This window comes from Streptomyces sp. BI87, from assembly GCF_025957665.1.
In the GTDB taxonomy this organism is placed as follows: Bacteria; Actinomycetota; Actinomycetes; order Streptomycetales; family Streptomycetaceae; genus Streptomyces; species Streptomyces albidoflavus.
In genome coordinates this window covers 3339064-3454406 of sequence record NZ_CP110079.1, presented here as the reverse complement: position 1 = coordinate 3454406, position 115343 = coordinate 3339064, and the positions used below count along the sequence as shown (strand labels likewise).

The 115343-nt window shown below is 71.7% G+C and carries 101 protein-coding genes, 3 tRNA genes and 1 pseudogene (1 of these 105 running past the window's edge); 67 read left to right on the top strand and 38 right to left on the bottom strand.

Annotated features, from left to right (window positions below):
- Positions 1-53: 53 nt before the first annotated feature.
- Both OIM89_RS15200 and rpsF read right to left on the bottom strand, forming a co-directional pair.
- Positions 54-641: a single-stranded DNA-binding protein gene (locus OIM89_RS15200; protein ID WP_030696675.1), complete on the bottom strand. Its 588-nt coding sequence runs from the start codon at positions 639-641 to the stop codon at positions 54-56.
- A gap of 78 nt (positions 642-719) precedes the next feature.
- Positions 720-1010, bottom strand: coding sequence for a 30S ribosomal protein S6 (rpsF, locus tag OIM89_RS15195; RefSeq protein WP_003949400.1), 291 nt, complete (start codon positions 1008-1010; stop codon positions 720-722).
- A gap of 303 nt (positions 1011-1313) precedes the next feature.
- Here rpsF and OIM89_RS15190 point away from each other — a divergent pair, with 303 nt between their 5' ends.
- From OIM89_RS15190 to OIM89_RS15180, 3 genes are all read left to right on the top strand, one after another.
- Positions 1314-1628, top strand: a complete 315-nt coding sequence (locus tag OIM89_RS15190; RefSeq protein WP_030696676.1) for a hypothetical protein — start codon at positions 1314-1316, stop codon at positions 1626-1628.
- A gap of 175 nt (positions 1629-1803) precedes the next feature.
- Positions 1804-2925, top strand: coding sequence for a lipid II:glycine glycyltransferase FemX (locus OIM89_RS15185; protein WP_003949398.1), 1122 nt, complete (start codon positions 1804-1806; stop codon positions 2923-2925).
- Between the two features lie 88 nt (positions 2926-3013).
- Positions 3014-4045 (top strand): alanine racemase, encoded by a 1032-nt coding sequence (locus OIM89_RS15180; RefSeq protein WP_023418297.1) that lies wholly within the window; start codon positions 3014-3016, stop codon positions 4043-4045.
- 78 nt (positions 4046-4123) lie between these two features.
- Here the strand turns inward: OIM89_RS15180 and OIM89_RS15175 are convergent, their stop codons facing one another.
- Together OIM89_RS15175 and OIM89_RS15170 are read right to left on the bottom strand one after the other, a co-directional pair.
- Positions 4124-5653: a glycosyltransferase family 87 protein gene (locus OIM89_RS15175; protein ID WP_030696677.1), complete on the bottom strand. Its 1530-nt coding sequence runs from the start codon at positions 5651-5653 to the stop codon at positions 4124-4126.
- A 122-nt stretch (positions 5654-5775) separates the two neighbouring features.
- Positions 5776-8451, bottom strand: coding sequence for a transglycosylase domain-containing protein (locus OIM89_RS15170; RefSeq protein ID WP_217685572.1), 2676 nt, complete (start codon positions 8449-8451; stop codon positions 5776-5778).
- A 384-nt stretch (positions 8452-8835) separates the two neighbouring features.
- Between OIM89_RS15170 and OIM89_RS15165 the strand changes: the two genes are divergently transcribed.
- From OIM89_RS15165 to OIM89_RS15150, 4 genes are all read left to right on the top strand, one after another.
- Complete coding sequence (locus OIM89_RS15165; protein WP_030696679.1) at positions 8836-9513, top strand: PadR family transcriptional regulator; 678 nt, start codon at positions 8836-8838, stop codon at positions 9511-9513.
- Positions 9514-9571: 58 nt separating this feature from the next.
- Complete coding sequence (locus OIM89_RS15160) at positions 9572-10654, top strand: inositol-3-phosphate synthase (RefSeq protein ID WP_003949393.1); 1083 nt, start codon at positions 9572-9574, stop codon at positions 10652-10654.
- A 140-nt stretch (positions 10655-10794) separates the two neighbouring features.
- A complete protein-coding gene (locus OIM89_RS15155) occupies positions 10795-12054 on the top strand; it encodes an MFS transporter (protein ID WP_047466339.1) in 1260 nt (419 codons plus the stop codon).
- A 117-nt stretch (positions 12055-12171) separates the two neighbouring features.
- A complete protein-coding gene (locus OIM89_RS15150; protein WP_030696681.1) occupies positions 12172-12678 on the top strand; it encodes a hypothetical protein in 507 nt (168 codons plus the stop codon).
- Between the two features lie 155 nt (positions 12679-12833).
- On the opposite strand, the gene OIM89_RS15145 is transcribed toward OIM89_RS15150, so the two are convergent.
- A complete protein-coding gene (locus OIM89_RS15145; RefSeq protein WP_052230993.1) occupies positions 12834-14300 on the bottom strand; it encodes a CCA tRNA nucleotidyltransferase in 1467 nt (488 codons plus the stop codon).
- Between the two features lie 177 nt (positions 14301-14477).
- Between OIM89_RS15145 and OIM89_RS15140 the strand changes: the two genes are divergently transcribed.
- From OIM89_RS15140 to trxA, 7 genes are all read left to right on the top strand, one after another.
- Positions 14478-16841: a DUF6049 family protein gene (locus OIM89_RS15140; RefSeq protein WP_030696683.1), complete on the top strand. Its 2364-nt coding sequence runs from the start codon at positions 14478-14480 to the stop codon at positions 16839-16841.
- 48 nt (positions 16842-16889) lie between these two features.
- Entirely contained in the window at positions 16890-19079 is a 2190-nt protein-coding gene (murJ, locus tag OIM89_RS15135) for a murein biosynthesis integral membrane protein MurJ (RefSeq protein WP_030696684.1), read from the top strand.
- 109 nt (positions 19080-19188) lie between these two features.
- A complete protein-coding gene (locus OIM89_RS15130) occupies positions 19189-20886 on the top strand; it encodes a protein kinase family protein (RefSeq protein WP_151168838.1) in 1698 nt (565 codons plus the stop codon).
- A 30-nt stretch (positions 20887-20916) separates the two neighbouring features.
- On the top strand, positions 20917-21633 hold the full coding sequence (gene sigM, locus OIM89_RS15125; protein ID WP_030696686.1) for an RNA polymerase sigma factor SigM: 717 nt from the start codon (positions 20917-20919) through the stop codon (positions 21631-21633).
- A gap of 5 nt (positions 21634-21638) precedes the next feature.
- Complete coding sequence (locus OIM89_RS15120) at positions 21639-22691, top strand: hypothetical protein (RefSeq protein WP_151168837.1); 1053 nt, start codon at positions 21639-21641, stop codon at positions 22689-22691.
- A 196-nt stretch (positions 22692-22887) separates the two neighbouring features.
- Positions 22888-23859, top strand: coding sequence for a thioredoxin-disulfide reductase (trxB, locus tag OIM89_RS15115; protein WP_030696688.1), 972 nt, complete (start codon positions 22888-22890; stop codon positions 23857-23859).
- Between the two features lie 57 nt (positions 23860-23916).
- The gene (trxA, locus tag OIM89_RS15110; protein WP_030696689.1) at positions 23917-24261 is read left to right on the top strand and encodes a thioredoxin; all 345 of its coding nucleotides are present in this window, start codon (positions 23917-23919) and stop codon (positions 24259-24261) included.
- Positions 24262-24398: 137 nt separating this feature from the next.
- On the opposite strand, the gene OIM89_RS15105 is transcribed toward trxA, so the two are convergent.
- From OIM89_RS15105 to rpmH, 9 genes are all read right to left on the bottom strand, one after another.
- On the bottom strand, positions 24399-25016 hold the full coding sequence (locus OIM89_RS15105) for a GNAT family N-acetyltransferase (RefSeq protein ID WP_030696690.1): 618 nt from the start codon (positions 25014-25016) through the stop codon (positions 24399-24401).
- Between the two features lie 152 nt (positions 25017-25168).
- Positions 25169-26269 carry a ParB/RepB/Spo0J family partition protein gene (locus OIM89_RS15100; RefSeq protein WP_175510503.1) on the bottom strand — a complete coding sequence of 367 codons (1101 nt, stop codon included), beginning with the start codon at positions 26267-26269 and terminating at the stop codon, positions 25169-25171.
- On the bottom strand, positions 26266-27342 hold the full coding sequence (locus OIM89_RS15095; protein WP_003949380.1) for a ParA family protein: 1077 nt from the start codon (positions 27340-27342) through the stop codon (positions 26266-26268). The genes OIM89_RS15100 and OIM89_RS15095 overlap by 4 nt, the downstream gene beginning before the upstream one ends.
- Before the next feature lie 327 nt (positions 27343-27669).
- Positions 27670-28377 carry a 16S rRNA (guanine(527)-N(7))-methyltransferase RsmG gene (rsmG, locus tag OIM89_RS15090; RefSeq protein ID WP_030696692.1) on the bottom strand — a complete coding sequence of 236 codons (708 nt, stop codon included), beginning with the start codon at positions 28375-28377 and terminating at the stop codon, positions 27670-27672.
- Between the two features lie 227 nt (positions 28378-28604).
- The gene (locus tag OIM89_RS15085) at positions 28605-29111 is read right to left on the bottom strand and encodes a protein jag (RefSeq protein WP_030696693.1); all 507 of its coding nucleotides are present in this window, start codon (positions 29109-29111) and stop codon (positions 28605-28607) included.
- A 13-nt stretch (positions 29112-29124) separates the two neighbouring features.
- On the bottom strand, positions 29125-30420 hold the full coding sequence (yidC, locus tag OIM89_RS15080; RefSeq protein ID WP_151168833.1) for a membrane protein insertase YidC: 1296 nt from the start codon (positions 30418-30420) through the stop codon (positions 29125-29127).
- Positions 30421-30423: 3 nt separating this feature from the next.
- On the bottom strand, positions 30424-30819 hold the full coding sequence (yidD, locus tag OIM89_RS15075) for a membrane protein insertion efficiency factor YidD (RefSeq protein WP_047139201.1): 396 nt from the start codon (positions 30817-30819) through the stop codon (positions 30424-30426).
- On the bottom strand, positions 30816-31187 hold the full coding sequence (gene rnpA / locus OIM89_RS15070) for a ribonuclease P protein component (protein WP_003949375.1): 372 nt from the start codon (positions 31185-31187) through the stop codon (positions 30816-30818). Before rnpA ends, yidD begins: the two co-directional genes overlap by 4 nt.
- Positions 31188-31205: 18 nt before the next feature.
- Positions 31206-31343, bottom strand: coding sequence for a 50S ribosomal protein L34 (rpmH, locus tag OIM89_RS15065; RefSeq protein ID WP_003949374.1), 138 nt, complete (start codon positions 31341-31343; stop codon positions 31206-31208).
- Between the two features lie 386 nt (positions 31344-31729).
- Here rpmH and dnaA point away from each other — a divergent pair, with 386 nt between their 5' ends.
- From dnaA to OIM89_RS15015, 10 genes are all read left to right on the top strand, one after another.
- Positions 31730-33820, top strand: a complete 2091-nt coding sequence (gene dnaA, locus OIM89_RS15060) for a chromosomal replication initiator protein DnaA (protein ID WP_030696695.1) — start codon at positions 31730-31732, stop codon at positions 33818-33820.
- A gap of 1133 nt (positions 33821-34953) precedes the next feature.
- A complete protein-coding gene (dnaN, locus tag OIM89_RS15055; protein ID WP_003949371.1) occupies positions 34954-36084 on the top strand; it encodes a DNA polymerase III subunit beta in 1131 nt (376 codons plus the stop codon).
- A 78-nt stretch (positions 36085-36162) separates the two neighbouring features.
- The gene (gene gnd, locus OIM89_RS15050; protein WP_003949370.1) at positions 36163-37041 is read left to right on the top strand and encodes a phosphogluconate dehydrogenase (NAD(+)-dependent, decarboxylating); all 879 of its coding nucleotides are present in this window, start codon (positions 36163-36165) and stop codon (positions 37039-37041) included.
- A 34-nt stretch (positions 37042-37075) separates the two neighbouring features.
- The gene (gene recF / locus OIM89_RS15045; protein ID WP_030696696.1) at positions 37076-38209 is read left to right on the top strand and encodes a DNA replication/repair protein RecF; all 1134 of its coding nucleotides are present in this window, start codon (positions 37076-37078) and stop codon (positions 38207-38209) included.
- Positions 38206-38727, top strand: a complete 522-nt coding sequence (locus OIM89_RS15040; protein WP_030696697.1) for a DUF721 domain-containing protein — start codon at positions 38206-38208, stop codon at positions 38725-38727. Before recF ends, OIM89_RS15040 begins: the two co-directional genes overlap by 4 nt.
- 612 nt (positions 38728-39339) lie before the next feature.
- Positions 39340-41445: a DNA topoisomerase (ATP-hydrolyzing) subunit B gene (gene gyrB, locus OIM89_RS15035; protein ID WP_030696698.1), complete on the top strand. Its 2106-nt coding sequence runs from the start codon at positions 39340-39342 to the stop codon at positions 41443-41445.
- Positions 41446-41576: 131 nt separating this feature from the next.
- On the top strand, positions 41577-44204 hold the full coding sequence (gene gyrA, locus OIM89_RS15030) for a DNA gyrase subunit A (protein WP_030696699.1): 2628 nt from the start codon (positions 41577-41579) through the stop codon (positions 44202-44204).
- A gap of 18 nt (positions 44205-44222) precedes the next feature.
- The gene (locus tag OIM89_RS15025; protein ID WP_226964099.1) at positions 44223-44933 is read left to right on the top strand and encodes a DUF3566 domain-containing protein; all 711 of its coding nucleotides are present in this window, start codon (positions 44223-44225) and stop codon (positions 44931-44933) included.
- 171 nt (positions 44934-45104) lie between these two features.
- A tRNA-Ile gene (locus OIM89_RS15020) sits at positions 45105-45178 on the top strand.
- Between the two features lie 83 nt (positions 45179-45261).
- Positions 45262-45555, top strand: coding sequence for a hypothetical protein (locus tag OIM89_RS15015; RefSeq protein ID WP_030696701.1), 294 nt, complete (start codon positions 45262-45264; stop codon positions 45553-45555).
- 153 nt (positions 45556-45708) lie between these two features.
- Here the strand turns inward: OIM89_RS15015 and OIM89_RS15010 are convergent, their stop codons facing one another.
- A complete protein-coding gene (locus OIM89_RS15010) occupies positions 45709-46125 on the bottom strand; it encodes a DUF6344 domain-containing protein (RefSeq protein ID WP_030696702.1) in 417 nt (138 codons plus the stop codon).
- Positions 46126-46451: 326 nt separating this feature from the next.
- Here OIM89_RS15010 and OIM89_RS15005 point away from each other — a divergent pair, with 326 nt between their 5' ends.
- The 3 genes from OIM89_RS15005 to OIM89_RS14995 all read left to right on the top strand — a co-directional run bounded on the left by OIM89_RS15005 (position 46452) and on the right by OIM89_RS14995 (position 50037).
- Positions 46452-46580, top strand: a complete 129-nt coding sequence (locus tag OIM89_RS15005; RefSeq protein ID WP_003999697.1) for a DLW-39 family protein — start codon at positions 46452-46454, stop codon at positions 46578-46580.
- Between the two features lie 236 nt (positions 46581-46816).
- Positions 46817-48748 carry a vWA domain-containing protein gene (locus tag OIM89_RS15000; protein WP_264491348.1) on the top strand — a complete coding sequence of 644 codons (1932 nt, stop codon included), beginning with the start codon at positions 46817-46819 and terminating at the stop codon, positions 48746-48748.
- The gene (locus tag OIM89_RS14995; RefSeq protein ID WP_195730724.1) at positions 48745-50037 is read left to right on the top strand and encodes a hypothetical protein; all 1293 of its coding nucleotides are present in this window, start codon (positions 48745-48747) and stop codon (positions 50035-50037) included. Before OIM89_RS15000 ends, OIM89_RS14995 begins: the two co-directional genes overlap by 4 nt.
- Here the strand turns inward: OIM89_RS14995 and OIM89_RS14990 are convergent.
- Together OIM89_RS14990 and OIM89_RS14985 are read right to left on the bottom strand one after the other, a co-directional pair.
- The gene (locus tag OIM89_RS14990) at positions 50024-51367 is read right to left on the bottom strand and encodes a serine/threonine-protein kinase (RefSeq protein WP_238469293.1); all 1344 of its coding nucleotides are present in this window, start codon (positions 51365-51367) and stop codon (positions 50024-50026) included. The two genes, OIM89_RS14995 and OIM89_RS14990, sit on opposite strands and share 14 nt — an antisense overlap.
- Positions 51368-51422: 55 nt before the next feature.
- Positions 51423-51971 carry a helix-turn-helix domain-containing protein gene (locus tag OIM89_RS14985; protein WP_003949358.1) on the bottom strand — a complete coding sequence of 183 codons (549 nt, stop codon included), beginning with the start codon at positions 51969-51971 and terminating at the stop codon, positions 51423-51425.
- A 222-nt stretch (positions 51972-52193) separates the two neighbouring features.
- On the opposite strand from OIM89_RS14985, the gene OIM89_RS14980 reads away from it, so the two are divergent.
- Positions 52194-52266: transfer RNA gene (locus tag OIM89_RS14980), tRNA-Ala, on the top strand.
- 70 nt (positions 52267-52336) lie between these two features.
- On the opposite strand, the pseudogene OIM89_RS14975 reads toward OIM89_RS14980, so the two are convergent.
- Positions 52337-52704, bottom strand: a pseudogene (locus OIM89_RS14975) (ATP-binding protein); the annotation flags it as partial.
- Between the two features lie 813 nt (positions 52705-53517).
- On the opposite strand from OIM89_RS14975, the gene OIM89_RS14970 reads away from it, so the two are divergent.
- Together OIM89_RS14970 and OIM89_RS14965 are read left to right on the top strand one after the other, a co-directional pair.
- On the top strand, positions 53518-53850 hold the full coding sequence (locus OIM89_RS14970; RefSeq protein ID WP_030699595.1) for a MerR family transcriptional regulator: 333 nt from the start codon (positions 53518-53520) through the stop codon (positions 53848-53850).
- 472 nt (positions 53851-54322) lie between these two features.
- On the top strand, positions 54323-54526 hold the full coding sequence (locus OIM89_RS14965) for a cold-shock protein (protein WP_264491347.1): 204 nt from the start codon (positions 54323-54325) through the stop codon (positions 54524-54526).
- Between the two features lie 365 nt (positions 54527-54891).
- Here the strand turns inward: OIM89_RS14965 and OIM89_RS14960 are convergent, their stop codons facing one another.
- Positions 54892-55554 (bottom strand): TetR family transcriptional regulator, encoded by a 663-nt coding sequence (locus tag OIM89_RS14960; RefSeq protein ID WP_030699593.1) that lies wholly within the window; start codon positions 55552-55554, stop codon positions 54892-54894.
- Positions 55555-55769: 215 nt separating this feature from the next.
- Between OIM89_RS14960 and OIM89_RS14955 the strand changes: the two genes are divergently transcribed.
- Positions 55770-56876, top strand: coding sequence for a hypothetical protein (locus OIM89_RS14955; protein WP_264491346.1), 1107 nt, complete (start codon positions 55770-55772; stop codon positions 56874-56876).
- Between the two features lie 267 nt (positions 56877-57143).
- Here the strand turns inward: OIM89_RS14955 and OIM89_RS14950 are convergent, their stop codons facing one another.
- On the bottom strand, positions 57144-57872 hold the full coding sequence (locus OIM89_RS14950; RefSeq protein ID WP_030699591.1) for a DUF5324 family protein: 729 nt from the start codon (positions 57870-57872) through the stop codon (positions 57144-57146).
- Positions 57873-58214: 342 nt separating this feature from the next.
- Between OIM89_RS14950 and OIM89_RS14945 the strand changes: the two genes are divergently transcribed.
- Positions 58215-58748 carry a peptidylprolyl isomerase gene (locus OIM89_RS14945; protein WP_030699590.1) on the top strand — a complete coding sequence of 178 codons (534 nt, stop codon included), beginning with the start codon at positions 58215-58217 and terminating at the stop codon, positions 58746-58748.
- A 144-nt stretch (positions 58749-58892) separates the two neighbouring features.
- Positions 58893-59792: a rhomboid family intramembrane serine protease gene (locus tag OIM89_RS14940; RefSeq protein ID WP_030699589.1), complete on the top strand. Its 900-nt coding sequence runs from the start codon at positions 58893-58895 to the stop codon at positions 59790-59792.
- A 368-nt stretch (positions 59793-60160) separates the two neighbouring features.
- Here the strand turns inward: OIM89_RS14940 and crgA are convergent, their stop codons facing one another.
- A complete protein-coding gene (gene crgA, locus OIM89_RS14935; RefSeq protein WP_003949347.1) occupies positions 60161-60415 on the bottom strand; it encodes a cell division protein CrgA in 255 nt (84 codons plus the stop codon).
- A 142-nt stretch (positions 60416-60557) separates the two neighbouring features.
- Here crgA and OIM89_RS14930 point away from each other — a divergent pair, with 142 nt between their 5' ends.
- The 5 genes from OIM89_RS14930 to OIM89_RS14910 all read left to right on the top strand — a co-directional run bounded on the left by OIM89_RS14930 (position 60558) and on the right by OIM89_RS14910 (position 64451).
- A complete protein-coding gene (locus tag OIM89_RS14930; RefSeq protein WP_264491345.1) occupies positions 60558-61340 on the top strand; it encodes a DUF881 domain-containing protein in 783 nt (260 codons plus the stop codon).
- A 244-nt stretch (positions 61341-61584) separates the two neighbouring features.
- The gene (locus OIM89_RS14925) at positions 61585-61761 is read left to right on the top strand and encodes a hypothetical protein (protein ID WP_003949345.1); all 177 of its coding nucleotides are present in this window, start codon (positions 61585-61587) and stop codon (positions 61759-61761) included.
- A complete protein-coding gene (locus OIM89_RS14920; RefSeq protein ID WP_195730722.1) occupies positions 61758-62396 on the top strand; it encodes an aminodeoxychorismate/anthranilate synthase component II in 639 nt (212 codons plus the stop codon). Before OIM89_RS14925 ends, OIM89_RS14920 begins: the two co-directional genes overlap by 4 nt.
- Positions 62393-63694 carry a class E sortase gene (locus tag OIM89_RS14915; protein WP_030699587.1) on the top strand — a complete coding sequence of 434 codons (1302 nt, stop codon included), beginning with the start codon at positions 62393-62395 and terminating at the stop codon, positions 63692-63694. The genes OIM89_RS14920 and OIM89_RS14915 overlap by 4 nt, the downstream gene beginning before the upstream one ends.
- Before the next feature lie 28 nt (positions 63695-63722).
- Positions 63723-64451: a class E sortase gene (locus OIM89_RS14910; RefSeq protein WP_030699586.1), complete on the top strand. Its 729-nt coding sequence runs from the start codon at positions 63723-63725 to the stop codon at positions 64449-64451.
- A 102-nt stretch (positions 64452-64553) separates the two neighbouring features.
- Here the strand turns inward: OIM89_RS14910 and pknB are convergent, their stop codons facing one another.
- The 6 genes from pknB to OIM89_RS14880 form a co-directional block, all read right to left on the bottom strand.
- On the bottom strand, positions 64554-66542 hold the full coding sequence (pknB, locus tag OIM89_RS14905; protein ID WP_030699585.1) for a Stk1 family PASTA domain-containing Ser/Thr kinase: 1989 nt from the start codon (positions 66540-66542) through the stop codon (positions 64554-64556).
- Between the two features lie 193 nt (positions 66543-66735).
- Positions 66736-68196: a peptidoglycan D,D-transpeptidase FtsI family protein gene (locus OIM89_RS14900; RefSeq protein WP_030699584.1), complete on the bottom strand. Its 1461-nt coding sequence runs from the start codon at positions 68194-68196 to the stop codon at positions 66736-66738.
- A complete protein-coding gene (locus OIM89_RS14895; protein ID WP_030699583.1) occupies positions 68193-69617 on the bottom strand; it encodes an FtsW/RodA/SpoVE family cell cycle protein in 1425 nt (474 codons plus the stop codon). The genes OIM89_RS14900 and OIM89_RS14895 overlap by 4 nt, the downstream gene beginning before the upstream one ends.
- Before the next feature lie 26 nt (positions 69618-69643).
- Positions 69644-71128: a Stp1/IreP family PP2C-type Ser/Thr phosphatase gene (locus tag OIM89_RS14890; RefSeq protein ID WP_030699582.1), complete on the bottom strand. Its 1485-nt coding sequence runs from the start codon at positions 71126-71128 to the stop codon at positions 69644-69646.
- Between the two features lie 144 nt (positions 71129-71272).
- Positions 71273-71788, bottom strand: a complete 516-nt coding sequence (locus OIM89_RS14885) for an FHA domain-containing protein (RefSeq protein ID WP_023418347.1) — start codon at positions 71786-71788, stop codon at positions 71273-71275.
- 10 nt (positions 71789-71798) lie between these two features.
- Complete coding sequence (locus tag OIM89_RS14880) at positions 71799-72665, bottom strand: FhaA domain-containing protein (protein ID WP_030699581.1); 867 nt, start codon at positions 72663-72665, stop codon at positions 71799-71801.
- 594 nt (positions 72666-73259) lie between these two features.
- On the opposite strand from OIM89_RS14880, the gene OIM89_RS14875 reads away from it, so the two are divergent.
- Positions 73260-73346: transfer RNA gene (locus OIM89_RS14875), tRNA-Leu, on the top strand.
- Between the two features lie 374 nt (positions 73347-73720).
- Here the strand turns inward: OIM89_RS14875 and OIM89_RS14870 are convergent.
- Positions 73721-74383 (bottom strand): FMN-dependent NADH-azoreductase, encoded by a 663-nt coding sequence (locus tag OIM89_RS14870; RefSeq protein ID WP_030699580.1) that lies wholly within the window; start codon positions 74381-74383, stop codon positions 73721-73723.
- Between the two features lie 144 nt (positions 74384-74527).
- Between OIM89_RS14870 and OIM89_RS14865 the strand changes: the two genes are divergently transcribed.
- From OIM89_RS14865 to OIM89_RS14830, 8 genes are all read left to right on the top strand, one after another.
- Positions 74528-74989, top strand: a complete 462-nt coding sequence (locus OIM89_RS14865) for a winged helix-turn-helix transcriptional regulator (protein ID WP_030699579.1) — start codon at positions 74528-74530, stop codon at positions 74987-74989.
- A gap of 301 nt (positions 74990-75290) precedes the next feature.
- Complete coding sequence (locus tag OIM89_RS14860) at positions 75291-76778, top strand: DUF2252 domain-containing protein (protein WP_257381158.1); 1488 nt, start codon at positions 75291-75293, stop codon at positions 76776-76778.
- A gap of 169 nt (positions 76779-76947) precedes the next feature.
- Complete coding sequence (locus OIM89_RS14855; RefSeq protein ID WP_047466305.1) at positions 76948-77928, top strand: J domain-containing protein; 981 nt, start codon at positions 76948-76950, stop codon at positions 77926-77928.
- A 69-nt stretch (positions 77929-77997) separates the two neighbouring features.
- On the top strand, positions 77998-78345 hold the full coding sequence (locus OIM89_RS14850) for a rhodanese-like domain-containing protein (RefSeq protein WP_003949330.1): 348 nt from the start codon (positions 77998-78000) through the stop codon (positions 78343-78345).
- Between the two features lie 109 nt (positions 78346-78454).
- Complete coding sequence (locus OIM89_RS14845; protein WP_264491344.1) at positions 78455-79468, top strand: DUF5819 family protein; 1014 nt, start codon at positions 78455-78457, stop codon at positions 79466-79468.
- The gene (locus tag OIM89_RS14840) at positions 79465-80682 is read left to right on the top strand and encodes an HTTM domain-containing protein (protein WP_030696951.1); all 1218 of its coding nucleotides are present in this window, start codon (positions 79465-79467) and stop codon (positions 80680-80682) included. The genes OIM89_RS14845 and OIM89_RS14840 overlap by 4 nt, the downstream gene beginning before the upstream one ends.
- Positions 80683-80692: 10 nt before the next feature.
- Complete coding sequence (locus tag OIM89_RS14835) at positions 80693-81478, top strand: TrmH family RNA methyltransferase (RefSeq protein WP_264491343.1); 786 nt, start codon at positions 80693-80695, stop codon at positions 81476-81478.
- Between the two features lie 116 nt (positions 81479-81594).
- On the top strand, positions 81595-82314 hold the full coding sequence (locus OIM89_RS14830) for a TetR/AcrR family transcriptional regulator (RefSeq protein ID WP_264491342.1): 720 nt from the start codon (positions 81595-81597) through the stop codon (positions 82312-82314).
- A 167-nt stretch (positions 82315-82481) separates the two neighbouring features.
- Here OIM89_RS14830 and OIM89_RS14825 read toward each other — a convergent pair whose 3' ends face one another.
- The gene (locus tag OIM89_RS14825) at positions 82482-82946 is read right to left on the bottom strand and encodes an Lrp/AsnC family transcriptional regulator (RefSeq protein ID WP_008413264.1); all 465 of its coding nucleotides are present in this window, start codon (positions 82944-82946) and stop codon (positions 82482-82484) included.
- 204 nt (positions 82947-83150) lie between these two features.
- On the opposite strand from OIM89_RS14825, the gene pdhA (OIM89_RS14820) reads away from it, so the two are divergent.
- The 10 genes from pdhA (OIM89_RS14820) to OIM89_RS14775 all read left to right on the top strand — a co-directional run bounded on the left by pdhA (OIM89_RS14820) (position 83151) and on the right by OIM89_RS14775 (position 94170).
- A complete protein-coding gene (gene pdhA, locus OIM89_RS14820) occupies positions 83151-84347 on the top strand; it encodes a pyruvate dehydrogenase (acetyl-transferring) E1 component subunit alpha (protein ID WP_030696954.1) in 1197 nt (398 codons plus the stop codon).
- Positions 84344-85393, top strand: coding sequence for an alpha-ketoacid dehydrogenase subunit beta (locus tag OIM89_RS14815; protein WP_175458350.1), 1050 nt, complete (start codon positions 84344-84346; stop codon positions 85391-85393). The genes pdhA (OIM89_RS14820) and OIM89_RS14815 overlap by 4 nt, the downstream gene beginning before the upstream one ends.
- A complete protein-coding gene (locus OIM89_RS14810) occupies positions 85393-86838 on the top strand; it encodes a dihydrolipoamide acetyltransferase family protein (RefSeq protein WP_264491341.1) in 1446 nt (481 codons plus the stop codon). The genes OIM89_RS14815 and OIM89_RS14810 overlap by 1 nt, the downstream gene beginning before the upstream one ends.
- A 236-nt stretch (positions 86839-87074) precedes the next feature.
- Positions 87075-87992, top strand: coding sequence for an NTP transferase domain-containing protein (locus OIM89_RS14805; protein ID WP_264491340.1), 918 nt, complete (start codon positions 87075-87077; stop codon positions 87990-87992).
- Positions 87989-89743, top strand: coding sequence for a molybdopterin-binding protein (locus OIM89_RS14800; RefSeq protein ID WP_264491339.1), 1755 nt, complete (start codon positions 87989-87991; stop codon positions 89741-89743). The genes OIM89_RS14805 and OIM89_RS14800 overlap by 4 nt, the downstream gene beginning before the upstream one ends.
- Positions 89740-90846: a potassium channel family protein gene (locus OIM89_RS14795; RefSeq protein WP_030696959.1), complete on the top strand. Its 1107-nt coding sequence runs from the start codon at positions 89740-89742 to the stop codon at positions 90844-90846. The genes OIM89_RS14800 and OIM89_RS14795 overlap by 4 nt, the downstream gene beginning before the upstream one ends.
- 146 nt (positions 90847-90992) lie before the next feature.
- Entirely contained in the window at positions 90993-91976 is a 984-nt protein-coding gene (locus OIM89_RS14790; RefSeq protein WP_030696960.1) for an NAD(P)H-quinone oxidoreductase, read from the top strand.
- Positions 91977-92158: 182 nt separating this feature from the next.
- Positions 92159-92545 (top strand): hypothetical protein, encoded by a 387-nt coding sequence (locus tag OIM89_RS14785; RefSeq protein ID WP_047466288.1) that lies wholly within the window; start codon positions 92159-92161, stop codon positions 92543-92545.
- A 229-nt stretch (positions 92546-92774) separates the two neighbouring features.
- A complete protein-coding gene (locus OIM89_RS14780) occupies positions 92775-93602 on the top strand; it encodes a hypothetical protein (protein WP_229360217.1) in 828 nt (275 codons plus the stop codon).
- A gap of 19 nt (positions 93603-93621) precedes the next feature.
- Positions 93622-94170, top strand: coding sequence for a bacterial proteasome activator family protein (locus OIM89_RS14775; protein WP_030696963.1), 549 nt, complete (start codon positions 93622-93624; stop codon positions 94168-94170).
- Positions 94171-94252: 82 nt separating this feature from the next.
- Here the strand turns inward: OIM89_RS14775 and OIM89_RS14770 are convergent, their stop codons facing one another.
- Positions 94253-95902, bottom strand: coding sequence for a protein kinase domain-containing protein (locus tag OIM89_RS14770; RefSeq protein ID WP_030696964.1), 1650 nt, complete (start codon positions 95900-95902; stop codon positions 94253-94255).
- A 399-nt stretch (positions 95903-96301) separates the two neighbouring features.
- Here OIM89_RS14770 and OIM89_RS14765 point away from each other — a divergent pair, with 399 nt between their 5' ends.
- Positions 96302-97873: a protein kinase domain-containing protein gene (locus OIM89_RS14765; RefSeq protein WP_151168815.1), complete on the top strand. Its 1572-nt coding sequence runs from the start codon at positions 96302-96304 to the stop codon at positions 97871-97873.
- A gap of 17 nt (positions 97874-97890) precedes the next feature.
- Here the strand turns inward: OIM89_RS14765 and OIM89_RS14760 are convergent, their stop codons facing one another.
- Positions 97891-98598 (bottom strand): response regulator, encoded by a 708-nt coding sequence (locus OIM89_RS14760; protein ID WP_264491338.1) that lies wholly within the window; start codon positions 98596-98598, stop codon positions 97891-97893.
- A 341-nt stretch (positions 98599-98939) separates the two neighbouring features.
- Here OIM89_RS14760 and pdhA (OIM89_RS14755) point away from each other — a divergent pair, with 341 nt between their 5' ends.
- Genes pdhA (OIM89_RS14755) through OIM89_RS14745 form a run of 3 tightly spaced genes read left to right on the top strand, consistent with a single transcriptional unit; the run spans position 98940 to position 102705 of the window.
- Positions 98940-100274 carry a pyruvate dehydrogenase (acetyl-transferring) E1 component subunit alpha gene (pdhA, locus tag OIM89_RS14755; protein ID WP_030696967.1) on the top strand — a complete coding sequence of 445 codons (1335 nt, stop codon included), beginning with the start codon at positions 98940-98942 and terminating at the stop codon, positions 100272-100274.
- A gap of 2 nt (positions 100275-100276) precedes the next feature.
- Entirely contained in the window at positions 100277-101257 is a 981-nt protein-coding gene (locus tag OIM89_RS14750) for an alpha-ketoacid dehydrogenase subunit beta (RefSeq protein WP_003949310.1), read from the top strand.
- Positions 101258-101277: 20 nt separating this feature from the next.
- Entirely contained in the window at positions 101278-102705 is a 1428-nt protein-coding gene (locus OIM89_RS14745; protein WP_264491790.1) for a dihydrolipoamide acetyltransferase family protein, read from the top strand.
- A gap of 199 nt (positions 102706-102904) precedes the next feature.
- Here the strand turns inward: OIM89_RS14745 and OIM89_RS14740 are convergent, their stop codons facing one another.
- The gene (locus tag OIM89_RS14740) at positions 102905-103846 is read right to left on the bottom strand and encodes a D-alanyl-D-alanine carboxypeptidase family protein (RefSeq protein ID WP_030696970.1); all 942 of its coding nucleotides are present in this window, start codon (positions 103844-103846) and stop codon (positions 102905-102907) included.
- Between the two features lie 282 nt (positions 103847-104128).
- Here OIM89_RS14740 and OIM89_RS14735 point away from each other — a divergent pair, with 282 nt between their 5' ends.
- Together OIM89_RS14735 and OIM89_RS14730 are read left to right on the top strand one after the other, a co-directional pair.
- On the top strand, positions 104129-104797 hold the full coding sequence (locus tag OIM89_RS14735; RefSeq protein ID WP_030696971.1) for a GntR family transcriptional regulator: 669 nt from the start codon (positions 104129-104131) through the stop codon (positions 104795-104797).
- Entirely contained in the window at positions 104794-106146 is a 1353-nt protein-coding gene (locus tag OIM89_RS14730) for an MFS transporter (RefSeq protein ID WP_078858047.1), read from the top strand. Before OIM89_RS14735 ends, OIM89_RS14730 begins: the two co-directional genes overlap by 4 nt.
- Positions 106147-106242: 96 nt before the next feature.
- On the opposite strand, the gene OIM89_RS14725 is transcribed toward OIM89_RS14730, so the two are convergent.
- Positions 106243-107067: a maleylpyruvate isomerase family mycothiol-dependent enzyme gene (locus OIM89_RS14725; RefSeq protein WP_030696973.1), complete on the bottom strand. Its 825-nt coding sequence runs from the start codon at positions 107065-107067 to the stop codon at positions 106243-106245.
- Between the two features lie 383 nt (positions 107068-107450).
- Between OIM89_RS14725 and OIM89_RS14720 the strand changes: the two genes are divergently transcribed.
- Entirely contained in the window at positions 107451-108254 is an 804-nt protein-coding gene (locus OIM89_RS14720) for a carbon-nitrogen family hydrolase (RefSeq protein ID WP_030696974.1), read from the top strand.
- A gap of 29 nt (positions 108255-108283) precedes the next feature.
- Here the strand turns inward: OIM89_RS14720 and OIM89_RS14715 are convergent, their stop codons facing one another.
- Together OIM89_RS14715 and OIM89_RS14710 are read right to left on the bottom strand one after the other, a co-directional pair.
- On the bottom strand, positions 108284-108775 hold the full coding sequence (locus OIM89_RS14715) for an LURP-one-related/scramblase family protein (RefSeq protein WP_030696975.1): 492 nt from the start codon (positions 108773-108775) through the stop codon (positions 108284-108286).
- A 149-nt stretch (positions 108776-108924) separates the two neighbouring features.
- Complete coding sequence (locus OIM89_RS14710; RefSeq protein ID WP_030696976.1) at positions 108925-109509, bottom strand: DNA-binding protein; 585 nt, start codon at positions 109507-109509, stop codon at positions 108925-108927.
- Positions 109510-109790: 281 nt separating this feature from the next.
- On the opposite strand from OIM89_RS14710, the gene OIM89_RS14705 reads away from it, so the two are divergent.
- On the top strand, positions 109791-109988 hold the full coding sequence (locus tag OIM89_RS14705; protein ID WP_078951609.1) for a hypothetical protein: 198 nt from the start codon (positions 109791-109793) through the stop codon (positions 109986-109988).
- A gap of 88 nt (positions 109989-110076) precedes the next feature.
- Positions 110077-111942 carry an NHL domain-containing thioredoxin family protein gene (locus OIM89_RS14700; RefSeq protein ID WP_264491337.1) on the top strand — a complete coding sequence of 622 codons (1866 nt, stop codon included), beginning with the start codon at positions 110077-110079 and terminating at the stop codon, positions 111940-111942.
- A gap of 21 nt (positions 111943-111963) precedes the next feature.
- On the opposite strand, the gene OIM89_RS14695 is transcribed toward OIM89_RS14700, so the two are convergent.
- Together OIM89_RS14695 and OIM89_RS14690 are read right to left on the bottom strand one after the other, a co-directional pair.
- On the bottom strand, positions 111964-112194 hold the full coding sequence (locus OIM89_RS14695) for a DUF6458 family protein (protein ID WP_175458697.1): 231 nt from the start codon (positions 112192-112194) through the stop codon (positions 111964-111966).
- 212 nt (positions 112195-112406) lie between these two features.
- The gene (locus tag OIM89_RS14690; protein WP_030696978.1) at positions 112407-113699 is read right to left on the bottom strand and encodes a M18 family aminopeptidase; all 1293 of its coding nucleotides are present in this window, start codon (positions 113697-113699) and stop codon (positions 112407-112409) included.
- Between the two features lie 471 nt (positions 113700-114170).
- On the opposite strand from OIM89_RS14690, the gene OIM89_RS14685 reads away from it, so the two are divergent.
- The gene (locus OIM89_RS14685) at positions 114171-114785 is read left to right on the top strand and encodes a DUF6083 domain-containing protein (protein ID WP_030696979.1); all 615 of its coding nucleotides are present in this window, start codon (positions 114171-114173) and stop codon (positions 114783-114785) included.
- 13 nt (positions 114786-114798) lie between these two features.
- On the opposite strand, the gene OIM89_RS14680 is transcribed toward OIM89_RS14685, so the two are convergent.
- Positions 114799-115343 carry the 3' portion of a zinc-binding dehydrogenase gene (locus OIM89_RS14680; protein ID WP_195730709.1) on the bottom strand. Its footprint extends 433 nt past the window's final position, so only the last 545 of its 978 coding nucleotides appear in the window; its start codon lies off the right edge, out of view; it ends in the stop codon at positions 114799-114801.

The window sequence follows — 115343 nt, the reverse complement described above, 5'->3', positions numbered from 1 at the left end:
TGTGATCAAGAAGTGTGGTGGCGAACCCTGATCCCTCGCGGACGCGGAGCGTCCTAGAAGGGGGGCTCGTCCGAGTAGCCGCCACCGCCGCCGGAGCTACCGCCCCAGCCGCCGCCGCCCTGCTGCTGGCCGCCGCCGGAAGGAGCGCTGGTGGCCCAGGGGTCGTCGGCGGGAGCACCGCCGCCGCCCTGCTGCTGGCCACCGCCGGGGCCGCCGCCCCAGCCGCCCTGCTGGCCGCCGCCGCCACCGCCGCTGTAACCACCCTGGCCACCGCGACCGGTGGTCTTGGTGACCTTGGCCGTGGCGTTCCGCAGGCTGGCACCGACCTCTTCGACGTCCAGCTCGTAGACCGTGCGCTTGATGCCCTCACGGTCCTCGTAGGACCGCTGCTTCAGCCGGCCCTGCACGATGACGCGCATGCCTCGCTGGAGCGACTCGGCGACGTTCTCCGCCGCCTGACGCCAGACCGAGCAGGTGAGGAAGAGGCTGTCGCCGTCCTTCCACTCGTTGGTCTGACGGTCGAAGGTGCGGGGAGTGGACGCGACGCGGAACTTCGCGACCGCCGCACCGGACGGGGTGAAGCGCAGCTCGGGGTCGTCGACAAGATTGCCGACCACCGTGATAACGGTCTCGCCTGCCATGGGGTACCTCTCGGCGGGTTTGCTGCTGGCTGCTGGCTGCTACTCGGAGCCCGAGTGGAACTACTGAGCGGAAGAAGCTCAGTGGGTCTCGGGGCGGAGGACCTTGGTCCTCAGGACCGACTCGTTCAGGTTCATCTGGCGGTCGAGTTCCTTGACGACCGCAGGCTCGGCCTGGAGGTCGATCACCGAGTAGATGCCCTCGGGCTTCTTCTTGATCTCGTACGACAGACGACGACGGCCCCAGGTGTCGACCTTCTCGACCTTTCCGTCGGCCTCACGGACGACGGAGAGGAAGTTCTCGATCAGGGGGGCGACGGAGCGCTCCTCCAGATCGGGGTCGAGGATGACCATCACCTCGTAGTGACGCATGTAGAACCCACCTCCTTTGGACTCAGCGGCCACGGTCGTTCCGTGGCAGGAGGGTCTTGATGCGAGCGCAACGGTATCGGCCACCGCTGACGGCGGACCCCGCGAGCGGGAGCCGTGGTGAGCGGGTGATCCAGGATCTGGGCAGACACCGGTGCAGACGGTACAGAGTACCCGCACGACCGCTTCCGGTTGAAATCCGGCCGCCGATGCCCGCAATCTGGGTATATCGGGTGCTTCGGCACCGGATGCGCAGCACCGGTGCCCGGCACCGAGGTGAGCGCCGCTTCCGCAGGAGGTGCCCTAATGGCCCAGACGACGCGTCCGAAGACCGCTGGTTCCCTCTTCGCCACCGACGGCAAGCCCCACCCGCTCCAGGACTCGCTGATGGTGGTCACCCTGGTGCTCGGGGCGCTGGCCCTGGTCACGGCCGGGTTCCACCATCTGCACCTGATCAGTTCGTGGGCCGGCCTGGTGGGCATCCTCACCGGTGCCTACGGCCAGTTCATCTCCGAGACGACCCGGGAGCGCACGCTCCTCATCGTGGGGCTCGGTGCCTCCGCCCTCGGCTTCTACCTGGGCGTCGCCCACGGTGGCCTGTTCGGCGGCGTGATCAGCTGACGCCGCCGCCTTCCGGCCGGGGGACCGTTCCGCGACGGGACGGTCCCCCGGCCGGCGGCGCGTCCTGGCCGATTCGGTGGCGGCCCGACCGGGGCGATCACCGGCGAAGTAGGCTTCGCGCGAGAGCCGGAGCCCCTGACCCCATGGGGACACACCAGCCCGAGGAGCGCCCCGAATGAGTCTGACCCTCAGGACCATCAGCCGTGAGCAGCATCTGGCGTACATCCAGACACTGCCCGCGGCCAGCCACATGCAGGTCCCTGCCTGGGCGGACGTCAAAGCGGAGTGGCGCTCCGAGAGCCTGGGCTGGTTCGACGACCGGACGGGCGAGATGGTCGGCGCCGGTCTGGTGCTCTACCGCCAGCTCCCCAAGATCAAGCGGTACCTGGCCTACCTCCCCGAGGGCCCGGTGATCAACTGGTTCTCGCCCCATCTGGAGGAGTGGCTCCAGCCGATGCTGGCCCACCTCAAGCAGCAGGGTGCCTTCTCGGTGAAGATGGGCCCGCCGGTGATCATCCGGCGCTGGGAGGCCGCCAGCATCAAGAAGGGCATCCAGGACCCGGACGTCAAGCGTCTGCGCGACGTCGAGGCGGACTTCATCGAGCCGCGCGCCTTCGAGGTGGCGGACCGGCTGCGGCGCATGGGGTGGCAGCAGGGCGAGGACGGCGGCGCGGGCTTCGGCGACGTCCAGCCGCGGTACGTCTTCCAGGTCCCGCTCGCCAACCGCTCCCTGGAGGACGTCCACAAGGGCTTCAACCAGCTCTGGCGGCGCAACATCAAGAAGGCCGAGAAGGCCGGCGTCGAGGTCGTCCAGGGCGGCTACCAGGATCTGGAGGAGTGGCAGCGCCTCTACGAGGTCACGGCCGAGCGCGACCGTTTCCGCCCGCGCCCCCTCGGCTACTTCCAGCGCATGTGGACCGCGCTGAACAACGAGGACCCCAACCGGATGCGGCTGTACTTCGCCCGCCACGAGGGCGAGAACGTCGCGGCGGCCACCATGCTGGTCGTCGGCGGCCACGTCTGGTACTCCTACGGCGCCTCCGCCAACCACAAGCGCGAGGTCCGGCCCTCCAACGCCATGCAGTGGCGGATGCTCCGCGACGCCTACGCGCTCGGCGCCACCGTCTACGACCTCCGCGGCATCTCCGACTCCCTGGACGAGTCGGACCACCTCTTCGGCCTCATCCAGTTCAAGGTCGGCACCGGTGGGCAGGCTGCCGAGTACCTCGGCGAATGGGACTTCCCGCTCAACAAGCTCCTCCACAAGGCGCTCGACATCTACATGTCCCGCCGCTGACCCCGGCGGGCACGGCACAATTCATCCGGCGGGGCGCATCGGCCGCCCCGCCGCACCGCGACTGACACAGGAAGGCTCCGGACCGGCCATGGCGCTCACGCTGTACGTCGACACCGCGCGCTGGCGGGATCACCACCACCAGGTGCGCGAGCAGTTCCCGGGCATCGTCCCCGTCTGCAAGGGCAACGGGTACGGCTTCGGGCACGAGCGGCTGGCCGAGGAGGCGATCCGCTTCGGCTCCGACATCCTCGCCGTGGGCACCACCTACGAGGCGGCCCGGATCAAGGACTGGTTCAGCGGCGACCTGCTCGTGCTGACGCCGTTCCGGCGCGGCGAGGAGCCGGTGCCGCTGCCGGACCGGGTCATCCGCTCGGTCTCCTCGGTGGACGGGGTGCACGGCCTGGTCGGCGCCCGCGTGGTCATCGAGGTGATGTCCTCGATGAAGCGCCACGGCGTGAGCGAGGAGGACCTGCCGAAGCTCCACGCGGCCATCGAGGACGTCCGGCTGGAGGGCTTCGCCATCCACCTGCCGCTGGACCGCACCGACGGCACGGACGCCGTCGAGGAGGTCATCGCCTGGATGGACCGCCTCCGTGCCCACCGCCTGCCACTGCACACCATGTTCGTCAGCCACCTGAAGTCCAGCGAACTGGCCCGGCTCCAGCAGCAGTTCCCGCAGACGCGGTTCCGCGCCCGGATCGGCACCCGGCTCTGGCTGGGCGACGAGGAGGCGACCGAGTACCGCGGGGCGGTGCTGGACGTCACCCGGGTCTCCAAGGGCGACCGCTTCGGCTACCGCCAGCAGAAGGCGGCCGGTGACGGCTACCTGGTGGTGGTCGCCGGCGGCACCTCGCACGGCGTGGGCCTGGAGTCGCCGAAGGCCCTGCACGGGGTGATGCCCCGCGCCAAGGGCGTCGCCCGCGCGGGTCTCGCGACGGTCAACCGGAACCTCTCGCCCTTCGTCTGGGCGGGCAAGCAGCGCTGGTTCGCCGAACCTCCGCACATGCAGGTGTCGATCCTCTTCGTCCCCGCCGACGCCCCGGCGCCGCAGGTCGGCGACGAACTGGTCGCCCATCTGCGGCACACCACCACGCAGTACGACCGGGTCGTCGAGCGCTGAGCCGGTCGCCCCGTACGTGAAGAGGCCCCTGGCCGTCCCGCGAGGGACGCCAGGGGCCTCTGGCGTGGTGCAAGCGCGTCAGGAGCCGGGCGTCGCCGGGCCGCCCGCGCCGAAGCCCTCCCCTGCGGTCTTCCCGGCCCCCCAGCGCACCACCGGACGACTGAAGTGGGCGGCGTGCTGCGGGGGACGGTCCGCGTAGCCGAGGACGAACCGGTCCGGGGCACCGTCCAGCACCCCGCCCGAGGGATCGTCGTCCCCGTCCCGCCGCACCACGTCCCGTTCGGGCAGCAGAGCGTCCCGTACGACGACGGCGCAGAGGTAGAGCGTCCCGGCGAGGTGCAGGCAGATCGCCAGGTGGTACCCCTCCAGCGGCAGGCCGCGCTGGGCGTCGCCGCTGCTGGTGTAGGCGAGGTACATCCAGATGCCGAAGTAGTACAGCACCTCGCAGCTCTGCCAGATCAGGAAGTCGCGCCAGCGGGGCCGGGCGAGGGCGGCCAGCGGGATGAGCCACAGCACGTACTGCGGCGAGTAGACCTTGTTGGTGAGGATGAAGGCCGCGACGACGAGGAAGGCCACCTGCGCCAGCCGGGGGCGGCGGGGCGCCATGAGGACGAGGACGGCGATCAGCGCGCACGCCAGGACCATCAGCAGGGTGGCCAGGGTGTTGACGGTCTCCGTCGCCAGCGGCTGGTCGGAGTTCTGGGAGAGCACCAGCCAGAAGGAGCCGAAGTCCACGCCCCGCTCCTCGCTGAACGTGTAGAACTTCGACCAGCCCTCGAAGGCGCCGATCATCACCGGCCCGTTGACCACCAGCCAGGCCCCCGCGGCTCCGGCAAGCGCGGTACCGAAGGCCCGCCACTTGCCCGCCCGCCAGCAGAGCAGGAAGAGGGGACCGAGGATCAGGGCCGGGTAGAGCTTGGCGGCGGTGGCCAGTCCGAGGAGGACACCGAAGGCGAGCGGCCGCTCCCGGGACCACAGGAAGAGCGCGGCGGCGGTCAGGGCGACGGCCAGCAGGTCCCAGTTGATGGTCGCCGTCAGCGCCATCGCGGGAGCCAGGGCGACGAGCAGGGCGTCCCAGGGGCGGCGCCGGTGGGTGCGCGCGACGCAGACCGCGATCACGGCGGCGCAGGCCATCAGCATCCCGGCGTTGATCAGCCAGTAGATCTGCTCCCGCTCGACGAGTGAACCGGAGCCGGGGGTGAACCAGGAGGCCACCTCCATGAAGACGCCGGTCAGCACCGGGTACTCCAGGAACTGCATGTCCCCCGGCAATCGGTCGAAGTACGGGACCAGCCCGTCGGCGAACCCCCGGCCCTGGAAGAGGTGGGGGATGTCGGAGTAGCAGGCGTGGGTGTACTGGGCGCCGGCGCCGAAGAACCAGGCGCCGTTGTAGCAGGGCAGCTTCTGCACCATGCCGAGGGCGAACATGCCGATCATGACCAGGGCGATCACGCGGACCGGCGACCACCAGGAGCCGCCGGGCAGGACGCGTCTCCCGGCGGCGCCGCCGATCAGCTCGGAGCCGGCGGCGGCCACTTCGTCCTGCCGTGTCGGCTGCACGGTGTCCCGCTGCGGCGCGTCGGCACGTGTCGTCTCTGGGCTGGGCATGGGCGCCATCCTGCCCCATGGCCCCCGGAACGCCGGGAGGGCCGCCGCACCCGTTGGTGCGACGGCCCTCGGTTTCACGTGAAACATCTGGTTTCACGTGAAACATGACGCGGGGAGCCCGGCTAGTTGTTGCCGAACCACGATCCGCCGTTGTCGTTCCCCTCGGTCTCGCCCTCGTCCGGTGGCGGTTCCGTGGTGGGCTGGCCCCCACCTGGGTCACCCGGACCACCGTTCTCGTTGCCCCCGTTCTCGTTGCCGCCGTTCTCGTTCTGGCGGCACTCCCAGTCCAGCGGCCGGCAGGTCGTGGTGGGATCGGGGTCCGGCGTCTCCGGCGGCGCCTCCGTGGTCGGCGTCGGGTCCGGGGACTCCTCCTGCTCTGTCTCGGTCGGCGTCGGGGTCGGGGTGGGCGTCGGCTCGCCGACGATCGTGCCCAGCTCGGACGGCTCCGGGAACTGCTGCGGGCTCTTGCCCTTCATCGCCGACAGCATGTACTCGGTCCAGATCTCGGCCGGGAACGAGGCACCGTGGATCGACTCCTGCCCGCCGGTCCCGTACATCTCCAGGAACTTCTGGTTCTTCGCCTGGTCGTCCACGCGGAACATGCCGATGGCGGTGGAGAGCTGCCGGGTGTAGCCGGCGAACCAGGCGGACTTGTTGCCGTCGGTCGTACCGGTCTTGCCGGCCGTCGGCCACTGGGCGTCGACCGGCTTGGCGGCCGTGCCCGTGCCCTCCTGGACGACGGTGCGCAGGACGTCGGTGACGTTGTCCGCGACATCCGCCGGGATGCCCTGCTTCACCTTGGCGACGGAGTCGTGGTTCCAGACCTCCCCGTCCTTGCCCTCGATGGACTCCACCGAGTACGGGTCCACCTGCTTACCGCTGGCCGCGTAGGTCGCGTAGGCACCAGCGAGCCGGATGGCGCTCGGCGCCGAGGTGCCGAGGGCGAAGGAGGGGCTGCGCCAGCCGGGGAGGTTGTCCTTCTTGATCCCTGCCGCCTCGGCCGTCTCGCGGACCTTGTCGAGGCCGACGTCCATGGCGAGCTGGATGTAGGGCGTGTTGGTGGAGAACTGCATCGCCGTCCTCAGGTCGATGTCGCCCTTCGACTCATCGCCGTCGTTGCGCTGATGCCACTCCTCGTCCTTCTCGTTGTGCCAGATAGTGCCGTCGTAGTTCTTCACCTTCAGCTTGTTGTCGCCGTCGTAGATGCTCTTCGGCGACACGATCGTCCGCTGTTCAGGCGTCTGCTCGGGCGGCAGGTCCGGGTTCCGGATGCCGTACTCCATGGCGGCCGAGAGGACGAAGGGCTTGAAGGTGGAGCCGACCTGGACACCGGTGTAGTCGGCGTTGTTGGTGAAGTGGACCGTGGCGTCGGAGCCGCCGTAGATCGCCTTGATCTTGCCGGTCTTGGGCTCGACCGAAGCGCCGCCGAACTGGACGTACTTGTCCGTCTTGGGCCGCTTCTTCGGGTCGATGTTCGCCTTCTCCACCTTGTCGACGGCCTTGGTGAGGGCCGCCATCTTCTTCTTGTCGAAGGTGGTGTGGATCTTGTAGCCGCCCCGGTCCAGCTCGGTCCGGCTGAGGGTGGTGTTGGCGACGATGTAGTTGTCGGCCAGGTCCGTCAGGTAGCCGATCTGGCCGGCCTTGTTGGTGGCCGGCTTGGGCTTGTCGGGCTCGGGGAAGCCCTTGGCCAGAATGCTCTGGCGCTCGCTCTGGTCCAGCTTGCCGATCTCCACCATGCGGCGCAGCGCGAACTTCCAGCGGTTGGTCGCCCGCTCGGTGTTCTCCTTCGCCGAGGCACCAGGACCCTGGCCACCGGCGGGGTCGTAGAGGTTCGGTCCGTTGAGGGTGGCCGCCAGGAACGCCGACTCGCTGGTGCTGAGGTCGAGGGCGGGCTTGTTGTAGTAGGCCCGGGCCGCCGCCTCGATGCCGTAGGCACCCCGGCCGTAGTAGGCGGTGTTGAGGTAACCCGCGAGGATTTCCTCCTTCTCCTTCACGCCGCCCACCTTCACCGAGATCAGCAGCTCGGTGAACTTGCGCTTGAGCGTCTGCTCCTGGCTGAGGTACGTGTTCTTCACGTACTGCTGGGTGATGGTCGACCCACTCTGGGTGCTGCCGCCCATCGCCATGTTGAAGACGGCGCGGGCGATGCCCATCGGGTCGACGCCGTTGTCGTCCCAGAAGGTGGCGTTCTCCGCGGCGACGACCGCGTTCTGCATCGACTTCGGGATTTCCTCGTAGTCGATGATCTGGCGGTTCTTGTCGCCGCCGCCCGCGATGACCATCTGGGTGTTGTCGGACCAGTAGTAGACGTTCTTCTGGACCTCGGCAGTCTTCTGCGGGTCCGGGATGTCCACCATGGCCAGGCCTATGCCGGCGGTCGCCAGCAGCAGGCCGAAGAAGCCGAGGCAGGTGCCGGTGACCTGCTTCCAGGACGGCACGAAACGGCGCCAGCCGTACTTTCCCGCGCGGGGGTAGTCGATGAAGCGCTTCTTCTCGGGCTCACGTCCGCGGCCGCGGCCACGTCCGCCCTCGGCCCCGCCCCCGCCACCACGACGGCCGCCGCCCGCTCCGGCACCGTGTCCGGCGCCGTGGTCGGCTGCCCTGCGGCGGCCCCCCTTGGCGGCCCGGCGCGCCTCGGCGCGGCCTCCGTACGGGCGTTCCTCGCCCTCGGAAGCGAACGAGGCGGAAGGCGCATGAGAGGCGCCACGCGGCGCGGCACGGCGGCCTGACTGGCTCCGCCGGGCGGCAGCTCGTCCGCCACCCTGCTGCGGCGGCGGTTTGCGACGATGCTCGCTCATCGAACGACTACTCCTCGGGCAAGCGCGGATTCGCGCGCCTGGAACGGCAGCTGATTGTCGGTCCCCCCGACGCCTGGACACTCCTCGTGGCGGTGGTCTGCCGCATGGTGTCCGGGCACGCCCCTATTGCTGACGCCACCTGGCGCCCCATAGTTCCCGGCGGTCTGCATGCCGCACAGACTACGCACCGTCAAAACCACCCGGGCGGCGAAGTTCACCTCAAATCAGGCAACTCCGGTACGTCGTTTCAGTGATGTGACGCCGTTCACCGCGCCCCCACTTGTCCATCCCGTGACCTCGATCTATCGTCGGGATGTATCGAGTCGATACATCAGCTCGGCATAAAGACCGGCGAGGGAACCACACGGCGGCGGAAAGGCGGACATGAGCAGACGCTCCGGCATCCTCGAGTTCGCCGTCCTCGGGCTGCTGCGCGAGTCCCCGATGCACGGCTACGAGCTGCGGAAACGACTCAACACCTCGCTCGGGATCTTCCGCGCCTTCAGCTACGGCACCCTCTACCCGTGCCTCAAAACGCTGGTGGCCAACGGCTGGTTGATCGAGGAGTCCAGCGGTCCGCCCGAGGACGCCCACGCGGCGCCGCTCACCGGCCGCCGGGCCAAGATCGTCTACCGGCTCACCGCGGAAGGTAAGGAGCACTTCGAGGATCTGCTCTCCCAGACCGGTCCCGACGCCTATGAGGACGAGCACTTCGCCGCCCGCTTCGCCTTCTTCGGCCAGACGTCGCGCGATGTCCGCATGCGAGTGCTCGAAGGCCGGCGCAGCCGGCTGGAGGAGCGGCTGGAGAAGATGCGGGCCTCACTGGCCCGTACCAGGGAGCGCCTCGACGACTACACGCTCGAACTCCAACGGCACGGAATGGAGTCCGTGGAGCGCGAGGTGCGCTGGCTGAACGAGCTGATCGAGAGCGAACGGTCGGGCCGCCGGCGGCGGACCGCCCAGGACGGCTCACCTCAGCAGGGCACATCCGGAGAGAAGGACGATCTGCCCCGGTCGCGGGAGCACTCCCGCCCGGATTCGTCCGACGACACCGCCACATGAGACCCGGCACTCGCTGGGCCTCATCGGGAACACCGAGAACACACAGGGAGCAACCGGAATGGGTTCGGTTCGCGTAGCCATCGTCGGCGTGGGCAACTGCGCCGCCTCGCTGGTGCAGGGCGTCGAGTACTACAAGGACGCAGACCCGGACAGCAAGGTCCCGGGCCTCATGCATGTCCAGTTCGGCGACTACCACGTCCGCGACGTCGAGTTCGTCGCCGCCTTCGACGTGGATGCCAAGAAGGTCGGCCTGGACCTCGCCGACGCCATCGGCGCCAGCGAGAACAACACGATCAAGATCTGCGACGTGCCGAACTCCGGCGTGACCGTCCAGCGCGGCCACACCCTGGACGGCCTCGGCCGGTACTACCGCGAGACGATCGAGGAGTCCGCCGAGGAGCCGGCCGACATCGTCCAGACCCTCAAGGACCGCCAGGTCGACGTCCTCGTCTGCTACCTCCCGGTGGGCTCCGAGGACGCCGCGAAGTACTACGCGCAGTGCGCCATCGACGCCAAGGTCGCGTTCGTCAACGCCCTCCCGGTCTTCATCGCCGGCACCAAGGAGTGGGCGGACAAGTTCACCGAGGCCGGGGTCCCGATCGTCGGCGACGACATCAAGTCCCAGGTCGGCGCCACGATCACGCACCGCGTGATGGCGAAGCTCTTCGAGGACCGGGGCGTCGTCCTGGACCGCACGATGCAGCTGAACGTCGGCGGCAACATGGACTTCAAGAACATGCTGGAGCGCGACCGCCTGGAGTCGAAGAAGATCTCCAAGACGCAGGCCGTCACCTCGCAGATCCGTGACCGCGAACTGGGCGCCGACAACGTCCACATCGGCCCCTCGGACTACGTGGCCTGGCTGGACGACCGCAAGTGGGCCTACGTCCGCCTCGAAGGCCGCGCCTTCGGCGACGTCCCGCTGAACCTGGAGTACAAGCTGGAGGTCTGGGACTCCCCGAACTCCGCCGGTGTCATCATCGACGCCGTCCGCGCCGCGAAGATCGCCAAGGACCGGGGCATCGGCGGTCCCGTCCTCTCCGCGAGCAGCTACTTCATGAAGAGCCCGCCCGTGCAGTACTTCGACGACGAGGCCCAGGCCAACGTCGAGAAGTTCATCAAGGGCGAGATCGAGCGCTGAGCCGCCGGCGGCACCGAGCCGTCGTTCGCGGGGCGGTCCTTCCTCCGGGGAGGGCCGCCCCTCGCTCGTCCGCGGGGCCGCCTGCCGTGGACCGGCCGAGTGGCGCGTTCCGGTCCGGCCCCACGTGCGATTCTGGCTCCATGGCTGTCGTCGGTGACCTACGAGTGCTCCTGCGCGTGCGGGACTTCCGGCGGCTGCTCGCCGTCCGTCTCCTCTCCCAGGCCGCCGACGGCGTCTTCCAGGTCGCCCTTGCCACCTACGTCGTCTTCTCCCCGGAGAAGCAGACCTCCGCCGCCGCCATCGCCTCGGCCATGGCGGTCCTCCTCCTCCCGTACTCCCTGATCGGCCCGTTCGCCGGCGTCCTCCTCGACCGCTGGCGCCGCCGCCAGGTCTTCCTCTACGGCAATCTGCTCCGCGCCGTCCTCGCCGCGCTGACCGCCGCACTGATGGTCACCGGAGTCCCCGACTGGCTCTTCTACGTGGCCGCCCTCTGCGTGACGGCGGTCAACCGGTTCGTCCTCGCCGGGCTCTCCGCGGCGCTGCCCCGGGTGGTCGCCCGCGACGAGCTGGTCATCGCCAACGCGCTCTCTCCAACCGCCGGCACCCTCGCCGCCACCGCCGGCGGCGGCCTCGCCTTCCTGGTCAGGCTCCTGGTCGCGGACTCCGACGCGGCGGTCCTGCTGCTCGGCGGGTTCCTCTACCTCGCCTCGGCCGGCGCCTCCCTCACCCTGGCCGTGTCCCTGCTGGGCCCCGACCCGGGCCAGCTCCAGCACCTGCGCAGCGCGGTCGCGGGGACGGCCCGCGGACTGGCCGCCGGGGTACGCCACCTGCGCGAACCCGGCCGCCGCGGGGCCGCGCGGGCGCTGGCGGCCATGGCGGCCCTCCGGTTCTGCTACGGGGCGCTCACCGTCATGCTCCTCATGCTCTGCCGGTACGCCTGGTCCGCCGACGAGGACGGCGGGCTCGCGCTGCTCGGGGTCGCGGTGGCCGTCTCCGGCGCCGGGTTCTTCGTCGCCGCGCTCGTCACCCCCTCGGCCGCCCGTCGGCTGGGGGCGGCCGGCTGGATCGTCGCCTGCGCCGCCGGGGCGGCGGTGCTGGAACTGGCCCTGGGGCTCACCTTCGCGCCCGTACCGCTGCTGGCCGGGGCCTTCGTGCTCGGGGTGGCCACCCAGGGGGCGAAGATCGCGACCGACACCATCGTGCAGGCCTCGGTCGCGGACGACTTCCGGGGCCGGATCTTCTCGGTCTACGACGTCCTCTTCAACGTCGCCTTCGTGGCGGCCGCCGGAGTCTCCGCCCTGCTGCTGCCCGCTGACGGGAAGTCGGCCGGGCTGGTGGTCCTGGTGGCTCTGATCTATGGAGCGGTTGCGGTGCTCATGACCCGGTTTGACCGGCAGTAAGTGTCACATCAATGACACAGAGCCCCCGTTCACTTTTCGGCTGTCTGTGCGGCCGGATAGCTTACGGAGGTCTTATCGCACGAGGCCACGCCTCGTTTTCCACAGGGGGACCCCCAAGTGACCACTCCGCCGCCCCAGGGCCAGAACCCGTACGGCCAGCAGCCTCCGCAGGGCCAGAACCCGTACAGCCAGCCGCAGCAGGGGGTGCCCCCGCAGGGTCAGCCCCAGGGCTTCCCCCAGCAGGGCCCGTACGCGGCTCCCGGCATGCCCGGCGCGGCCCCGGAGCCGCCGGCCAAGAACAAGAAGAACATCCTGCGGGCCGTCGGCCTCGTGATCGCCCTCGCCGTCATCGGCGGCGGCTGGTGGGCCAGTCAGAGCGACCCGGCGGCCGCCAAGGCGGGCGACTGCGTCGAGCGGGGCAACGACGACGACAACAACCCGGAACTCAAGATCGTCGAGTGCGACTCCGACACGGCGGAGTACAAGGTTCTCGCCAAGATCGAAGGCAAGTTCATCGGCATGACCGCCCAGTCCAAGTGCGAGGACCAGGCGGAGGGCTTCAAGTACGCCTACACCCAGACCCAGGGCAGCGACAGCTTCCTGCTCTGCCTGGACGACGCCTGACCCCCGGCCGGGTACCACGCGCCGACCGAGGATGTTTCACGTGAAACATCGCAAGCGGGAGGCAAGGGACACCACCGGCTTACCCCGGCATAGACGAAGGGGCGGCATGTTTCACGTGAAACATGCCGCCCCTTCGCGCTGTCCGGACGCAGCGGTCAGCTCTGCCCGGCCCACCACTCCTTGAGCGCGGCCGAGGCGGCCTCCTCGCTCATGGGGCCGTTCTCCAGCCGCTGGTCCAGCAGGAAGGCGTACGCCTTGCCGATCACCGGGCCGGGGCCCACCCCGAGGAGCCGCATGATCTGGTTGCCGTCCAGGTCGGGCCGGATGGCGTCCAGCTCCTCCTGCTCCTGGAGCTGCGCGATCCGCTCCTCCAGGCCGTCGTAGGCCCGCGAGAGCGCCGCCGCCTTGCGCTTGTTCCGGGTGGTGCAGTCGGAGCGGGTCAGCTTGTGCAGGCGGCTCAGCTGGGGCCCGGCATCCCGGACGTACCGGCGGACCGCGGAGTCGGTCCATCCGCCGGTGCCGTAGCCGTGGAAGCGCAGGTGCAGCTCGACCAGCCGGGAGACGTCCTTGACGAGCTCGTTGGCGTACTTGAGCGCCGTCATGCGCTTCTTCACCATCTTGGCGCCGACCACTTCGTGGTGGTGGAAGGAGACCCGGCCGTCCTTCTCGAAGCGGCGCGTGCGCGGCTTGCCGATGTCGTGGAGGAGCGCGGCGAGCCGCAGGGTCAGGTCCGGACCGTCCTCCTCCAGGTCGATCGCCTGCTCCAGGACGGTCAGGCTGTGCTCGTAGACGTCCTTGTGACGGTGATGCTCGTCACTCTCCAGCCGCAGCGCCGGAAGCTCCGGCAGCACGTGCGCGGCGAGGCCGGTGTCGACGAGCAGGGTGAGGCCCTTGCGCGGGTGGGTGGAGAGCAGGAGCTTGTTGAGCTCGTCGCGGACCCGCTCCGCGGAGACGATGGTGATCCGCTCGGCCATCGCCGTCATGGCGGCGACCACCTCGGGCGCCACGTCGAAGTCGAGCTGCGCGGCGAACCGGGCGGCGCGCATCATCCGCAGCGGGTCGTCGGAGAAGGATGCCTCGGGCGTCCCGGGCGTCCGCAGCACCTGGGCCGACAGGTCCTCCAGGCCGCCGTACGGGTCGATGAAGGTCTTCTGCGGCAGGGCCACCGCCATGGCGTTGACCGTGAAGTCGCGGCGGACCAGGTCGTCCTCGATCGAGTCGCCGTAGGAGACCTCGGGCTTGCGCGAGGTGCGGTCGTACGCCTCCGAACGGTACGTGGTGATCTCGATCTCGAAGGTGACCTCCTCGCCCTCGACCACGGCCCGCTTCTGGCAGCCGACGGTGCCGAAGGCGATGCCGACCTCCCAGACGGCGTCCGCCCACGGCCGGACCAGCCGGAGGACCTGCTCCGGCCGGGCGTCGGTGGTGAAGTCCAGGTCGTTCCCCAGCCGCCCGAGCAACGCGTCGCGGACCGAGCCGCCCACCAGCGCGAGGGAGTGTCCGGCCTCCTCGAAACGGCGGGCAAGATCGTCCGCGGCGGGGGAGACGCGCAGCAGTTCGCTCACAGCGCGGCGCTGCGCCTGGCTCAGTTCACGGGGCTTGTCTTCGTTGGCGTTCGGCACAACAGAAAAGGGTACGTGCCCGCGTCGGCCCGGGCCGACCCGATTCCGGGCGGGCGGCCGCGCGAAGATCCTCTGGAGCACTCCCCGGCACTTCGGCTCAGTTCGCCTCGTTACGATGCCTGGACGCATCACCCGACAACCACCGACCGAGCTGACGAACAAGGGACGGACGAGCGCGTGGCCGAGGCGGCAGACATCCCGAGGACCGGCCCGTCAGCTGCCCGCCGGTGGCTCGGCCGGGGCGCGGCCCTCCTCGCCGGTACGGCCCTTCTCGGCGGGCTGCTGAACCCCGCGGCCGCGCAGGCGGCCGGAGCCCCGCAGGCGCCCGCCGCCGACGGCAAGGCACGCACCGCCCAGCCGGTCTCCGTCTCCCTCGACTCGTTCGCCCCGGCGGCGCCGGTCAAGGGCGACCGCCTGACGATCACGGGCACGGTCACCAACCAGAGCAAGCGCACGATCACCGAGGCCCACGTCGGCCTCCGGGTCGGCCCGGTCCTCAACGGGCGCAGTGCCATCGATCACGCCGCCCGTCGCGACGGCTTCTCCCCGGGCGCCGACGGCCTGGAGATCGACGAGGAGTACGCCCAGGAGATCGACTCGCTGGCCGCGGGCCGGTCGCTGCCGTTCCGCCTCTCCGTCCCGGTCGACGACCTCGATCTCGACTCCAACGGGATCTACCAGCTCGGCGTCTCGCTGAGCGGGCAGACCGCCGCCCAGCCCTACGAGCAGGTGCAGGGCATCGAGCGGACCTTCCTGCCGTGGCAGCCGAAGGCGGCCGGCGGGCAGACCTCGCTCACCATGCTGTGGCCGCTCATCTCCACCCCGCACCTCACCGCGGAGACCGACTCCGACGAGGAGCAGACGCCGATCTTCGAGGACGACAGCCTCGCCGAGGAGATCGCCCCGGGCGGCCGGCTGGAGCGGATGGTCGCCCTCGGCCGGGAACTCGACATCACCTGGGTCGTCGACCCGGACCTGCTCGCCTCGGTCGACGCGATGCGCGGCGGCTACCGGGTGCGCAACGAGGACGGCACCACCCGGGCCGGCAGCGAGCAGAGCGAGAAGCTCGCCACCGACTGGCTCGCCTCCGTGGAGAGCGCGGTGGCGGGCAAGAAGATCGTCGCCCTGCCCTACGGGGACCCCGACATCGCCTCGATCGCCCACCGGGGCAAGAACGTCTCCGGCTCGCTCGGCCGGCTGAAGGACGCCACCGACGTGGCCGCCAGCACGGTCGAGACGATCCTCCACACCAAGCCCAGCACCGATTTCGCCTGGCCGGTGGAGGGCGCGGTCACCCCGTCCATCATCGACGTGGCGACCTCGGCGGGAGCGCGGAACGTCATCGCCCGCAGCGACAGCATGCGCGAGGCGGGGAGCCTCACCTACACCCCGTCGGCCGCGCGGCCGATCGGCGGCGGAACCACGGCCGTCGTCTCCGACGACCGGCTCTCCACCCTCTTCCAGGGCGACATGACCAAGGCCGGCAACGCGACCCTCGCCGTCCAGCGGTTCGTGGCCCAGACGCTGATGACCACGCTCCAGGACGAGGGGAACGAGCGCAGCCTCGTCGTCGCCCCGCAGCGGATGCCCACCGCCAGCCAGGCCCGGACGATGGCGGAGGCGCTGCGGGCCCTGGACGACGAGCGGTGGTCCACCCCGCAGAACCTGACGGCGGCGGCGAAGACCGAGCCCGACGCGCGCGCCACGACCCGGGTGCCGGGCGGTGGCTCGTACCCCTCGGCGCTGCGGAAGCAGGAGCTGCCGAAGGCGGCGTTCGAGGAGATCAAGGAGACCCAGGACAAGCTGGACCGCTTCAAGGTCATCCTCACCAACCAGGACCGCGTGGTGCCGCCCTTCGGCCGCGCCGTCGACCGGGAGATGTCCACCTCCTGGCGGGGCCTGGCCGAGGAGGCGCAGCAGTTCCGCTCCGTGGTCGCCACGTACCTGAACCAGCTGATCGGCAGCGTGCAGCTGATCGAGAAGAGCGAGGCGAAGCTCTCCGGCCACAGCGCCACCATCCCGGTCACCGTGCAGAACAACCTGCTCCAGGGCGTCGACAAGCTGGTGCTGCGGCTGGAGTCCTCCAAGCCGACCCGCCTCAAGATCGGCGAGGGCCGGTACCAGGACCAGCCGGTCAAGGTCTCCGGCGGCCACAGCCAGTCGGTGAAGTTCACGACCACCGCCAACGCCAACGGACCCGTCCCGGTCAGGGCCCAGCTGTACACCGAGGACGGCCGGGCCTACGGCGCCCCGATCCGCTTCGACGTGAACGTCACGGAGTTCACGCCGACGGTGATGCTGGTCCTCGCGGGCGGCGTACTCTTGCTCGTCCTCGCCGGTTTCCGCATGTACACGCAACGGAAGCGGCAGGCACGGGAGCTGGAGGCGGAGCAGGACGGCACGCCGGGCGATCCCGGCGCCGGTCCGGCGGGCGAGGGGCAGGACGGGGACGGCGGCCCCGGGCAGCCGGGTGACCACGACCCGGACACCGCTCCCGAAAGCCCGGCCCCGTCCGGCCCGGGTGAGACAGTGGACCGCTGAGCAATGTCGTGGCCCGTGGGCCCGGGGACGATGAGGTGGGGTTAGACCATGAACGCGCCGTACAACGGTGACCGTGGCCAGCGTGCGGACGGCCCGGTGCCGCAGGGCGACGGGCCGGAGCCGCCCGTCCCGCCGGAGCCCGGCGGCCCCACGGGCGAGGGCTTCCCCCAGCAGCCCGGGCCCGACCCCTACCTCCAGCACGCCTACGAGCAGGACCCGTACCGTGCCCACGACCTCAGCGCGCAGGACCCGGTCGGCGAGGCCCTGTACGACCGCGCCTCGCACCCCCCGCCGTCCGGCCCGCCCCCGGCCCCGGTGTACGGCCCGCCCCAGCCGGAGCAGCCGGCACCCGACCCCCGGCTCTGGGCCCCGGCTCCGGCGCCGGAGCCGGCCGGCCCGGGCAAGCACCTGCCGTACGGCGACGCCACCGGCACGACCCAGTTCGTGGGGGTGGACGACCTCGTGTCCCAGGCCGGACAGGAGCGCCACGAGCCGGACGCCTTCGCCCACCTCTACAAGGACCAGCAGCAGAGCGGCGGCGGCCGCCCGCCCGCCGACCCGCCTGCGCCGCAGGCCGCTCCCGACCCGGCGCCGGCCCCGAAGAAGCAGGGCAAGGCGGCCTCGCTGCTGAAGTCCAGCGCCATAATGGCCGCCGGCACCATGGTCTCCCGGCTGACCGGCTTCGTCCGCTCGCTGGTCATCACCGCGGCGCTCGGCGCGGCCCTCCTCGGTGACACCTTCACCGTGGCCTACACCCTGCCGACGATGATCTACATCCTCACCGTCGGCGGCGGCCTCAACTCCGTCTTCGTCCCGCAGCTCGTCCGCGCGATGAAGAACGACGACGACGGCGGCGAAGCCTTCGCCAACCGCCTGCTGACGCTGGTGATGGTGGCGCTCGGCGCCATCGTGCTCCTCGCGGTCCTGGCGGCCCCACTCCTGATCAACCTGATGTCGGACCCGGTGGCCAGCAATCCCGACGCCAACCGCGTCGGCATCACCTTCGCCCGCTACTGCCTGCCCACGATCTTCTTCATGGGCGTCCACGTGGTGATGGGCCAGATCCTCAACGCCCGCGGCAAGTTCGGCGCGATGATGTGGACCCCGGTCCTCAACAACATCGTGATGATCACCACCTTCGGGCTCTTCATCTGGGTCTACGGCTCGGCCGCCTCCTCCGGCATGAAGGTGGCGACCATCCCGGACGAGGGCGTCCGCCTGCTCGGCATCGGCACCCTGCTCGGTCTCGTCGTCCAGGCGCTGGCGATGATCCCGTACCTGCGCGAGACCGGTTTCCGCTTCCGGCCGCGGTTCGACTGGAAGGGCCACGGGCTCGGCAAGACTGTCCGCCTCGCCAAGTGGACCGTCCTCTTCGTCCTCGCCAACCAGGCCGGCGTCATCGTCGTCACCCAGCTCGCCACCCTCGCGGGCACCGAGACCGACGTCGAAGGCACCGGCATCCTGGCCTACTCCAACGCCCAGCTCATCTGGGGCATGCCGCAGGCGATCATCACCGTCTCCGTCATGGCCGCCCTGCTGCCGCGCATCTCCCGCGCCGCCAGCGACAACGACGTGGGCGCCGTCCGCGACGACATCTCGCAGGGACTGCGCAACTCGGCCGTCGCCATCGTCCCGATCGCCTTCGGCTTCCTCGCCCTCGGCCTGCCGACCGCCACCCTGCTCTTCTCCTCCGCCGGGCTCGAGGCCGCCCACTCGATGGGCTACATCCTGATGGCCTTCGCCCTCGGCCTCATCCCGTACTCCGTGCAGTACGTGGTGCTCCGCGGCTTCTACGCCTACGAGGACACCCGCACCCCCTTCTACAACACGGTGATCGTCGCCGCCGTCAACGCCGCCGCCTCCGGCATCTGCTACCTCGTGCTGCCGGCCCGCTGGGCCGTGGTCGGCATGGCGGCCTCCTACGGCCTGGCCTACGCGGTCGGCGTCGGGGTGGCGTGGAAGCGGCTGGCCAAGCGGCTCGGCGGCGACCTGGACGGCGCGCACGTGCTGCGGACCTACGCGCGGCTGATCGGCGCGGCGATCCCCGCGGCTCTGCTCGGCGGCGGCCTCTCCTTCCTCCTGATGCGCCTGCTCGGCAGCGGCGCGCTGGGCTCCCTGGCGGGGCTCGCCGGGGGCGGCGTGGTGCTGCTGGCGGTCTTCTTCCTCGTCGGCCGCAAGATGCGGATCAACGAGATCAACTCCCTGGTGGGAATGGTCCGCGGGCGTCTGGGACGCTGAGGGCGCACAACCATCAGCGGTGCCCGCGTGTCGTGCATAGCGACCGACTGTGGGCACAATTGGGTTTGGCGTCGTACGGAGTGCAACGGATGGGGAGGCAGGAACGACGGTGGCGGATCGGAGCACGGCTGCCGTCGACGTGGCCGACACCAGTGGTGAGGAACCGCTGACCGCCAAGGCGGGCGCGTCCACGGGCGACGGGAAGTCCCGGGAGCGGGATACGGCACCACAGAGCACAGAGGAGACCGATCGAGCGGGCAGCTCCGCCGCGGTCTCGGCCCCCGAGCTGCACAGCGGGCACAAACTCGCCCGGCGCTACCGGCTGGAGGAGTGCCTCACCCGTCTGGACGGTTTCAGCAGCTGGCGGGCGGTGGACGAGAAGCTCCGCCGCGCCGTCGGGGTCCACCTGCTGCCGGCCGAGCACCCGCGCGCCCGTTCCGTGCTGGCCGCCGCCCGCTCGGCGGCGCTCCTCGGCGACCCGCGCTTCGTCCAGGTCCTCGACGCCGTCGAGGAGGACGAGATCGTCTACGTGGTCCACGAGTGGCTGCCGGACGCCACCGAGCTGACCGCGCTGCTCGCCTCCGGCCCGCTGGAGGCGCACGACGTCTACCAGCTGGCCCAGCAGATCTCCCAGGCCATGGCCGCCGCCCACCGCGAGGGCCTCTCCCACCTCCGGCTCAACCCCGGCGCCGTTCTGCGCACCTCCACCGGCCAGTGGCGCGTCCGCGGCCTCGCGGTCAACGCCGCGCTCCGCGGCATCGAGGTCGACAGCCCGCAGCGCACCGACACCGAAGCCATCGGCGCCCTCCTCTACGCCGCCCTCACCCAGCGCTGGCCCTACGAGGACGACGCGTACGGCCTCTCCGGACTGCCCAAGGGGATGGGGCTCATCGCTCCCGACCAGGTGCGGGCGGGGGTCCACCGAGGCCTCTCCGAGCTGGCCATGCGCGCCCTGGTCAACGACGGCTCGACCGCCTCCCGCCAGGAGAGCCCCTGCACCACCCCGGACGAGCTGGTGCGGGCCATCGCCGAGATGCCCCGCATCCGCCCGCCGGAGCCGGTCTTCACCGCGCCGCCCGAGTACCAGCGGACCAGCTTCCAGCAGGGCTCCTACGGCCGCCCGGCGCCGCGCGCCGCGCAGACCGCCCCCGTGGTCGTCCCGCCGCCCCCGCTCCAGACCCGGACCGGCAAGGTCCTCAAGTGGGGCGTGGCCGCCCTGCTCATCGCCGCCCTCGGCCTTGGCAGCTGGCAGCTGGCGGACGCCCTGATGGACCGCGACACCCCGAAGCAGCCCGAGACCAGCCAGCCCGCGGACACCACCGACGAGAAGCCGAAGATCGCCACCCACAAGATCACCGGCGCCGCCGAGTACGCCCCGGACGGCTCCCCGCAGAACGCCGACTCCGTCAGCAACACCTACGACGGCGACAGCTCCACCTACTGGCGGTCCAGGAGCTTCGTGGACGGCCCACGGCTCGCCCCCTACAAGCAGGGTGTCGGCATCGTCTACGACCTCGGTGCGGAGAAGAACGTCTCCGCGGCCTCGATAGGACTCCGCTACGCCGGCGACCGCACCACCGTCGAGCTGTACGCGGCCGACTCCCTGAGCTCCGGCACCCCGGTCGGCTCCATGAAGAAGATCGGCACCACCACGACCCAGTCCACCACGGCCAAGGTCGACGCCAAGGAGGCGGTCACCACGCGGTACGTCGTGGTGTGGCTCACCCACGTCCCCCAGGCGCCGGGGGATCAGTACAGCGGCTCCGGGTACAAGCAGGCGATCACGGATGTGAAACTCAGGGGCTGAGCGGGGCTCTGGGGGGGGGAGGGTTCCACGGTGGACGAGGCCATATCCGGGGCGCCGGACGACGCCGAACTGCTCGCCGCCCATGTCGGCGGTGACCCGGACGCCTTCGGTGAACTGGTCAGACGCCATCGCGACCGTCTCTGGGCGGTCGCGATCCGGACCCTCGGCGACCGTGAGGAGGCGGCGGACGCCGTCCAGGACGCCCTGGTCTCCGCCTACCGCCGGGCCCACACCTTTCAGGGCCGCTCAGCGGTGACCACCTGGCTCCACCGGATCACCGTCAACGCCTGCCTCGACCGGGCACGCAAGGCGGCCTCCCGCCGTACCTCCCCCATGGACGATCCTGAGCGCCTGGAACTGGTGCTCGAACCGCACGAGTCGGCCTCCGCCCCCGCCGAACGCGGCGACGTACGGCGCCAGCTCGCCGAGGCCCTCGCCACCCTCGCCCCCGACCAGCGCGCCGCCCTCGTCCTCGTCGACATGCAGGGCTACCCGGTGGCGGAGGCGGCCCGCATCCTGGGGGTACCCACCGGCACCGTGAAGAGCCGGTGTGCCCGGGGCCGGGCACGACTCCTGCCGCTCGTCACCCATCTACGGGCGGACTCCGCACCTCCGGACAGGGATAACGACGCCGCTGGTGGGGGAAGGAACCGGACGCAGGGGGCATCCGTCCCACCAGCGGCAGGCCCGAGAGACCAGGGGCCGGCCAATTCGGCTGCCATGAAGGGCGGAGGTGGGCGAGCGTGACATCCATGACCGACGCGACCGGCGACGCCGGGCACCCGGACGTGGCGGAGATCTCCGACCTCGCCGAAGGTCTGCTGGGCCCGGCCCGCAGCGGCGAGGTCCGCTCCCATCTGGACGCCTGCGTGCTCTGCGCCGATGTCCGCTCCTCCCTGGAGGAGATCCGTGGCTTGCTCGGCACGCTGCCCGGGCCGTCCCGGATGCCGGCCGACGTGGCGGGGCGCATCGACGCCGCCCTGGCCGCCGAGGCGCTCCTCGGAACCATGGAACCGGGCACCGGGGAGGCACCCCAGGCCGAGCCCACCGAGATCCCGGACGCCGATGTTTCACGTGAAACATCGCGCGATGTTTCACGTGAAACAGTCGCCGCGGAAACCGGGCCGCCGGAGCCGAGCACCGCTCCAGCACCACCCTCCTCTTCTTCCGGTGCACCGGGCCTGGGCGAATCCGCGCGGTCCGGCCGTCCGGAGGGACGCGGCAGGGCGGCCACAGGCCCCGGGCGGAAGAGCGGAAGCAGGACCGGGCGCCGGCGCCTCCTCCTCTCCTCGGTCCTCGCGGCCGCCGCCATCGGGCTCGGCGCCGTCCTGGTGCCGACACTGAGCGACGCAGGCTCCTCCGGCGGCGAGGACTCCGCCGCTTCCGCCGACGCGGGCCCGGTCTACTCCGACGAGGCCCTCCAGGAGCAGGTGTCCGCGCTGCTGTCGGGTACGGAGGCGGGCGGGGGCCGACAGGAGAAGGAGGGCCCAGGCGCGGGGGCGGCCGAGAAGGACGAGGAAGCCTCGCTCGGCATCCAGTCCAGCCCCGGGACGCCGGAGCTCAACGAGCCGATGATGGGCACCGGGCCCGAGGTACCGCCCTGCGTGGAGCGCGCCATCGCACGGCCCGAGCCCGCCCTCGCCCTGGAGCGCGGCCGCTACCAGGGCACCGACGCCTTCCTCGTCGTGCTGCCCGACCACCGCGACAGCGCCCGCGTCACCGCCTACCTGGTCGATGCCGCCTGTGTGGGCGCCGGGAACGAACCCGGTGACGTGCTGCTGACCCGTACCTACCCCCGGTCCTGAGCACCGGCTCTCCAAAGCTCCGAGCCCCGGCGTCCTCCCGGCCGCCGGGGCTTCAGCTGTGCCCTGCGCTCTCCTCGCGTGGGAGGCGGGCAGCACGGGAATGCACGGCCCGTAGGATCGGTTGGGTGGGGTGAGAGCCCCGGCAGGGATCAGGCCCCTGGCAATGCAGTAGTCCGCAGAGACGAGGAATCAAGCCGTGACCGACGTCCGTAACGTGATCATCATCGGCTCCGGGCCCGCCGGCTACACAGCCGCGCTCTACACCGCACGCGCCTCCCTCAAGCCCCTGGTCTTCGAGGGTGCCGTCACCGCGGGTGGGGCCCTGATGAACACCACCGAGGTGGAGAACTTCCCCGGCTTCCAGGACGGCGTGATGGGCCCCGAGCTCATGGACAACATGCGCGCCCAGGCCGAGCGCTTCGGCGCCGAGCTGGTGCCCGACGACGTCGTCTCGGTCGACCTCTCGGGCGAGATCAAGACGGTCACCGACACCGCCGGCACCGTGCACCGCGCCAAGGCGGTCATCGTCACGACCGGTTCGCAGCACCGCAAGCTGGGCCTGCCCAACGAGGACACCCTCTCCGGACGCGGCGTCTCCTGGTGCGCCACCTGTGACGGCTTCTTCTTCAAGGACCAGGACATCGCCGTCATCGGCGGCGGTGACACCGCGATGGAGGAGGCCACCTTCCTCTCGCGCTTCGCCAAGTCGGTGACGATCGTCCACCGCCGTGACAGCCTGCGCGCCTCCAAGGCCATGCAGGAGCGCGCCTTCGCCGACCCGAAGATCAAGTTCATCTGGGACAGCGAGGTCGCCGAGATCCACGGCGACCCGAAGCTGACCGGGCTGACCCTGCGCAACCTGAAGAGCGGCGACACCGAGCTGCTCTCCGTGACCGGCCTCTTCATCGCCATCGGTCACGACCCGCGCACCGAGCTGTTCAAGGACCAGCTGGACCTGGACGGCGAGGGCTACCTGAAGGTCGCCGCCCCCTCGACCCGCACCAACATCACGGGCGTCTTCGCCGCCGGTGACGTGGTGGACCACACCTATCGCCAGGCGATCACCGCCGCCGGCACCGGCTGCTCCGCCGCGCTGGACGCCGAGCGCTACCTCGCCGCGCTGGCCGACGCCGAGGGCCACGAGAAGACCGAAGTCGTCACCGCCTGAGGCTTCGGCCCCACCAGCTTTCTCCCCCACACTCCCCCCAAGACTAAGGAGCCCACAGTGGCCGGCACCCTGAAGAACGTGACCGACGCCTCCTTCGAGCAGGACGTGCTCAAGAGCGACAAGCCCGTACTCGTCGACTTCTGGGCCGAATGGTGCGGCCCGTGCCGCCAGATCGCCCCCTCGCTGGAGGCCATCGCCGCCGAGCACGGCGAGCAGATCGAGGTCGTGAAGCTGAACATCGACGAAAACCCGGAGACCGCCGCCAAGTACGGCGTCATGTCGATCCCGACGCTCAACGTCTACCAGGGCGGCGAGGTCGCCAAGACGATCGTGGGCGCCAAGCCGAAGGCCGCCATCGTGCGCGACCTGGACGAGTTCATCGGTGAGGGCGCCAAGGGCTGAGCCCAGGCGCGACCGGCGATGTTTCACGTGAAACATCGCCCCGGATGTCGCCCCGATGTTTCACGTGAAACATGGCCACCCCTCGGGGTGGCCATGTTTCGTTTCCGCCTCGCGCCCGCAGCCCGGCCCGGCACTCCCTACAGCGGTCGCGGCACCGGGTCCTGCTTCACGGCGCCGAGCAGACGGTCGAGCGCCTGCTCCATGTCCTCTTTCCAGGAGAGGGTCGCCCGCAGCTCCAGCCGCAGCCGCGGATGGCGACGGTGCGGTCGCACCGTCTTGAAGCCCACGGCGAGGAGGTGATCGGCGGGGAGCAGGCAGGCGGCGTCACGCCACCTCGCGTCACCGAACGCCTCGATCGCCTTGAAGTCGCGCCGCAGCAGATCCTTCGCCACGGTCTGCACGAGAACCCGCCCCAGCCCCTGCCCCCGGTACTCGGGAAGCAGCCAGCCCGTCATCAGCTGCACGGCGTCCGGCGCCACGGGACTGGTAGGGAAGGCGAGTGAGCGGGGGACGTAGGCCGCCGGAGCGTAGAGGGCGAAGCCGGCCGGGACGTCGTCCACGTAGGCGATGCGGCCGCAGGAACCCCACTCCAGCAGGACGGCGGAGATCCACGCCTCCTTCTCCGCCGCTGCCCGGCCCTCCCGGACCGCGGCCTCACCGCGGACCGGGTCGAGTTCCCAGAAGACGCAGGAGCGGCAGCGTGCGGGGAGCGCTCCGAGGTTGTCCAGGGTGATCGGTGCGAGGCGTCGCCCCATAATGGCCGCTCCTCTCGGAAAGCACCCGGTGCGTCGGTGCCCTGTGCATCGTAGTCACCGGAGTTCGGCAGGGCCGGGGAGCGGAAGCAGAGAGCGGGCCGTGTTCCGGTCGGTTCCGGAACACGGCCCGCTCAGAGGCCGGAGGAGGGCTGTCAGTCGGCGTCCGGGGTGTCGTTCCTGTCCTCGGGGTCGGCGGCCTCGGCGCTCTGGAGCACCGGGCCCTCCTCCGGAGCCAGCGACTGGAGGATGCGCTGGAGGTCGTCCATCGAGGCGAACTCGACGACGATCTTCCCCTTCTTCTGCCCCAGGTCGACCTTGACCCGCGTCTCGAACCGGTCCGAGAGCCGGGTGGAGAGTTCACTCAGGGCGGGGGAGAGGCGGGAGCCGGCCCGTGGGCCCTTGGAGCGGGCGGGCGACGCCTGCCGGGACCCCATCAGCGTGACGACCTCTTCGACCGAACGGACCGAGAGGCCCTCGGCGACGATCCGCAGAGCGAGCCGCTCCTGCTCCTCCGTGTCCTCCACCGAGAGCAGCGCCCGGGCATGACCGGCGGTCAGCACCCCGGCCGCGACCCGGCGCTGGACCGCAGGAGCCAGCTTCAGCAGCCGCAGCGTGTTCGACACCTGGGGCCGCGAACGGCCGATCCGGTCGGCCAGCTGGTCATGGGTGCAGTTGAAGTCCTGGAGCAGCTGGTCGTAGGCGGCGGCCTCTTCCAGCGGGTTGAGCTGGGCGCGGTGGAGGTTCTCCAGCAGCGCGTCGAGGAGGAGCTTCTCGTCCTCGGTGGCGCGCACGATGGCGGGGATGGCCTCCAGGCCCGCTTCGCGGCAGGCACGCCACCGGCGCTCGCCCATGATCAGCTCGTACCGGCCGGGGCTCAGCTGGCGGACGACGACCGGCTGGAGGAGGCCGACCTCCTTGATGGAGGTGACCAGTTCGGCGAGGGCGTCCTCGTCGAAGATCTCCCGGGGCTGGCGCGGGTTGGGGGTGATGGAGTCGAGCGGCAGCTCGGCGAAGTGCGCGCCGACCGGGCTCGGGGGCAACGCGTCCGCCGGGGAACGCGTCGATGTTTCACGTGAAACATTGCCGCTCGGCATCCCCGTCACCTTGGCCGCGGCGATGCCGCGCTCCGCGGTGAGGACCGGTGCGGCCCCGGCAACCGAACCTCCGGGGGCCGGTGCGGACTTCTCCGGTGTAGGCGCTGCGGGAATCAAGGCTCCCAGGCCCCGCCCCAGGCCCCTCCGTCGCTCGCTCACTGCATTCCCTCCGCCATGTTCTGCTGCTCGTGGGGCGCGGCCAACTGGTGCTGGTGCGCCTCGTAGTGGATTCCGACTCCGCGCAGGGCGATCTCCCGTGCCGCCTCGAAGTACGAGAGCGCGCCGCTCGACCCCGGGTCGTAGGTGAGCACGGTCTGGCCGTAGCTCGGAGCTTCGGAGATGCGGACGGAGCGGGGAATGCTCGTCCGGAGGACTTCCTTGCCGAAGTGGCTGCGCACCTCTTCGGCGACCTGCGAGGCGAGTCGCGTCCTGCCGTCGTACATGGTGAGCAGGATCGTGGAGACGTGAAGCGCCGGGTTGAGGTGGCCGCGGACCAGTTCGACGTTGCGGAGGAGCTGGCCCAGTCCTTCCAGCGCGTAGTACTCGCACTGGATAGGGATCAGTACCTCGGCTCCGGCCACCAGGGCGTTGACCGTGAGCAGGCCGAGCGAGGGCGGGCAGTCGATCAGGACGTAGTCGAGCGGCTGCTCGTACGACTTGATGGCGCGCTCCAGGCGGCTCTCGCGGGCGACCAGCGAGACCAGCTCGATCTCGGCGCCGGCCAGGTCGATGGTGGCCGGTGCGCAGAAGAGCCCTTCGACGTCCGGCACCGGCTGGACCACCTCGGAGAGCGGGCGGCTGTCGACCAGCACGTCGTAGATCGACGGCACTTCGGCGTGGTGGTCGATCCCCAGCGCGGTGGAGGCGTTGCCCTGCGGGTCGAGGTCGATGACCAGAACCCGGTTCCCGTGCAGTGCCAGGGAGGCGGCAAGGTTGACGGTCGTGGTCGTCTTGCCCACGCCGCCCTTCTGGTTGGCCACCACCATGACCCGGGTCTGTTCGGGGCGTGGCAGACCTTCTCCGGCACGGCCCAGCGCCTGCACTCCCAGATGGGCGGTGTGAGCGATGGGGGTGTCGTCCATCGGCGGCGGTGTTTCACGTGAAACATCCGCCCCCACTGTTTCGACACGGGGACCGGGGACCGGATCGGTCATCGGTCCCGCGATGTTGGCGTCGGACCGCAAGGATTCACTCTCCTCGACTTCAGACTCGCAATGAACAGAGCGTGCCATGGTTTCGGGTGCGGGAACCAGCGGGGCCCGGTGTTCTGTGGATGAATCCGCCTCTGTGGACAACTTCGTGACCCGTCCGAGAGGTTTCCGGTCGCGGGGAGTGGCGGCAGCGCGGCCGCGGCTGATGATTCCTTGCAGCGGTGAGCGACGTTTCACGTGAAACACGATGGCTCACCGCGTCCGGACGACCCGCCCGACACTCCGCGCCACGGCCGCCCGTGGCCCCAACGAGCCGGGGCCCGCAGCCACCTGGCTGCCGCCACCCCCACGCACGAGGGGCCGGCCCCTGTGACGGGACCGGCCCCTCTGGGAAAGAACACGTGCGTCTCAGCGCCTCCGGCGCGCCCGCGCGGCCTTGGCCTTCTTGGTGGCGAAGCGGACCCCGCCCGGGCTCTCCCCCACCTCGACCCGCACCACCGTCGAGAGGGGGTCGACGATGCCCTCGCCGACCTGGACGACGGAGGTGCTGACCGCCCCGAGCTTGCTCAGCGCGGCCGAGGCCGCCTTCACTTCCTCCTCGGCCGTGTCCCCCTTGAGCGCCAGCATCTCGCCATACGGCCGCAGCAGGGGCACACCCCAGCCCGCGAGCCGCTCCAGCGGGGCGACCGCGCGGGCGGTGACGACGTGCACCGGCGGCAGTTTGCCGAGGACCTCCTCGGCGCGGCCGCGGACGACCGTGACGTGGTCGAGCCTGAGCAGCTCGACCACCTCGGTGAGGAAGGTGGTCCGCCGCAGCAGCGGCTCCAGCAGCGTGATGGAGAGGTCGGGGCGGACCAGTGCCAGCGGGATTCCCGGCAGTCCGGCGCCCGACCCGACGTCGCAGACGGAGACATCCTCCTCGATCGCCTCGGAGAGCACGGCGCAGTTGAGCAGATGGCGTTCCCAGAGGCGCGGCACCTCTCGGGGCCCGATGAGCCCGCGCCGCACCCCCGCGTCGGCCAGCAGCTCCGCGTACCGGACGGCATCCGGGAAACGCTCGCCGAAAACCTCCCTGGCCACTGCGGGCGCCTCGGGGAGTTCCGCTGCCTCCGTCACGGGGACCGTCCTTCCGTACCGCGAACTCGAACGTGCTGATGTCTGACGAACAAAGGTGCGCCCGGAGTGCGAACCCCTGCCCTGGGAGAACGCTAGCGGCAAGATCCCGCACCGTGCAGCCCGGCCGGGAGGAATCCGCCACACTCTCACCGCCGCCCCGACCAGGACCGGCCCCGCCTGTTCGCACAGACGGGGCCGGGAGGGGGACGCCCGAGGGCGTCCCTGTGTCAGGCGGGGAGGACGACGACGAAGCGCTGCGGCTCCTCGCCCTCGGACTCGCTGCGCAGTCCCGCGGCCTTGACGGCGTCGTGGACGACCTTGCGCTCGAACGGTGTCATCGGGTCGAGCTTGACCGCCTCGCCGGTGCTCCGCGCGTCGGCCGCGGCCTTGGCGCCGATCTCGGAGAGCTCCTCGCGCTTCTTGGCGCGGTACCCCGCGATGTCCAGCATGAGGCGGCTGCGGTCGCCGGTCTCGCGGTGCACTGCGAGGCGGGTCAGCTCCTGAAGCGCCTCCAGGACCTCCCCGTCACGGCCGACGAGCTTCTGGAGGTCGCGGCTCCCGGAGTCGCTGATGATCGAGACAGCGGCCCGATCGGCCTCCACGTCCATGTCGATGTCGCCGTCGAGATCGGCGATGTCGAGCAGCCCCTCCAGGTAGTCGGCGGCGATCTCGCCCTCCTGCTCCAGGTGGGACAGCTCGTCGCCGGCCTTGGCGGCGGTGGTGCCTTCCGTCACGGGATGGACTCCTCTACTTCTTGGACGGGTGCTTGGGCTTCTGGCCCTTGCGTCCGGACTTGGCTTGGCCTGTGGAGCCGGACTTGCCCGCCTGGCGGCCGGAGGACTTGTCCTCGCTCCCGCCCTGCGACTTCTCCAGCGAGGTGGTGGATTCACCGGCGGTGCGGCCCGAGGAGGCCCGGGTGCGCTGGCCGGGGCGCTGCGGAGCGGTGGGCTGCGCCTGGCGCTGGGACTTGCTCTGCCGCTTCGGCTGCTGGCGGCGCGGCTGGGCCGGCGCCTCCTCGGCCGGCTCGCCGTCCTCGTCGACCACGGCGGCCCCGCTCTTCGGCCCGATGGTGCCGTCCGCCTGGGCGGCGAGACCGGCCTTGGTCAGCCCGTTGACGAACTTGCGCTCGTACTCGTTGCGGTCGCGGCCCTTGGCGACGATGGCCTTGACGAGGTTCCGCTCGCGCTTGTTGCGGACCTTCGGGTTCATCGTGATCCGCTTGAGGAAGCGCTCCAGGAAGGCGGCCTGCGCCTTGCTGCCGGGGGTCGGGTTCTGGCGGATGACGTACATCTGCTGGCCCATGGTCCACAGGTTGGTGGTCAGCCAGTAGACGAGGACACCGACGGGGAAGTTGATGCCGAAGACGGCGAACATGATCGGGAAGACGTACATCAGCATCTTCTGCTGCTGCATGAACGGGGTCTTCACCGTGGTGTCGACGTTCTTCGTCATCAGCTGGCGCTGGGTGAAGAACTGCGAGGCCGACATCAGGACGATCATGACCGCGGTGACGATGTGCACGTTGGTCGTGGACGAGCCGAGGGCCTCGATCTTGTCCGCGTTGTCGGTGAACTTCGCGGCCAGCGGGGCGCCGACGATGTGCGCCTTCTGCGCGCTGGCGAGGAGGGCCTCGTCGATGAAACCGATGGTCTTGTTCGACGCGATGCTGTTGAGCACGTGGTAGAGCGCGAAGAAGAACGGCGACTGCAGAAGGATGGGAAGACACGAGGCCAGCGGGTTGGTGCCCGCGTCCTTGTAGAGCTTCATCATCTCTTCGGACTGGCGCTGCTTGTCGTTCTTGTAGCGCTCCTGGATCTTCTTCATCTCGGGCTGGAGCGTCTGCATCGCCCGGGTGGCCTTGATCTGCTTCACGAAGAGCGGGATCAGGCAGATACGGATCAGGATCACGAGGGAGACGATGGACAGTCCCCACGCCCAGCCCGTGTCATCGCCGAAGAGGGCTCCGTACAACTTGTGGAACTGGACGATCACCCATGACACAGGTGTCGTGATGAAACTGAAGAGACTGGCGATCGTATCCACTGATCAGGCTCCTTGAGCATGGGGCGAGGTCTCGGCGGCCGGGCTCGGGGCCGGCTGGGGGCCCGTCGTGGAGGAGGAGGACGAGGTGTCGCCGCTCCCCCCGGAAGGGGCGTCGGCGTTTCCGCCCTTGCTGGTGCCCCTGTCTCGCCAGGCGTTGCGCAGCATTTCGTGCCACCGCGGTCGCTTGCGCGGCGGCACATGGTCGACACCGCCGAGGGACCACGGATTGCACCGCAGAATCCGCCAGGCGGTGAGCGCCGTTCCCTTGATCGCTCCGTGCCGGTCGATGGCGCCGTAGCCGTAGTGGGAACACGACGGGTAGTACTTGCACACCGGGCCGAGCAGCGGACTGATCGTCCACTGGTACAACTTGATCAAAGCGAGCAGCGGATACTTCATCGCGCGCCCCCTCCCAGGAGCCGCTCCAGGGCGGCGTCCAGGTCTCGGGCCAGCTGTGCGTGGTCTGCGTCACCGGCTGGGGGCAACGCGCGGACGACGACCAGACTGCCCTCGGGCAGCCTGGAGAGTCGTTCCCGCATGAGGTGGCGAAGCTTCCGCTTCACCGCGGTACGGACGACGGCTCCGCCCACAGCTTTGCTCACGACGAAACCCGCACGGGTCGGGGGAGACTCCTCCCCTGACGCGTGCGGGTCCGTGACACCGCTGCGGAGATGGACGACGAGGGCCGGGCGACCGGCCCGACGTCCTCGGCGTACCGCGGTCGCGAAGTCCTCGCGCCGCCTCAGCCGATTCTCGGAGGGCAGCACGACACGACCTGTACGCGATCAGGCGGACAGGCGGGCGCGACCCTTGCCACGGCGGGACGCGAGAATCGCGCGGCCGGCACGGGTACGCATACGCAGGCGGAAACCGTGGGTCTTCGCGCGACGACGGTTGTTCGGCTGGAAGGTGCGCTTGCTCACTCGGGGGCTCCAGAAATGATGAGGTAGTTGCGGGATGCCTTGGCTGTCACCGTGCGCCCACGAGAAGCTCGCTTACGCCCGAGTGCAACCGCTCCACGATCACCCAAGGTGATCTATGCCCATCGGAGGCAGGCGGCAGCAGCCATCGACAACTCGACCTGGTCACGGTACGCGCGGCTGCGCCATTCGGTCAAACCAGCTCCGGCAGGGGACACTGTGCACAGCCTGTGGACAACGACTTGTACCGCAGTGGCCACGCTGACTACCGTGGCCAGACTCCGGATTCGTGGGCTTCCCCCCTGATCCGCCCCGATCCCGCCCGGATCGGACCACACCGACCCGTCCCAGAACCACTCCTTCGTGGGACCCGTGAGAGAGCGTGCCCTGTGGCTGATGTACCCGCCGATCTTGCCGCAGTCTGGCCGCGCGTACTGGAGCACCTCCTCGGGGACGGGCGCGGGCAGGGTGTCGAGGCCAAGGACGAGCAGTGGGTCCGGCGCTGCCAGCCGCTGGCGCTGGTCGCCGACACGGCGCTGCTCGCGGTGCCGAACGAGTTCGCCAAGGGGGTCCTGGAGGGCCGGCTCGCCCCGGTGGTGAGCGAGACGCTGAGCCGGGAGTGCGGCCGCCCGATCCGGATCGCCATCACCGTCGACCCGACCATGGGCGACCCCGCTCCCCCGCAGCGCTACCCGGAACCCCCCGCCCGCCCCGTCCAGGAGCGCGGCTACGGCTACCCCCCGTACGGCGCGGCCGGCGAGCGGCGCGGCGAGGAGCCCGAGCCCGAGGAGCAGCAGCCGCCCCGCGAGGAGGAGCGCCGCCCCGGCGCGTTCCCCTTCCCCCAGGACCACGGCCGCTACGAGTACGAACAGGAGCCCCTCGGCGGCGACCGCTACGAGGCCGGCCGCTACGACCAGGACCGCCACACCGCCGAGCCGTACCCCCAGGAGCAGGGCTACCCCCAGGAGCAGTACGGGGACGGTTACGGCCAGGACCGTTACGACGGGCAGCGCGGCCAGGAGCAGGGGGGCGGCGGAGAGCTGCGGGACGAGGAGCGCCGGGGCCGTGACGGTCTGCCGCAGGCCCGTCCCGCCTACCCGGAGTTCCAGCGTCCGCGGCCCGAGCCGGGTGCCTGGCCGCGCGCACAGGACGACTACTGGCAGCAGCCCCGCCTCGGCTACCCGGAGCGGGACTCCTACACCGGGCCCTCGCACAGCGGGTCCGGCCAGCACGACTTCCGGCCCTCGGGGTCCGAGCGCGGGGACTACGGGCGGCGCGAGCCGCTGGACGACGGGCACGACCCGCGCGGTCCCCGTGAGGGGCGCGGCGCGCACGGCGGCCACGGGGTGCACAGCGGCGGGCCGGTCGGCTCGGCGCTGCCCGCCTCCAGCGGCGCGCCCGGTCCGCTGGCCGCCCAGCCGGCGCCGGCGACCGGGCCCGGCGAGCCGACGGCGCGGCTGAACCCGAAGTACCTCTTCGACACCTTCGTCATCGGCGCCTCCAACCGCTTCGCCCACGCGGCCGCCGTCGCGGTCGCCGAGGCGCCGGCCAAGGCGTACAACCCGCTCTTCGTCTACGGGGAGTCGGGTCTCGGCAAGACGCATCTGCTGCACGCCATCGGGCATTACGCGCGGAGCCTCTATCCGGGGACGCGGGTGCGGTACGTGAGCTCGGAGGAGTTCACCAACGAGTTCATCAACTCGATCCGTGACGGCAAGGGCGACAGCTTCCGCAAGCGGTACCGCGAGATGGACATCCTGCTCGTCGACGACATCCAGTTCCTGGCGGACAAGGAGTCGACGCAGGAGGAGTTCTTCCACACCTTCAACACCCTGCACAACGCCAACAAGCAGATCGTGCTCTCCTCGGACCGGCCGCCCAAGCAGCTGGTGACGCTGGAGGACCGGCTGCGGAACCGGTTCGAGTGGGGGCTGATCACCGACGTCCAGCCGCCGGAACTGGAGACGCGGATCGCGATTCTGCGGAAAAAGGCGGTCCAGGAGCAGCTCAACGCCCCGCCGGAGGTCCTGGAGTTCATCGCCTCGCGCATCTCGCGGAACATCCGCGAGCTGGAGGGCGCGCTGATCCGGGTGACGGCCTTCGCCTCGCTCAACCGGCAACCGGTCGACCTCGGCCTCACCGAGATCGTGCTCAAGGACCTGATCCCCGGCGGCGAGGACGCGGCCCCGGAGATCACCGCCACCGCCATCATGGCGGCCACCGCCGACTACTTCGGGCTGACCGTCGAGGACCTCTGCGGTTCCTCGCGCAGCCGTGTGCTGGTGACGGCCCGGCAGATCGCCATGTACCTCTGCCGGGAGCTGACGGACCTGTCGCTGCCGAAGATCGGGGCACAGTTCGGCGGGCGCGACCACACCACGGTCATGCACGCCGACCGCAAGATCCGCGCCCTGATGGCGGAGCGCCGCTCGATCTACAACCAGGTCACGGAGCTCACCAACCGCATCAAGAACGGCTGACCGGCCGTACGCGCCCTTCTCCTTGTTACTAGGGCCCGTACGGGCCTCCTGGCTCTCCCCGGCCCCGTCCGCGCCTGTCCCCAGGCGGTGGACGGGGCTTCGTCGTGCGTGGCGCGCGTCCGGAAGAGGGCTTCAGGGGCCCCGAATCCGTCTCCCGGGAGCCCTTCTCGCCCCTCCCGGGCCGCCGTCCGCCTCAGTTCTCGCGGCTCCGTCCGGCGCCCGTCGTTCGAATAGTGATCTGTGCACGGGAGTTCTCCACAGATTCGTCAGGTTCATGGCGTCCACAGCTTGGGGACTGCGGAGTTGTCCAGATCCTGTCCACAGGCGGCCCGAGTGAGAGATCATCAGTCCAGGTCGGAAGGGTGGGGATCAGTGGACAGAAGATATCCACAGGCTGTGGATCATTTTTCGTCCACAGGGAGGGGTTGACGGTTGTCCACCGGCGGCCCACAGGCAGGCCGGTGTTGTGCACAGCTTTCGCGGGCTTTCCCACAGCGCTGTCCACTGTTCGGCAACCCAACGCGCCCACTCACCACTCGGAGTGAACCGCGTCACACGAAGTTGCCGCAGTGCCCTGTGGGGAACTCGACCAAACCTGGGGACGCAGCTGGGGAGAACTCACCCTCCGCTGTGGACCGTGTGTGGGTAACTTCGGGCCGTCCACAGGAACCCCCGGTTGTCCACCGGCTCCATGCACAGGACCGGTGGACAAAAAACCGCCTCCGACCTGCGAAGACGGGGTTATCCACGGAATCCACAGGCCCTACTACTACGTCCATGAGTAGAGAGCTAGGAATCCGTTTCGAAGTGGGTGCTGTGCACAACTCGGCCCGAGCGCCGATCCGGGCCGATCTCGCGATTTGACCCGGGGCCGCACGGACTGTCGGTGGTGTGCGTCAGACTGGTGCACGGCGGCAGGACGCCGGGACGGCATCGACGAGGCAGCGGCACCTGAGCCGGAAGCACTCACCGACTGCCCCTCCGGTACCCACCGCCGCCGACTTCATCCGTGGCCCGCCCGCCGCGGAGAGCGACCGGGCCCGGCCCGCCGCAGCAGCAGGACCAGCAAGACGACCAGACAGACGACGGCCAGCAGGGCGAGAGCAGCCAGCAAGCGCAGGAGGCGGCTTACGGTGAAGATCCGGGTGGAACGCGACGTACTCGCGGAGGCAGTGGCCTGGGCGGCCCGCTCCCTCCCGGCCCGGCCGCCGGCCCCGGTTCTCGCGGGCCTGCTGCTGAAGGCGGAGGACGGCGCCCTCTCCCTGTCGAGCTTCGACTACGAGGTCTCGGCGCGGGTCTCCGTCGAGGCCGAGACCGAGGAGGAGGGCACCGTCCTCGTCTCCGGCCGGCTCCTCGCCGACATCTGCCGCGCCCTCCCCAACCGCCCGGTGGAGATTTCCACAGACGGTGTACGGGCGACGGTGAACTGCGGCTCCTCCCGCTTCACCCTCCACACCCTGCCGGTGGAGGAGTACCCGGCCCTGCCGCAGATGCCGACCGCCACGGGCACCGTCCCCGGCGACGTCTTCGCCTCGGCCGCCGCCCAGGTCGCCATCGCCGCGGGACGTGACGACACCCTCCCGGTGCTCACCGGTGTCCGCGTCGAGATCGAGGGCGACACCGTCACCCTCGCCTCCACCGACCGCTACCGCTTCGCGGTCCGCGAGTTCCTGTGGAAGCCCGAGGACCCGGAGACCTCCGCCGTCGCCCTGGTCCCCGCGAAGACCCTGCTCGACACCGCCAAGGCCCTGACCAGCGGCGACAGCGTCACCATCGCACTGGCCGGCTCCGGCGCGGGTGAGGGGCTCATCGGCTTCGAGGGCGCCGGCCGCCGCACCACCACCCGGCTGCTCGAGGGCGACCTGCCGAAGTACCGCACGCTCTTCCCGACCGAGTTCAACTCCGTCGCGGTGATCGAGACGGCGCCCTTCGTGGAGGCCGTCAAGCGCGTCTCCCTGGTGGCCGAGCGCAACACCCCGGTCCGGCTCAGCTTCGAGGCCGGCGTGCTCACCCTGGAGGCCGGCTCCAGCGACGACGCACAGGCTGTGGAGAGGGTCGACGCCCAGCTGGAGGGCGACGACATCTCGATCGCCTTCAACCCGACCTTCCTGCTGGACGGCCTCTCCGCGATCGACTCGCCCGCCGCCCAGCTCTCCTTCACGACCTCGACCAAGCCGGCCCTGCTCAGCGGCAAGCCCGCGGTCGACGCCGAGGCGGACGAGGCGTACAAGTACCTGATCATGCCCGTACGACTGAGCGGCTGAGCCCACAGGTGTGCGGCGGGGGACGGCAGTAGGCTCGGGCAGCGTCACGCAATGCCCGAACGCAGCGAAGGAACACTGATGGAGCTCGGTCTCGTCGGCCTCGGCAAGATGGGCGGCAACATGCGCGAGCGCATCCGCCGCGCAGGCCACACCGTCATCGGATACGACCGCAACCCCGATCTGGCGGACGTCCAGAGCCTGGAAGAGCTGGTGGGCCGCCTCAAGGGCCCGCGCGTCGTCTGGGTGATGGTCCCGGCCGGTGCCGCCACCCAGGCGACCATCGATGAGCTGTCCGAGCTCCTGGAGCCCGGCGACATCGTGGTCGACGGCGGCAACAGCCGCTGGACCGACGACGAGAAGCACGCCGTGCAGCTCGGCATCAAGGACATCGGCTTCGTCGACTGCGGCGTCTCCGGCGGCGTCTGGGGCCTGGAGAACGGCTACGCCCTGATGTACGGCGGCACCGAGGAGAACGTCGCCAAGGTCCAGCCGGTCTTCGACGCGCTCAAGCCCGAGGGCGAGTTCGGCTCGGTCCACGCGGGCAAGGTCGGCGCCGGCCACTTCGCCAAGATGGTCCACAACGGCATCGAGTACGCCATGATGCAGGCGTTCGCCGAGGGCTGGGAGCTGCTGGAGAAGGCCGACTCGGTCACCGACGTCCGGGAGATCTTCCGCTCCTGGCAGGAGGGGACCGTCATCCGCTCCTGGCTGCTCGACCTCGCGGTCAACGCGCTCGACGAGGACGAGCACCTGGAGCAGCTGCGCGGCTGGGCCGCCGACTCCGGAGAGGGCCGGTGGACGGTCGAGGCCGCCATCGACAACGCCGTGCCGCTCCCCGCCATCACCGCCTCGCTCTTCGCCCGCTTCTCGTCCCGCCAGGACGACTCGCCGCAGATGAAGATGATCGCCGCGCTGCGCAACCAGTTCGGCGGCCACGCGGTTGAGGCGAAGAAGTAACCCAGTACACCGCCGGGGAGGTCGGCTTCCGTCCATGCACGTCTCGCACCTGTCGTTGGCCGACTTCCGCAGTTACGCCCGGGCCGACCTCGCGCTCGACCCGGGCGTCACCGCCTTCGTCGGACCCAACGGCCAGGGCAAGACCAACCTGGTCGAGGCCGTCGGCTACCTCGCTACCCTCTCCAGCCACCGGGTCTCCTCGGACCAGCCCCTGGTCCGGGCCGGGGCGGAGCGGGCGGTGATCCGCGCGGCCGTCGAGCACGGCGAGCGGCGCCGCACCATCGAGCTGGAGCTCAACCCGGGCAAGGCCAACCGCGCCCGGGTCAACCGCTCCTCGCAGGTCAAGCCGCGTGACGTGCTCGGCATCGTGCGCACCGTGCTCTTCGCCCCCGAGGACCTCGCCCTGGTCAAGGGCGACCCGGGCGAGCGCCGCCGCTTCCTCGACGAGCTGGTCACCGCCCGCAGCCCCCGGATGGCCGGGGTCCGCTCCGACTACGACCGGGTCCTCAAGCAGCGCAACACCCTGTTGAAGACGGCCGCGCTCGCCCGCCGCCACGGCGGCCGCACCATGGACCTCTCCACCCTCGACGTCTGGGACCAGCACCTCGCCCGCGCCGGCGCCGAACTGCTCGCCCAGCGCCTCGACCTCGTCGCCACCCTCCAGCCGCTCACCGACAAGGCGTACGAGCAGCTGGCCCCCGGCGGCGGCCCCGTCCACCTGGAGTACAAGCCCTCGGCGGCCGGCACCGGCACCACCCGGGAGGAGCTGTACGGCTCGCTCCTGGAGGCCCTGGCCGAGGTCCGCAAGCAGGAGATCGAGCGTGGCGTCACCCTCGTCGGCCCGCACCGCGACGACCTCCTCCTGCGCCTGGGCGACCTCCCCGCCAAGGGGTACGCCTCGCACGGCGAGTCCTGGTCGCTGGCGCTCGCCCTGCGCCTGGCCAGCTACGACCTGCTGCGCTCCGAGGGCGGCGAGGCGACCGGCGAGCCGGTGCTCGTCCTCGACGACGTCTTCGCCGAGCTGGACGCGCGGCGCCGCGAGCGCCTGGCCGAGCTGGTCGCCCCGGGCGAGCAGGTCCTGGTGACCGCCGCCGTCGACGAGGACGTGCCCCCGGTCCTCGCGGGCGCCCGCTTCCGCGTCACCCGGGGCGAGGTGGCGCGGGTATGACCGACCCGAAGAAGGGCGCCGAGCCGACCGGCGTCGACCTGGCCCGGGTGGCGCTGCGCGCCGCCCGCGAGCAGGCCCGGGCCCAGGGCGCGGCGGCCCAGCAGAAGAAGCAGGCCCGGCGCGGCGGCGTACGCTCCGGGGCCCGCGCGGACGGGCGCGACCCGCTGCCGCTGGCCTCGGCGATCACCCGGCTGATGACCGAGCGGGGCTGGGAGAAGCCGGCCGCGGTCGGCGGCGTCATGGGTCGCTGGCCGCAGATCGTCGGCCCGGACCTGGCCAACCACTGCGTGCCCGAGCGGTACGACGAGGACGCCCGGGTCCTGACCGTGCGCTGCGACTCGACGCCCTGGGCCACCCAGGTCCGCCTGCTCGCCCCCCAGCTGGTGGCCCGCCTCAACAAGGACATCGGCCCCGGCACCGTCACCTTCCTCAAGGTCATGGGCCCCTCCGGCCCCTCCCGCCGGTACGGCCCGCTCCGGGCGCCGGGGAGCAAGGGGCCCGGGGACACGTACGGGTGACCGGGGGCTGGCCGCTCCCCGGCCCGGGACCCCGTCCTCCGGCATGTGAGCTTGTGCACGCCGCACCCCGGTGAGGCGCCCGCCCGGCTCCCCCCGGGACGGCGGCGGTGGCCTGTCTCCGGGAGCCCCTGCCGTCACTCGCGCCCCCCGCACCTCGTCCCACGTACTCCTCCCGGCGTTCGAAAGCCCCTTCCGCCACCCCAGAAAACCGCCTCCCACCTGGGCTTTCTCCCTCCTGGCCGGGGTCACCCGAACGACCTCCGCGCACCCCCTGTCCGCAGGTTGACGCGACGGAGCCACCCCGAAGCGCTGAGTGCCACTGTGAGCCTCCTGAAGCCCTGGGCCGCATATGGGGAGTCGAAAGTGGGCGGTTCAGTGCCGCAGATGCGAACTCAGGTACCAGCAAGGCCCCATTACCGTCGGCGCTAGCGGTAGACTGGGCTCGATTCGCGCCTCCTTCACCGGGAGGCCGGACAGAGACGCACCGCAGGCCCCCACCGGGGTGCCGAAGAGCGCGCCTCGCCCCAGCAACCGCTGACCGAGACCGAACGACGCAGCCGCATCCCGGCTCTCCGGGGATCAAGGCTTGAGCTGTGCCAGAAAGGGCGCTTCGTGGCCGATTCCGGCAACCCCAACGAGAACATCCCGTCCACCGGCCCGGGCGAGGAGGACGCGTCCGGCACCCCGCAGGCAGCGGAGTCGGTCGTCGCGGCACCCGAGGGCGCGGCGATCGAGGCGCCCGTGTCGTACGACGCCAGCGCGATCACGGTCCTGGAGGGCCTGGACGCGGTCCGCAAGCGGCCCGGCATGTACATCGGCTCGACCGGTGAGCGCGGCCTGCACCACATGGTCCAGGAGGTCGTCGACAACTCCGTCGACGAGGCGCTGGCCGGCCACGCGGACTTCATCGACGTGACGATCCTGGCCGACGGCGGCGTCCGCGTCATCGACAACGGCCGTGGCATCCCGGTCGGCATCGTCCCCTCCGAGGGGAAGCCCGCCGTCGAGGTCGTCCTCACCGTGCTGCACGCGGGCGGCAAGTTCGGCGGCGGCGGCTACGCGGTCTCCGGCGGTCTGCACGGCGTCGGCGTCTCCGTGGTCAACGCGCTCTCCACGCGCGTCGCCGTGGAGATCCGCACCGACGGCTACCACTGGACGCAGAGCTACGAGCGCGGCGTCCCGACCGCGCCGCTCGCCCAGGGCGAGGCCACCGAGGAGACCGGCACCTCGGTCACCTTCTGGGCCGACGGCTCGATCTTCGAGACCACCGACTACTCCTTCGAGACGCTCTCCCGGCGCTTCCAGGAGATGGCGTTCCTCAACAAGGGCCTCACCATCAAGCTCACCGACGAGCGCGCCTCCGCCAAGGCGACCGCCGGTGCCGACTCGGACGAGGCCACGGCGGGCGAGCCCGAGGAGCCGCGCACCGTCACGTACCACTACGAAGGCGGCATCGTCGACTTCGTGACGTACCTCAACTCCCGCAAGGGCGAGGTCATTCACCCGACGGTGATCGACATCGAGGCGGAGGACAAGGACCGGCTCCTCTCCGTCGAGGTCGCCATGCAGTGGAACGGCGGGTACAGCGAGGGGGTCTACTCCTTCGCCAACACCATCCACACCCACGAGGGCGGCACCCACGAGGAGGGCTTCCGCGGCGCGCTGACCACCCTGGTCAACAAGTACGCCCGGGACCGCAAGCTGCTGCGCGAGAAGGACGACAACCTCACCGGCGACGACATCCGCGAGGGCCTGACGGCGATCATCTCCGTCAAGCTCGGCGAGCCGCAGTTCGAGGGCCAGACCAAGACCAAGCTGGGCAACACCGAGGCCAAGACCTTCGTGCAGAAGGTGGTCTACGAGCACCTGGCCGACTGGTTCGACCGGAACCCGAACGAGGCCGCGGACATCATCCGCAAGGGCATCGCCGCCGCCACCGCCCGCGTGGCGGCCCGCAAGGCGCGCGACCTGACCCGCCGCAAGGGTCTGCTGGAGACCGCCTCGCTCCCCGGCAAGCTCTCGGACTGCCAGTCGAACGACCCGGTCAAGTGCGAGATCTTCATCGTCGAGGGCGACTCGGCCGGCGGCTCCGCCAAGTCCGGCCGTGACCCGATGTACCAGGCCATCCTGCCGATCCGCGGCAAGATCCTGAACGTCGAGAAGGCCCGCATCGACAAGATCCTGCACAACCAGGAGATCCAGGCGCTCATCTCGGCCTTCGGCACCGGGGTCCACGAGGACTTCGACATCGAGAAGCTCCGCTACCACAAGATCATCCTGATGGCCGACGCCGACGTCGACGGCCAGCACATCAACACCCTGCTGCTCACCTTCCTCTTCCGCTTCATGCGGCCGCTGGTCGAGGCGGGTCACGTCTTCCTCTCCCGCCCGCCGCTGTACAAGATCAAGTGGACCCGGGACGACTTCCAGTACGCCTACTCCGACCGCGAGCGCGACGCGCTGATCGCCCTCGGCCGCGAGCAGGGCAAGCGCATCCGCGACGACTCGGTCCAGCGCTTCAAGGGTCTCGGTGAGATGAACGCCGAGGAGCTGCGCATCACCACGATGGACCAGGAGCACCGCGTCCTCGGCCAGGTCACCCTGGACGACGCCGCCCAGGCCGACGACCTCTTCTCCGTCCTCATGGGCGAGGACGTCGAGGCCCGCCGCCAGTTCATCCAGCGCAACGCCAAGGACGTCCGCTTCCTCGACATCTGACGGCGCCGCCGCCTCCGCCCGCCCAGGCGGGGGCGGCGCCACGACTTCGTCCTCGTAACCGAACCGCCCGCCCCCGTCCACCGCGGCGGCCGGCTGCGGGGGATTCGCTCCCGAAGGGAACCAGCACGGCCATGGCCGACGAGAACAACCCCAGCACTCCCGAGATCGAGATCGACGCCGAGGGCCTCCCGCTGGCCATGCGGGTCGAGCCCGTCGGGCTCGAGACCGAGATGCAGCGCTCGTACCTCGACTACGCGATGTCCGTCATCGTCTCGCGCGCGCTGCCCGACGTCCGCGACGGCCTGAAGCCGGTCCACCGGCGCGTGCTGTACGCGATGTACGACGGCGGCTACCGGCCCGAGAAGGGCTTCTACAAGTGCGCCCGCGTCGTCGGCGACGTGATGGGCAACTACCACCCGCACGGCGACTCCTCGATCTACGACGCCCTGGTCCGCCTCGCCCAGCCCTGGTCGATGCGGATGCCGCTGGTCGACTCGAACGGCAACTTCGGCTCCCCGGGCAACGACCCGGCCGCCGCCATGCGGTACACCGAGTGCAAGATGGCGCCGCTGTCGATGGAGATGGTCCGCGACATCGACGAGGAGACCGTCGACTTCACGGACAACTACGACGGCCGCTCCAAGGAGCCCTCGGTCCTCCCGGCCCGCTTCCCCAACCTGCTGATCAACGGCTCGGCGGGCATCGCGGTCGGCATGGCCACCAACATCCCGCCGCACAACCTCCGCGAGGTCGCGGCCGGTGCCCAGTGGTACCTGGAGAACCCCGAGGCCGACCCGGACACCCTGCTGGACGCGCTGATCGAGCGGATCAAGGGCCCCGACTTCCCGACCGGCGCCCTGGTCGTCGGCCGCAAGGGCATCGAGGAGGCGTACCGGACCGGGCGCGGCTCCATCACGATGCGCGCGGTGGTCGAGGTCGAGGAGATCCAGAACCGCCAGTGCCTGGTCGTCACCGAGCTGCCCTACCAGGTCAACCCGGACAACCTCGCGCAGAAGATCGCCGACCTGGTGAAGGACGCCCGGATCGGCGGCATCGCCGACGTCCGCGACGAGACCTCCTCGCGGACCGGCCAGCGCCTGGTCATCGTCCTCAAGCGGGACGCGGTCGCCAAGGTCGTCCTCAACAACCTCTACAAGCACACCGATCTCCAGACCAACTTCGGCGCCAACATGCTGGCCCTGGTCGACGGCGTGCCGCGCACCCTCTCGCTCGACGCCTTCATCCGGCACTGGGTCGCCCACCAGATCGAGGTCATCGTCCGGCGGACCCGCTTCCGGCTGCGCAAGGCCGAGGAGCGCGCGCACATCCTGCGCGGTCTGCTGAAGGCGCTGGACGCGATCGACGAGGTCATCGCGCTGATCCGGGCCAGCGACACGGTCGAGGTCGCCCGCGGCGGCCTGATGGAGCTGCTGGAGATCGACGAGATCCAGGCCAACGCGATCCTGGAGATGCAGCTCCGCCGGCTCGCCGCCCTGGAGCGTCAGAAGATCGTCGCCGAGCACGACGACCTCCAGGCCAAGATCGACGAGTACAACGCGATCCTCGCCTCGCCGGAGCGGCAGCGGCAGATCATCAGCGAGGAACTGGCCGCGATCGTCGACAAGTTCGGCGAGGACCGGCGTTCGGCGCTGGTGCCCTTCGACGGCGACATGTCCATCGAGGACCTGATCGCCGAGGAGGACATCGTCGTCACGATCACCCGTGGCGGCTACGTCAAGCGCACCAAGACCGACGACTACCGCTCGCAGAAGCGCGGCGGCAAGGGCGTCCGGGGCACGAAGCTCAAGGAAGACGACATCGTCGACCACTTCTTCGTCTCCACCACCCACCACTGGCTGCTCTTCTTCACCAACAAGGGCCGCGTCTACCGCGCCAAGGCGTACGAGCTGCCCGACGTCGGCCGCGACGCCCGCGGCCAGCACGTCGCCAACCTCCTCGCCTTCCAGCCGGACGAGTCCATCGCGCAGATCCTCGCCATCCGCGACTACGACGCGGCGCCGTACCTGGTGCTCGGCACCAAGGGCGGACTGGTCAAGAAGACGCCCCTGAAGGATTACGACTCGCCCCGCTCCGGCGGTGTCATCGCGATCAACCTGCGTGAGACGCCGGACGGTTCGGACGACGAGCTGATCGGCGCCGAGCTGGTCTCGGCCGACGACGACCTGCTGCTGATCAGCAAGAAGGCCCAGTCCATCCGGTTCACCGCCACCGACGAGTCGCTGCGCCCGATGGGCCGCGCCACCTCCGGCGTGAAGGGGATGAGCTTCCGCGAGGGCGACGAGCTGCTCTCGATGAACGTCGTCCGCCCGGGTACCTTCGTCTTCACCGCCACGGACGGCGGGTACGCGAAGCGCACAGGCGTCGACGAGTACCGCGTGCAGGGCCGTGGCGGACTCGGCATCAAGGCTGCGAAGATCGTCGAGGACCGCGGAGAGCTGGTCGGCGCGCTGGTGGTCGAGGAGACCGACGAGATCCTCGCCATCACGCTCGGCGGCGGTGTGATCCGCACGCGCGTCAACGAGATCAGGGAGACCGGCCGTGACACCATGGGCGTCCAGCTGATCAACCTGGGCAAGCGCGATGCCGTGGTGGGCATCGCCCGCAACGCCGAGGCCGGCCGCGAGGCCGAGGAGGTCGACGGTGACCTTCCCGCCGAGGGGGCCGACGGCGAGGCGGCCAGTGGTACGGACGGGGACACCCGGTCCCCGGCCGAGGGCACCGAGCCCTCGGCGGAGTAGCACGAGGAGAGAGTCAACGTGAGCGGAGCCACGGGCGCCGGAGCGAGTGGAGCCGGCAACGGCGTTCGTGGCTCCGCCACGCACCAGGCCGAGGCCGGAGGCACCGCCTCCGCGGGTGGGGGGAGAACCGTGACGGACACGCGCGAGCCCGATTCCCTGGGGGCCCAGCCCTACCCGGGCACCCAGGGCGGCGGCCGGCAGTACCAGGGGTACGACCAGTACGAGGCCGGGCCGCTGCCCGGCGAGCGCCCCGGCGCCGAGGCGGGCCCGGCGCAGCCCTACACCCCGCCGCAGGCGTACCCGACGCCCGAGCAGCCGGGTGTGCGGCGGCCCCGGACGGGGGCGCGCACCCAGCCGCGTACCCGCAAGGCGCGGCTGCGGGTGGCCAAGGCCGACCCGTGGTCGGTGATGAAGGTGAGCTTCCTGCTCTCCATCGCGCTCGGCATCTGCACGATCGTGGCGGCGGCGGTGCTGTGGATGGTCATGGACGCCATGGGCGTCTTCTCCACGGTCGGCGGCACCATCGCCGAGGCGACCGGGTCGAGCGAGTCCAACGGCTTCGACCTCCAGTCGTTCCTGTCGCTCCCCCGGGTGCTGATGTTCACCTCGATCATCGCGGTGATCGACGTGGTCCTGGCGACGGCCCTGGCCACGCTGGGCGCCTTCATCTACAACCTCTCCGCCGGCTTCGTCGGCGGGGTCGAGCTGACGCTCGCCGAGGACGAGTGAGACGGGCCCCGCGACGGGGCCGCCGAACCGTCACCGAGGGCGGGGCCGGAGCTTGTGGCCCCGCCCTCCGGCGTCCCGGACGGGCCGCCCGCATACCGATTTTGGTGGTGGCCCCCCGGTGGGTTAATGTTTAGGAGTCAGCGCGCGGGACAACGCCCCGCAGAGCGCGGCGGGGCTATAGCTCAGTTGGTTAGAGCGCATCCCTGATAAGGATGAGGCCACAGGTTCAAATCCTGTTAGCCCCACAGACACGAAGGCCCCCACCGGGAACGGCGGGGGCCTTCGGCGTGTGTGCCGACGTCAGCCGGTCCGTGAGGAGGGCGCGGCCATGGAGGACGAGTCGGCCCGCCCCCTCAGCGAGCTGCGGCAGGGCAGGACGGTGCGGGCGACGATCACCAGTCACCAGCCGTGGGGCCTCACGGCGAAGCTCGACGCGTACGAACCCGTGGGCGCCTCGCTGGACACGATCCGCCGCGGAACCGAGCCGGGGGTGGAGCGGCTGGTGCGGCAGCTGCCGCCGGTGGGGGCCGCCGTCGACCTGGTCGTGGGCGAGGTGCGTGACTGGCAGCACGAGCCGTGGATATGGATCGACCTCACGGCGCCCGGTACGGCCGAGGACTGACCCTGCCCCGGGTGGCGCCGTTCGGGAGCGCCCTCGCTCCGGGTTGCGGGCGGGGCGAGGGCGTGGCAGGAGCGTCGGGCGGGTTCCGGTCGCGGGCAGCGAAAAGGCCCGGAGGCGGGTGCCTTCGGGCCTGAGGCTGCGGGGCCGGGTCCGTCACGGTGGGTTCTCGTGGTCCGAGCCGCGGACCGGGGTGGCGCGGGACTCGGCGGCGCGGTCGGTCATGTCGGAGGGCTCGCGGTCGGCGTCGGCCGGGGTGACCACGGCGTCGGCGACGGTGGAGCGGCAGGTGGGCGAGGAGCCGTGGGCCTCGGCGGTGATGCGCTGCTTCATCGTGGGCGGCATCGAACGGTCGAGCCCGAGTGACCACTGGGGCGCCGCTCCTGTCAGATCGACGGGTGCGGAGCAGGGCGCCGTCGGCGTCTGCTGCGGGGCGCTCTGCGGGCGAGGCTCGGGCTGCGGCTGGGCCTGCGGCGCCGTGGCCGAGGCGGGGGCGCTGAAGCCGAGCGCGGCGAAGAGGGAGAGGAAGGCACCGACGAGGACGGTCCACAGGTGGGCGGCCTTGGAAGCCATCAGGATCACCACTTTCAGGTGGGGCGATTTGCGTACTTCCTCATCATGTGGATCGGTGGCGCGTGGCGTGGGATCGACGCTCGTGGCGCGGCGATATTCCGATGAACACCACCCGGACGGGGGTATCGGGGCAAAAGCGGCCCAGATCACACCGGAAATGATCGCTGGAGGTCACCGGCGGTCGTCCGGCCTTCCTCGGAGTCCCCGGCGGCGCCACGGGAGTTGAGGTGCGCGGGGAGAGGGGAACAGGTCACCGATCGATATCGGTCGGTGTGTATAGTCGGCCGTCAGAGGTCTCCTACGTCAACGAAAGACGAGGTCGCGCGGTGAAGAAGCTTCTCCTGGTCGCACTGGCCGCCATCGGCGGGCTCCTCGTGTACCGCCAGATCCAGGCGGATCGCGCCGAGCAGGATCTGTGGACGGAGGCGACCGACTCCGTGCCCACGGGTTCGTGAGAATCGACGGTCCTTCACTGACCCCGGCCGCATCGCGGCCGGGGTTTTGTGTGTCCGGGGGCGGGTGCCGGCCGGCCCGGGATGCGGACGGCGCGGCTCTGGCGTAGGGCGCCCGTTGTTGCGGTTCCGTGACGGGCCGGGCCCTTGAGTTCACCCTCGCAAATCAATAGCTTGCGTGAGCAAAGCTGCTGGTGGGTGACGGCGCGGGCCCCGGCCCGCGCGGGACAGGGGGAACGGTGAAGGCTCGGCTCGGCCGCAGGACGGCGGCGGTACTCCTTGCCGGGGTGGTCTGCGCCCTGGCCGCGGGCCCGCCCGCCGCCGCCGAACAGGGCCCCCGGCCCGGTGGCCTCGTCATGGTCCTCGACTCCTCCGGCTCCATGGCCGACGAGGCGGGCGGCGGCCGTACCCGGATCGAGGCGGCCCGGGACGCGGTCGGCACCGTCGTCGACAGCCTTCCCGACGGCTACCCGACCGGGCTGAGGGTCTACGGCGCCGACCGGACGAGCGGCTGTACGGACACCCGGCTCGCCCGGCCCGTCGAGCCGCTGGACCGGGCCGCCATGAAGGAGGCGGTGGCCGGCGTCGAGCCCAAGGGCGACACCCCGATCGGGCTCTCCCTCCGGAAGGCCGTCGCCGACCTGCCCGAGCCGGAGCCGGGCGCGGTCGGCCGCCGCACCGTGCTGCTCATCTCCGACGGGGAGGACAACTGCGGTTCCCCGCCGCCCTGCGAGGCCGCCGAGGAACTCGCCGAGTCCGGCCTCGACCTCAGGATCGACGCCATCGGCTTCCAGGTGAAGGGCAAGGCCCGCGAGGAGCTGACCTGCATCGCGGAGGCCGGACACGGCGCCTACTACGACGCCCCGGACGCCGAGGCCCTCGCTCGCCAGTTGCAGCGCGCCGCCGAACTCTCCGCCGGGGGGTACCAGTTCGAGGGCGAGGCGATCGAGGGCGCGGCCTCGGCGGAGCAGGCGCCGCCCGTCGAGCCAGGCCAGTACCTCGACTCCATCGGCCCGGGCGAGACCCGCTGGTACGCCGCCGGGCTGGACGCGACCAGCACCGCCGACTTCGGCGTGACGGCCGTACCGCAGCCGGGAGTTCCGGTCGGTTACTCCGACGGTCTTCAGCTGCGGGTGCACACCTCCGGGGAGTTCCCGACGGTCTGCGACAACACCCGGGCCACCTTCCACCAGGACGAGGGCGCCCTGCCGGTCAGCGGCGCCGTCAGCCGCGTACCGACCGCGAAGGCCAACGCCACCTGCGACCAGGCCGGCACGTACCACCTGGAGGTCGAGCGGGTCTCCGCCAAGAGCTCCGACCAGGCGCGGTGGCCGCTGGAGCTGCGGATGGCGGTCGAGGAGCCGCTCCCCGCGGGGACCGTACCGGCCCAGTCCGCCGCGGAGTTCGGGGAGATCTCCAAGGACCAGGTGCCACGCGTCGACGGCCCGGCGCGGGCAGTGACCGGTGGCACCGGCTTCAACGACGCGGTGCGGATCGGCGAGGGCGTCTGGAAGGACGGGCTGCTGCCCGCGCAGACCCGCTGGTACAAGGTGAAGGTCGGCTGGGGCCAGCAGCTGCGCTACACCGTCGACTTCGGCAACGAGCCGACCGTCGACCACGACGACCTGGTCGTCCGCCGCTCCTTCGTCTCCACCTCGCTGCACGCGCCCTCGCGGGCGCCGGTCGGCACGGGCACGGAGTTCAGCGCCTACAAGGGGTACTTCGGCAAGCCGTCCGTCCTCGACCACGGCACCGTCCCGGTGACCTGGACCAACCGCTGGGAGCCGGCCGCCCACGTCAAGCCGGTGCGCGCGGCGGGCGACTACTACCTCGCGGTCTCGCTCGGCCCCCACACCGCGACCTTCGCGGAGAACCCGGCGGTCGGCGTGGTGCTCCGCGTCGAGGTGGCCGGCACCGAACTGGCCGGGCCGCAGAAGGACGCCCCGGCCGCGACGGACACCACCGACGACGCTCCCGCCGCCGGTGCCGGGGCGGAGAAGGCGCCGGCGAAGGACACGGCCGGCGCCGAGGAGGCAGGATGGGCCTCGCCGTGGGTGCTCGCGGCGGCGGGCGGCGCCCTGGCGCTGCTCGTGGTGGCGGCCGCGGCCCTGGTCGTCCGGCGCCGTGCCGGGCGGGGCGCGGGCGGTCCGACGAGGGGTGGCACAGCATGAGAGGGCGCGGTCTCGGGGCGGCGGGCCTGGCGCTGGCGGCAACGGTGCTGGGCACGGCGCCGGCGCAGGCGGAGGGCGGCACCTCCCCGTACGTCTTCGCCGACGGGGCCGCGCGGGTGGCCGGGGAGGTGAGCAGCACCGACGCGCACACCCTGGCGGCCGGGCGGGCCTACCGCTCGCAGATCGGCCCGGACGAGGAGCTGTACTACGCCGTCGACCTGGACGCCTCCTCCTACGCGTACGCCTCGGCGGTCGCCGTGCCGAAGCCCGGGGCGAAGGTGGGCACGCGGGACCGGCTCACCGTGACGCTGCGGGACCGGCGCGACAACCAGTGCGGGACGGGGGACACGCGGTTCGGCTCGGCCGCCTACCCGCGCCCGCTGGCCGCGCAGGCGGTCCGCGCCGTCAAGCCGGACGGCGGAACCTGCCAGGAGGCCGGGCCGTACTTCCTGGTCGTCGAGCGGGAGACCGGCCCGGCCTCCGCGCAGGAGCCCTGGGAGCTCGAACTGCGGCTGCTCACCGAGCCCGCGGTCCAGGGCAAGGGCGGCCCGACCGAGGCGCCCTCGCCGAGCCCCACCGACGCCCCGGCCGACGTGCCCGGCGGCGAACCCGTGGCACGCCCCGGCGGAACCGGCTTCAACGACGCCGTCGCCCTGTCCGACGGCAGCTTCAAGACCCGCCTGAAGCCGGGCGGGACGACCTTCTACCGGGTGCCCGTCGACTGGGGCCAGCGGCTCTACGTCGAACCGGAGCTGGGCAGCGCCACCACCGACAAGTCCATGGCCTACGTCTCCTCCGCCCTGGAGACGGCGCTCTACAACCCCGCCTTCGGCCCGGTCGACGGCGGCTCCCTGCTCTTCAACGGCAGCCCCCAGACCCTGCCGTCCGTACCGTTCCAGCCGGTGGCGTACGAGAACCGCCACGCCTCCGCCCCCTCCGTCAAGGGCACGCGCTTCGCGGGCTGGTACTACGTGCAGCTCACCCTCTCCCCGAAGATGGCCGAGGTCTTCCGGGGCGACGACTTCGGGGTCACCCTGCGGGTCCGGGTGCAGGGGGAGCCGGTGGCCGGGCCCCGGTACGCCGGGGACCCCGGGCCCTTCCAGGTCGGCGACCGGGAACGGGACGCCGCCGAGGCGGGCCGCAGCGACGCCGAGGTGGCGCGCGGCGAGACGATGGCCGTGGTGGCCGCCTCCGGGATCGGCACCGGCACCGTGCTCCTGGTGGGGCTCGGGGTGTGGTTCTGGGTGGCGCGACGCGGAGCGGCCGGGGGCCGGGTCAGGTCTGGGTGAGGGCCCAGAAGCCGACGGCCAGGCAGACCAGGGCGACCAGGAGCACCGGTACGGCGATCTTCGGCGACGGGCCGGGGCGCGTGGGCGTCGCGGCCGGAGCCTGCGGGTACGGCGCGGGGGAGCCGGGCGGCGGGTAGCCGTAGCCCTGCGGCGGGGCCTGCGGGTAGCCGTAGCCGGGCTGGGCGGGGATCGGGTGCTGCGGCCCGGGCCGGGGCTGGCCGGGCGCCGTGTACGGGCGGGTGTCGGCGTACACCGGCGCGGGGGCCGGCGGGGGTGCGGTGGGGGCGGGCTGGTGGACCGAGGCGGTGGGGGCCTGGGCCGGGATGAACGTGGGGTCCTGAGCCGGGGGCGCGGGCGGGGCGAGGGGGAAGCCGTCGGTGGAGGGCCGCTCCGGTGCGGCGGCCGGGCTCATCCCTCCGGGGGCCTGGTCGGGGGCCTCGCTCGCCTTGGCCTCGGGCCCGTCGGGCCCGAACCCCGGGGGCAGCGGGCCGATCTGGTCGAAGACCTCGACCGGCTCCTCCTCGGTCCCCGGCTCGGGCAGCAGCTCGGCCGCGGAGGCGAGCGCCTTGCGGGCGCCGGTGGCGGTGCGGAAACGGGCCTGCGGATCGGGCTGGAGGAGGGTGGCGACGACCTGCCAGAGCGGCTCAGGGATTCCCTCGGGGGCGCTCGGCGTTCCGTGGGCCGCGAAGTGCTCCACCAGGGCCTGGGAGTCGGGCTTGCGGCCCTGGAGCAGGTAGAGCGCGACCAGGCCGACCGCGAACAGGTCGGCGGTGAAGTCGGGCTCTGAGCCGAGCAGTTGCTCGGGGGCGAAGTAACCCGGGGTGCCGACGACGTAGTTGGTCTCGGTGAGGCGCGGTTCGCCCTGGCGCATGGAGATGCCGAAGTCCGACAGGCGCAGGTGCGGGCGGCCCGAACCGGTGGCCTCCAGCAGGATGTTGGCCGGCTTGATGTCCCGGTGGATCACGCCCTCGGCGTGCACGGCGGCGAGCCCCGCGAGCAGCTGGTCGAGGAGGAGGGCGACGAATCGCGGCGGCAACGCCCCGTAGTCGCCGATGAGATGGGCGAGCGAGCCGCCGCTCACCAGATCCATGGTGAACAGGACCTGGTCGTCGTCGGCCGCCCAGCTGGCCGGGGCGAGCACGTGCGGGTGGTCGATCCGCAGCGCCTGCTCGCGGACGAACCGGAGCAGGGTGTGGGCATCGCTCTGCTGGAGCACCTTGGCCGCCACGTACCGCCGCCTGCGGTGGTCCCAGGCGCGCCAGACGGCGCCGACCCCGCCCCGCCCGATCGGATCGGCCAGTTCGTACCGGCCGGCGAAGACCTCACCCATGGTGCGCCGTGCTCCCCCGTGCGTCCGTGCGACTCGTCCGTCGGCCGGGTGGCCGTCAGTTCTGGTGCGACTCGTAGTGGGCGACCGCCTCGGCGGTCCGCCCGGCGCCGTACACCCGCAGGAACTCTGCCAGTTCCGGGTGGGTGGGGGCGAGGGTGTCGGCGGCGTCGATGATGTCCCCGGCCGCCGCGACCGACCGCAGCAGCGACTGGATCTCGCGCACCACGCGCTTGACCGTGGGGGCGCCGGAGCCGGTCGCGGTCTGCCCGGTCTGGGAGAGGACCGAGCCGCCCTGCGACTTCTTGATCTCGTCCATCCGTGCGCTCGCCTCGCCCGCGCTGACGCTGCCGTCGGCGACCTGGCCGGCGAGATCCTGGAGCAGCTGCACCCGCTGGACGACCGCCGGGTTGCCGATCTTGGCGCGCTGCCCGCTCATCAGCTGGGAGAGCATCGGTGCGGAGAGCCCGAGGACGGAGGCGAGCCGGGCCTGGTTGAGCCCGAGGTCGTCGATGAGCCGCCGGAACAGCGCCCCCAGCGGCTCCCCGTACCAGTTCCGCTGGAGCTCCCGCGCTCTGGCGGTCGCTTCCTGCTGCGCTGCGTCCATGCCCACTCCCCTTCGCTGCTGCGAACCTCGCCAGCATCTTACGGAGCGTGGTCTGCGCCCGGGAGTCCCTCTCCACCGCCTTCCTCGCCCGTACGGGGACCTCCGGCTCGACAGGGGCGCGAGACCGGGGAGCGAACTGTTTTGGCGAGATCGCCCAGGGAACCGGTACTCTTGGTGCCGGTCGACGCCGACGGGTGCCTCCCGCACACGTCCCGTCCCCCCGGGGCCTTAGCTCAGTTGGTAGAGCGCTGTCTTTGCATGGCAGATGTCAGGAGTTCGACTCTCCTAGGCTCCACTTCTCAAGAGGGCCCCCGACCTGCGGAAACGCCGGTCGGGGGCCCTCTCCGTCGTGCGAGTCGGTGCTCTCGGGCGAGAAGTGCGCTGACGGTCTTGCCGCCGCCTGCCCGGCGGTTGACGGCGGTGGCCCGGCCCAGGCGATTGACCATGGGCCATCCGAACCCTCCGGTCCGGCCCGTCAGGTCGGGGTTGCGCAGGCGTGGCACGCGAGGGCTGCGGTCGTGTACGGCGACCTCGATGCCGTCCGGGTGTGCGGTGAGGTCCAGCGTGCACGTCCCCCCGCCGTGGCGCAGCGCGTTGGTCACGAGTTCGGAGACGACCAGACCACCGCGTCGGCCGCCTCGGACGCGACGGACGGCTCCAGCGTCTCGACGAAGGTCCGGGTGGTCCCGCGTGCGTCGGCCAGGGCGGACACCTCGGCGCTCGTCGTGTTCATGGGCCCCCTGGTCCTGGGCCGGGCCGCTGCCGACTCCCGCTGTACCCCTCGTCCCCTGGTGCGCGGCTCGGCAACCGAGCTGACGACAGACTTTCACAGGAGGCCGGGGCCGGTTACCTCACTGCGAGACACGCGGAAATCTATGCCCGCCGAAGTAGACATTCAGTTGTGGGGTGGTTATGGTTTCTCTCGTAGCCGAGATCGACCAAGGCCCGGCAGAGACGAACTGCCAGGCAGCAGTACCGCAGTTCTGTACGCAGGACGGTGCGGGGGCGGAGTTCCGAAGCCAGGGTTGTTGCAGGAAGGCGACGGGACTGGCCCCCGCACCAGGCGACCCGCAGCAGTCAGGGGTTGCCGCCGAAACGCCGCGCTTCCGCGCGGCGGCAGCAGACGCAGTGCGCAGTACCTCGGTGAAGGCGCCGGCTGCGGGCGCGCGCACCGAGCGTGACGGCAGTGTGGCTCTGGGCCTGTCCGGCCGGGGCTGCCTGTTGAGGGAGTGGCGCTCCGACAGGCCACGTGCAGTTCGCACCACCGCAGGAAGCAGTAAGAGATCCATCCAGAGGAAAAACGGAGGTTCGAGGCACCATCAGGATCGCCCGGGCAGGCTTCGCGGCCCGGGTACCGCAGGACATCGACAGTGAGGTGGTCTCCGGTCAAGCAACCGCGATCCCCGCAGGCCCGGCAGGATGGTCGCCGGGCCGGCGGAAACAGAAGGCCGGCGCAGGATCAAGGCCGGCAGATGGTGTAGTTGTTCCTTCGGGGTCCTGGTGCCACACGGCACCAGGACCCCTCGACGTGTTCCAGAGAGGTGCAATGACAGCAGACGATTCGTTCGGCCGTCTCGACGACGACGACTACCCCGCCTACACGATGGGCCGGGCCGCCGAAATGCTCGGGACCACACAGAGCTTCCTCCGGGCCATCGGAGACGCCCGCCTGATCACCCCGCTGAGATCCAAGGGCGGACACCGCCGCTACTCCCGCTACCAGTTGCGCATCGCCGCCCGGGCCCGGGAACTCGTCGACCAGGGCACGCCCATCGAAGCGGCCTGCCGCATCATCATCCTCGAGGACCAGCTCGAAGAAGCCCGACGCATCAACGCCGAGTACCGCCGCACGGCATCCCCGCCCGCAACCGGCGCCTGATCCGTGGTCGTGGCGACCCGCCACGTCTTCCCGTCTCCGATGTCCCGCAGCCCGGCGCGCCCACCCCGCCGCGCGGCGGTGAGCCGGATGAGGCGCCGGAGCGAGCGGCCACCGTGCTGAAGCCGAGAATGCGGGGTGGGGCGCACGCGGGCGTGTTCCCTCTCGCGCTGGCCGGCGGCACGCCTCTGTCCGGCCCTTGAAATGCGCTCGTTTTTCGTCACGGAAACTTCTCTTCACTCCGGGCGCATCGATATCTCTTGCGGCCGGGTGAGGGTTTAGCGTGCCGCGCGAAGAGTGTTTCTACGGGCGCAAGCGGAGCGCAAAAAGTTGTGCGGGTACTGAACTTTCCCCATGCTACTGTCGACCTCGGTTACGGTGTGATTCCCACATTCCAACGCCGTCGGGAGATCGTCGCGGCGACCCGGTATCCGTGCATCGCGGCTCCGGCGTTCTGCCCCAGAGGAGAGACGACATGGCGTCCGGCACAGTCAAGTGGTACCACCCGGCCAAGGGCTTCGGCTTCATCACGCAGGACGGCGGTGGCGCCGACGTGTTCGCCCACTTCTCGAACATCGCCGCCCAGGACTCCCTTGAGCTGTTCGAAGGGCAGAAGGTCACCTTCGATATCGTCATGAGCCCCAAGGGTCCGACGGCCGAGAATATTGTTCCGTCCTGACACCCGAAAAGCCTTGTCCCTGCGGCCCATGTTCTCGGCAGCGGCGACAGGTTCGGTGGAGGCTGTATGCCTTCATTTGCGCGGACGACTTCGCGGGTTCACCGTGCGTGCCATCAGGGAAATGCGTCGCATGATTACGTCCCCCGGGTGGTCAGGGAATTCGATCAAGTAACTGCCCGCTTCACCGCCGCCTGGCTGCCGTGGGGCTCTCAGGCGTGTCGTGCTTGGCCCGGTACTGCTGGCTGGCTGGCTCGCCGGTCAGCGCCCCGTTCGACGGCCGGGGATGCGCCCGGGAGGTGTTCGCCGAGCGACGTGACCTGTTCGTCCTGTGCGGGCGCCATGTTTCACGTGAAACATGACGCCGGTCAGGCCGCCGGGGTCACCGGGTCAAGGTGCAGGTCGATGACGGGGCCGAGGCGGGCGGCCAGTTCCTCGGGGGAGACCTCGGGGACGGGGTCGAGGCGGACCAGGTGGCGGGTGAGGGAGAGGCCGATCAGGGTGGTGGCGATCAGGGCGATCCGGAGTTCGGCGTCCTCGCCCGTGATGACCTTGCCCAGCGCCTCGCGGATCGTTCCCGTCGCGTAGTCCCGCAGGACGGCGGCCGCCGAGCGGTGCGTGGCGGCCGAGCGTAGCGTGGTCATCATGGCGGGACGGGCGGACGCGTCCTCCCAGACCTGAAGGTGTGCCAGCACGATGCGCGAGCCCAGACCGACGCGGTCGCCGGCGGCCGCCTCCGCGAGCGCCTCCGGCATGCGCAACGGGATCTCCAGGGCGTTCAGGAAGAGCTTCTCCTTCGTTCCGTAGAAGTGGTGGACCAGTGCTTGGTCGACTCCCGCTGTCTCCGCGATGCGACGCACGCTGGTCGCGTCGTACCCGCGTTCCGCGAAGCACTCCCGTGCGGCGTCCAGGATCTGTTCGCGGGTGCGGTTCTCCCCCGGCCGGCGGCCACCTGGATGGCGCTGCGGCGGATGCGGCGTTTCCGGAAGCTGCGGTTGCGGCTCGGGCGGCGTGGAGCGCGGGAGGGTCATGCGACCAGGATATAACTCAGCCCCTGGTGAATTCAGCATGCGCTGAGTTGTATGGTGGGCGCGGAGACGAGCGGTCCGGTGATGTCCTCAGCGCACCCGGCCGCTGCGACCGACACGGTCCCTCTCCTCTCCTCTCCCCTCCTTCTCCCTGCTCCTCTCCGGTTCTGACGCATGGCCCGGTGGTCAGCTGCGACGTCCCACGAAAGGCCCGGCTCATGGCTTCCACACCTCACGAGAACGAACCCGGCTCCCGGCACCCCGACGACGGCGGAGCCTCCGTGGCCCCGCCGGATCAGGGGGAGCGTGAGGCGCGGGGCGAGGGAGGCGGTGCCGACAGGGGCGCGGCGAAGAAGCTGCTGCCGGTCGTCCTCGTCCTCACCGGAGTGCTCTCCGCGATGCTGGTCGTCTTCGGCCTCCCCGCCGTGAACGGAGGCCCGCACCACGTACCCGTGGGCCTGGTCGGCCCGCAGGCCGCCGCGGACGCTCTCGGCAAGCAGCTCGACCAGCGCCAGCCGGACGGCTGGGAGGTCACCTCCTACCCGAGCACCGACGCACTGACCAAGGCGATCCACGACCGCGACGTGATGGGCGGCTTCGCCCCGGACGGCCAGACCCTCACCGTCTACACGGCGAGCGCCGCGGGCAACCCCAGCTCCGCCGCGATCAACGGCATCGGCAACGCCGTCGCCGCACAACAGGGCATGGAGGCGACGGCGGAGAACGTGGTGCCCTTCCCCGAGGACGACCCGAACGGCGCCGGGCTGACGGCGGCCGCCCTGCCGATGATCATCGGCGGCGTGCTCCCGGCGGTGGCGATGGTGCGGCTCTTCCCGGGCCACGGCGGCCTGCGGCTCCGCCTCACCGGCGCGGTGCTCTTCGCCCTGGCGGCCGGCTTCGCGCTGGCGGCCATCATCCAGTTCGGCTTCGGCTCGGTCGACGGCACCTACTGGACCACGGCGCTGGGCCTCTCCCTCGGCATGGCGGCGCTGACGCTCCCCTTCCTCGGCCTGGAATCCCTCTTCGGCTTCCTCGGGCTGGGTGCAGGCATCGTCGTGATGATGTTCGTCGGCAACTCCCTCTCGGGGCTGGCGACCGGCGCCCACTGGCTGCCCAACGGCTGGGCCACCCTGGGTCAGCTCATGCCTCCGGGTGCCTCCGGCAGCCTTCTCCGGGCCAACGGCTTCTTCGACGGCACGGGCGCGGGCGGACCGGTGGCCGTGCTCGCGGCCTGGGCCGTGATCGGCCTCCTCCTCATCCTTCTGGCCGACCGGCGACGCGGCCGCAGCACGGAGGGGAGGGAGGCTGAGGCGGTGACCGTCTGATTCTGCGCTTGGCTTCGGGCCGGGCGGTGAGCGCGAGGAGGGCTGGATGTTTCACGTGAAACATCCAGCCCTCCTCCTTGTCCCGGGACCTGGGTGTCCGTGACGCACGTACTTTGCGTCGGGGCGATACGTCGGGCGATGTTTCACGTGAAACATCGCCCCGGACGCGCAGTACGGCGCAGCCGTGAGGGCGGGGTCCGAAGGTGTTCTTCGGACCCCGCCCTCACGGAGCCGGCCTCGCGGGAAGCCCTGGGCCGGCCAGTCGGGTCAGGCCGACCTCGACCCGCCCTCCTCGTCCAGGCTGTCCGCCTCGGCGTCGGCCTGCTTGGCGCGTACCTCGGGGTCGAGGAGGCCCTGGCCCGTGCCGTCCACGGAGGTGAGCGGGGGGCCGTCCGGGACCTCGGTGGGTGCCGGAGGCTCCACCAGCCAGTCCGGGTTGGCCTGCTTGTCCCACCACTTCCAGGCGGCGATCGCGGCGCCCGACACGGCCCCGAGCACCAGGAGCGAGACGGCGAACCGCTTGCCACGGCCCCGGCGCTGCTGCTTACGGGCCAGCTTCTCGATCTGCTGGGCGCTCACCTGGCCGCGCAGGGCGGCCAGCGCGGCGGCGGACCGGGCGGCCGCCTCCTCGCGGGCGGGCTGGGCGGCGGCCACGGCCTGCTCCAGCCGCGGCCGGGAGTAGGCAGCGGCCTGGTGGGCGGCACGCCGGGTGTGCACGGCCGCCTTGTGCGCGACCTCGTCAACCTTGGGCGGGACATGGGCGAGAGCGTGCTCCACGTGCGGCGCCAGGTGGGCGTCGTAGCGGAGACGGGCCTGGTCGGCTGCCTGGGCGGCGGCCAGCGAGACCTTGGGTGCGAGCCGGACGCGGGCCTCATGGCTGAGGTGGGCGGCGCGTTCCTTGGCTGTTTCGGCGTAGGGAGCCACCGCCTCCGCGGCGTGCCGCGCGCTCTCCTTCGCCGAGCCGGTCGCGGCGCGCACGCTGTCGATGCGGGTCACGGGTTCCTCCTCCTCGGTGGCGTATGTGAGTGCCTGGGGTATGCCCCAGAAGGCGAATAGTTCACCGAATAGCTCGCCTTTCCACCCTTTTCGCGATGATGCCTTGCCTCAGGGCCCACAGCACACAGGGACGGGCATCCGGGTCATGCTGTGCCGCGATCGGTTGCTCGCGGCGGCCCTCCCCACCGCGCGTGCCCGCTCTCCGGCGGGCCACTCCTGGGGGGTGTTGCCGCATACGGGGTGCCCCTGGGAGGTAATCGTCCGAATCGGGGGAGTGAAGTGCCCGGCCCGTCCGGTCCGTGCGAGGATCGGTGCGTCACAGAGGACAACGGAAGGCAGATCGTGGCTGAGCAGCTTTACGCCACCCTGAAGACCAACCACGGCAACATCGAGGTGCGGCTCTTCCCGAACCACGCGCCGAAGACGGTCAAGAACTTCGTCGGGCTCGCCACCGGTGAGCAGGAGTGGACGAACCCGGAAAACGGCCAGAAGACGTCCGACAAGCTGTACGACGGCACGGTCTTCCACCGCGTGATCAGCGGCTTCATGCTCCAGGGCGGCGACCCGCTGGGCAACGGCACCGGTGGCCCCGGCTACCAGTTCGCCGACGAGTTCCACCCGGACCTCGCCTTCAACAAGCCCTACCTGCTGGCCATGGCCAACGCCGGCCCGGGCACCAACGGCTCGCAGTTCTTCATCACCGTTGCGCCGACCGCCTGGCTGACCGGCAAGCACACCATCTTCGGTGAGGTCGAGGACCCGGCGAGCCAGAAGGTCGTGGACGAGATCGCCTCCACCCAGACCAACCCGCGCACCGACCGTCCCGTCAAGGACGTGGTCATCGAGTCGGTCGTGGTGGAGAACCGCGAGGGCTGATCCCCCGACGATTCACCGCCCGCCGGTGAATTCGCGCGGGGAACCTTTCCGCCCCGCCCATCCGTACAGAGGATGGGCGGGGCGGCGCGTTGACCGCGCGGTCCGGGACGCCGTACGAGGAACGTTGTGAGGGGAAGAGATCCTATGGATCAGGGCCCATCCGGAGCGCCTGGCGCGCGCGACGCCCGCGGCCTGCCGGGCTGCTACCGGCACCCGGACCGCGAGACCGGGATCAGCTGCGTCCGCTGTGAGCGGCCCATCTGCCCGGAGTGCATGGTCAGCGCCTCGGTCGGCTTCCAGTGCCCCGACTGCGTCCGCGGCGGCTCGGGCACCGGCTCCTCCGCGGTGAACGCGCCGCGCACCATCGCCGGCGGCACCGTCACGGCCGACCCCCGGCTGCTCACCAAGATCCTGCTGGGGATCAACGCTGCCGTCTTCGTCGCCGTCCTGGTGCTGGGCGACGAGTTCGTGGCGCACCTGATGCTGGTCGGCGCCTTTCCGCCGCCGGAGTTCGGCTGGGAACCGGTCATGGGGGTGGCGGCCGGCGAGTGGTACCGGCTGATCACCTCGGTCTTCGCCCACCAGGAGTTCCTGCACTTCGCCTCCAACATGCTCCTGCTCTGGTGGCTCGGGGGACCGCTGGAGGCAGCCCTCGGGCGCGTCCGCTACCTGGCGCTCTATCTGATCTCCGGTCTGGCCGGCGGCGCGCTCACCTACGTCATCGCCGCTCCTCAGCAGCCCTCGCTCGGCGCCTCCGGTGCGGTCTTCGGGCTGATGGGCGCCACCGTGGTCCTGATGCGGCGCCTCAACCAGGACCTGCGTCCCGTCCTGGTGCTGGTCGCGCTGAATCTCGTCTTCACGGTGCTGGCGCCGCGGATCGCCTGGGAGGCGCACGTCGGCGGCCTGGTCGCGGGCGCGATCATCGGCTACGCCATGGTCCACGCGCCGCGCGGGCGGCGGGCACTGGTCCAGTGGGGGACCTGCGGTGCGGTCCTGGTCGCCGTCCTGGTCATGATCGTCGTCCGGACGATGGCGCTCACCTGACGCGTACGGCCGCTTGTAGCAGAAGCTGCGGCCGGTTGTGCACATCGTGGTATGCACAACCCGTCCGGGGGAGCCACACGCCGTAGTTGTACACATGTTCGAATCACGATTCGAAGGTTATCCACAGTCTGTGCCGGATCTTGTGCACGGGGTGCGGAACGCGTCCGCCCCTCGCCTCTGACCTGGTGGTTTCCAGGAGGGGCAAGGGGCGAACAGAGGTCCTACGCACCGGCGGCCGGTCATATCGGCGTCAACCGCAGATGAGTTATCCACAGATCTTCCGACCTTTTCCCCAGGTGTGGATAACCCAGTGGATAGCTTGGGGCAGGGCTTGCCTCAGCTGGCCGGACGTGCTGCGGGCCGGGCGGTTACTTCCACTGCGTGGAGACGCCGAAGCCGGCCGCGATGAAGCCGAAGCCGATGACGATGTTCCAGTTGCCGAAGGCGTCGATCGGCAGGCTGCCGTCCGTGAGGTAGAAGACGACGATCCACGCCAGGCCGATCAGGAACAGGGCGAGCATCACCGGTGCCACCCAGCTGCGACTGGTCAGCTTTATCTCGGTGGACTGCTTCGCCGGGGGCGGCGTGTAATCAGCCTTCTTGCGGATACGTGACTTCGGCACGAGGGTCTCTCCTGTCGATGCGCTGCGTGGCCGCGCAGGGGGACGGGGGCTGGCTCCGGGCGGACGGCCCGGGGCGGTGTGGTCTCCCCCGGCCGTCCGTTAGCGTAGTGCTTCCGTGGTGCCGAAGGAGAGCAAGGGTACGTTGAGCAATTCTGCCGACTCACCCCACGCGGACTCCAGTCCTGACCGTGGGCGATTCCGATGGCGTCCCGTGCGTCTTCTCACCGTGGGCGTCTTCGCGCTGGCCGGTCTGATCTTCGTGACCAGCTTCAACACGGCGCGCGGGACCAACATCCGCACCGACACCGCGCTGCTGAAGCTCTCGGACCTCATCCGGGACCGCAGCCACAAGAACGGCGAGCTGGACGAGGCCAACAGCGCGCTGCGCAAGAAGGTCGAAGCGCTCGCGGAGCGGGACGACGGCAGCACCGAGGCCGAGGACGCGAAACTCGGCGCTCTGGAGAAGTCCGCCGGGACCAAGCCGATCTCCGGCCCCTCCGTCTCCGTCACCCTGGACGACGCCCCGCCCGACGCCACCGCCAAGCTCCCCGGCTACCCCGAGCCCCACCCGAACGACCTGGTGATCCACCAGCAGGACCTGCAAGCCGTGGTGAACGCCCTCTGGAAGGGCGGCGCCAAGGGCATCGAGGTCATGGGTCAGCGGCTGATCTCCACCAGCGCGGTCCGCTGCGTCGGCAACACCCTGATCCTCCAGGGCCGCGTCTACTCGCCGCCGTACAACGTCACCGCCGTGGGGGACCAGGAGAAGCTCAAGCAGGCGCTCGCCGAGTCCCCCGAGATCCAGAACTACATGCTCTACGTCAACGCCTACGGCCTCGGCTGGAAGGTCGAGGACGCCGGGAAGGCCAAGCTCGACGGCTACTCCGGCACCGTCGACCTGCACTACGCGAAGCCGGCCTCCTGAATCAAGGCTCCCGACCGGAGCCCGCTCGATGTTTCACGTGAAACATCGTGGTGGTTTCACGTGAAACATCCCCCGTTTCACGTGAAACATCAGTGCCCCGCCCCCACCCGGCGATGTGGCGAGTCCCGCAATCCGCCGGGACGACCCGGGGAGACGGCTGATCCCTTTAGTCTGGTGCTGCAACTACGTGAGTCGGTATGCCCAGCGGTCAACCATCGCGCGCGGCAGGACAAGTGGGGACGGCATGTACGGCTGGATCTGGCGGCATCTGCCGGGCAATGCCTGGGTGAGGGCGTTCATCTCTCTGATTCTCGCCCTCGCTGTGGTCTACGCGCTCTTCGAGTACGTCTTTCCGTGGGCCGAGCCCCTGCTCCCCTTCAACGACGTGACCGTGGACGACGCCCAGGGAGCCCACCGATGAGCGCACGCATCCTGGTCGTCGACAACTACGACAGCTTCGTCTTCAACCTCGTCCAGTACCTCTACCAGCTCGGTGCCGAGTGCGAGGTCGTGCGGAACGACGAGGTGCGGACCTCCCACGCCCAGGACGGCTTCGACGGCGTCCTCCTCTCGCCCGGCCCCGGCGCCCCCGAGCAGGCGGGCGTCTGCATCGAGATGGTCCGCCACTGCGCGGAGACCGGCGTCCCCGTCTTCGGCGTCTGCCTCGGCATGCAGTCGATGGCGGTCGCCTACGGCGGCGTGGTGGACCGGGCGCCGGAACTGCTCCACGGCAAGACCTCCCCGGTCTTCCACGAGGGCCGCGGGGTCTTCGAGGGGCTCCCCTCGCCCTTCATCGCCACCCGGTACCACTCGCTGGCGGCGGAACCCCAGCGCGTGCCCGAGGAGCTGGAGGTCACCGCCCGCACCGCCGACGGCGTCATCATGGGCGTGCGCCACCGGGAACTGCCCGTCGAGGGCGTCCAGTTCCACCCCGAATCGGTCCTCACCGAGCACGGGCACCTCATGCTCGCCAACTGGCTGGCGGAGTGCGGGGACGCCGGGGCCGTCGGCCGGTCGAGGGGGCTCGCGCCGGTGGTGGGCAAGGCCACGGAGTGACCGCGCTGCGGCCCGAGCGCGAGACGGCCGCCGGGGGGCCGGTCGACCCGCTCACGGACCCGCTCCCCGACGTGCTGGCCGGCGGCCACAGCTCCCCGTGGTTCCGCGCCGAGCAGCCCCCGCAGCAAGGCCAGGGCCACGACCTCCCCGCGCCCCCGCCGCCCCCTGCCGACCCGTACGCGCAGCTTCCCGCCGACGCGTACGCGGCGCCCCCGCAGGACGACGCCTACGCCGGGCACCTCCCGTACGACGGCGGTCCCGGATGGACCGCCTCCCCGGAGCCCTACCCGGCGCCGGAAGCCGCCGAAGAGCCGTACAGCCCCGTCCCGGAGGCTCCCCGGGACGACGAGACGATGGCGCTCCGGACGGCCGACCCCGCCCGAACAGGCGAGGAACGCGACGAGACCCCGCCCGCCACCACCGCCGCCCCCGGCACCGAGGGCGGCCGGGCGGCCCGGCGGAAGGCGGCCAAGCGGAACGCCAGGCCGGGCGGACGCCGCGGCACGGGCCGCCGCCGCGCCGGAGCGCCCGCCCCCGGGGCGTCCGGAACCCCGGGCGGCGACAGCGAGCCCCCGGAGCGCCCACGCACCCGCGTCGAGGCGCGCCGGGCCGAGCGGGCCCGGAAGCCGAGCGCCGCCACCCTCGCCAGCCGGGCGGTCGGCGAGCTCTTCATCACCATCGGCGTCCTGATGCTGCTCTTCGTCACCTACCAGCTCTGGTGGACCAACGTCCGCGCCCAGCAGCAGGCCGACGGCGCCGCCCACCACCTCCAGCAGGACTGGGAGCAGGGGAAGCGGAAGCCGGGGGCGTTCCAGGCCGGCCAGGGCTTCGCCATCCTGCACATCCCGAAGCTGGACGTCGTCGTCCCGGTCGCCTCCGGCATCGACAAGCAGCGCGTCCTCGACCGCGGCATGGCGGGCCACTACGCCGAGGGCGCCCTGAAGACGGCCCTGCCCAGCGCGAAGGAGGGCAACTTCGCCGTCGCGGGCCACCGGAACACCCACGGCGAACCCTTCCGGTACATCAATCGGCTCACACCGGGCGACCCGATCGTGGTGGAGACCCAGGACACCTACTACGTGTACGAGATGGCGAGCATCCTGCCGCAGACTCCCCCGTCCAACACGGCCGTCATCGACCCCGTGCCCGCCGGATCGGGGTTCACCGAGCCGGGCCGGTACCTCACGCTCACCACCTGCACTCCGGAATTCACCAGTACGTATCGGATGATCGTCTGGGGCAAGATGGTCGAGGAACGGCCGCGCAGCAAGGGCAAGCCCGATGCGCTCGTCGATTGAGTCGGACCGGACGGACGGGGCAGGGCCAGTGGCAGCGACGAAGACGCAGGACAGGACGGACGAGGAGTCCGTCACCGCACCGCGCAGACGCAAGCGCGGCATCATCGCGACCACGGTCGGGGTCTTCGGCGAGCTGCTGATCACCGCGGGCGTCGTCCTCGGCCTCTTCGTCGTCTACTCGCTCTGGTGGACCAACGTCGTCGCCGACCGCGAGGCCGGCAAGCAGGGTGACGCGGTCCGCGACCGCTGGGCGGGCGGCCCCGGGGCGCTCGACACCAAGGACGGCGTGGGCTTCCTGCACGTCCCGGCGATGAAGAACGGCGAGGTGCTCGTCAAGAAGGGCACCGAGGGCTCCATCCTCAACAAGGGCGTCGCCGGCTACTACACGGACCCGGTGAAGTCGGCGCTCCCCTCCGACGACAAGGGCAACTTCACCCTGGCGGCCCACCGCGACGGCCACGGAGCCAAGTTCCACAACATCGACAAGATCAAGAAGGGCGACCCGATCGTCTTCGAGACGAAGGACTCCTGGTACGTCTACAAGACGTTCGCGATCCTCCCCGAGACCTCGAAGTACAACGTGGAGGTCCTGGACGCCGTCCCGAAGGAGTCCGGCGCCAAGAAGCCCGGCCGGTACATCACCCTCACCACCTGCACGCCGGTGTACACCTCGGACTACCGCTACATCGTCTGGGGCGAACTGGACCGCGTCGAGAAGGTCGACAACCAGCGCACCCCACCGGCCGAACTGGGCTAGCCCCGGGCGGGCCACTCCCTCCCGCCCCCACCCACCACGAAGCCCCGGCACCGATCATCCGGTGCCGGGGCTTCGCGTGTTCGTGCCGGTCGTGCGGGAGGGTCAGTCCCGGCCGCGGCCGCCGCCGAAGATGCCGCCGCCGTCCTCGCCGGGCGGGCCGACCGTGGTCAGGTTGACCGCGGTGCCCTTCGGGACCTCGGCGTCCTCACCCGGGTCCAGCGCGGCGACGAGCGCGTTGTCGTCGGGCGAGCCGGAGATGTTGCCGACCGCCAGGCCCGCGTCGGTCAGGGCCTTCTTCACGTCGCCGAGCTTCTGGCCGCGCAGACCGCCCGGAACCTTGACCTTCTCGGCCGCCTTGGCGATCTTCAGGGTGACCGTGGAGCCCGGCTGGACCTGAGCCTGGGGCGCGGGGGTCTGGGAGAAGACCTTGCCGGCTTCCGCCTCGTTCTCCTCCTCGACGCAGTTGGCCTTGAGGTCGCTGCCCTCCAGCTGCGAGGTGGCCTCCTCACAGGTCTTGCCGCTCACGTCCGGCACCGCCGTCATCGCCTTCTCCTTGGCGACGGTCAGTGTGATCGTGGTGCCCTTCTCGACCTCGGAGTCCCGGTCGGGGTCCTGGCCGATCACCGTGCCGGGCGTCTGGTCCGACTCCTCGGCCTTCTGCTCGATGTCGGTGAAGCCCTTCGCCTTGAGCTGCTCCTCGGCCTTCTCGAAGGAGAGCCCCTGGACGTCCGGGACCGTGATCTTCGGGGCGCCGGTGGAGACGACGACACTGACCGTGCTGCCACGCTCGACCTTGGCGCCGTCGCCGCCGCCCGGTTCGGGGTCCTGGCTGCAGATGTGCTTGGCGGGCTGGTCCTCGCACTCCTCGCGGGCGGAGATGTTCAGCTCCAGATCGACGTTGCCGGCCTTCTTCTTGGCCTCGGAGAGGGTGCTCCCGACGAGGTTGGGGACGGAGACCTTGTTGTCGCCCCCGTTGCCGCCGAAGAGCGACTTCCCGATGAAGATGGCGCCGATCAGCACCAGGATGCCCGCGGCGATCAGCAGGATGGTCGAGGTGTTGGTGTTCTTCTTCGGCTGCTGGCGCCGGCGCCCCGGCCGGTCGTCGTAGCCGTAGCCGCCGTCGTCCGGGTGGACCGGCGGGAGCATGGAGGTGGGCGCGGCGCCGTCCTGCGGGCGCATCGCCGTGGTCGGCTGGTCGTCCGGGTAGCCGCCGTAGCCGACCGCGCCCATGGCGGCGGTGGCGCCGACCGGCTGGCCGTCGAGGCACGCCTCGATGTCGGCCCGCATCTCGTCGGCCGACTGGTAGCGGTAGTCCGGGTCCTTGACCAGGGCCTTCAGGACGATCGCGTCCATCTCGGGCGTGATCTCGGGATCGAAGACGCTCGGCGCCTGGGCCTCTTCCCGCACGTGCTGGTAGGCGACGGCGACCGGGGAGTCCCCGACGAAGGGCGGGCGGACGGTGAGCAGCTCGTAGAGCAGGCAGCCCGTGGAGTACAGGTCGGAACGGGCGTCGACCTGCTCGCCCTTGGCCTGCTCCGGGGAGAGGTACTGGGCGGTGCCGATGACAGCCGAGGTCTGCGTCATCGTCATGCCGGAGTCGCCCATGGCCCGCGCGATGCCGAAGTCCATGACCTTGACCTGGCCGTTGCGGGTCAGCATCACGTTGGCCGGCTTGATGTCACGGTGGACGATGCCGGCCCGGTGCGAGTACTCCAGCGCCTGGAGGATGCCGATCGTCATCTCCATGGAGCGCTCCGGCAGCAGCTTGCGGCCGGAGTGCAGCAGTTCACGGAGGGTGGAGCCGTCGACGTACTCCATGACGATGTACGGGATCGAGACCCCGTCGACGTAGTCCTCGCCGGTGTCGTAGACGGCGACGATCGCCGGGTGGTTGAGAGAGGCGGCCGACTGGGCCTCACGGCGGAACCGGGCCTGGAAGGACGGGTCGCGGGCGAGGTCGGCCCGGAGCGTCTTCACGGCGACGGTCCGGCCGAGACGCGTGTCGTGGGCGAGGTACACCTCGGCCATGCCACCACGGCCGAGCACCGAGCCCAGCTCGTACCGGCCGCCCAGGCGACGCGGCTCTTCCATAGCTACCTACCAGCTCTCTCCGTCGGTCCCGACCGCACCCGTGTGTGGTCCGGCGGTGTGCTGCCCGGCCATACGGTACCCGCCCCGCACAGGCCGGTCCGGCCCTGGACGTGAGCTGATACCTGACCGGTATCCCCGCGCGTGAAGATCCACAACTTCCGGACCGTGACGGGGTTCCTAGCCGGCCGCGGGCTCACTTCTTGTTGTTCACGACCGCCTCCATGACGGACTTGGCGATGGGCGCGGCGAGGCCGCCACCCGAGATGTCGTCACGGTTGGCGCTGCCGTCCTCGACGACCACCGCGACCGCCACCGGCGAGCCCTCGGCCGTCTTGGCGTAGGAGATGAACCAGGCGTACGGCTTCTCGCTGTTGTCGACACCGTGCTGTGCGGTACCGGTCTTGCCGCCGACGGTGACGCCCGGGATGCGCGCGTTGGAGCCCGTGCCGTCGTTGACGACCGTCTCCATCATCTGCTGGAGTTTCTGCGCGTTCTCCTTGGAGAGCGGCTCGCTCATCTTCTTCGGCTCGTGCGTCTCGATGGTGTCGAGGCCCGGGGCCTGCAACTGGCTCACCATGTACGGCTCCATGAGGACACCGTCGTTGGCGATGGCCGAGGTGACCATGGCCATCTGGAGCGGGGTGGCGGCGGTCTCGAACTGGCCGATGGAGGAGAGCGCGGTCTGCGCCCTGTCCATCTCCTTCGGGAACACCGAGGCGTTGGAGCGGACGGGCGTGAACTGCTCCTCGTTGAAGCCGAACTTCTCCGCCGTCTCCAGCATCTTGTCCTTGCCGAGATCGGAGCCGATCTTGCCGAAGACGGTGTTGCAGGAGACCCGCAGTGCGTTCCGGAGGGTGGCGTCCTCGCAGGGGATGTTGCCCTCGTTCTTCAGCGGCGTCGTGGTGCCCGGCATGATCCACGGGAGCGGCGTCTTGGTCTTCGCGTCGATGTCGGTGACCAGCCCGTGCTCCAGGGCGGCCGCCGCCGTGAGGACCTTGAAGGTCGAGCCGGGCGGGTACGTCTCGCGCAGCGCGCGGTTGACGAGCGGCTTGTCCTTGTCCTTGTCGAGCTTGGAGAACTCCTCGCCGTCCTTGTTGGTGATCCCGGCGAAGACTCCGGGGTCGTAGGACGGGGTGGAGGCCAGGGCGAGGATCGCGCCGGTCGACGGGTCGAGCGCGGCGACGGCGCCCTTGCGGTCGCCGAGCCCCTCGAACGCCGCCTTCTGGGCGCTCTCGCTGAGCGTCGTGACGACGTTGCCGCCCTCCTTCTTCTTGCCGGTCAGCATGTCCAGCGTGCGGCGGAAGAAGAGGCGGTCGTCGTTGCCGGTGAGGATGCCGTCCTCGAGGTTCTCGATCTGCGAGGCGCCCACGAGCTGCGAGGCGTACCCGGTGACGGGGGCCCACATCTCGCCGTTCTTGTAGGTGCGCTTGTACTCGTAGTCGGTGCCCTCGGTGGCCTTGGAGCCGGTGATGGACTTGCCGTCGACGATGATGTCGCCGCGCGGCTGGGCGTACCGCTCGATGGAGACGCGGCGGTTCTTCTCGTGCGTGGCCAGTTCGTCGGCCTTCACGTACTGGATCCAGTTGGCCCGCACCAGCAGGGCGAGGACCAGCAGACCGCAGAAGATCGCGATCCGGCGCAGGGGCTTGTTCACGGGCGCACCACCTGGGTCATCTCGGCGTCGGGGGAAGGAGCCGGCGCCGGGGCGGGACGGCGGGCGGTGTCACTGATGCGGATCAGGATGGCGACCAGCGCCCAGTTGGCGAGCACCGACGAACCACCGTACGCGAGGAACGGCATGGTCATACCGGTCAGCGGGATGAGCCCCATCACGCCGCCGGCGACCACGAAGACCTGGAGGGCGAAGGCGCCGGTCAGGCCGATGGCGAAGAGCTTGCCGAAGGGGTCACGGGCGGCCAGCGCGGTGCGGGCACCCCGCTCGATGATCAGCGCGTAGAGAAGGAAGAAGGCCATGACGCCGGCCAGTCCGAGTTCCTCGCCGACGGTGGAGAAGATGAAGTCGGAGTTGGCGGCGAAGCCGATGAGGTCGGAGTCGCCCTGGCCGAGGCCGGTGCCGAGGACGCCGCCCGAGCCGAACGACATGACCGACTGGCCGATCTGCTCGCACGCGCCGGAGTCGGCGTAGCAGCTGAAGGGATCGAGCCAGGCGTTGACGCGGGCCTGCACGTGCGAGGCGAAGGAGGCGACGCCGACGGCGCCGGCCGCCGCCATGCCCAGGCCGATGACGATCCAGCTGGTCCGCTCGGTCGCCACGTACAGCATGATCACGAACATGCCGAAGAAGAGCAGCGAGGTACCGAGGTCGTTCTCGAAGATGAGGACGAGGAGGCTGACCGCCCAGATCATCAGGATCGGGCCGAGGTCGCGGCCACGCGGCAGGTAGAGCCCCATGAAACGGCGGCTGGCCAGCGCCAGCGCGTCACGCTTCACCATCAGGTATCCGGCGAAGAAGATCGCGATCACGATCTTCGCGAACTCACCGGGCTGGATGGAGAAACCGCCGACGTTGATCCAGATCTTGGCGCCGAAGACGTCCGCGCCGAGTCCCGGCACGAGCGGCAGCAGCAGCAGGATGATCGCGCCGACCATGGAGATGTACGTGTACCGCTGGAGGATGCGGTGGTCCTTGAGGAAGACCACCACGGCCACGAAGAAGGCGATGGCGATCGCGGAGTACATCAGCTGGTTGGGCGCCGAGGCCGAGAAGGAGCCGTACGCCTTCTTCGCCAGCTGCTGGAGTCGCTCCGACTGGTCCAGGCGCCAGATGAGCACCAGGCCCAGGCCGTTGAGGAGGGTCGCCAGCGGGAGCAGCAGCGGGTCGGCGTAGGGCGCGAAGCGGCGCACCACGATGTGGCCCACGCCCGCCAGCAGGCCGAGGCCGATGCCGTAGCCGATGAGGCCCGTCGGGATCTCGTCGTTGATCGCGAGGCCCACGTTGACGTACGCGAACACGGGGATGACCACCGCGAACACCAGAAGGGCTAGTTCGGTGTTGCGGCGGCTCGGCGCACCGATGGCCCCGATGGTGGAAGTCTGTGTCGTACTACTGCTCATGGCGTGAAAAGGCCCCCAACGGCTGCTTACTGCTTACCGCACAGCGGGACCAGCTTCTGCTCTTCCTCCGAGAGGCTGGGGCCGGGCGTGGGAGTGGCATCGGACTTGTTCTTGCTCTTGGCGTCGTCGGTGAGGTCACCGGCCGCGTCGGAGTCGCCCTTGCCGGGCTTCGCCTCCTCCTGCTGCTTCTGCGCGGCGGCGCGGCGCTCGGCGTCCTTCTTGCAGGCGGACGCCTGGACGCCGAGTTCCTCGACCTTCTCCCTGGCCTCGTCCATGCCGCCCTCGGCGATGGTCGCCTCCACCTGCTTGCGCTGGTAGGGCGGGAGGTACTTGAGTTCGATCTCGGGGTGGTCGCGGTGGACCTTGGAGAGCGACACCCAGGCCAGGTCCTGGTTGATGCCCTGGAAGAGGGCGACGTGGTCGTCCTTGGTTCCCACGTAGTACTGGGTCTGGGTCCAGCGGTAGCCGCCGTAGAGGCCGCCGCCGACGACCGCGAGGACCAGCACCGTGTAGAACGACCGCTTCAGCCAGGCGCGCCCGCGCCGCGGCTTCTCGAAGTCCCCGTCGCCGTACGCGCCGAAGGAGTTCTCCGGGGCGTACTCGGCGGAGGAGCCGCTGCCGGGCGGGCCGAAGGAGCCGCTGGGGGCCGACGGCCTGCGGCCGAGGCCCGCCGCGCGGCCGGCCGGGGTCTCCATCGCACCGCTGTCCTGCTGCTGGTGCTGGTTCTCCGCGACCGCGCCGACGACCACGGGGGTGTCGTTGAGCTGGGTGGTGAGGGTGTCGTTGGAGTCGACGTCGAGGACGTCGGCGACGATGCAGGTGATGTTGTCCGGGCCGCCGCCGCGCAGGGCGAGCTGGATCAGCTCCTGGATGGTCTCCTGCGGGCCCTGGTAGCTGGCGAGGGTCTCCTCCATCGTCTGGTGGGAGACGACGCCGGAGAGACCGTCGGAGCAGATCAGGTAGCGGTCGCCGGCGCGGACCTCGCGGATGGAGAGGTCCGGCTCGACGTGGTCGCCGCTGCCCAGCGCGCGCATCAGCAGCGAACGCTGCGGGTGCGTCGTCGCCTCCTCCTCGGTGATGCGCCCCTCGTCGACGAGGCGCTGCACCCAGGTGTGGTCCTGCGTGATCTGCGTGAGCACGCCGTCCCGCAGCAGGTACGCGCGGGAGTCGCCGACGTGGACGAGGCCCAGGCGCTGGCCGGTCCAGAGCAGGGCGGTGAGCGTGGTGCCCATCCCCTCCAGCTGCGGGTCCTCCTCGACCATCACCCGGAGCTGGTCGTTGGCCCGCTGCACGGCGGCGCCCAGCGAGGTGAGGATGTCGGAGCCGGGGATCTCGTCGTCGAGCTCCACGAGGGTGGTGATGACCTCGGAGCTGGCGACCTCGCCCGCGGCCTGGCCGCCCATGCCGTCGGCGATGGCGAGAAGACGGGGGCCGGCGTAACCGGAGTCCTCGTTCCCCTCCCGGATCATGCCCTTGTGCGACCCCGCGGCGAAGCGCAGTGACAGGCTCATGCGCCGCACCTCGCCTGTCGACGGTTCCGGGTACAGCCGGTCTGATCGAGCCACACTGCCCACCCTCCGGTCGGGAGCGCCTCCTGAATCGGACCCTGACGGTGGATCACGACGGCCCGCTCGCTCCGCTCGCTCATTGTCGTACTACTTCCGCAGCTCGATGACGGTCTTGCCGATACGGATCGGTGCGCCCAGCGGAATCGGGGTCGGGGTGGTGAGCCGGGTCCGGTCGAGGTAGGTGCCGTTGGTCGACCCGAGGTCCTCGACGATCCACTTGCCGTCGTGGTCCGGGTAGATCCTGGCATGCCTGCTGGAGGCGTAGTCGTCGTCCAGCACGATCGTGGAGTCGTGGGCGCGGCCGAGGGAGATCGTCTGCCCCTGGAGGGCGACGGTGGTGCCGGTGAGTGACCCCTCGGACACCACCAGCTTCGTCGGTGCCCCGCGCCGCTGGCGGCTCGATCCGCCCTGGGCGCGCTGCTGCGGCGGCGCGGCCTGCTGGCGTTGTTGCTGCGGACGCGCTTCGGCGGTCCGCCGTGCTCCGCGCTGGGTGACGCGCGTGCCGAACAGGTCGCTCCGGATGACCTGGACGGCCACGATCACGAACAGCCACAGAACGGCCAGGAAACCCAGCCGCATGACCGTCAGGGTCAGCTCTGACATTGCCCCCGCTTCACCCTTCGGCTTGCCGGTAAATGATGGTGGTGTTGCCCACGACGATTCGCGAGCCGTCGCGGAGCGTAGCGCGGGTGGTGTGCTGTCCGTCCACCACGATGCCGTTGGTGGACCCGAGGTCCTGGACCGTGGAGGGCGAACCGGTCCGGATCTCGCAGTGTCTGCGCGAGACTCCGGGGTCGTCGATCCGCACGTCCGCCTCGGTGCTGCGGCCGAGTACGAGGGTGGAGCGGGAGATCTGGTGGCGGTTGCCGTTGATCTCGATCCAGCGGCGCGTGGTGGAAGCCGCGCCGGCCTGCGAGAGGCCGCCGCCGTGCGTCCCGGGCGGAGGTCCCGCCGGCATGGGAGGCGGGGAGGCCGGGGGCTGCGGGTAGCCGTAGCCGCCCTGCGGCGGGCGGCCGGGAGCGGGAGCCGGGCCGCCGCCCTGCGAGGGCGCCGGGGGGTACGCGTGGCCGCCGGGGGCGGGTGCGCCGCCCGGCGTCTGGGAAGTGCTGGAGGCCAGCGTGCGGCTGCGGACGCGGTACAGGCCCGTGTCGAGGTCGTCGGCCTTCTCCAGGTGGACCTTGATGGGGCCCATGAAGGAGTACCGCTGCTGCTTGGCGTAGTCGCGGACCATGCCGGACAACTCGTCGCCCAGCTGGCCCGAGTACGGGCTGAGCCGCTCGAAGTCCGGGGTGGAGAGTTCGACGATGAAGTCGTTGGGGACGACCGTGCGGTCGCGGTTCCAGATCGTCGCGTTGTTGTCGCACTCGCGCTGGAGCGCGCCGGCGATCTCGACCGGCTGCACCTCGGACTTGAAGACCTTGGCGAAGGTGCCGTTGACCAAACCCTCGAGACGCTGCTCGAAACGCTTCAGGACTCCCATGGGGCACCTCCTCCGTCGTTGGCTTCCTGGTACTGCTTACTGATCGTATCCACGCGCCGGGAAATCGGCTGGTTCCCCCTGTCGGCCCCGCCCACGAGTGTCGCCCCTCACAAGACATGCCCCGTGCACGCCGATTCACGACTCGGGGCCAACCTTCCCGGGGGACCCTGCCACGGCCACGGGTGGCCTTGCCAGGGTCCTGGGTCCCGGCGCCCGCTCCCGGGCGCCGCGAGGCGGGCGCCCGCGTCGCGGGCGCGGTCCGGACCCTCTCACGGGCGGGCCTGGCGTCGCGCGCTCCCACCCGCGCACCGTGCCTTCCCGGTGCTCTCCCTGTTCAGTGTCGCGTATACGGGACGGAGACGGGAGCGGCCGGCGCCGAATCGCCGTTTCCCGGGCCCGGGCGGGGAGAGGGCGGGGCGGAACGGTCCTGCGGTAGCGGGGGAGGGCCCTGCGGAGGATCTCGTTCCGGGGGTTCGGCGGGTCGCGGGCGGGCCCGGGGAAAGGGATGTGATTCCACCCGGAACACCGTGCTAATCTTCTGCATGTCGGAAGGCGCCGCGCCCACCAGGGCCGGACCGGAAGGCAACACCCAATGCGCGGGTGGCGGAATAGGCAGACGCGCTGGATTCAGGTTCCAGTGCCCGAAAGGGCGTGGGGGTTCAACTCCCCCCTCGCGCACCATGGAGACCGGGTCTCCATCAGGACGAAAGTTCTGGTGGGGGCCCGGTTTTCGTTGTGCCCGGGGGGTGGTGGGGCGCCGGGAGTGCGCCTGTTGGCGGGGGTGGTGCGGGTGGTGGCGCGGTGTTGTGCGATGTCGTGCCGTGTCTGCGTGGTGCTTCGCGCGCGGGCGTGGCCGGTGCAGTAGGGGTGGTGCGGCGCGCCGTGGGCCGGGGCGGCGGTTCGTGTGATGTGACGATTGTCTCAAGGGGCGGTCGGCTGCCGGTGGACGGGGCGGACTTCTCGGCCGGGGTGCGGAACGCCCACGCCCCGGAACGGTCGGCTCCGCCGGTGGCGGGCGCGGGTGCTCCGGGGCGCGGGACGGGCCGGATGCGGCGTCAGACGGTCGCTGCGGCCCCGGTGAGGCGGGCGGCGAGGGCGCGGGCCTTCTCGCCGGCCTCCTCCAGGGCCTTGGCGCGGGACGCCTCGAAGAGCGGTATCAGCTCGGACATCGCCGGGTTGACCGGGGCGAGCGTCAGCTCCGGGACGATGAAGTCGACCTCGGCGCCGAGCATGCCGACCGCCAGCTTCTCCAGGTAGTTCTGGACGAACTCGAAGCTCTCGCGCGGGGTCCCCTCGGCGTACGAGCCGCCACGGCTGGCCACCACGGTGATGGGCGTGCCCGCCACGGTGCCCGTCTCGCCGCCGGTGCGGCCCACGATGATCACCTGGTCGAGCCAGGCCTTGAGGGTCGAGGGGATCGTGAAGTTGTACATGGGGGCGCCGATCAGCACGGCGTCCGCCGACTCCAGTTCGGTGGCCAGCTCGTCGCGGAGCGCGACTGCCGCGCGCTGCTCCTCGGTGTGCTCGGAGGGGTCGGAGAACCCGGCCGACACCGCGGTGAAGTCGAGGTGCGGCACCGGGTGGGCGCCGAGGTCGCGGTGGACGACCTTCCCGTCCGGGTGAGCCTCGGTCCAGGCCTTGACGAAGGCGGCGGTGACCTCGCGGGAGGCGGAGCCTGCCGGGGAGATGGCGGAGTCGATGTGGAGCAGCGTGGCCATGGGGGTCTCCTGGGGAGCTGAGGCGGGCCCGGCCTGGCGACGTCGATGGCGCCCGGTCCTGCCTGTTGTTTAGTACGCGACTATGGATAACACAGGAGCTTACTTTTTTTCACCCCCTTCCCCGGTCCCAGTACCCTGAGAGGTATGGCGGGCAACGGCAAGGCCACGGGAACGGACGGCGCGCGCAGCGGCGGCGCCGGGAACGACCGAGCGCGGAACCAGGCCGAGGCGGGCGAACGCACGGAGACCGCGCCCGTGCCGGAGCCCTGCGGCAGGGTCGACCTGGGCATCACCCGGGTCTTCGAACTGCTCGGCAAGCGCTGGACCGGCCCGATCATCGCCGTCCTCATGACCCAGCCCGTGCACTTCGCCGACCTGCGCCGGGCCGTCCCCGGCATCAGCGAGCGGATGCTCTCCGACCGCCTGACCGAACTGGCGGCGGCCGGCCTCGTCCTGCGCGAGGTGAGCGAGGGCCCGCCGCTGCGCGTCTCCTACCGGCTCACCGAGTCCGGCGCGGAACTGGGCCCCGCCCTGTCCGCCCTGCGATGTTGGGGCGAGAAGCATCTGCTGGGCGGGGTGGTGGGCGAGCCGGGGGCGGGCTGCTGACCGTCTGAGTCCTGGTGGCGCGTGAGGTCGTGGGGTCGCGGGTTCGGGGGCCGACGGGATCGGGAGCCGGTGGGGCGGGTAGGGCTGCGGTGACTCGTGTGGGGGACGGAGTTGTCCACAAACCGGGGTTGTCCACAGGGCTCGGCGGGCCCCTTGCGACGGCGGTACGGTCGCTCTCGCGAGGCAGGCCGTACGCGACGAGCGGGCGGCGGTTTCGCGGTCAGGGCCTTGTCCGGCGGGGTGTGGGCGGGGCTTTCGGGGCGTGCCCGAGGGGTGCGGGTTCAAGGGGGAGAAGGTTCAGATGACGCAGACCGTGACGGAGCAGGCGCCGAAGGCGGCGGCCGGGCCGGGCAGGGCGACGGTGCCCGGCGGCGGACGGGCGGGCGAGGTGCCCATGGGGCGGGCCGCGAAGCTGCCCCGGGTGGCCGGGTTCGCGAGCAGGCCGGAGCGGGACGATCCCCGCCGAGCCGGGAAGGCCCTGCGGGAACGGGTCCCGCGCCGTGCCCATGCGAGCCTCGTCATCGACCCGGCCCGGCCCGGCCCGGTGACGGCCGTCGAGGAGTCCAACCAGGGCCGCCTACCCGCACTGACCCCGATCCGGGTCGGCAGGATGGCGGCCAGCCCCTTCGCCTTCCTGCGCGGCGCGGCCGGCCTCATGGCCTACGACCTGGCACGGACCCCGGTGACCGGGGCCGGTGCCCACCTGTGCGGAGACGCGCACGCCGGCAATTTCGGCCTCTACGGCGACGCCCGCGGCGGGCTCGTCATGGACCTCAACGACTTCGACGAGACGGCGTACGGCCCCTGGGAGTGGGACCTGAAGCGGCTGGCGACCTCGCTGGTGCTGGCCGGACGGGAGGCCGGGACGGACGAGGCCGGCTGCCGGGACGCAGCCCGGGACGCGGCCGGCGCCTACCGGCGGACGATGCGGCTGCTGGCCAGGATGCCGGTGGCGGACGCGTGGAACGCGGTGGCCGACGAGGAACTGGTCTCGCACGCCGACGCCAAGGACCTCCTCGGCACCCTCGGCCGGGTGTCGGAGAAGGCCCGGCGCAACACCAGCGCCCGCTTCGCCGCCCGGTCCACCGAGGCCACCGCCGACGGCGGCCGCCGCTTCGTCGGCGCGGCTCCCGTCCTGACCGAGATACCCGACGACGAGGCCGCACGGGTCGCGGCCGCGCTCGGCCCCTACCTGGGCACCCTTCCGGAGGACCGGCTCCCGCTGCTCGCCCGGTACGCCGTACAGGACGTGGCGTTCCGCGTGGTCGGTACCGGGAGTGTCGGTACCCGGTCGTACGTCGTGCTGCTTCTCGACCACCGGGGGGAGCCGTTGGTCCTCCAGGTGAAGGAGGCCAGGCCCTCGGTGCTGGGGGCGCACCTGGGGCGGGTGGGGTTCCCTGTTCCGGAGGTTGGCCACGAGGGGCGGCGGGTGGTGCTCGGTCAGAAGCGGATGCAGGTGGTGAGTGATGTGTTGCTGGGTTGGACATCGATTGATCAACGGCCTTATCAGGTCCGGCAGTTCAGGAATCGCAAGGGGAGCGTGGACCCCGCTGCGCTTCCGGCGGACCAGGTGGACGACTACGCGCGCATGACCGGGGCGCTGCTTGCCAGGGCGCATGCCCACAGTGCTGATCCGCGGCACATAGCGGGGTACTGCGGCAAGGCGGAGGTTTTCGACGAGGCGGTGGCGGGGTTCGCGGTGGCCTATGCGGATCGGACGGAGGCCGATCACGCGGGGCTGGTGGGGGCTGTGCGGGCGGGGAGGGTGGGGGCGGAGATGGGGGTTTAGGGGAGCGGGGGGTGGGGTGGGCTGAGGGGTAGTGCGGGTGGGAGGCGGGGAGGGAGGGCGAGGGGGAGGGGGGAGGGGGGAGCCCCCGGCCCTGCGCCGACAAGCTCCCCACCCCACCCCACCCCCACCACCAAGCCACCCCTCCCCCGAAAGGGCCTACGCTGGACGGGTGACGAGCCCGGAAGCCGAATCTCTGCCCGCCGACCCCGCCCCGGAAGAGCCTTCCCAGGGCGTGCCCTCCGCAGCGAAGCCCGCCGCTGAAGCCCCCGCCGACGCTGCCGGCCCCGCCGCCCCCGCCGACGCGGTCCCTGCCGACGCGGCCTCCGCCGCCACCCCGGCCCCCGACACCGCCCCCACCCCCGAACACACCCCCCCGCCCCGCCCCGAGGAGCGCCTGGAGAAGGCGGTCCGGGTCGCGGAGCAGGCGTTGATCGAGTTCGAGATCGCGGTGGAGACCTTCCGGGTGGAGGTCGAGAACTTCTCCCGGCTGCATCACCAGAAGCTCGGCCCGATGTACACCCGGCTCGACGAGCTGGATGCCCAGATCGCCGAGGCGAAGGCGGCGCGGACCGGGGACGCCGAGGATCTGCGGCTGGCGCGGGAGGCGAGGGCGCGGGTCATGCCGATGCCGGGGGTGGAGGAGCTGTTCCACGGCTGGATCGACTCCGAGGGCCTCTCCCCCGAGGGCGCCGCCATGCTCAACGATCAGCCGGTGCGTCCGCCGCAGCGGGTGCGCCCCAGCGCCGACGCCCGCCGGCTCTATCGGGACCTGGTCCGCAAGGCCCACCCCGACCTGGCGCAGGGCGAGGCCGAGCGGACGCGTCGGGACGCCTTCATCGCCCGGGTCAACCACGCGTACACACTCGGTGACGAGGAGGCGTTGCGGGCGCTGACGGCCGAGTGGGAGGCGGGCCCGGCTTCCGAGGAGCAGCCGCCGAGCCGGAGCGAGGAGCTGTACGCGCGGCTGGAGTGGCTGGCCGAGCGCAAGGAGATGCTGACGCTGGTCGCGAAGAGGCTGGAGGACGGGGCCATCGGCTCGATGCTGCGGGTGGCGCAGGACGACCCCGACGGGCTGCTCGACCAGATCGCCGAGCAGCTTCTCGCCGAGGTCGCGGGGCGCGAGCGGGAGCTGGCCGCGCTGCTGGAGTGAGCGGCGCCGGTCCGGGCCGGTCGCGGCGGGGCGCGGGCCGGGCGGAGGGCGTCCGGTAGCGTCGGGGTCATGCATTTCGGATCTGCGGTACCCACGGTCGAGGTCGGAGCGTTGTCCGGCGAGGACTTCCTGCTGGACGTCCGGGAGGACGACGAGTGGAACGCGGGCCACGCCGCCGATGCGCTCCACATCCCGATGAGCGCCTTCGTCGAGCGGTACGGCGAGCTGACCGAGGCGGCGCCGCAGGACGGCCGGGTCAACGTGGTGTGCCGGTCCGGGGCCCGGTCGGCGCAGGTCACGATGTATCTGCGCCAGCAGGGGATCGACGCGGTGAACGTCGAGGGCGGCATGCGGGCCTGGGAGATCGCCGGCCGTCCGTTGGTCGACGAGAAGGGCCAGCCGGGCTTCGTCGCCTGAGGCGGACACCGGAGTCCTCCGTGGCCCTGCGGCCCGGCCCGTGCGTGAGTACGGTTTCTGCGCGGGGCGGCCCATGAGCGCCGCCGTTCGGTGAACGGGGACGGTTCGGATGGACGCATACGGCGGCGCCGGGGACGCGGAGGCGGAACCCGAGGAGGACGCGCGGGGGCGGGACGAGGACCGTACGCCTTCGCGGCGGCCGGGGATCGGCGGCCAGCGGGCGGCTTCCCCGGAGCCCGTTCCCGACCCTTCCCCGCCGACCGGCCGGACCGCGCACACCCTCGGTTCCGCGCCGGGTCTCGCCGGTGCCGTTCCGGTTCGGGACGGCTTCCGCCCCGCTCCCCCGCCCGGCGCGGCGGACCCCGTACCCGAATCCGTGGCGGGCCCCGCCCCGACCCCCACCCTCACCCCGACCCCCGCCGCCTCCCCGGGCGCCGTGGGCCCCGGCATCGGGGCGTTGCGGGTGGGGAATCAGGTGGTGGCGGCTGTGGTGCTGGCGTTGGTGGCGGCGGGGGTGGGGGTGCACCTGCTGATGGTGTTCCTGCACGTCGCGCCGGCCAACACGGTGACCAAGCAGCACGGGCAGGCGGTCGACGACTACATCTATCCGGAGTTCGAGCAGAACTGGAAGCTGTTCGCGCCCAACCCCTTGCAGCAGAACATCGCCGTGCAGGCGCGTGCCGAGATCCTGGCGGAGGACGGGACGCTGGACCGTACCCGCTGGGTGGACCTGTCGGCGCTGGACGGTGAGGCGATCGACGGGGACCCGTTGCCGAGCCACACGCGGCAGAACCTGCTCCGCCGGGGCTGGGACTTCTACGTCAACTCGCACGACAGCGCCGGGGTGCCGAACGGGGTGCGCGGCGACCTCTCCGAACGGTACGTGCGCCGGATCGTGCTGGCGCGGCTCGTGACGGAGCTGGACGGCACGCGGGACGGGGTGATCGACCGGATACAGGTGCGCTCGCGGACGACGCCGGTGCCGCCGCCTCCGTGGAGCGACGAGAAGGTGAGCCGGAAGCCGGTCGACCGCGAGCTGAAGTGGTGGTCGGTGACGGATTCGGACGTTCCGCTCGGCGGGAGCCTCCAGTTGCGGCGCGACGGTGAGGGGGGCGCGCGATGAAGGCGTCCTTGGCGGGGTGTGCGCGGGGCGTGCAGCTGGTGACCTCGCGGTCGCTGGGCCCGTACCAGACGGCGGCGGTGCGGATCGGGGTGGCGGGGACGTGGCTGCTGTTCCTGCTGCGGGAGTTCCCGCACCGGCAGTTGCTGTACGGGCCGGACGGGCCGTGGGGCTGGTCGATGGCGCGGCGTCTGATCGCGGGGAACGACGCGTTCACGCTGCTCATGTGGTCGGACGGGCGGCTGTGGTTCGAGGCGGTGTACGCGCTGGCGGTAGCGGCGAGCGCGCTGCTGCTGGTCGGCTGGCGGACGCGGACGATGTCCGTGCTGTTCATGATCGGCGTGCTCTCGCTCCAGAACCGGAACATCTTCGTCGGCGACGGCGGCGACAACGTCATCCACCTGCTCGCGATCTACCTGGTGCTGACCCGCTGCGGCCAGGTCTGGTCGCTGGACGCGCGCAGGGCGGCGCGTTCCGGCGCGGCGGGGCACGAGCCGTGGGCGGACCGGGCGGGGCCGGTGCTGTGGGCGGGGTGCGCGGCGGCGCTGGCGGCGGTGACGGTCCTCGGGGTGGCCGGCTGGGGCTGGCTGGTGTTCTTCTGGACGCTGCTGACCGGGCAGGCGTTGTGGTGGTGGCTGGGCCGGCGGGCGCCGGACGGGCAGGCGTATCTGCTCAGCGACGTGGTGGCCCATCTGGTGCACAACGGGGCCCTGTTGGTGATCATGGTGGAGACCTGCCTGATCTACGCGACCGCCGGCTGGTACAAGATCCAGGGCAGTCGCTGGCAGGACGGCACGGCGGTCTACTACCCGTTGCAGCTGGAGTCGTTCTCGCCGTGGCCCGGGGTCTCGGGATTGCTGGCCGGGCAGGGTCTGCTGGTGCTGGTGGTGACGTACGGGACGGTGCTGACGCAGGTGGCGTTCCCGTTCGCCTTGCTCAACCGGCGGGCGAAGAACGTGCTGCTGGCGTTGATGATGGCCGAGCATCTGGCCATCGCGGTGCTGCTGGGGCTGCCGTTCTTCTCGCTGGCGATGATCGCGGCGGACGCGGTCTTCCTGCCGACGGTCTTCCTGCTGTGGGCGGGCGGCCGGTGCGCGAGGGCGCGCGACGCGGTGGTGCGCCGGGCGCGCGCGGTGTCCGGGCGGGGCGCGGGCGGCGTACCCGGGGAAGAGGAGCCCGCCGGGCCGGCGCGGAAGCTGCCCGTCCGGCCGTCGTAGGCTTCCCGCCATGGACGTGGACGAGGCGCTGGAGCGCTGGCGGGGGCTGGGCCCCCAGGCGGGCTCCGGGAGCGTGGGCGCGCCCCGGCACGTGCTGCTGGAGGGGTTTCACGCGCTGAAGCACGCGCTCCGGTTCGGCGCGGTGGTGCCGGTGGCGCTCTGCGCCGACCGGGCCGGGGCGTTGGAGCTGGCGGCGGAGCTGGCGCCGGACCTCGAAGGGGTGCTGGCGGGGCTGCTGGTGGAGGTGGACGCGGAGACGTTGCGCGGGCTGGTGGCGCGGCCGCATCCGACCGGGGTGGCGGCGCTCGCGGAGCGGCCCGAGGCGGTGGCGGTCGAGGCGGCGTTGCGCGGGGCGCGGCGGACGCCGGTGGTCGTGCTGGACCGGCCGCGTCATCTGGGCAACGCGGGGGCCGTGGTGCGGCTCGCGGCGGGGTTCGGGGCGAGCGGGGTGGTGACGACCGGGCCGCTCGATCCCTGGCATCCGACGGTGGTGCGCGGTGGCGCGGGGTTGCACTTCGCGACGGCGGTGGCGCCGCTGGAGGTGCCGGAGCTGCCGGACGGGCCGCTCTTCGCGCTGGACCCGGAAGGGGCCGACATCCGAGGGCTCACCCTGCCGGACGACGCGCTGCTCGCCTTCGGCTCCGAGCGGCACGGGCTGACGGCGGAGCTGCGGGCCCGCGCCGACCAGCTGGTCGCCCTGCCGATGCGCCCCCAGGTCTCCAGCTACAACCTGGCGACCAGCGTCGGCATGGCCCTCTTCCACTGGGCCTCGGCCTCGGGGGCGGCGCCCGCCTGAGGGTTCCGGGTGGGCCGTGGGGCGAGGATCGCGTTAGATTGCCCGAACGATCGGTCGGTTCGGCGGGGTGTACCCCGTTGCCGGGCCGCCGGTATCCGTACGGGAGGATCGCGGGCATGACAGCACACCAGGGCGGCGGCTCGCCGGGCGCGGCCACGGCCGGTCAGCGGGGGCGGGGCGCGGGGCGCGCCCCACGGAGCGGGCGCGACACGTACACGCCCCAGACGCTCCTCTCGGTGGCGGTGCGCGTCTTCAACGAGCGCGGGTACGACGGCACCTCGATGGAGCACCTCTCGCAGGCGGCGGGGATCTCCAAGTCCTCGATCTACCACCACGTCTCCTCCAAGGAGGAGTTGCTGAGGTGGGCGGTCAGCCGGGCCATCGACGGGCTCTTCGCCGTCCTGGACGAGGAGGGCGCGGTCACCGGGCGTCCGCTGGAGCGGGCCCAGTACGTCACGCGCCGGACCGTCGAGGTGCTCGTGGCCGAACTCCCTTACGTGACGCTGCTGCTGCGGGTGCGGGGCAACACCGACACCGAGCGGTGGGCGCTGGAGCGGCGCCGCGAGTTCGACCACCGGGTGGCCAGGCTCTTCTCGGCGGCCGTCCAGGAGGGGGAGCTGCGCGGGGACGTGGAGGTGCGCATGGCCACGCGGTTGCTCTTCGGGATGATCAACTCGGTGGTCGAGTGGTATCGGCCGGACGGGGTCCGGCAGGGGGGCGGGGGGTCGCCCTACGAGGAGGGGCCACTCGGGAGCGGGGCCGAGATCGCTGATGCGGTGGTGCGGATCGCCTTCTCGGGGCTGCGGGCAGCGAACCCCGGCCCGGCAGGCGATTGAGGCCGTCCTTGAGGTGCGGGGCCTCGGCGGCCGGTCGGGCCACGGGGTGAGTGGGCAGCTGCGGGCCGCCTCCGGCCTCCGGTCACAAATGGCCTCAGGCGCCGGCCGGGCTGGGAATGTGGCCTCAAGTGCCGGCCGGGCTGAAGGTGGCTGAGGCTGGACGTTCGTCACCCCTCCGGTGACAGTTCCTCCTCCTCGAAGACCAGGAGGGTCCTGGTCGAGAGGACGTCGGGGATGGACTGGAGGCGGGTGAGGACGAGTTCGCGCAGGGCGCGGTTGTCGGCGGCGTGGATCATGAGGAGGACGTCGAAGTCGCCGCTGACCAGGGCGATGTGGGCGGCGCCGGGGAGCCGGCGGAGTTCCTCGCGGATGGTGCGCCAGGAGTTCTGGACGATCTTCAGGGTGATGTAGGCGCAGGCTCCCTGCCCGGCGCGCTCGTGGTCGACGCGTGCGCCGAACCCGCGGATGACGCCGTCCTCCATGAGGCGGTTGATGCGGGCGTAGGCGTTGGCGCGGGAGACGTGGACGGTGTCGGCCACCGACCGGATCGAGGCGCGGCCGTCCGCCTGGAGCAGTCGCAGGATGTCCCTGTCGACGGCGTCCAGTGGTCTAGGTGCTGGCTGCTCGGCCATTCGTATCGCTCCCCACTCCCGGCGGGCCCGCCCTATGGACGACCTGTGCCCGGTCCGCGCCGTGCAGAACCGTTCGTCCACATCCTGGGGCCGCCCGTAGCCAAAATGCCTCGGCGACCGAACAATCGGTAGGTGAGGCGCGTCACAGCACGCCGTGCGGACGCTCCGTCCCTGTGTGACCGTTCGTGACAAGGAGGAGGCGACGTGTCGAAGAAGCGGCAGAGTACGCCGGTCGTCGACCGGCGCCGGCCCACCGGCCCCGAGGACGTACCCGAGGCGGCGGAGCACACCGTCACGCCGCCCGCCTGGCGCCCGCGGGTGGACCCGGGGCCGCTGCTGCCCGACGAGTCCCCGTTCCGCATGCTCGGGACCGAGGCGGCCCAGGAGGCCGATCCGGCCCTGCTGAAGCGCCTCCACCGCGAGCTGGTCCTCGGCCGCCGCTACAACACGCAGGCCACCGCCCTCACCAAGCAGGGCCGCCTCGCCGTCTACCCCTCCTCCACCGGCCAGGAGGCGTGCGAGGTCGCCGCCGCGCTGGTGCTGGAGGAGCGCGACTGGCTCTTCCCCAGCTACCGCGACACCCTCGCCGCCGTCGCCCGGGGCCTGGACCCGATGGAGGCGCTCACCCTGCTGCGCGGCGACTGGCACACCGGGTACGACCCGCGTGCCGTGCGGATCGCGCCGCTCTCCACACCGCTCGCCACCCAGCTGCCGCACGCGGTCGGCCTCGCCCACGCGGCGCGGCTCAAGGGCGACGACGTGGTGGCGCTCGCCATGGTCGGCGACGGCGGGACCAGCGAGGGCGACTTCCACGAGGCGCTCAACTTCGCCGCCGTCTGGCAGGCGCCCGTCGTCTTCCTGGTGCAGAACAACGGCTTCGCCATCTCGGTGCCGCTCGACAAGCAGACGGCCGCGCCCTCCCTCGCCCACAAGGCCGTCGGGTACGGGATGCCGGGCCGCCTGGTCGACGGCAACGACGCCCTCGCCGTCCACACCGTCCTCGCCGAGGCGGTGGCCCGGGCCCGCGCCGGCGGCGGCCCCACCCTGGTCGAGGCGATCACGTACCGCATCGACGCCCACACCAACGCCGACGACGCCACCCGCTACCGGGGCGCCGAGGAGGTCGAGGCGTGGCGCGCCCACGACCCGGTCGTGCTGATGGAGGGCGCGTTGCGGGCCCGGGGCCTCGCCGACGAGGACGGGTTCGCGGCGGTCCGTGAGGACGCCGAACGGTTCGCCGCCTCGCTGCGCGAGCGGATGAACGCCGACGCCGAGCTGACCCCCGCCGACCTCTTCGACCACGTCTACGCCGAGCCCACCCCGCAGCTGCGGGAGCAGGCCGCGCAACTGCGCGCCGAACTCGACGCCGAAGCCGCCAGCCACGGGGAGGACCTCCGATGACCGCCTCCGCCCCCGAGACCACCGGCACGGCCCGCCCGGCCCGCCGCGCCAAGGCCGCCAAGCCCGCCACCATGGGCCAGGCCATCGGCCGCGCCCTGCGCGACGCCATGGCCGAGGACCCCTCCGTCCACGTGCTGGGCGAGGACGTCGGCACGCTCGGCGGTGTCTTCCGCATCACCGACGGCCTGGCCGCCGAGTTCGGCGACGACCGCTGTACGGACACCCCGCTCGCCGAGGCCGGCATCCTCGGCACCGCCGTCGGCATGGCCATGTACGGCCTGCGCCCGGTGGTGGAGATGCAGTTCGACGCCTTCGCCTATCCGTCGTTCGAGCAACTCGCCTCGCACGTCGCGAAGATGCGCAACCGCACCCGGGGCGCCCTGCCCCTCCCCATCACCATCCGCGTTCCCTACGGCGGCGGCATCGGCGGCGTCGAGCACCACAGCGACTCCTCCGAGGCGTACTACGTGGCCACGCCCGGCCTGCACGTGGTCACCCCGGCGACCGTCGAGGACGCGTACGGGCTGCTGCGCGCCGCCATCGCCTCGGACGACCCGGTCGTCTTCATGGAGCCCAAGCGGCTGTACTGGTCGAAGTCCGACTGGTCGCCGGAGGCGCCGGCCGAGGTCGAGCCGATCGGGCGGGCCGTGGTCCGCCGCGCCGGCAGCGACGCGACGCTGCTGACCTACGGTCCCTCGCTCCCGGTCTGCCTGGAGGCGGCCGAGGCGGCGCGGGCCGAGGGGCGGCAGCTGGAGGTGGTCGACCTGCGGTCGCTGGTCCCCTTCGACGACGAGACGGTCTGCGCCTCGGTGCGCAGGACCGGGCGGGCCGTGGTGGTCCACGAGGCCACCGGCTTCGGCGGGCCCGGCGCGGAGATCGCCGCCCGGGTCACCGAGCGCTGCTTCCACCACCTGGAGGCGCCCGTGCTGCGCGTCACCGGATTCGACATTCCTTACCCGCCGCCGATGCTGGAGCGGCACCATCTGCCCGGCGTCGACCGGGTTCTCGACGCGGTCGAGCGGTTGCAGTGGGAGGCGCGGAGCTGATGGCCGAGGTCAAGGAGTTCACGCTGCCCGACCTCGGTGAGGGGCTGACCGATGCGGAGGTCGTGCGCTGGCTGGTGGAGGTCGGCGAGGTCGTCGCCGTCGACCAGCCGGTGGTCGAGGTCGAGACGGCCAAGGCGATGGTCGAGGTGCCGTGCCCGTACGGCGGTGTGGTCACCGCGCGGTACGGCGCCGAGGGCGAGGAACTGGCCGTCGGGGCGCCGCTGCTGACGGTCGCGGTCGGCGCCGACGCCTCCGCCCCGGCCGGTGGGGCCGAAGGCCCCTGTTCCGGTGGCGCGGACGGTGTCGTGGCGGAGGCCGACGGTGCGGGCGCGGCCGGGGACGGCGGCGCGGGGGAGACCTCCGGGGCCGTCCTGGTCGGCTACGGCACGGGCGCACCACCCGCCCGGCGCCGCCGCGTCCGGCCCACGCCTGTCTCCGCCGCTGCCACTCCGGTCAACGGCGTGGCCTCCGGTTACGGCCGCCACGCGGTCACGCCCGAGGTGCCCGTACGGGCGGAGGCGGAAGCGGAGGCGGCCGAGCCCGCGCCGGGTCCGGTGCCGGTCATCTCCCCGCTGGTACGGCGGCTGGCCCGGCAGAACGGGGTCGAGCTGCGGACGCTGACCGGGTCCGGCCCCGACGGGCTGATCCTCCGGGCCGACGTCGAGCGGGCGATCGGGGCGGCCGCCGCCCCCGCCGCGCCTGCCGAGCCGGATGCCGCCGCTGCTCCGGCCCCGGCCGCCGACGCCGGGGAGGTGCGGATTCCGCTGCGCGGGCTGCGCGGGGTCGTCGCCGACAAGATGAGCCGGAGCCGGCGGGAGATCCCCGAGGCGACCTGCTGGGTGGACGTCGACGCCACCGGACTGCTCGCCGCCCGGCGGGCGATGAACGCGGCCGGGGGCCCGGACGCCCCCAAGATCTCGCTGCTGGCGCTGCTGGCCCGGATCTGCACCGCCGCGCTGGCCCGGTACCCGGAGCTGAACGCCCGGGTCGACACCGAGGCCCGGGAGATCGTCCGGCTGGAGCGGGTCCACATCGGCTTCGCGGCGCAGACCGACCGGGGGCTGGTCGTGCCCGTGGTCCGCGACGCCCACGGTCGGAGTGCGGAGTCGCTCAGCGAGGAACTGGGCCGCCTCACCGGGGCGGCGCGGGACGGGTCGCTGACGCCCGGGGAGCTGACCGGTTCCACCTTCACCCTCAACAACTACGGCGTCTTCGGGGTCGACGGTTCGACGCCGATCATCAACCACCCCGAGGCCGCGATGCTCGGTGTGGGGCGCATCGTTCCCAAGCCGTGGGTGCACGAGGGGGAGCTGGCCGTCCGCCAGGTCACGCAGCTCTCGCTCACCTTCGACCACCGCGTCTGCGACGGCGGGGTCGCCGGGGGGTTCCTCCGGTACGTGGCCGACTGTGTGGAGCAGCCGGCGGTGCTGCTGCGGGGGGTCTAGCCTCAAGCGCCGGCCGGATTCGGGGCCTCAAGCGCCGGCCGGGGCTGGTCTGGCTGGGCGTCGTCCGGCCGTGCCGGCCAAGGATGGCCTCCAGCGCCGGCCGGGCTTGAGATGTGGCCTCCAGCGCCGGCCGGGCCGGAAATGGGCCAAGCCGAGTTGGCCGGCGCCGAGGGGGTACGCCCGGTCGGCGGTAGCCGGGGGTCGGACGAGGTGCGTGGCCGCGCATACTCGGGCCCATGAGTTTCGGGTCTGGTGGTTCTGGGGTGGCCGGGCGGGGTGCCGGGGTGTTCGATGCCGTTGTGCTCGCGGGGGGCGGGGCGCGGCGGCTGGGGGGTGTGGACAAGCCGGGGTTGCGGGTCGGGGGGCGGGCACTGATCGACCGGGTGCTGGCGGCGTGCGGCCAGGCGCGGACGACGGTGGTGGTGGCGGCGCCGAGGGAGGTGGCGCGCGAGGTGGTGTGGGCGCGGGAGGAGCCTGCGGGCGGGGGGCCGCTCGCGGCGCTGGCGGCCGGGGTGCGCGCGGCGGGCGGTGCCGAGGGGGCGCCTGCCGTGGTCGTGGTCTCGGCCGATCTGCCGTTCCTGGACGAGGCGGCGGTACGCGGGCTGCTCGCCCGGCTCGCGGAGGGCGGCGCGGACGCCGTCCTGGCCCGGGACGCGGAGGGCCGGGACCAGCCGCTGGTCGGCGCGTACCGCAGGGCGCCCCTGGTGCGGGCGCTGGCGGAGATCCGTGCCGAGGAGGGCGAGCTGACGGGGCTTCCGCTGCGGCGGCTGACCTCGCGCCTGACACTGGACCACCTGGCCGAGGAGCGCGGCGCTCCGGTCTCCTTCGACTGCGACACCTGGGGGGACCTCGCGGCGGCCCGCGCGCGGATCAGGGAGCATGGACACGTGTTGAACGAATGGATCTTGGCAGCCAAGGAAGAACTCGGTATCGACCTGGACGTCGACATCCGTGTCCTTCTCGACCTCGCCCGGGACGCCGCCCACGGCGTCGAGCGCCCCGCGGCCCCGCTCACCACCTTCCTGGTGGGATACGCGGCGGGCCGTGCGGGCGGCGGGCCCGAAGCGGTGGCGGAGGCGGCCCGGAAGGCCGCGGCCCTCGCCGAGCGCTGGGCATCCGAGGTACCGCCCGAGCCCGGGGCAGGCACCGGGTGAGCGGCTCCCCGGCCCCCGACCCGGACGGCTTCGACTCCGTCCTGGCCCTGGTCAACAGCGCCTCCGCGCGCCGCACCCGCGACGAACCGGCCGCCCCGTACGACCAGGAGGCCGACGGCCGGACCGGTGACGCGCGGCAGGCGGCTGGGGACGACCGGGTGGCGGCCCGGCCGCCCGCCGAGGAACCGGCCGGCGCCGTCGGCCGGCCCGGCGAGCCGGAAGCGGCGCTCGCCGCCGACCAGCCCCCGGCCGGCACGCCGTGGCCCGCGGAGTACGGCCCCGAGCCGCCCGGCCCGGCGGCGCCGCCTCCCGCGCGGAGCGGCGGTGCGCCCCCCGCGCACGAGGCCCCGGACGGCGAGGCGCCCGGGCGGGCTTCCGCCGCTGCGGCGCCCCTCGGGCAGTGCGGCGCGCGGCGCCACGGCTCCGCCGTCACCGGCTGGGCCGAGGCGGTACGGGTGGCCGGGCGGGCGGGGCAGGCGGTCCGGGAGCGGACCTCGGCGGTGCGGCCCCCGCTGGAGCTGCCGTTGGCCGAAGCGCTGGGGCTGGTCCTGGCCCGCCCGCTGGCCGCCCTCACCGATCTGCCGCCGTTCGACACCTCGGCGATGGACGGCTGGGCGGTGGCCGGGCCGGGCCCGTGGCGGGTGCGGCCCGACGGTGTCCTGGCCGGACAGTCCGGCGAGGCGCTGGCCGACGGGGAGGCGGTGCCGATCGCGACCGGCGCTCGGGTCCCGAGGGACGTGACCGCCGTCCTCCGCAGCGAGCACGGGAGCCTCGACGCCCACGGCGGGCTCCACCCGCAGCGCGAGGTCGTCCACGGCCAGGACATCCGGCCGCGTGCCCAGGAGTGCCGGACCGGGGACACCCTGCTGCCCGCCGGGAGCGCGGTGACCCCGGCGGTCCTCGGGCTGGCGGCCGCCGCCGGGTACGACACCCTGGCGGTCCACGCCCGTCCCACCGTCGACCTCTTCGTCCTCGGCGACGAACTGCTCACCCGGGGCCTGCCCCGGGACGGCCTGATCCGCGACGCCCTCGGCCCGATGCTGCCGCACTGGCTGCGCGAGGCCGGGGCGGAGGTCCGGGCCGTGGAGCGGCTCGGTGACCGGCCCGACGCGCTGGCCGGGGCGGTAGCCGCCTCGGAGGCGGACCTCGTCGTCACCACGGGCGGCACGGCATCCGGGCCGGTCGACTTCGTCCACCCGACGCTGGAGCGGCTCGGCGCCGACCTGCTGGTCGACGGGGTCGCGGTGCGGCCCGGCCACCCGATGCTGCTGGCGCGTACCGCGCCTGGCCAGCACCTGGTCGGCCTGCCGGGCAATCCGCTCGCCGCCGTCTGCGGCCTCCTCACCCTCGTCGTACCGCTGTTGCGCGGTCTCGCCGGGGCGCCGCTGCGGCAGGGGAGGGACGCCGGACGTACCCCCGGCAGCGGAGCCGTCCCGGACGTGTACGAGACTCGCCGGGTGCAGCTCTCCTCCGATCCGCTCGCGGCCCCCGCTCCGCCAGGGCCCGACGCCGCCGCCCCGACCGCCGTTCTGGACGCGCCCGTTCAGGGGCATCCGTCCCACACCCGGCTGGTTCCGGTGCGGGTGGACGCGGGGCGGGCGCGGCCGCTGAGTTTCGGCGGCCCGGCGATGCTGCGTGGCGTGGCCACCGCCGACGCGCTGGCCGTGGTGGTCCCCGGTGGGGCAGAGGCCGGGCACCCGGTGGAGCTGCTGGCTCTGCCGTGGGCGGGCGGGGGCGGCGGTTTCACGTGAAACTGCCCGGCCAGGACGCCATGGCGCGGGACGCGGACGAACACCTCGTCACGCACCGCGTGAAGCTCCCGCACCGCGTCGTCGAACGCCCGCTCCTCCAGGTGGCCAAGCGCCTGTCGATGGCGCTCGTCGTCCTGCTCATCACCGTCTTCATCGTCTATCTGGACCGCGACGGCTACGGGGACAACTCCGACGGCTCCGTGGACTTCCTCGACGCCTTCTACTACGCCACCGTCACGCTCTCCACCACCGGTTACGGCGACATCGTGCCGGTCAGCGACAGCGCACGGCTCATCAACATCCTCGCCGTCACCCCGCTGCGGGTCGCCTTCCTGATCATCCTGGTCGGCACCACGCTGGAGGTCCTCACCGAGCGGACTCGCGAGGAGTGGCGGCTGAACCGCTGGAGGTCCTCCTTGCGCGAGCACACCGTCGTCGTCGGCTTCGGCACCAAGGGCCGCTCGGCGATCCAGACCGTGATCGCCTCCGGCCTCTCCAAGGATCAGATCGTCATCGTCGACCCCAACGAGAAGGTGATCGACGCGGCCGCCGCCGAGGGGTTCGTCGGGGTCGTCGGCGACGCCACCCGCAGCGATGTCCTGCTCCGGGCCGAGGTGCAGAAGGCGCGCCGGATCATCATCGCCACCCAGCGCGACGACACCGCCGTCCTCGTCGCCCTGACCGGCCGCCAGCTCAACCGGGGCGCCAACATCGTCGCCGCCGTCCGCGAGGAGGAGAACGCGCCGCTGCTCCGCCAGTCCGGCGCCGACGCCGTCATCACCAGCGCCAGCGCGGCCGGACGGCTGCTGGGCCTCTCCGTCCTCAGCCCCAGCGCCGGCACGGTGATGGAGGACCTGATCCAGCAGGGCAGCGGCCTCGATCTGGTCGAACGGCCGGTGATAAAGGCCGAGGTGGGCAAGACGCCCCGGGAGACCGGCGACCTGGTGGTCAGCGTCCTGCGCGGTCACCGGCTCCTCGGCTACGACGATCCGGCCATCGGCACGCTCCAGCTGACCGACCGGGTGATCACGATCATCCACAACAAGCCCGGCACCGCCCCGGTCCGGCCCACGGCGGCCGGCCCGAAGCGCCCGCTGACCTGAGCCGGAGGATGTTTCACGTGAAACATGAGGCGAAATGGCTCCGAAGCCATGATGTTTCACGTGAAACATCGCAAGCGGGGAGCTAGCCTCCGCAGACGGATGTTTCACGTGAAACATCCACCAGGTCCTGGCGTAGCCTCGCGGCTATGCATGCGATCACGATTCCCGAACCCGGTGGACCCGAGGCCCTGGTCTGGGCCCCTGTCCCCGACCCGGCGCCCGGCGAGGGCGAAGTGCTCGTCGAGGTCGTCGCGGGCGCCGTCAACCGAGCCGACCTGCTCCAGCGGCAGGGCTTCTACGACCCGCCGCCCGGCTCCTCCCCGTACCCGGGCCTGGAGTGCTCCGGCCGGATCGCCGCGCTCGGCCCCGGGGTCTCGGGTTGGGCCGTGGGGGACGAGGTCTGCGCCCTGCTGTCGGGCGGCGGGTACGCCGAGAAGGTCGCCGTGCCGACGGGGCAGCTGCTGCCGGTGCCGGCCGGTGTCGACCTGAAGACGGCGGCGGCCCTGCCCGAGGTGGTCTGCACGGTCTGGTCCAACGTCTTCATGGTCTCCCAGCTCCGCCCGGGCGAGACGCTGCTGGTGCACGGCGGGGCGAGCGGCATCGGGACCATGGCGATCCAGCTGGCCAAGGCGGTCGGCGCCCGGGTCGCGGTCACCGCGGGGAGCCCGGAGAAGCTCCGGTACTGCGGCGAGCTGGGCGCGGACTTCCTCATCAACTACCGCGAGCAGGACTTCGTGGAGGAGATCCGAGAGGTCACCGCCGGGGCGGGGGCCGACGTCATCCTCGACATCATGGGCGCCAAGTACCTGGACCGGAACGTGAAGGCGCTGGCGACCAACGGCCGGCTCGCCATCATCGGGATGCAGGGCGGCACCAAGGCCGAACTGGACATCGCCACTCTGCTGCGCAAGCGTGGCGCCGTCACCGCGACCTCGCTGCGGGGGCGCCCCGCCTCCGAGAAGGCCGCCATCGTGGCCGCCGTCCGCGAGCACGTCTGGCCGCTGATCGACAGCGGGCGGGTGCGGCCGATCGTCGACCGCGAAGTGCCGATGCGCGACGCCGCGACCGGGCACCGGGTCCTGGAGGAGAGCAGCCACATCGGCAAGGTCCTCCTCGTCACCGACGAGTGAGCCGCACGCCCTGACCGGCCGGGCGGAGCCTGGCCGTGCGTGACGTGCGGTCAGCCGGTCCCGCCCGTACGGCTGTTCCCCGCGACCGCTATCGTCCACGGACGGTCGCGGGGAACCGTACCGGCGGTTCCCGGCCCCCGCGGGGGCTCCGAGGGGCCGGCCGGACACGGGGGACAGCCGAGATGCATCCAGCAGCCGTCGAACGGGACTTTCACGCGCAGTCGAACCGGCTGGTCGGCTGGGGGTGGTTCCTGCTGGTGGTCGCCTTCCTGGCCTGGGGTTGGGCCGCCTGGCAGGTCTTCGTGCCCCACGGGGCCGACGGGACCTCCGAGACCTGCGCGCCGCCCGCCATCGCGGACCGCCCGGACCCGTACAGCGCCGGTACGGCGACGAGCGACGAGGAGCGGCACGAGCGCGACTGCGCCGCCGCCCGCGACTGGGCGACCCCGGTGACGCTCCTGGTCGTCTCCGTCCCGGCCTTCGCCGCCGGTTCCGGCCTCTTCGCCGCCGGCTGGGCCATGGACCGGGCCCGCCGCCTCACTGTCGACCTGGAGCGGGCCACGGGCTGACCCGGCCCCGCCCGGCTCGGGCACCTCCCGCACAAGCCGGGCCCCGCTCACTCGTACGCGGGGCTTCGGCTGGGGAGCGCTGGGTAACCGAGATGCCGGGGCGCGGGGGCCGTGTGACGCTGGTGAGGTCGATCGATCCATGGGGGGCCGGGGCACAACGGCTCGGGCCCGTGAGCGCGGTCGTCTTCCCGGACGGCCCAGCGACCCGGCTCCGACAGGGGGCAATGACGTGATCACCGGCGTGAACCTGCGCATGCCCGCACGGCGTACCGCACTCCCCGCACTCCTGCTCACCGCCACCGCCCTGCTCGCCGTCCCGGCGTCCCCCGCGCTCGCCGCGCCACCCTCCCGCCCGGACCCCGGCTCGGCCGCGCTGGGCGACGCGTACGGCACCGGAGGCGAGCGGCCGGACCGTACGGATGCCGCCGCTCCCCGGGACCACCACGGCTCCGGAGAGACCACTGCCCGGACCCCGGCGCCCGCGCAGCCCGGCGGCCGGCGCCACGACCCCGGGCCGCACTCCGGCGGAGAGCAGGACCACCAGGTTCACGGCATGCCCGACCCGCCGGCGCCTCCCACCGGCTCGCCGCCGCCGGAACGTACTCCGGCGTCCGGGGCCCTTCCCCCGCTCCGGCCCGCCGCCCCGGCGGCCCCCACCGGGCCTCCTCCCCCGGCTCCGCACCCGGAGACGGCCTCGCGGCAGCCCGCGCCGAGCACCTCGCCGTCGGCGCCGCCCTCGACCGCCTCGCGCTCCCCGGAACACCACCGGGACCCCGCGCGCTCCCTCCCGGCGGCGCACGCGGAGACCGCCTACCGGGCCGCGCCCGACTCCCCGCCCGCCCCGCGCGAGGAGGCGGCCGTGCCGGGCCCCGCCGAGGAGGACGCCGTGGCGGACGACGAGACCGAGGCGGGGGAGGCCGGACAGGGCACCGGGCAGCAGGAGCTGGCCCGGAGCTCGGGGCGGTCGCTGCACGTCCTGCCCCTGGGAGGCGGTCTGATCATGGTCGGTCTCGGCCTCGGCCTGGTCTTCCTCGCCCTGCGCGTGCGTCGGATCTGAGTGCGACAGAATGGCTCCCATGGAGATGCCCAGGAACGAACGGTCGTCACGCTCGACGGAGAACCCGCAGGTCCTGATCGTGGGCCAGGACGGGATGGCGCTGGGCGGCGGCGACGACGAATCCCCCGAAGTACCGGTGACCGAGATGGTCGAGCAGCCCGCGAAGGTCATGCGCATCGGCAGCATGATCAAGCAACTGCTGGAGGAAGTGCGCGCGGCTCCTCTCGACGAGGCGAGCCGGAACCGTCTCAAGGACATCCACTCCAGCTCCGTCAAGGAGCTGGAGGACGGCCTCGCCCCGGAGCTCGTCGAGGAGCTGGAGCGGCTCTCGCTGCCCTTCACCGACGAGGCCACCCCGAGCGACGCCGAGCTGCGCATCGCCCAGGCGCAGCTGGTGGGCTGGCTGGAGGGCCTCTTCCACGGCATCCAGACCACCCTCTTCGCCCAGCAGATGGCGGCCCGCGCCCAGCTGGAGCAGATGCGCCGCGCCCTGCCGCCCGGCGTCGCCCCCGAGGAGGCCGACGGCGTCTCCCAGGCCGCCGGCCGCACCGGAGGCCCGTACCTGTAGGCCCCGCCCACCCGAGGCAGCACAGCGAAAGGGCCGGGAGGCGCGTCAGCGCTCCCGGCCCTTCGGACTGTTCAGGGGAGGGTCAGCTCGGGTTGCCGCTGGAGACGTCGAGCTGGATGGACGGCATGTCGTCCGGGTCGACCTCGGTGCCGGCCTTCGGCGACTGCCGCATGACGGTGTCCTTGCCGTAGGCGTTCTCGTCGACCGAGGTCGTGTCGTACTTCCACTTCGCGGCCTGGAGGCACTTCTTCACGAAGGTGATGTTGGTGAAGGTGAAGTCGGGGACGCGGATCTTCTCCGGGTCGTTGTACGACTCGTCCGGGTCGGTGCACTCCTCGGTCTCCATCGTCTTGGTCAGGTCCGGGCCGCGGAAGCCGGGCTTCTCGCCGTCCTTCCCCTCGCCCTGCGAGGAGCCCGGGTCGCCGGAACCGCCCGCCTGCGGGTCGTCCTCCTTCTGGAGGGCGAGCGCGGTGACCAGTCCGCCTATCGCCAGCAGCGCCACCACGATCGACCCGACGATCAGCGGCATCTGCCGCTTGCCGCCACCGCCGCTGGTGCCGCTCTGCTGGACGGTCGCGTACGGCGGCGGGGTCGCCGGGGCCTGCTGGTGGCCGTAGGGCTGCGGGGTGGCGTAGCCGGACTGCTGCGGGTAGCCGTAGCCCGGCGCCGGGGTGGGGGCCGGGTGGTGCTGGGCCGGGGGCGGGGTCTGCGCGCCGTAGGGGCCGGGCTGGTACGGGGTCTGGACCGGGCCCGTGCTGGGCGGCTGCTGGCCGACCGGCGGGAAGACGGCCGAGCCGACGCCCGCGCCGCTCTGCCCCTGCTGGCCGGGGACGATGCTCGGGGCGGCCGGCTGGAGCGACTGGGCGATCCGCAGGCACTCGTCGCGCATCGCCTCGGCGGTGGGGAACCGCTCGTTCGGGTTCTTCTTCAGCGCGCGGGCCACCAGCGCGTCGACCGCGGGGGGCAGCGCGCGGTTGACCGAGGACGGCGGGACCGGCTCCTCCTGGACGTGCGCGTAGGCGATGGCCAGCGGCGAGTCCGCCTCGAACGGGAGCCTGCCCGTCACCAGCTGGAAGAGCATGATGCCGACCGAGTACAGGTCGGAGCGGGCGTCCACACCGCGGCCGAGGGCCTGTTCGGGGGAGAGGTACTGCGGGGTGCCGACGACCATGCCGGTCTGCGTCATGGAGGTGACGCCGGACTGCATGGCGCGGGCGATGCCGAAGTCCATGACCTTCACGACGCCGCGCTTGGTCATCATGACGTTGCCCGGCTTGATGTCGCGGTGGACCAGCCCCATCTCGTGGCTGATCTCCAGCGCCGCCAGCACGTCCGCGGTGATCTTCAGCGCCTGGTCGGCGGGCATCGCGCCCTGCCGGGAGACCGCCTCGTCGAGGACCGAGCCGAGCGGCCGCCCCTCGACGTACTCCATGACGATGTACGGCGTGGCCGTGCCGTCGAGGTCGTCCTCGCCGGTGTCGAAGACGGAGACGATGTTGGTGTGGGTGAGCTTCGCCACGGACTGCGCCTCGCGGCGGAACCGCTCGCGGAAGGCGGCCTCGCGGCCCAGCTCCGTGTGGAGGGTCTTGATCGCCACCTGCCGGTCGAGGACCGTGTCGTAGGCCAGGTGCACGGAGGCCATGCCGCCCTCGCCCAGCAGATCCCGGAGCTGGTAGCGCCCGCCGGCCACCGCCCGCCCCGCGTAGCGGCCCTGCGCGCCGTCCTGGCTCATGTCGTGCGTCCCCCATCGGCACGGTGAGTGCCCGCCGGTACGTGATCCCTACATTCTGGCCAAGTCTGCCGCAGGCCACGGACACGTCAAGCCGGGTGGCCGTTCCGTGACCGTACGACAACAGGGCCCGCACCTGGAGGCCAGGGGTCGCGCACGCCCCTCGTGAGCGGGCGCGGACCGCGCGGGAAGGACCGTGCCCAGGGGTGGGGGATTTGCCCCGTAGGGGGTTTTCGGGGTTTGATGGCCGGTCCATCTCGGAACGGCGGGCCCTCATGAGGCTGTAGCGTGACCCGTCGGAGCACCCGCGCGACTCTCCGGGCGAGACCGAGTATCTCCGTACCCCGGGGTGCGTTCCCGAGCGCGCGGACAGTGACGATCAAGACACGACGGCGAGGACCGATGGCACAGACGCAGCGCGCTCAGGGCCCGTCCGACCCCGAGGCGACTGGCGGCGACATGTCGGACTCCCATGACGCGCCGGAACTGTGGGGCAACGGCGGTCTCGTAGGCGACGGCCGTTACCGGCTGACGCGCAGGCTCGGCCGGGGCGGTATGGCGGAGGTCTTCGCGGCCGAGGACGTCCGGCTCGGCCGGACCGTCGCCGTGAAGCTGCTCCGCTCGGACCTGGCGGAGGACCCCGTCTCCAAGGCGCGCTTCACGCGTGAGGCGCAGTCGGTCGCGGGCCTCAACCACCACGCGGTGGTCGCGGTCTACGACTCGGGCGAGGACCGGGTCGGCAACAGCACCGTCCCCTACATCGTGATGGAGATCGTCGAGGGCCACACCATCCGCGACCTGCTGGTCAACGCGGAGGCACCCGGCCCGGAGCAGGCGCTCATCATCGTCTCCGGTGTCCTGGAGGCGCTCGCCTACAGCCACCAGCACGGCATCGTCCACCGCGACATCAAGCCGGCCAACGTCATCATCACCCACGCCGGCGCCGTCAAGGTCATGGACTTCGGCATCGCCCGCGCCCTGCACGGCGCCCAGTCGACGATGACGCAGACCGGCATGGTGATGGGCACCCCGCAGTACCTCTCCCCGGAGCAGGCGCTCGGCAAGGCCGTCGACCACCGCTCGGACCTCTACGCCACCGGCTGCCTCCTCTACGAGTTGCTGGCGCTGCGGCCCCCGTTCACCGGCGAGACGCCGCTCTCGGTGGTCTACCAGCACGTCCAGGACCAGGCGGTCCCGCCGTCCGAGGTCTCCGACGCGGCGCCGCCGGAGCTGGACGGCCTGGTCATGCGCTCCCTCGCCAAGGACCCGGACGACCGGTTCCAGAGCGCCGAGGAGATGCGTGGCCTGGTCCAGTACGGCCTCCAGATGCTCCAGCAGCAGGGCGGCCACACCCGGACCTGGAACACCGGCCCCGTCGACCTGCACGAGGGCGGCCACACCCCGGCCATGGGCGTCGGCGCCATGGGTGGCCACGGCGGCCTTCCGCACCCCGACCCGGGCACGATGCAGCAGCCGATGATCCGGCAGCCGGGCGTGCACGACGGCGGTTACGAGGGCGGTGGCCGGCCCGGCGGCTCCGGGCGCGGCCGGATGTGGCTGATCGCGGTGCTCGCGGTGCTGGCGATCGTCGGCGGCGTGGCCTTCGCCATGAACGGGCTGAACGAGAACGAGGGCGACAAGCCCCCGGTGAAGCCCTCCCCGACCTCCACCAAGGAGACCTCCTCGCCGTCCGCCTCGCCCACGGACGAGGAGACCGACGGGGAGACCGCGCCGGGCGACACCGGTGGCAACCAGCAGCCGTATCCGCCGGAGCAGACCGGCGACTCGGGCTGGTCGAACGAGCAGCCCACCGAGGACACCCCGGAGTCGCCGGCCAACCCGACGCCGACGGACGAGCAGCCCTCGCAGACCGAGGAGCCGCCGCCGACCGAGGAGGAGCCGCCGCCCACGGAGGAGGAGCCGCCTCCGACGGACGGGTCGCCTCCGGACGGCGAGACCGGCGGCGTGCAGTGAGCCCGACGGGCCCCTGGTCACCACGACCAGGGGCCCGTCCGCGTACCCCCGCCCGTGCGGCCCTGCTCCCCGCGCTCCGCGTGCATCCGGGCCACGTAGGCGGCGGCCTGGGAGCGGCGTTCCATGCCGAGTTTGGCGAGCAGGGCGGTGACGTAGTTCTTGATGGTCTTCTCGGCGAGGTGGAGGCGGTCGCCGATGGCCCGGTTGGTCAGGCCCTCGCCGATCAGGTCGAGGATGCGGCGTTCCTGCTCGGTGAGGCCGTTGAGGCGGTCGTCGTCCCTGGGGGCGCCGTGGCCGCGCAGCCGCTCCAGGACGCGGGCGGTGGCGGCCGGGTCGAGGAGGGACTTGCCGGCGGCGACCTGGCGGACGGCGTCGAGGAGGTCGCCGCCGCGGATGGCCTTCAGGACGTAGCCGGAGGCGCCCGCCATGATCGCGTCGAAGAGGGCCTCGTCGTCGGCGTACGAGGTGAGTATCAGGCACTTGACCGACTCGTCCCGCGAGCGGACCTCGCGGCAGACCTCGACCCCGCTGCCGTCCGGCAGCCGTACGTCCAGGACGGCGACGTCGGGGCGGGTGGCGGGGATGCGGGCCAGGGCCTCGGCGGCGGTGCCCGCCTCGCCGACGACCTCGATGTCGGCCTCCGACGACAGCATCTCGTGCACGCCCCGGCGCACCATCTCGTGGTCGTCGAGCAGGAATACCGTGATTTTTCCGCCTTCGGGCACGGAAGCAGTCTCACACACGAAGTCTTCCCGCGCCCGGGGTGAGCGGGATAACGTGCCGGTGTTCCGGCACCCTGCGAGGCTGTGACCTGGAGCTGTGCGCCGCTTTCCGGATTTACTTGGACTTCCGAGGAAAATCGCAGGTCAGGTAGGGTTTCGCGGATTTGCGCAGCACTGGGTAACGTGCATGTCACAGGCGTTCGCCGGGGCACCTGTCACGCCTTGTTCCCGGGCTCGCACCCACCCCGTGCGCGTACGGGTACGGGCGAGCCTCCCCCCGTCATCGACGAGGGGGCACCAGGCTCCCGGTGGACCCCGGGGGCCGGACCGACGGAGGAGCACACGTGACCGTGGAGAGCAGTGCCGCGCGAGGGACGCGCCGCGGCGGGACCGAGAACGGCGGCGACGCCGGACGGACCGCCCGGGCAGCCGAGTCCCCGAAGCCCGCCAAGCGGGCGACGGCGAAGGCGCCCGCCAAGACCGCTGCCAAGGCCCCGGCCAAGCGGACCCCCGCCAAGGCCACGAAGGCTGCGAAGACGGCGAAGACCGCCGAGCAGACCGGGCCCGCGACGCCCGCCGCCCCCGCCGAGCCGCAGCTCGTGCAGCTGCTGACGCCCGAGGGCAAGCGGGTCGCCGACGCCGAGTACGACCCGTACGTCGCCGACATCACCGCCGAGGAGCTGCGCGGCCTCTACCGCGACATGGTCCTCACCCGGCGTTTCGACGCGGAGGCCACCTCGCTCCAGCGCCAGGGCGAGCTGGGCCTGTGGGCCTCGCTGCTCGGCCAGGAGGCGGCGCAGATCGGCTCGGGCCGGGCGACCCGCGGGGACGACTGGGTCTTCCCGACCTACCGGGAGCACGGCGTGGCCTGGTGCCGGGGCGTCGACCCGGTCAACCTGCTCGGCATGTTCCGCGGCGTCAACCACGGCGGCTGGGACCCGAACAGCAACAACTTCCAGCTCTACACGATCGTCATCGGCTCCCAGACGCTGCACGCCACCGGGTACGCCATGGGCATCACCAAGGACGGCGCGGACTCCGCGGTCATCGCCTACTTCGGTGACGGCGCCTCCTCGCAGGGCGACGTCAACGAGGCGTTCACCTTCTCCGCGGTCTACAACGCGCCCGTCGTCTTCTTCTGCCAGAACAACCAGTGGGCCATCTCCGAGCCCACCGAGAAGCAGACCCGCGTCCCGCTCTACCAGCGCGCCAGCGGCTTCGGCTTCCCCGGCGTCCGCGTCGACGGCAACGACGTCCTCGCCTGCCTCGCCGTGACCAAGGCGGCGCTGGCCCGTGCCCGGCGGGGCGAGGGCCCGACGCTGGTCGAGGCGTTCACCTACCGGATGGGCGCCCACACCACCTCCGACGACCCGACCCGCTACCGCTCCGACGACGAGCGGGAGTCGTGGGAGGCCCGCGACCCGATCCAGCGGCTCCGCGCCCACCTGGAGGCGGAGGGCCACGCCGACGAGGCGTTCTTCGCGGAGCTGGAGGAGGAGAGCGAGGCGCTCGGCCGCCGCGTACGGGAGGCGGTACGGGCGATGCCCGACCCCGACCCGATGGCGATGTTCGAGCACACCTACGCGGACGGGCACGCCCTCGTGGACGAGGAGCGGGCCGAATTCGCGGCGTACCAGGCGTCGTTCGAGGACGCCGACGTGACCGGGAAGGCGAACTGATCATGGCTACGGAGAAGCTCGCGCTCGCCCGCGCCCTCAACGAATCGCTGCGCACCGCCCTGGAGAGCGACCCGAAGGTCCTCATCATGGGCGAGGACGTCGGCAAACTCGGCGGTGTCTTCCGCGTCACCGACGGTCTCCAGAAGGACTTCGGCGAGGACCGGGTGATCGACACCCCGCTCGCCGAGTCCGGCATCGTCGGCACCGCGATCGGCCTGGCCCTGCGCGGCTACCGGCCGGTCGTGGAGATCCAGTTCGACGGCTTCGTCTTCCCCGCGTACGACCAGATCGTCACGCAGCTCGCCAAGATGCACGCCCGTTCGCTGGGCACGGTGAAGCTGCCGATCGTCATCCGCATCCCCTACGGCGGCGGCATCGGCGCCGTGGAGCACCACAGCGAGTCCCCGGAGGCGCTGTTCGCGCACGTCCCCGGCCTCAAGGTGGTCTCCCCGGCCAACGCGGCCGACGGCTACTGGATGCTCCAGCAGGCCATCCAGAGCGACGACCCGGTGATCTTCTTCGAGCCGAAGCGCCGCTACTGGGACAAGGCCGAGGTCGACCGCGAGGCGATCCCCGCCCCGCTGCACGGCGCCCAGGTGGCCCGTGCGGGCACCGACCTGACGCTGGCCGCCTACGGCCCGATGGTGAAGGTCTGCCTGGCGGCGGCCGACGCCGCGGCCGAGGAGGGCAAGTCGGTGGAGGTGCTGGACCTGCGCTCGATGTCGCCGGTCGACTTCGACGCGATCCAGCGCTCGGTGGAGCGCACCCGTCGGCTGGTCGTGGTCCACGAGGCCCCGGTCTTCCTGGGCACCGGGGCGGAGATCGCCGCCCGCATCACCGAGCGGTGCTTCTACCATCTGGAGGCGCCCGTGCTGCGGGTCGGCGGTTACCACGCGCCGTACCCGCCGGCGCGGATCGAGGAGGAGTACCTGCCGGGCCTCGACCGGGTGCTCGACGCCGTCGACCGCTCGCTGGCGTTCTGAGGGAGAGGGACGTGACGACGATGACGGAATCCGCCCAGGCGGTACGCGAGTTCAAGATGCCCGACGTGGGCGAGGGCCTCACCGAGGCCGAGATCCTCAAGTGGTACGTCCAGCCGGGCGACACGGTCACCGACGGCCAGGTCGTCTGCGAGGTGGAGACGGCCAAGGCGGCGGTGGAGCTGCCGATCCCCTTCGACGGGACGGTGCGCGAGTTGCGCTTCGCCGAGGGCACCACGGTCGACGTCGGCCAGGTGATCATCTCGGTGGCCACCGGCGGTGCCGAGGCTCCGGCCCCGGAGCCGGAGGCGGCCCCCGCCGAGGCTCCCGCGGCCGAGGCGGAGAGCGCCGAGCCCCAGGGCCGCCAGCCGGTCCTGGTCGGCTACGGCGTCTCCGAGTCCTCCACCAAGCGCCGGGCCCGCCGCTCGGCCGAGCCGGCCCCGGCCGCCCAGGCCCCGGCTCCCGAGGCGCCCGCCCCGGCTCCGGCGCCCGCCCCGGCCGCCCCCGTGGCCAACGGCACCCCGGTCTCCGGCGCCGACCGGCCGCTGGCCAAGCCGCCGGTGCGCAAGCTGGCCAAGGACCTCGGGGTCGACCTGGCCACCGTGGTGCCGACCGGCGAGGGCGGCGTGGTCACCCGGGAGGACGTCCACGCGGCGGCCGCCCCGCAGGCCCCGGCCGAGCCCGCCCCGGCCCCCGCCCCGCAGCCTGAGGCCGCCTCGGCCCCCCGGGCCGCCGCCCCCGCCCCGGACGCCCGCGAGACGCGCGTCCCGGTCAAGGGCGTACGGAAGGCCACGGCGCAGGCGATGGTCGGCTCGGCGTTCACCGCGCCGCACGTCACCGAGTTCGTCACGGTGGACGTGACGCGCACGATGAAGCTGGTCGAGAAGATGAAGGCCGACAAGGACCTGGCCGGCGTGCGGATCAACCCGCTCCTCATGGTGGCCCGTGCCCTGCTGGTCGCCATCCGCCGCAACCCGGACATCAGCGCCGCCTGGGACGAGGCCAACCAGGAGATCGTGCGCAAGCACTACGTGAACCTGGGCATCGCCGCCGCCACCCCGCGCGGCCTGATCGTCCCGAACATCAAGGACGCCCAGGCCAAGACCCTGCCGGAACTGGCCGCCGCCCTCGGCGAGCTGGTCTCCACGGCCCGCGAGGGCCGCACCTCCCCGGCGGACATGCAGGGCGGCACGGTGACCATCACCAACGTCGGTGTCTTCGGCGTCGACACCGGTACGCCCATCCTCAACCCGGGGGAGTCCGCCATCCTCGCCTTCGGCGCGGTGAAGTGGCAGCCCTGGGTCCACAAGGGCAAGGTCAAGCCCCGCCAGGTCACCACCCTGGCGCTCTCCTTCGACCACCGCCTGGTCGACGGCGAGCTCGGCTCCAAGGTCCTCGCCGACGTGGCGGCGGTCCTGGAACACCCCAAGCGGCTGCTGACCTGGACGTGACGACGGTGGTTTCTCAGCCCGGCCGGGGTTTGAGGCCACATGCAAGCCCGGCCGGCGTGTGAGGCCACCCCACCCGGGCGGCCGACGACCGAAGTCTTGAGGGGCGTCCGTGCACCACGGACGCCCCTCTCGGTTTCACGTGAAACATCCCGATGTTTCACGTGAAACCGACGCCCCCTCAAAGAGGCGCCCCAGCGCCTCAGTCCTGCTGCGCGCCCTGCGGCAGCGGCTTCACCTTGAGGGTGCTCGTGGTCTTCTTGCCGAAGCCGTAGTCGAGCATCTTGCCGGCGTCCGCGTACCGGTTGCTGTCGTTGAGGATGACCCCGACCAGCGACTTGCCGTTCTTCGTCGCGGAGAAGATCAGGCAGGGTCCCGCGGCGGTCCCGGTCCCGGTCTTGGCCCCGGTGGCGCCCTTGTAGGAGCCGAGCAGCTTGTTGGTGTTGTACCAGGTGTAGGTGCGGGTCCCGCCGCCCTTCGCGGTGGCCTTCTGCTTGGTGGAGGCCGCCTTCACCACGGTCTTGAAGGTGCTGTTCTTCATGGCGTGCCGGGCCAGCTTGGCCAGGTCGCGCGGGGTCGAGTAGTTGTTGCCGGCCTTGGAGATGCCGTCGAAGGAGTCGAACTTGGTGTTCGTCATCCCCAGCGACTTGGCCTTGGCGTTCATCTTGGAGATGAACGACTTGGTGCGGGCGGAGACGGTGGTGCCGCTGCCGAAGGTGTCGGCCAGGGCGTAGGCGGCGTCGCAGCCGGAGGGCAGCATCGTCCCGTAGAGCAGCTGGCGGACGGTCAGCTTGTCGCCGGTGCGCAGGTCGGCGGTGGAAGCGCCGTTCTTGGCGACGTAGTCACGGTAGGTCTGCTTGACCGTGACCTTCTTGTCCAGATTGACGCCCTTGGTGTCGAGGACGACGGCGACGGCCATGGTCTTGGTGGTGCTGGCCATCTGCCGCTTGGTGTCGGCGCTCTTGCTGAAGACCGTTTTCCCGCTGGTGGCGTCCATCAGGAAGGCGCCCTTGGCGCTGACCTTGGGCGCGGCGGCGGCCGAGGCGGCCGCGGCGGGGCTGACGAGGGGACCGGCGACCAGTACCGCGCCGGTGGTGAGGAGGACGGCGGCCGCGCGGCGACCGCCCGAAATGCCGAAAGTCACTGGGGAAGCTCCGAGTTCGCGTTCCTTGCCCGGGATCTCCCTGGATTCCGGACGCGCAGAGCAGACTCTCGAACGAGGTGAAGGGTTGTACAGCCAAGTGCCGTCCGAGCCGCGGGAGAGAGGGGTTCCGGACGGTGTCGCGCGGTCCGGGCGCGGGAACCCGCAGGTGGGGCCCGGTGCTCCCGCGCGCGCCTCGCACATGTGACCAAGGTCATCGTCCACATCGCGGGAAGGCCCGACGGCCCACTGATGGTGTACGCGTCATGTATCTATCCTGTGTGCATGCCTTCAGCGCCCCCGACCTCCGCCGCCGAGAAGAAGCCGCCCGCCGCCGACCGCGTCTACCGGCACGTGAAGCAGGCCGTCCTGGACCGCAGCTACGCGGGCGGCACCCTCCTCACCGAAGGCGGCCTCGCCGAGGCCGTGGGGGTCTCCCGCACCCCGGTCCGCGAGGCGCTGCTGAAGCTGGAGGTGGAGGGGCTGCTGAAGCTCTACCCGAAGAAGGGCGCCCTGGTCCTGCCGGTCTCCGCCCAGGAGATCGCCGACGTGGTCGAGACCCGGCTGCTGGTCGAGGAGCACGCCGCCCGCCGGGCCGTCCCCGCCCCCGCCGCCCTCATCACCCGCCTGGAGCGGCTCCTCGCCGAGCAGCGCGACCTCGCCGAGGCCGGCGACCTCGCCGCCGTCTCCGACAAGGACCGCTCCTTCCACGCCGAGATCGTCCGCAACGCGGGCAACCAGATCCTCTCCCGCCTCTACGACCAGCTCCGCGACCGCCAGTTGCGGATGGGCGTCGCCGTCATGGAGGCCCACCCCGGCCGGATCGCCGCCAACCTCACCGAGCACGCCGAACTGCTGGAGGCGATCCGCTCCGGCGACGCCGAGGCCGCCGCCGCCTGCGTCCGCAGCCACGTCGGCCGCGTCCGCGAGCTGATCCGGGGGGAGGACCGGTGACCAGCTCGACCCCCACCCCGTCCGGCGCCGCCGGCTCCCCGGACGACTCCCCCGGCCCCGGCCTGCGCCCGCTCGACCCGCCCGGCGGCCGCCGCGCGGTCCTCGTCTGGTCGGCCGGCGTCTCCGTCTACTTCGTCGCGATCATCTTCCGCACCTCGCTCGGCGTCGCCGGACTCGACGCCGCCGACCGGTTCGAGATCAACGCCTCCGCCCTGTCGACCTTCTCCATCCTCCAGCTGCTGGTCTACGCCGGCATGCAGATACCCGTCGGCCTGATGGTCGACCGGCTGGGCACCAAGCGCGTCCTCACCTTCGGCGTCATCCTCTTCACTCTCGGCCAGCTCGGCTTCGCCTTCTTCCCGCACTACGGCATGGCGCTGTTCTCCCGCGCCCTGCTCGGCTGCGGCGACGCGATGACCTTCATCTCCGTGCTGCGGCTGGGCTCCCGCTGGTTCCCCGCCCGGCGCGGTCCGCTCGTCGGGCAGCTCGCCGGGCTGGTGGGCATGGCCGGCAACCTCGTCTCCACCCTGGTCCTCGCCCGGCTGCTGCACGGCATCGGCTGGGAGGCGGCCTTCGGCGGCAGCGCCCTCCTCGGCGTCCTGGTCCTCGCCGTGATGCTGGTCTTCCTCAAGGACCACCCCGAGGGCCACGCCCCGCCGCCCGTCCCCAAGGAGCACCGCGGCGCCGCCTTCGTCCGCCACCAGATCGCCCGCAGCTGGTCCGAACCCGGCACCCGGCTCGGCATGTGGACGCACTTCACCACGCAGTTCCCCGCCATGGTCTACCTGCTGCTCTGGGGACTGCCCTACCTCGTCGAGGCGCAGGGCATGACCCGCGCCGAGGCCGGCGAACTCCTCACCCTCGTCGTCCTCTCCAACATGGTGATCGGCCTCGTCTACGGCCAGCTGATCGCCCGTAACCACCGGGCCCGCAGCGCCATCGTGCTGGGCACCATCCTTGCCGCCGCCGTCTGCTGGGCCGCCGTGCTCGGCTGGCCGGGCACCGCCCCGGCCTGGCTGCTGCTGGTGCACGCGCTGGTGCTCGGCGCCTGCGGACCCGCCTCGATGGTCGGCTTCGACTTCGCCCGGCCGGCCAACCCGCCCGAGCGGCAGGGCACCGCCTCCGGCATCGTCAACATGGGCGGCTTCACCGCCTCCATGACCTCGCTGCTGGCCATCGGCATCCTGCTCGACCTCACCGACGACAACTACCGCATCGCCTTCTGCGCTCTCTTCGTCCTCCAGGCGCTCGGCACCGCGCAGATCCTCCGCCTGCGCCGCGCCGCCCTGCGCCGCGAGAGCGAACGGCTGGTCGCCAGCCGCGTGGAGACCGTCCACGTCCCCGCCTGACGGGGACAGCGACGACGCCGACGAAAGGCCCCGGCCCCGGTGCGAACCGGGACCGGGGCCTCAGCGCGTACACGCCGCCCGTGAGCTGTCTGTCCGCTACGGCGTCACCGCGAAGTTGTCCAGGATCGCCTGGGCCAGCTCCGCGTCGCCCTCGGTCTTCACCCGGTCCCCGACGGCCGGGTGCCGCACCCGCCCGGCCGCCAGCCTGATGTACGTCTCCCAGTCCAGGCTCAGCGTGACCGCCGGGCCGAGCGAGGGCGAGCCGTCGACCGAGCCGCGCCCCTCGGCGTCGACCCGTACCGTCCGCAGGAACTCCACCGGGCCCTGCACGTCCACGACGACGGCGGTGCCGGGAGGCGCGCCCGCCTCGCGGGCCACCACCTTCGCGAGGCCCGCCAGCAGCATGTCGCGGGTGACCAGCGCGCCCGGCGAGTCGAGGTTGCCGGGCTGTCCGAGCGCCGTCCGCAGGTCCTGCTCGTGGAGCCAGACGTCGAAGGCCCGCAGCCGCATGGCCGCTTCGAGGGTCGTCTCGGTGCCCAGCGGGCCGCGCAGCGTCGCCGAGGGCTCACGCGTTTCGTTCCGCAGCTGACGCGAGCGCCGGATGATCGTGTACTCCAGCTCGGCCGTCATCTCCGGCCCGGTGTGGTGGCGCCGGACGTCCACCTGCATCTCCATGTACCGCTGGAGGTCCGTCCGTACGTGGTACAGGTCCCGCGGCAGGGTGTGGATCGGCCGTGGATCGCCGAGCATCTCGCAGTCCAGCCCTATGACATGGGAGACCACGTCCCGCACCGACCAGGCCGGGCAGGGCGTGGCGAGGTTCCACTGCGCCTCGGGGAGGGGCTGGACCAGCTCCAATATCGCTTCGACGGAGTGGGTCCAGGCATCGGCGTAGGACTGAAGGCTGGGATGGAGACTCACGTGATCCCTCGGGCGAGTGGTGCGCGGGCGGTCGGATGGCGGCGGGTACGGGCGAACGGCGGTGCGAGCGGCCCGTACGGTCGTACGGGACCTCTCCGTACGCGCATCGTACGGACCACCGGTCCCCGGTCGCTTCGGACCAGGGCAGTCGGGCAACGGACAGCGGGCGGACGGACGGCTGACGGCTGGCTGACATCGTGCGGGCGGCGGACGGGCGGGCGGCGTCTGCTCAGGACGAGGGGCGGGCATGCCGGGTGATCGGTCCCCTCCGACGCGCCCCTTCGTGGAACAGCACAGTACGCTGCCCCATGGCACCCCGGCAGTGCTTTCGTGTGACGATCGTAGGCCCGTGTTGACGGCCCGAATGCCAGGACGGTGGTAGTGTGCGCGCCTCGCTCATCCAGATCTGTGTGGACCCGGCCGAATCGGTGGACGCCCGCAGGGACCGCGCGGTCGGCCTGATCCGCGAGCGATCCGGCTCCGACCTGGTCGTCCTCCCCGAACTCTGGACCACCGGCGCCTTCGCCTTCGACCACTTCGGCGAGCACGCCGAGGAGTTGCGCGGCCCCACCTTCCTCGCCCTCTCCGAGGCCGCCCGCGACGCCGGGGTCTGGCTGCACGGCGGTTCCATCCCCGAACACGACGCCGAGGGCCGCCTCTACAACACCTCGCTGGTCTTCGCCCCCGACGGCACCCTCGCCGCCTCCTACCGCAAGATCCACCGCTTCGGCTTCGACCAGGGCGAGGCCGTCCTGATGGGCGCCGGCGACCGCCTGGTCACCGTCGCCCTCCCCGAGACCACCCTCGGCCTCGCCACCTGCTACGACCTGCGCTTCCCCGAGCAGTTCCGCGGCCTGGTCGACGCGGGCGCCGAGACCCTGGTGGTCCCCGCCGGCTGGCCCGCCCGCCGCGCCGCCCACTGGTCCCTGCTCGCCCGCGCCCGCGCCGTCGAGAACCAGGCGTACGTCCTGGCCTGCGGCACCGCCGGCACCCACGCCGGAACCGAACAGGCCGGCCGCTCCGTCGTCGTCGACCCCTGGGGCGAGGTGCTGGCCGAGGCGGGCACGGACGAGGAGATCCTCACCGTCGACTTCGACCCGACGACGGTCGCCGCCACCCGCGACCGCTTCCCGGCCCTGAAGGACCGCCGACTGGGCCTGGCCGAGCCGAAGGAGCTGCGGCCGTAGCGCCGCTGCCGTGGCGAGGGGCGGGGGCGTCAGTCGTTCCGCTCCTTCTCGGCCAGCGTGATCACGCACACCGCGATGGCGATGACCAGCGCCGGGTCCATGTCGTCCCGGACGACGTCGACGCCGTAGGTGTCCCGCACGGTCAGCCAGCGCCGCGAGATCTGCGCCAGCAGCTCCCCGTCGTACTCGACCGCGAACTCCCGGTCGAGGATGCGTCCGCTGACGTCCAGTTCGGTCCCGTCGACCATGGTGACCCGGAAGTGGTTCCGCAACAGCGAGAGCCGCTTCCGCTTCACGGTGGCGAGCTTCTCGTCACCCCGCTCGATCACCATCGTGTCCCGCAGACTCACCAGCTTCTGCCGGATGTCGACGAGCACCCGCCCGTCCGCGTCCTTCAACTCGAAGGTGTCCCGCAGCCGCATGGCCTTGCCGTCGACGAGGTAGACCTTCCGCCCGTCGGCATCCTCGATCCAGTAGTCGTCGCCGACCCCGAAGATCCGTTCCCGCACGTGGAATCTCATGGGGGTCAGGTTCCCGCTGGGGGCGGGGGAATGCGCGGGCGGCGCGCGGGGAGGCGGCGAAGTCCGCCGGGCCTGGGCGGAGGCACCTAGCGGTGGTCCGCGTCGGCGGTGCCTTCCGGTGTGCGCAAACCTTGCCGATTCGCTGGGTCTTACCGCGTAGGCAGGGGACGCGCAGCCTGCCACAACTCCTCGGCGTGCTCGCTGAACCGCGCGAACATGCCTTTGTCCCCCTGCCTGCGGAGGTGCAACAGCGGCGAGTCGTGGCCGACGAGCCGGGCGAGGTGCGGGGTGACCAGGGCGTCGTGGTCGAAGCGGAAGACGGAGAGGCTCACGTGGTTGGTGGCGTCCTCGGGCGCACTGAACCGGGTCTCCACTCCGCCCAGCTCGCCCAGCCTGTCGAGGTTCTCCAAGGTGATGCGGATGCGTGTCGAGACGGAGAGAGCCACGTCCTCCACCACTTCCCGCTGCCGGGTCACCTGGCCCTCCGGATCGCCCAGGAGGAACCGCACCCGGCAGCCCTCGGCCGCCTTCCGGCGCAGGGTGTCCGCGAAGGCGGGAACCTGCGTCCAGAGGAAGTAGTTGGTGTACCCGGCGAAGAACAGTTCCTCGCCGGCCGAGTCGATCAGGTCCGCCCACACGGTCGACGGGCAGGCCGACCGGTACGGGTAGCTCTGGACGAGTTCACGGTCGTGGCCGCTCTTGATGCGGTCCTTGACTGCCTGCGGCCAGATCATGTCCTCATCCACTCCCAACGCCCGACAGGCGTCATCGCGGTTCCTTGCGTGGGGCCTCAGCCCGGAGTCTGCCAGCCACCGTTCCACGGTCTTGCTGGTGACCCCGATGCGCAGGGCGAGTTGGCGCGGGCTGAGTCCAGCATCCGCGATAGCCGAGCGCAGGGCAGAGTTCAAGGCATCTCCCACGGACGTTTGGGCCTTCTCCGACCGTAGCGAGAAGAGGCCCAGACGTCCCCCGATTCGCTGTCGATACGTCCTTGAGGGGCCGCGACGATGCTGCCATGAGCGAACCTACGAGGTACCAGACCGGCCCTGTGGAACTCCCTCTCCGCCTCGACCCGGAACCCACTCCGGTCGTCGGCTGCCCCTACTGCACCGAGCTGGCCCGTGTGCGGAGCTGGGCCCGGGCCGGTGGGGACGTGACGACCGTCAGCGATTGCAACGTGTTCCTGCGGCGGCATCCGGAGGGGCACGGGTGAGTCCGGCGTCGGGTCCGCGACTGTGTCACCCCCATGAACGCATGGCCGGGATGCACCCCCCGCCCCCGGTGGATGGCACCCTTGTCGTATGAGTAAGCGTGCACGTGTCCGCGCCCCTGAGCTGGTGGGAAAGGGCGGCTGGCTCAATACGGGTGGCGAGGAGCTGAGTCTCCGGGATCTTCGCGGGAAGATCGTGATCGCCGATTTCTGGACGTTCTGCTGTGTGAACTGTCTGCATGTCCTCGACGAGCTCCGGGAGCTGGAGGAGCGGCACCGGGACACCGTGGTGATCGTGGGGGTGCACTCGCCGAAGTTCGTGCACGAGGCGGAGCACCGGGCCGTCGTGGACGCGGTCGAGCGGTACGGGGTGGAGCACCCGGTGCTGGACGATCCGGAGCTGGTGACCTGGAAGCAGTACGCGGTGCGGGCCTGGCCGACGCTGGTGGTGATCGACCCCGAGGGGTACGTGGTCGCGCAGCACGCCGGTGAGGGGCACGCGCACGCCATCGAGAAGCTGGTCGAGGAGCTGGAGGCGGAGCACGCGGCGAAGGGGACGCTGCGGCGCGGCGACGGGCCGTACGTGCCGCCGGAGCCGGTGGCGGGGGCGCTGCGGTTCCCGGGGCGCGCGGTGCTGCTGCCCTCGGGGAACTTCCTGGTCAGCGACACGACGCGGCACCAGCTGGTGGAGCTGGCGGAGGACGGGGAGAGCGTCGTCCGGCGGATCGGTGGCGAGGGCGAGCGCGGGCTGGCCGACGGCGGTCCGGCCGAGGCGCGGTTCCACGAGCCGCAGGGCCTCGTGCTGACCCCGGAGGGCGACGCGGTGATCGTCGCGGACACCGTCAACCACGCGCTGCGCCGGGTCGAGCTGGCGAGCGGGGTGGTGTCGACGCCGACCGGGACCGGGCGGCAGTGGTGGCAGGGGTCGCCGGCCTCGGGCCCGGCCCGCGAGGTGGATCTTTCCTCGCCGTGGGACGTGGCCTGGTTCGGCGGCAAGGTGTGGATCGCCATGGCGGGGACGCACCAGCTGTGGACGTACGACCCGCAGGCCGGGACGGTCGCCGTGGCGGCCGGGACCACCAACGAGGGTCTTGTCGACGGGCCCGGGGCCGAGGCGTGGTTCGCGCAGCCCTCGGGGCTGGCGGCGGACGGGGACGAGCGGCTGTGGGTGGCCGACTCGGAGACCTCGGCGCTGCGCTGGGTCGACCCGGAGGGCACCGTGCACACGGCGGTCGGCACCGGCCTCTTCGACTTCGGGCACCGGGACGGCGAGGCCTCGCAGGCCCTGTTCCAGCACCCGCTGGCGGTCACGGTGCTGCCCGACGGTTCGGTCGCGGTCAGCGACACGTACAACCACGCGCTGCGCCGTTACGACCCGGTCTCCGGCGAGGTGAGCACCCTCGCGACGGATCTGCGGGAGCCCTCGGGGGCGGTGCTGGTCGGCGAGGAGATCGTGGTGGTCGAGTCGGCGCGGCACCGGCTGACGCGGTTGCGGCTGCCCGAGGAGGCGGTACGCGTGGAGGCGGTCGCGCACCGCACGCAGCGGGCGGCCACCGAGATCGCGCCGGGCAAGCTCCGCCTCGACGTGGTCTTCCAGGCGCCGGCCGGCCAGAAGCTGGACACCCGGTACGGGCCGTCCACCCGGCTGCTGGTCTCCTCGACCCCGCCCGAGCTGCTGCTCGACGGGGACGGCGCGGGCACGGACCTCTTCCGGGAGCTGCCGCTCAACCCGGAGATCACCGAGGGTGTGCTGCACGTCTCGGCGATGGCCGCCTCCTGCGACGACCCGGCTGGGGGCACCTCCCAGTCGAAGACTGGGGGAGAGTATCCGGCGTGCCACGTGCATCAGCAGGACTGGGGTGTCCCGGTGCGCGTCGTGGCCCCGGGTGAGGGGGACGGCGCGGACCGGCTGGCGCTCGTCCTCGCCGGGATGGACGAGGACGGGGCCGGCTCCTGACCGCCGCCGTCAGCTCCGCCCTCAGAGGAGGCGGTCGTCGTGGGTGCGGCCGCCTTCCACGACCGGCGGGGCCTGCGTCATGAGCAGCCGCCGGCGGCGGGCGATGCTGGTGAACGCGATGGTGCCGATCACGCCGACGAGCATGAGGATCGCGCCGACCAGGGTGAGGTTGACGCCCTCCAGCTCCCAGTCGGTCGCGAAGGTGAGGATCGCTCCCACGGCGATGAGGATGATGCATCCGCCGAGGCCCATGGCTGTCGCCTCCTGTAGGTGGGCGGCGAGCCGGCCCTCCCGGTTGGAGGGGCGGCGCTCGCGCGCCCTGTCGTAAGCCTGTGCAAGGGGCGCGTACCCCCGCGTCCCGCAGGCAAGCGGCGAGGAGGCGGGTGGGCATGCGAAAGGCGGTGCCGGCCAAGCCTGGTGAGGCGCGGTCAGCACCGCCTTACGGCGTCGGGGGCAGCGCCCGGTCAGTTCTCCAGGAACGCCGTCAGGGCGTTGGCCAGCAGGAACGGGTCGTCGGCTCCGCACAGCTCGCGGGCGCTGTGCATGGAGAGAATGGCGACGCCGATGTCGACGGTCTTGATGCCGTGGCGGGCCGCGGTGATCGGGCCGATGGTGGTGCCGCAGGGCATCGCGTTGTTGGAGACGAAGTTCTGGAAGGGAACCCCGGCCTTCTCGCACGCCTCGGCGAAGACCGCGCGGCCTGAACCGTCCGTCGCGTAGCGCATGTTGACGTTGACCTTGAGGATCGGTCCGCCGTTGGCGCGCGGGTGGTGGGTCGGGTCGTGCCGCTCCGGGTAGTTCGGGTGGACGGCGTGGCCGGTGTCCGAGGAGAGGCAGACCGTCCCGGCGAGGGCGCGGGCGCGGTCCTCGGGGGAGCCGCCGCGGGCGTAGACCGAGCGTTCCAGGACGGAGCCGAGGAGCGGGCCGTCGGCACCGGTGTCGGACTGCGAGCCGTTCTCCTCGTGGTCGAAGGCGGCCAGTACCGGGATGTGCGGCAGGTTCCCGGTGGCGGCGGCGGCCGCGAGCGCGGCGGCGCCGGCGTGCACGGAGAGGAGGTTGTCCATGCGGGGCCCGGCGACCAGTTCGCGGTCCCGGCCCAGGTAGGCGGGGGCCTCCACGGGGTGCGGCATGAGGTCCCAGCCGACCACGTCGGCGGCGTCGACGCCCGCCTCCTCGGCGACGAAGGCGATGAGGTCGCCTTCCTGGACGTCGTCCCCGAGACCCCAGATCGGCTGCATGTGCTTCTGCCGGTCCAGCTTCAGGCCGTCGTTGGCGCCCCGGTCCAGGTGGATGGCGAGCTGCGGGACGCGCAGCAGCGGCCGGTCGATGTTGACCAGGACGTCGCGGCCGTCCCGGAGGGTGATCCGCCCGGCGAGGCCGAGGTCCCGGTCGAGCCAGGTGTTGAGCAGCGTGCCGCCGTACAGCTCCACGGCGACCTGCCGCCAGCCCGCGGCGCCGGTGTCCGGCAGCGGCTTGACCCGCAGGTTCGGGGAGTCGGTGTGCGCGCCGACGATCCGGAAGGGGGTGTGGGGCTCGGCGCCCTCCGGGACGAACCAGGCGATGAGCGCGCCGCCCCGCAGGACGTACTTGCCGCCGGTGGTCCCGTCCCAGGCGTCGGTCTCCTCGACCTGGCGGAAACCGGCCTTCTCCAGCCGCTCGGCCGCGTTGGCCACCGCGTGGTACGGGGACGGGCTCGCCGCCAGGTAGGTGAGGAGGTCGTCGGTGTGGCCGCGGTCGAAGCGGGCGGGTCTGCTCATACGTCCAGCCTAACCAGGCGTCTCGCCCAGTGGACCGGGGGCGGCGGAGACCGGGCGATTCCGGGGGAAGCCCCGGCAGGCCGGACAAGGCCCCGTCGCTCCTCCTGGCATGTTTCACGTGGAACAACGCCTCGGCCGCCAAGCCTCGTGGGAGGGCTCAGCGCGGATGTTTCACGTGAAACCAGATGTTTCACGTGAAACACCGGAAGCCGGGACGTCGGGCCGCGCGTCAGGCCGCGCGACGCCTGTGCCCACCCGGGCCGGGGAAGTCTCCCGGTCGCGCCCGGCACCGCCAACTCCACCCCCGCTCCACGCTGTTCATCCTCGCGTCCCGGCGTTGTCAGTGCCCCGTGCCACCATCGCGGCAGGCGCGTGGGACCGGGCAGGTCGGGGGTCCGGCCCGGGCCCGCGCGCTGTCGGACCGCCACCGGAGGCGGACCGGCGGTGACCGCCGACCGAGGGGGGGACCAGGTGACCTCGCAGACCTACCGCTCCGCGTACACCGCCCGTGAGCCCGGTGTCCGGGCTCTGCCCGAGAACTCCCGGCGGCGGCCGCCCGCCCTCCCGCGCCAGGCCGGGCCGCCCGGTCCCGCCTGTCCGGCCTGCGGGGCGCCGGGGGCGCGGTGGCACGGCCCGCTGGCGCTGCCGCTCTGCCCCAGCTGCACGGGGGCGGCCTCGCCCGCGCCGGCCGGTGAACCGGTCCGGCTGGGGGACCTGCTGCCGGTGATGACGGCGACGCTGGTCCGCGCCGAGCACGGCCAGCCGCTGCCCGAGCGGTCGAAGGCGGTGCCGTCGCCGGGCGAGGGCAAGCCGATGACCTGCCGCTACTGCCTGGCCCCCGGCCGCTGGCACACCACGGTCGGCGGGGCCTGGATACCGATGGAGCCGGACCCGTTCCCCGCGTACCGGGTCCCGGCGCGGCACCGGTGGCGGATCGCGCCGGACGGGACGGCGGTGCCGTTGGGCCGGGCGGTCCCGGCGGACACCTGCCGGGTCAGCCACTTCTCGGTCTGCCCGGCCCGCCCGGCCCCCGTGGAGTCCCCCGAGCTGATGACGCGCTGGCGCTCGCACGGCGGGCGGGGCTGAGCCCCGCCCGGGCTCACGGGAGCAGGACGACCTTCCCCGAGGTCCGGCGGGCTGCCATCTCCGCGTGGGCGTGGGCGGCGTCGCCGAGGGCGAAGGTCTGGTAGGCGGCCTCCAGGCTTCCGTCCGCCCCCGCCTCCAGGGCACGGGTGCGGGAGAGGCGGCGATCACCGTCGGCGGCGGCCCAGCGGGCGATGGCCGGGATCACCTCGACCGAACGGGCGGCGGCCTCCTCCGGGACCGGGGCGAACCACTCGCCGGAGGCGCAGCCGATGGTCACCAGGCGCCCGCCGTCTGCCAGCAGCCCGTACGCCTCGGCGGCCTTGGTCCCGCCGACGCCGTCGAGGACGGCGGTGACGGGCCGGGCGGTGCCGAAGTGGGCGCGGACCTCGTCGCTCCATCCCGGCCGGTCGTAGTCGACGGCGAGGTCGGCGCCGAGCCCCCGTACCGTCTCGGTCTTGGCGGGCCCGCCCGCCGCGCCGATCACGGTGGTGCCGAGCCGGCGGACGTGCGGGACGGCGAGGCGGCCGATGCCTCCGGCGGCGGAGAGGACCAGCAGGA

Excerpts from the sequence above, each read along its gene's own strand:
- gnd (WP_003949370.1), top strand. The coding sequence starts at position 36,163 with ATGGAGCTCGGTCTCGTCGGCCTCGGCAAGATGGGCGGCAACATGCGC.
- OIM89_RS14960 (WP_030699593.1), bottom strand. The coding sequence starts at position 55,554 with ATGACCCTCCCGCGCTCCACGCCGCCCGAGCCGCAACCGCAGCTTCCG.
- OIM89_RS14870 (WP_030699580.1), bottom strand. The coding sequence starts at position 74,383 with ATGGCCACGCTGCTCCACATCGACTCCGCCATCTCCCCGGCAGGCTCC.
- OIM89_RS15095 (WP_003949380.1), bottom strand. The coding sequence starts at position 27,342 with ATGGCACGCTCTGTTCATTGCGAGTCTGAAGTCGAGGAGAGTGAATCC.
- OIM89_RS15170 (WP_217685572.1), bottom strand. The coding sequence starts at position 8,451 with ATGAGCGAGCATCGTCGCAAACCGCCGCCGCAGCAGGGTGGCGGACGA.
- OIM89_RS15190 (WP_030696676.1), top strand. The coding sequence starts at position 1,314 with ATGGCCCAGACGACGCGTCCGAAGACCGCTGGTTCCCTCTTCGCCACC.
- OIM89_RS14785 (WP_047466288.1), top strand. The coding sequence starts at position 92,159 with ATGCATCCAGCAGCCGTCGAACGGGACTTTCACGCGCAGTCGAACCGG.
- murJ (WP_030696684.1), top strand. The coding sequence starts at position 16,890 with ATGAACGCGCCGTACAACGGTGACCGTGGCCAGCGTGCGGACGGCCCG.
- OIM89_RS15185 (WP_003949398.1), top strand. The coding sequence starts at position 1,804 with ATGAGTCTGACCCTCAGGACCATCAGCCGTGAGCAGCATCTGGCGTAC.
- pknB (WP_030699585.1), bottom strand. The coding sequence starts at position 66,542 with ATGGAAGAGCCGCGTCGCCTGGGCGGCCGGTACGAGCTGGGCTCGGTG.
- OIM89_RS14695 (WP_175458697.1), bottom strand. The coding sequence starts at position 112,194 with ATGGGCCTCGGCGGATGCATCATCCTCATCGCCGTGGGAGCGATCCTC.
- OIM89_RS14825 (WP_008413264.1), bottom strand. The coding sequence starts at position 82,946 with ATGGCCGAGCAGCCAGCACCTAGACCACTGGACGCCGTCGACAGGGAC.
- OIM89_RS14830 (WP_264491342.1), top strand. The coding sequence starts at position 81,595 with ATGACAGCACACCAGGGCGGCGGCTCGCCGGGCGCGGCCACGGCCGGT.
- yidD (WP_047139201.1), bottom strand. The coding sequence starts at position 30,819 with ATGAAGTATCCGCTGCTCGCTTTGATCAAGTTGTACCAGTGGACGATC.
- OIM89_RS14845 (WP_264491344.1), top strand. The coding sequence starts at position 78,455 with ATGGACGCATACGGCGGCGCCGGGGACGCGGAGGCGGAACCCGAGGAG.
- OIM89_RS14865 (WP_030699579.1), top strand. The coding sequence starts at position 74,528 with ATGGCGGGCAACGGCAAGGCCACGGGAACGGACGGCGCGCGCAGCGGC.
- OIM89_RS15105 (WP_030696690.1), bottom strand. The coding sequence starts at position 25,016 with ATGGGGCGACGCCTCGCACCGATCACCCTGGACAACCTCGGAGCGCTC.
- OIM89_RS14765 (WP_151168815.1), top strand. The coding sequence starts at position 96,302 with ATGGCACAGACGCAGCGCGCTCAGGGCCCGTCCGACCCCGAGGCGACT.
- OIM89_RS15010 (WP_030696702.1), bottom strand. The coding sequence starts at position 46,125 with ATGGCTTCCAAGGCCGCCCACCTGTGGACCGTCCTCGTCGGTGCCTTC.
- OIM89_RS14860 (WP_257381158.1), top strand. The coding sequence starts at position 75,291 with ATGACGCAGACCGTGACGGAGCAGGCGCCGAAGGCGGCGGCCGGGCCG.
- OIM89_RS15155 (WP_047466339.1), top strand. The coding sequence starts at position 10,795 with ATGGCTGTCGTCGGTGACCTACGAGTGCTCCTGCGCGTGCGGGACTTC.
- OIM89_RS14925 (WP_003949345.1), top strand. The coding sequence starts at position 61,585 with ATGTACGGCTGGATCTGGCGGCATCTGCCGGGCAATGCCTGGGTGAGG.
- OIM89_RS15120 (WP_151168837.1), top strand. The coding sequence starts at position 21,639 with ATGACCGACGCGACCGGCGACGCCGGGCACCCGGACGTGGCGGAGATC.
- OIM89_RS14735 (WP_030696971.1), top strand. The coding sequence starts at position 104,129 with ATGCCTTCAGCGCCCCCGACCTCCGCCGCCGAGAAGAAGCCGCCCGCC.
- OIM89_RS14985 (WP_003949358.1), bottom strand. The coding sequence starts at position 51,971 with ATGGACGCAGCGCAGCAGGAAGCGACCGCCAGAGCGCGGGAGCTCCAG.
- OIM89_RS15180 (WP_023418297.1), top strand. The coding sequence starts at position 3,014 with ATGGCGCTCACGCTGTACGTCGACACCGCGCGCTGGCGGGATCACCAC.
- OIM89_RS14920 (WP_195730722.1), top strand. The coding sequence starts at position 61,758 with ATGAGCGCACGCATCCTGGTCGTCGACAACTACGACAGCTTCGTCTTC.
- OIM89_RS14885 (WP_023418347.1), bottom strand. The coding sequence starts at position 71,788 with ATGTCAGAGCTGACCCTGACGGTCATGCGGCTGGGTTTCCTGGCCGTT.
- OIM89_RS14970 (WP_030699595.1), top strand. The coding sequence starts at position 53,518 with ATGACAGCAGACGATTCGTTCGGCCGTCTCGACGACGACGACTACCCC.
- OIM89_RS14705 (WP_078951609.1), top strand. The coding sequence starts at position 109,791 with ATGAGCGAACCTACGAGGTACCAGACCGGCCCTGTGGAACTCCCTCTC.
- OIM89_RS14810 (WP_264491341.1), top strand. The coding sequence starts at position 85,393 with ATGGCCGAGGTCAAGGAGTTCACGCTGCCCGACCTCGGTGAGGGGCTG.
- OIM89_RS14990 (WP_238469293.1), bottom strand. The coding sequence starts at position 51,367 with ATGGGTGAGGTCTTCGCCGGCCGGTACGAACTGGCCGATCCGATCGGG.
- OIM89_RS14955 (WP_264491346.1), top strand. The coding sequence starts at position 55,770 with ATGGCTTCCACACCTCACGAGAACGAACCCGGCTCCCGGCACCCCGAC.
- OIM89_RS14890 (WP_030699582.1), bottom strand. The coding sequence starts at position 71,128 with ATGAGCCTGTCACTGCGCTTCGCCGCGGGGTCGCACAAGGGCATGATC.
- OIM89_RS15015 (WP_030696701.1), top strand. The coding sequence starts at position 45,262 with ATGGAGGACGAGTCGGCCCGCCCCCTCAGCGAGCTGCGGCAGGGCAGG.
- OIM89_RS14745 (WP_264491790.1), top strand. The coding sequence starts at position 101,278 with ATGACGGAATCCGCCCAGGCGGTACGCGAGTTCAAGATGCCCGACGTG.
- OIM89_RS14815 (WP_175458350.1), top strand. The coding sequence starts at position 84,344 with ATGACCGCCTCCGCCCCCGAGACCACCGGCACGGCCCGCCCGGCCCGC.
- OIM89_RS14715 (WP_030696975.1), bottom strand. The coding sequence starts at position 108,775 with ATGAGATTCCACGTGCGGGAACGGATCTTCGGGGTCGGCGACGACTAC.
- OIM89_RS15175 (WP_030696677.1), bottom strand. The coding sequence starts at position 5,653 with ATGCCCAGCCCAGAGACGACACGTGCCGACGCGCCGCAGCGGGACACC.
- OIM89_RS14850 (WP_003949330.1), top strand. The coding sequence starts at position 77,998 with ATGCATTTCGGATCTGCGGTACCCACGGTCGAGGTCGGAGCGTTGTCC.
- OIM89_RS14775 (WP_030696963.1), top strand. The coding sequence starts at position 93,622 with ATGGAGATGCCCAGGAACGAACGGTCGTCACGCTCGACGGAGAACCCG.
- OIM89_RS15040 (WP_030696697.1), top strand. The coding sequence starts at position 38,206 with ATGACCGACCCGAAGAAGGGCGCCGAGCCGACCGGCGTCGACCTGGCC.
- OIM89_RS14710 (WP_030696976.1), bottom strand. The coding sequence starts at position 109,509 with ATGATCTGGCCGCAGGCAGTCAAGGACCGCATCAAGAGCGGCCACGAC.
- OIM89_RS14940 (WP_030699589.1), top strand. The coding sequence starts at position 58,893 with ATGGATCAGGGCCCATCCGGAGCGCCTGGCGCGCGCGACGCCCGCGGC.
- recF (WP_030696696.1), top strand. The coding sequence starts at position 37,076 with ATGCACGTCTCGCACCTGTCGTTGGCCGACTTCCGCAGTTACGCCCGG.
- OIM89_RS14690 (WP_030696978.1), bottom strand. The coding sequence starts at position 113,699 with ATGAGCAGACCCGCCCGCTTCGACCGCGGCCACACCGACGACCTCCTC.
- OIM89_RS14835 (WP_264491343.1), top strand. The coding sequence starts at position 80,693 with ATGGACGTGGACGAGGCGCTGGAGCGCTGGCGGGGGCTGGGCCCCCAG.
- OIM89_RS14995 (WP_195730724.1), top strand. The coding sequence starts at position 48,745 with ATGAGAGGGCGCGGTCTCGGGGCGGCGGGCCTGGCGCTGGCGGCAACG.
- OIM89_RS15160 (WP_003949393.1), top strand. The coding sequence starts at position 9,572 with ATGGGTTCGGTTCGCGTAGCCATCGTCGGCGTGGGCAACTGCGCCGCC.
- OIM89_RS15200 (WP_030696675.1), bottom strand. The coding sequence starts at position 641 with ATGGCAGGCGAGACCGTTATCACGGTGGTCGGCAATCTTGTCGACGAC.
- OIM89_RS14790 (WP_030696960.1), top strand. The coding sequence starts at position 90,993 with ATGCATGCGATCACGATTCCCGAACCCGGTGGACCCGAGGCCCTGGTC.
- OIM89_RS14840 (WP_030696951.1), top strand. The coding sequence starts at position 79,465 with ATGAAGGCGTCCTTGGCGGGGTGTGCGCGGGGCGTGCAGCTGGTGACC.
- OIM89_RS14895 (WP_030699583.1), bottom strand. The coding sequence starts at position 69,617 with ATGAGCAGTAGTACGACACAGACTTCCACCATCGGGGCCATCGGTGCG.
- OIM89_RS14805 (WP_264491340.1), top strand. The coding sequence starts at position 87,075 with ATGAGTTTCGGGTCTGGTGGTTCTGGGGTGGCCGGGCGGGGTGCCGGG.
- OIM89_RS14965 (WP_264491347.1), top strand. The coding sequence starts at position 54,323 with ATGGCGTCCGGCACAGTCAAGTGGTACCACCCGGCCAAGGGCTTCGGC.
- gyrA (WP_030696699.1), top strand. The coding sequence starts at position 41,577 with ATGGCCGACGAGAACAACCCCAGCACTCCCGAGATCGAGATCGACGCC.
- rpsF (WP_003949400.1), bottom strand. The coding sequence starts at position 1,010 with ATGCGTCACTACGAGGTGATGGTCATCCTCGACCCCGATCTGGAGGAG.
- OIM89_RS14750 (WP_003949310.1), top strand. The coding sequence starts at position 100,277 with ATGGCTACGGAGAAGCTCGCGCTCGCCCGCGCCCTCAACGAATCGCTG.
- OIM89_RS14700 (WP_264491337.1), top strand. The coding sequence starts at position 110,077 with ATGAGTAAGCGTGCACGTGTCCGCGCCCCTGAGCTGGTGGGAAAGGGC.
- OIM89_RS14880 (WP_030699581.1), bottom strand. The coding sequence starts at position 72,665 with ATGGGAGTCCTGAAGCGTTTCGAGCAGCGTCTCGAGGGTTTGGTCAAC.
- OIM89_RS14770 (WP_030696964.1), bottom strand. The coding sequence starts at position 95,902 with ATGAGCCAGGACGGCGCGCAGGGCCGCTACGCGGGGCGGGCGGTGGCC.
- OIM89_RS15165 (WP_030696679.1), top strand. The coding sequence starts at position 8,836 with ATGAGCAGACGCTCCGGCATCCTCGAGTTCGCCGTCCTCGGGCTGCTG.